The organism is Calidithermus timidus DSM 17022, assembly GCF_000373205.1.
GTDB lineage: Bacteria > Deinococcota > Deinococci > Deinococcales > Thermaceae > Calidithermus > Calidithermus timidus.
Genome location: NZ_KB890687.1, coordinates 422,682 through 530,595, shown reverse-complemented (window position 1 = coordinate 530,595; position 107,914 = coordinate 422,682). Strand labels below are relative to the sequence as shown.

At 64.5% G+C, this 107,914-nt stretch carries 117 protein-coding genes, 1 tRNA gene and 3 pseudogenes (1 of these 121 running past the window's edge); 68 read left to right on the top strand and 53 right to left on the bottom strand.

The features are described from left to right. The 9 genes from B047_RS0102615 to B047_RS16110 form a co-directional block, all read left to right on the top strand. A protein-coding gene (locus B047_RS0102615) for an ABC transporter permease (protein WP_013012846.1) crosses the window boundary here: on the top strand, positions 1-455 show its 3' portion. The gene continues 343 nt to the left of window position 1, outside the view; the window shows 455 of its 798 coding nt (coding positions 344-798); its start codon lies off the left edge, out of view; the stop codon is at positions 453-455. Between the two features lie 35 nt (positions 456-490). Further along, the gene (locus B047_RS0102610) at positions 491-1,465 is read left to right on the top strand and encodes an aldo/keto reductase (protein WP_013012847.1); all 975 of its coding nucleotides are present in this window, start codon (positions 491-493) and stop codon (positions 1,463-1,465) included. Positions 1,466-1,612: 147 nt separating this feature from the next. Continuing rightward, on the top strand, positions 1,613-2,326 hold the full coding sequence (locus B047_RS0102605) for a kanamycin nucleotidyltransferase C-terminal domain-containing protein (RefSeq protein WP_245533680.1): 714 nt from the start codon (positions 1,613-1,615) through the stop codon (positions 2,324-2,326). Positions 2,327-2,344: 18 nt separating this feature from the next. Beyond that, positions 2,345-2,839, top strand: a complete 495-nt coding sequence (locus B047_RS0102600) for a hypothetical protein (RefSeq protein WP_013012849.1) — start codon at positions 2,345-2,347, stop codon at positions 2,837-2,839. 453 nt (positions 2,840-3,292) lie between these two features. Beyond that, entirely contained in the window at positions 3,293-4,090 is a 798-nt protein-coding gene (locus B047_RS18080) for a cytochrome P450 (protein WP_157413565.1), read from the top strand. Positions 4,091-4,215: 125 nt separating this feature from the next. Next, complete coding sequence (locus tag B047_RS18645; protein ID WP_015586368.1) at positions 4,216-4,641, top strand: IS5 family transposase; 426 nt, start codon at positions 4,216-4,218, stop codon at positions 4,639-4,641. A 217-nt stretch (positions 4,642-4,858) separates the two neighbouring features. Next, positions 4,859-5,269 carry an IS5/IS1182 family transposase gene (locus tag B047_RS0102585; protein WP_018465403.1) on the top strand — a complete coding sequence of 137 codons (411 nt, stop codon included), beginning with the start codon at positions 4,859-4,861 and terminating at the stop codon, positions 5,267-5,269. Between the two features lie 52 nt (positions 5,270-5,321). Continuing rightward, positions 5,322-5,459, top strand: a complete 138-nt coding sequence (locus B047_RS17800; protein WP_156941926.1) for a hypothetical protein — start codon at positions 5,322-5,324, stop codon at positions 5,457-5,459. Between the two features lie 148 nt (positions 5,460-5,607). Continuing rightward, positions 5,608-6,423 carry a transposase gene (locus tag B047_RS16110; RefSeq protein WP_015586370.1) on the top strand — a complete coding sequence of 272 codons (816 nt, stop codon included), beginning with the start codon at positions 5,608-5,610 and terminating at the stop codon, positions 6,421-6,423. On the opposite strand, the pseudogene B047_RS18640 reads toward B047_RS16110, so the two are convergent. Next, positions 6,391-6,733: pseudogene (locus tag B047_RS18640) on the bottom strand (hypothetical protein); the annotation flags it as partial. The gene B047_RS16110 and the pseudogene B047_RS18640 overlap by 33 nt on opposite strands. Positions 6,734-6,741: 8 nt before the next feature. Here B047_RS18640 and B047_RS0102570 point away from each other — a divergent pair. The 14 genes from B047_RS0102570 (at position 6,742) to B047_RS18075 (ending at position 13,676) form a co-directional block, all read left to right on the top strand. Then, the gene (locus B047_RS0102570) at positions 6,742-7,269 is read left to right on the top strand and encodes an LOG family protein (protein WP_013012852.1); all 528 of its coding nucleotides are present in this window, start codon (positions 6,742-6,744) and stop codon (positions 7,267-7,269) included. Positions 7,270-7,306: 37 nt separating this feature from the next. Further along, positions 7,307-7,528: a hypothetical protein gene (locus B047_RS0102565; protein WP_013157070.1), complete on the top strand. Its 222-nt coding sequence runs from the start codon at positions 7,307-7,309 to the stop codon at positions 7,526-7,528. A 22-nt stretch (positions 7,529-7,550) separates the two neighbouring features. After that, positions 7,551-7,772 (top strand): hypothetical protein, encoded by a 222-nt coding sequence (locus B047_RS0102560; protein WP_013157071.1) that lies wholly within the window; start codon positions 7,551-7,553, stop codon positions 7,770-7,772. Positions 7,773-7,976: 204 nt separating this feature from the next. Next, the gene (locus B047_RS18270; protein WP_245533679.1) at positions 7,977-8,240 is read left to right on the top strand and encodes a type II toxin-antitoxin system VapC family toxin; all 264 of its coding nucleotides are present in this window, start codon (positions 7,977-7,979) and stop codon (positions 8,238-8,240) included. A 93-nt stretch (positions 8,241-8,333) separates the two neighbouring features. Next, complete coding sequence (locus B047_RS0102550) at positions 8,334-9,509, top strand: hypothetical protein (protein WP_018465400.1); 1,176 nt, start codon at positions 8,334-8,336, stop codon at positions 9,507-9,509. 108 nt (positions 9,510-9,617) lie between these two features. Further along, on the top strand, positions 9,618-9,836 hold the full coding sequence (locus tag B047_RS0102545; RefSeq protein WP_018465399.1) for a hypothetical protein: 219 nt from the start codon (positions 9,618-9,620) through the stop codon (positions 9,834-9,836). Further along, positions 9,833-10,279 carry a hypothetical protein gene (locus B047_RS0102540; protein WP_018465398.1) on the top strand — a complete coding sequence of 149 codons (447 nt, stop codon included), beginning with the start codon at positions 9,833-9,835 and terminating at the stop codon, positions 10,277-10,279. Before B047_RS0102545 ends, B047_RS0102540 begins: the two co-directional genes overlap by 4 nt. A gap of 102 nt (positions 10,280-10,381) precedes the next feature. After that, complete coding sequence (locus tag B047_RS16100) at positions 10,382-10,765, top strand: hypothetical protein (protein WP_018465397.1); 384 nt, start codon at positions 10,382-10,384, stop codon at positions 10,763-10,765. A 73-nt stretch (positions 10,766-10,838) separates the two neighbouring features. Then, on the top strand, positions 10,839-11,441 hold the full coding sequence (locus B047_RS0102530) for a zinc metallopeptidase (protein ID WP_018465396.1): 603 nt from the start codon (positions 10,839-10,841) through the stop codon (positions 11,439-11,441). A gap of 17 nt (positions 11,442-11,458) precedes the next feature. Next, a complete protein-coding gene (locus B047_RS0102525) occupies positions 11,459-11,677 on the top strand; it encodes a DUF433 domain-containing protein (protein ID WP_018465395.1) in 219 nt (72 codons plus the stop codon). Beyond that, positions 11,674-12,036 (top strand): DUF5615 family PIN-like protein, encoded by a 363-nt coding sequence (locus tag B047_RS0102520; protein ID WP_040779068.1) that lies wholly within the window; start codon positions 11,674-11,676, stop codon positions 12,034-12,036. The genes B047_RS0102525 and B047_RS0102520 overlap by 4 nt, the downstream gene beginning before the upstream one ends. A gap of 63 nt (positions 12,037-12,099) precedes the next feature. Next, the gene (locus tag B047_RS0102515) at positions 12,100-12,903 is read left to right on the top strand and encodes an ArdC-like ssDNA-binding domain-containing protein (RefSeq protein WP_018465393.1); all 804 of its coding nucleotides are present in this window, start codon (positions 12,100-12,102) and stop codon (positions 12,901-12,903) included. 48 nt (positions 12,904-12,951) lie between these two features. Then, positions 12,952-13,443, top strand: a complete 492-nt coding sequence (locus tag B047_RS17790; RefSeq protein ID WP_157205785.1) for a DUF6839 family protein — start codon at positions 12,952-12,954, stop codon at positions 13,441-13,443. 80 nt (positions 13,444-13,523) lie between these two features. Then, on the top strand, positions 13,524-13,676 hold the full coding sequence (locus B047_RS18075; protein WP_018465391.1) for a hypothetical protein: 153 nt from the start codon (positions 13,524-13,526) through the stop codon (positions 13,674-13,676). Between the two features lie 124 nt (positions 13,677-13,800). Here the strand turns inward: B047_RS18075 and B047_RS0102500 are convergent, their stop codons facing one another. After that, entirely contained in the window at positions 13,801-14,256 is a 456-nt protein-coding gene (locus B047_RS0102500) for a helix-turn-helix transcriptional regulator (RefSeq protein WP_018465390.1), read from the bottom strand. Between the two features lie 412 nt (positions 14,257-14,668). On the opposite strand from B047_RS0102500, the gene B047_RS0102495 reads away from it, so the two are divergent. From B047_RS0102495 to B047_RS0102455, 10 genes are all read left to right on the top strand, one after another. Beyond that, positions 14,669-14,950, top strand: coding sequence for a hypothetical protein (locus B047_RS0102495; RefSeq protein WP_018465389.1), 282 nt, complete (start codon positions 14,669-14,671; stop codon positions 14,948-14,950). 87 nt (positions 14,951-15,037) lie between these two features. Next, complete coding sequence (locus tag B047_RS0102490; protein WP_040778813.1) at positions 15,038-15,568, top strand: hypothetical protein; 531 nt, start codon at positions 15,038-15,040, stop codon at positions 15,566-15,568. Beyond that, on the top strand, positions 15,544-15,750 hold the full coding sequence (locus B047_RS16090) for a hypothetical protein (protein WP_018465387.1): 207 nt from the start codon (positions 15,544-15,546) through the stop codon (positions 15,748-15,750). The genes B047_RS0102490 and B047_RS16090 overlap by 25 nt, the downstream gene beginning before the upstream one ends. Positions 15,751-15,882: 132 nt before the next feature. Continuing rightward, complete coding sequence (locus tag B047_RS17420; protein ID WP_084784921.1) at positions 15,883-16,077, top strand: molecular chaperone DnaJ; 195 nt, start codon at positions 15,883-15,885, stop codon at positions 16,075-16,077. 277 nt (positions 16,078-16,354) lie between these two features. Continuing rightward, on the top strand, positions 16,355-16,513 hold the full coding sequence (locus B047_RS18165; protein ID WP_018465386.1) for a hypothetical protein: 159 nt from the start codon (positions 16,355-16,357) through the stop codon (positions 16,511-16,513). Between the two features lie 97 nt (positions 16,514-16,610). Continuing rightward, on the top strand, positions 16,611-16,844 hold the full coding sequence (locus B047_RS16080; RefSeq protein WP_018465385.1) for a hypothetical protein: 234 nt from the start codon (positions 16,611-16,613) through the stop codon (positions 16,842-16,844). A gap of 58 nt (positions 16,845-16,902) precedes the next feature. Continuing rightward, positions 16,903-17,208, top strand: a complete 306-nt coding sequence (locus B047_RS0102470) for an SWIM zinc finger family protein (protein ID WP_018465384.1) — start codon at positions 16,903-16,905, stop codon at positions 17,206-17,208. A 242-nt stretch (positions 17,209-17,450) separates the two neighbouring features. Beyond that, positions 17,451-19,646, top strand: coding sequence for a DUF1156 domain-containing protein (locus B047_RS16075; RefSeq protein ID WP_018465383.1), 2,196 nt, complete (start codon positions 17,451-17,453; stop codon positions 19,644-19,646). Continuing rightward, positions 19,643-20,698, top strand: coding sequence for a hypothetical protein (locus tag B047_RS0102460; protein WP_018465382.1), 1,056 nt, complete (start codon positions 19,643-19,645; stop codon positions 20,696-20,698). Before B047_RS16075 ends, B047_RS0102460 begins: the two co-directional genes overlap by 4 nt. 119 nt (positions 20,699-20,817) lie before the next feature. Continuing rightward, positions 20,818-21,327: a Rad52/Rad22 family DNA repair protein gene (locus B047_RS0102455; protein WP_018465381.1), complete on the top strand. Its 510-nt coding sequence runs from the start codon at positions 20,818-20,820 to the stop codon at positions 21,325-21,327. Positions 21,328-21,386: 59 nt separating this feature from the next. On the opposite strand, the gene B047_RS0102450 is transcribed toward B047_RS0102455, so the two are convergent. Both B047_RS0102450 and B047_RS0102445 read right to left on the bottom strand, forming a co-directional pair. Then, entirely contained in the window at positions 21,387-24,101 is a 2,715-nt protein-coding gene (locus B047_RS0102450) for a restriction endonuclease (protein ID WP_018465380.1), read from the bottom strand. Positions 24,102-24,103: 2 nt separating this feature from the next. Continuing rightward, entirely contained in the window at positions 24,104-25,993 is a 1,890-nt protein-coding gene (locus B047_RS0102445) for a site-specific DNA-methyltransferase (RefSeq protein ID WP_018465379.1), read from the bottom strand. Between the two features lie 185 nt (positions 25,994-26,178). On the opposite strand from B047_RS0102445, the gene B047_RS0102440 reads away from it, so the two are divergent. The 3 genes from B047_RS0102440 to B047_RS17415 all read left to right on the top strand — a co-directional run bounded on the left by B047_RS0102440 (position 26,179) and on the right by B047_RS17415 (position 28,716). Further along, on the top strand, positions 26,179-26,988 hold the full coding sequence (locus B047_RS0102440; protein ID WP_018465378.1) for a HipA family kinase: 810 nt from the start codon (positions 26,179-26,181) through the stop codon (positions 26,986-26,988). After that, positions 26,988-27,839 carry a DUF3037 domain-containing protein gene (locus tag B047_RS0102435; protein WP_157205784.1) on the top strand — a complete coding sequence of 284 codons (852 nt, stop codon included), beginning with the start codon at positions 26,988-26,990 and terminating at the stop codon, positions 27,837-27,839. Before B047_RS0102440 ends, B047_RS0102435 begins: the two co-directional genes overlap by 1 nt. A gap of 100 nt (positions 27,840-27,939) precedes the next feature. Beyond that, positions 27,940-28,716, top strand: a complete 777-nt coding sequence (locus B047_RS17415) for a three-Cys-motif partner protein TcmP (protein ID WP_084784914.1) — start codon at positions 27,940-27,942, stop codon at positions 28,714-28,716. Here the strand turns inward: B047_RS17415 and B047_RS0102425 are convergent. From B047_RS0102425 to B047_RS0102385, 9 genes are all read right to left on the bottom strand, one after another. After that, a complete protein-coding gene (locus tag B047_RS0102425; protein WP_018465375.1) occupies positions 28,624-29,415 on the bottom strand; it encodes a DUF5131 family protein in 792 nt (263 codons plus the stop codon). The two genes, B047_RS17415 and B047_RS0102425, sit on opposite strands and share 93 nt — an antisense overlap. Positions 29,416-29,468: 53 nt before the next feature. Then, the gene (locus B047_RS0102420; RefSeq protein WP_018465374.1) at positions 29,469-30,224 is read right to left on the bottom strand and encodes a tyrosine-type recombinase/integrase; all 756 of its coding nucleotides are present in this window, start codon (positions 30,222-30,224) and stop codon (positions 29,469-29,471) included. 289 nt (positions 30,225-30,513) lie between these two features. Further along, positions 30,514-31,509 carry a Gfo/Idh/MocA family protein gene (locus B047_RS0102415; RefSeq protein WP_018465373.1) on the bottom strand — a complete coding sequence of 332 codons (996 nt, stop codon included), beginning with the start codon at positions 31,507-31,509 and terminating at the stop codon, positions 30,514-30,516. A 9-nt stretch (positions 31,510-31,518) separates the two neighbouring features. Continuing rightward, positions 31,519-32,475 (bottom strand): Gfo/Idh/MocA family protein, encoded by a 957-nt coding sequence (locus B047_RS0102410; protein WP_026234512.1) that lies wholly within the window; start codon positions 32,473-32,475, stop codon positions 31,519-31,521. A 194-nt stretch (positions 32,476-32,669) separates the two neighbouring features. Beyond that, entirely contained in the window at positions 32,670-33,608 is a 939-nt protein-coding gene (locus B047_RS0102405; RefSeq protein WP_211209118.1) for a dihydrodipicolinate synthase family protein, read from the bottom strand. 24 nt (positions 33,609-33,632) lie between these two features. Continuing rightward, positions 33,633-34,508 carry an oligopeptide ABC transporter permease gene (opp4C, locus tag B047_RS0102400; RefSeq protein ID WP_211209117.1) on the bottom strand — a complete coding sequence of 292 codons (876 nt, stop codon included), beginning with the start codon at positions 34,506-34,508 and terminating at the stop codon, positions 33,633-33,635. A 23-nt stretch (positions 34,509-34,531) separates the two neighbouring features. Further along, positions 34,532-35,488, bottom strand: coding sequence for an ABC transporter permease (locus B047_RS0102395; protein ID WP_018465369.1), 957 nt, complete (start codon positions 35,486-35,488; stop codon positions 34,532-34,534). A 24-nt stretch (positions 35,489-35,512) separates the two neighbouring features. Further along, positions 35,513-37,078 (bottom strand): ABC transporter substrate-binding protein, encoded by a 1,566-nt coding sequence (locus tag B047_RS0102390; protein ID WP_026234509.1) that lies wholly within the window; start codon positions 37,076-37,078, stop codon positions 35,513-35,515. Positions 37,079-37,115: 37 nt separating this feature from the next. Further along, positions 37,116-37,787 carry a FadR/GntR family transcriptional regulator gene (locus B047_RS0102385; RefSeq protein WP_040779052.1) on the bottom strand — a complete coding sequence of 224 codons (672 nt, stop codon included), beginning with the start codon at positions 37,785-37,787 and terminating at the stop codon, positions 37,116-37,118. A gap of 357 nt (positions 37,788-38,144) precedes the next feature. Between B047_RS0102385 and B047_RS0102380 the strand changes: the two genes are divergently transcribed. The 3 genes and pseudogenes from B047_RS0102380 to B047_RS0102370 all read left to right on the top strand — a co-directional run bounded on the left by B047_RS0102380 (position 38,145) and on the right by B047_RS0102370 (position 40,956). Continuing rightward, positions 38,145-38,795 (top strand): FadR/GntR family transcriptional regulator, encoded by a 651-nt coding sequence (locus tag B047_RS0102380; protein WP_169336584.1) that lies wholly within the window; start codon positions 38,145-38,147, stop codon positions 38,793-38,795. Positions 38,796-38,829: 34 nt separating this feature from the next. Then, positions 38,830-39,768 (top strand): annotated as a pseudogene (locus tag B047_RS16070) (IS5 family transposase). Between the two features lie 321 nt (positions 39,769-40,089). Next, positions 40,090-40,956: a hypothetical protein gene (locus B047_RS0102370; RefSeq protein ID WP_018465363.1), complete on the top strand. Its 867-nt coding sequence runs from the start codon at positions 40,090-40,092 to the stop codon at positions 40,954-40,956. Positions 40,957-41,031: 75 nt separating this feature from the next. Here the strand turns inward: B047_RS0102370 and B047_RS0102365 are convergent, their stop codons facing one another. Both B047_RS0102365 and B047_RS0102360 read right to left on the bottom strand, forming a co-directional pair. Continuing rightward, positions 41,032-41,889, bottom strand: a complete 858-nt coding sequence (locus B047_RS0102365) for a GGDEF domain-containing protein (RefSeq protein ID WP_018465362.1) — start codon at positions 41,887-41,889, stop codon at positions 41,032-41,034. Positions 41,890-41,903: 14 nt separating this feature from the next. Beyond that, positions 41,904-42,266, bottom strand: a complete 363-nt coding sequence (locus B047_RS0102360; RefSeq protein WP_018465361.1) for a hypothetical protein — start codon at positions 42,264-42,266, stop codon at positions 41,904-41,906. A gap of 299 nt (positions 42,267-42,565) precedes the next feature. On the opposite strand from B047_RS0102360, the gene B047_RS16065 reads away from it, so the two are divergent. The 4 genes from B047_RS16065 to B047_RS0102340 all read left to right on the top strand — a co-directional run bounded on the left by B047_RS16065 (position 42,566) and on the right by B047_RS0102340 (position 46,734). Then, positions 42,566-44,506, top strand: a complete 1,941-nt coding sequence (locus B047_RS16065; protein ID WP_018465360.1) for a putative bifunctional diguanylate cyclase/phosphodiesterase — start codon at positions 42,566-42,568, stop codon at positions 44,504-44,506. 267 nt (positions 44,507-44,773) lie between these two features. Continuing rightward, positions 44,774-45,787: a hypothetical protein gene (locus tag B047_RS0102350; RefSeq protein ID WP_018465359.1), complete on the top strand. Its 1,014-nt coding sequence runs from the start codon at positions 44,774-44,776 to the stop codon at positions 45,785-45,787. A gap of 25 nt (positions 45,788-45,812) precedes the next feature. Continuing rightward, on the top strand, positions 45,813-46,445 hold the full coding sequence (locus B047_RS0102345; RefSeq protein WP_026234508.1) for a thermonuclease family protein: 633 nt from the start codon (positions 45,813-45,815) through the stop codon (positions 46,443-46,445). Next, complete coding sequence (locus B047_RS0102340) at positions 46,435-46,734, top strand: hypothetical protein (protein ID WP_018465357.1); 300 nt, start codon at positions 46,435-46,437, stop codon at positions 46,732-46,734. Before B047_RS0102345 ends, B047_RS0102340 begins: the two co-directional genes overlap by 11 nt. Here B047_RS0102340 and B047_RS17410 read toward each other — a convergent pair. Beyond that, positions 46,683-47,204 (bottom strand): transposase, encoded by a 522-nt coding sequence (locus B047_RS17410; RefSeq protein ID WP_084784912.1) that lies wholly within the window; start codon positions 47,202-47,204, stop codon positions 46,683-46,685. The two genes, B047_RS0102340 and B047_RS17410, sit on opposite strands and share 52 nt — an antisense overlap. Positions 47,205-47,209: 5 nt before the next feature. Between B047_RS17410 and B047_RS0102330 the strand changes: the two are divergent. The 4 genes and pseudogenes from B047_RS0102330 to B047_RS0102315 form a co-directional block, all read left to right on the top strand. After that, positions 47,210-47,665 (top strand): annotated as a pseudogene (locus tag B047_RS0102330) (magnesium chelatase subunit ChlI family protein); the annotation flags it as partial. A 50-nt stretch (positions 47,666-47,715) separates the two neighbouring features. Further along, positions 47,716-47,961, top strand: a complete 246-nt coding sequence (locus B047_RS0102325) for an AbrB/MazE/SpoVT family DNA-binding domain-containing protein (protein ID WP_018465354.1) — start codon at positions 47,716-47,718, stop codon at positions 47,959-47,961. After that, a complete protein-coding gene (locus B047_RS0102320; protein WP_018465353.1) occupies positions 47,961-48,395 on the top strand; it encodes a PIN domain-containing protein in 435 nt (144 codons plus the stop codon). The genes B047_RS0102325 and B047_RS0102320 overlap by 1 nt, the downstream gene beginning before the upstream one ends. Positions 48,396-48,425: 30 nt before the next feature. Then, a complete protein-coding gene (locus tag B047_RS0102315; protein WP_018465352.1) occupies positions 48,426-48,773 on the top strand; it encodes a hypothetical protein in 348 nt (115 codons plus the stop codon). Positions 48,774-49,086: 313 nt separating this feature from the next. Here B047_RS0102315 and B047_RS0102310 read toward each other — a convergent pair whose 3' ends face one another. From B047_RS0102310 to B047_RS0102295, 4 genes are all read right to left on the bottom strand, one after another. Continuing rightward, the gene (locus B047_RS0102310; RefSeq protein ID WP_018465350.1) at positions 49,087-51,240 is read right to left on the bottom strand and encodes an EAL domain-containing protein; all 2,154 of its coding nucleotides are present in this window, start codon (positions 51,238-51,240) and stop codon (positions 49,087-49,089) included. A 328-nt stretch (positions 51,241-51,568) separates the two neighbouring features. Next, positions 51,569-51,775, bottom strand: a complete 207-nt coding sequence (locus B047_RS16055; RefSeq protein ID WP_018465349.1) for a ferritin-like domain-containing protein — start codon at positions 51,773-51,775, stop codon at positions 51,569-51,571. A 93-nt stretch (positions 51,776-51,868) separates the two neighbouring features. After that, entirely contained in the window at positions 51,869-52,285 is a 417-nt protein-coding gene (locus B047_RS0102300; RefSeq protein ID WP_018465348.1) for a cytochrome c, read from the bottom strand. A 9-nt stretch (positions 52,286-52,294) separates the two neighbouring features. Beyond that, positions 52,295-53,578: a molybdopterin-dependent oxidoreductase gene (locus tag B047_RS0102295; RefSeq protein ID WP_026234507.1), complete on the bottom strand. Its 1,284-nt coding sequence runs from the start codon at positions 53,576-53,578 to the stop codon at positions 52,295-52,297. Positions 53,579-53,769: 191 nt separating this feature from the next. Between B047_RS0102295 and B047_RS0102290 the strand changes: the two genes are divergently transcribed. Then, positions 53,770-54,135 carry a hypothetical protein gene (locus tag B047_RS0102290; protein ID WP_018465346.1) on the top strand — a complete coding sequence of 122 codons (366 nt, stop codon included), beginning with the start codon at positions 53,770-53,772 and terminating at the stop codon, positions 54,133-54,135. A gap of 17 nt (positions 54,136-54,152) precedes the next feature. Continuing rightward, complete coding sequence (locus tag B047_RS0102285; protein ID WP_018465345.1) at positions 54,153-55,124, top strand: PIG-L deacetylase family protein; 972 nt, start codon at positions 54,153-54,155, stop codon at positions 55,122-55,124. Positions 55,125-55,440: 316 nt separating this feature from the next. Here B047_RS0102285 and B047_RS0102280 read toward each other — a convergent pair whose 3' ends face one another. The 5 genes from B047_RS0102280 to B047_RS0102260 all read right to left on the bottom strand — a co-directional run bounded on the left by B047_RS0102280 (position 55,441) and on the right by B047_RS0102260 (position 58,915). Next, on the bottom strand, positions 55,441-55,794 hold the full coding sequence (locus B047_RS0102280) for a DUF4383 domain-containing protein (protein ID WP_026234506.1): 354 nt from the start codon (positions 55,792-55,794) through the stop codon (positions 55,441-55,443). Positions 55,795-55,981: 187 nt separating this feature from the next. After that, positions 55,982-56,767 (bottom strand): SDR family oxidoreductase, encoded by a 786-nt coding sequence (locus B047_RS0102275; RefSeq protein WP_018465343.1) that lies wholly within the window; start codon positions 56,765-56,767, stop codon positions 55,982-55,984. Between the two features lie 42 nt (positions 56,768-56,809). Continuing rightward, positions 56,810-57,283 (bottom strand): GNAT family N-acetyltransferase, encoded by a 474-nt coding sequence (locus tag B047_RS0102270; protein WP_026234505.1) that lies wholly within the window; start codon positions 57,281-57,283, stop codon positions 56,810-56,812. A 203-nt stretch (positions 57,284-57,486) separates the two neighbouring features. Beyond that, positions 57,487-57,711: a cold-shock protein gene (locus tag B047_RS0102265; RefSeq protein ID WP_018465341.1), complete on the bottom strand. Its 225-nt coding sequence runs from the start codon at positions 57,709-57,711 to the stop codon at positions 57,487-57,489. 130 nt (positions 57,712-57,841) lie between these two features. After that, positions 57,842-58,915, bottom strand: coding sequence for a J domain-containing protein (locus B047_RS0102260; protein WP_018465340.1), 1,074 nt, complete (start codon positions 58,913-58,915; stop codon positions 57,842-57,844). A gap of 287 nt (positions 58,916-59,202) precedes the next feature. On the opposite strand from B047_RS0102260, the gene B047_RS0102255 reads away from it, so the two are divergent. Continuing rightward, positions 59,203-60,324: a pyridoxal-phosphate-dependent aminotransferase family protein gene (locus B047_RS0102255; protein WP_018465339.1), complete on the top strand. Its 1,122-nt coding sequence runs from the start codon at positions 59,203-59,205 to the stop codon at positions 60,322-60,324. Between the two features lie 21 nt (positions 60,325-60,345). Here B047_RS0102255 and B047_RS0102250 read toward each other — a convergent pair whose 3' ends face one another. Then, positions 60,346-61,086: a hypothetical protein gene (locus tag B047_RS0102250; protein WP_245533677.1), complete on the bottom strand. Its 741-nt coding sequence runs from the start codon at positions 61,084-61,086 to the stop codon at positions 60,346-60,348. A 121-nt stretch (positions 61,087-61,207) separates the two neighbouring features. On the opposite strand from B047_RS0102250, the gene B047_RS0102245 reads away from it, so the two are divergent. Next, entirely contained in the window at positions 61,208-62,467 is a 1,260-nt protein-coding gene (locus tag B047_RS0102245) for a replication-associated recombination protein A (RefSeq protein WP_018465337.1), read from the top strand. 24 nt (positions 62,468-62,491) lie between these two features. On the opposite strand, the gene B047_RS0102240 is transcribed toward B047_RS0102245, so the two are convergent. The 3 genes from B047_RS0102240 to B047_RS0102230 all read right to left on the bottom strand — a co-directional run bounded on the left by B047_RS0102240 (position 62,492) and on the right by B047_RS0102230 (position 64,434). Further along, positions 62,492-63,031 carry a hypothetical protein gene (locus B047_RS0102240; RefSeq protein WP_018465336.1) on the bottom strand — a complete coding sequence of 180 codons (540 nt, stop codon included), beginning with the start codon at positions 63,029-63,031 and terminating at the stop codon, positions 62,492-62,494. A 10-nt stretch (positions 63,032-63,041) separates the two neighbouring features. After that, positions 63,042-63,572: a dTDP-4-dehydrorhamnose 3,5-epimerase gene (gene rfbC / locus B047_RS0102235; protein WP_018465335.1), complete on the bottom strand. Its 531-nt coding sequence runs from the start codon at positions 63,570-63,572 to the stop codon at positions 63,042-63,044. A 91-nt stretch (positions 63,573-63,663) separates the two neighbouring features. Continuing rightward, a complete protein-coding gene (locus tag B047_RS0102230) occupies positions 63,664-64,434 on the bottom strand; it encodes a PaaX family transcriptional regulator (RefSeq protein WP_018465334.1) in 771 nt (256 codons plus the stop codon). Between the two features lie 151 nt (positions 64,435-64,585). On the opposite strand from B047_RS0102230, the gene B047_RS0102225 reads away from it, so the two are divergent. Genes B047_RS0102225 through B047_RS0102215 form a run of 3 tightly spaced genes read left to right on the top strand, consistent with a single transcriptional unit; the run spans position 64,586 to position 66,778 of the window. Next, positions 64,586-65,509 carry a M23 family metallopeptidase gene (locus B047_RS0102225; protein ID WP_018465333.1) on the top strand — a complete coding sequence of 308 codons (924 nt, stop codon included), beginning with the start codon at positions 64,586-64,588 and terminating at the stop codon, positions 65,507-65,509. 56 nt (positions 65,510-65,565) lie between these two features. Next, a complete protein-coding gene (locus B047_RS0102220; RefSeq protein ID WP_018465332.1) occupies positions 65,566-66,126 on the top strand; it encodes a sigma-70 family RNA polymerase sigma factor in 561 nt (186 codons plus the stop codon). Next, positions 66,116-66,778, top strand: coding sequence for an anti-sigma factor (locus B047_RS0102215; RefSeq protein WP_018465331.1), 663 nt, complete (start codon positions 66,116-66,118; stop codon positions 66,776-66,778). Before B047_RS0102220 ends, B047_RS0102215 begins: the two co-directional genes overlap by 11 nt. A gap of 39 nt (positions 66,779-66,817) precedes the next feature. Here B047_RS0102215 and B047_RS0102210 read toward each other — a convergent pair whose 3' ends face one another. The 11 genes from B047_RS0102210 to B047_RS0102160 form a co-directional block, all read right to left on the bottom strand. Beyond that, on the bottom strand, positions 66,818-67,360 hold the full coding sequence (locus tag B047_RS0102210; RefSeq protein WP_018465330.1) for a GNAT family N-acetyltransferase: 543 nt from the start codon (positions 67,358-67,360) through the stop codon (positions 66,818-66,820). An 11-nt stretch (positions 67,361-67,371) separates the two neighbouring features. Further along, positions 67,372-68,712: an MATE family efflux transporter gene (locus tag B047_RS0102205; protein WP_018465329.1), complete on the bottom strand. Its 1,341-nt coding sequence runs from the start codon at positions 68,710-68,712 to the stop codon at positions 67,372-67,374. Positions 68,713-68,913: 201 nt separating this feature from the next. Then, entirely contained in the window at positions 68,914-70,338 is a 1,425-nt protein-coding gene (locus B047_RS0102200; RefSeq protein ID WP_018465328.1) for a gamma-aminobutyraldehyde dehydrogenase, read from the bottom strand. Positions 70,339-70,399: 61 nt separating this feature from the next. Then, entirely contained in the window at positions 70,400-71,209 is an 810-nt protein-coding gene (locus B047_RS0102195) for an ABC transporter permease (protein ID WP_018465327.1), read from the bottom strand. A 53-nt stretch (positions 71,210-71,262) separates the two neighbouring features. After that, complete coding sequence (locus B047_RS0102190; protein WP_018465326.1) at positions 71,263-72,195, bottom strand: ABC transporter permease; 933 nt, start codon at positions 72,193-72,195, stop codon at positions 71,263-71,265. Next, complete coding sequence (locus tag B047_RS0102185; protein ID WP_018465325.1) at positions 72,192-73,184, bottom strand: ABC transporter ATP-binding protein; 993 nt, start codon at positions 73,182-73,184, stop codon at positions 72,192-72,194. The genes B047_RS0102190 and B047_RS0102185 overlap by 4 nt, the downstream gene beginning before the upstream one ends. 67 nt (positions 73,185-73,251) lie before the next feature. Further along, a complete protein-coding gene (locus B047_RS0102180; RefSeq protein ID WP_026234502.1) occupies positions 73,252-74,427 on the bottom strand; it encodes an ABC transporter substrate-binding protein in 1,176 nt (391 codons plus the stop codon). Positions 74,428-74,639: 212 nt separating this feature from the next. Next, positions 74,640-75,557: a LysR family transcriptional regulator gene (locus B047_RS0102175; RefSeq protein ID WP_018465323.1), complete on the bottom strand. Its 918-nt coding sequence runs from the start codon at positions 75,555-75,557 to the stop codon at positions 74,640-74,642. A gap of 105 nt (positions 75,558-75,662) precedes the next feature. Further along, entirely contained in the window at positions 75,663-76,952 is a 1,290-nt protein-coding gene (locus B047_RS0102170) for a S41 family peptidase (protein WP_018465322.1), read from the bottom strand. 10 nt (positions 76,953-76,962) lie between these two features. Next, entirely contained in the window at positions 76,963-78,219 is a 1,257-nt protein-coding gene (locus B047_RS0102165) for a S41 family peptidase (protein ID WP_018465321.1), read from the bottom strand. 97 nt (positions 78,220-78,316) lie between these two features. Beyond that, positions 78,317-79,522 carry a SpoIID/LytB domain-containing protein gene (locus tag B047_RS0102160; RefSeq protein ID WP_018465320.1) on the bottom strand — a complete coding sequence of 402 codons (1,206 nt, stop codon included), beginning with the start codon at positions 79,520-79,522 and terminating at the stop codon, positions 78,317-78,319. A 122-nt stretch (positions 79,523-79,644) separates the two neighbouring features. Between B047_RS0102160 and B047_RS0102155 the strand changes: the two genes are divergently transcribed. After that, complete coding sequence (locus tag B047_RS0102155; RefSeq protein WP_018465319.1) at positions 79,645-80,484, top strand: hypothetical protein; 840 nt, start codon at positions 79,645-79,647, stop codon at positions 80,482-80,484. Positions 80,485-80,628: 144 nt separating this feature from the next. Here the strand turns inward: B047_RS0102155 and B047_RS0102150 are convergent, their stop codons facing one another. Genes B047_RS0102150 through B047_RS17120 form a run of 4 tightly spaced genes read right to left on the bottom strand, consistent with a single transcriptional unit; the run spans position 80,629 to position 83,136 of the window. Continuing rightward, positions 80,629-80,919 carry a hypothetical protein gene (locus B047_RS0102150; protein ID WP_157205782.1) on the bottom strand — a complete coding sequence of 97 codons (291 nt, stop codon included), beginning with the start codon at positions 80,917-80,919 and terminating at the stop codon, positions 80,629-80,631. A 22-nt stretch (positions 80,920-80,941) separates the two neighbouring features. Then, complete coding sequence (locus B047_RS0102145; protein WP_018465317.1) at positions 80,942-81,232, bottom strand: hypothetical protein; 291 nt, start codon at positions 81,230-81,232, stop codon at positions 80,942-80,944. Beyond that, positions 81,229-82,170 (bottom strand): hypothetical protein, encoded by a 942-nt coding sequence (locus B047_RS0102140; RefSeq protein ID WP_157205781.1) that lies wholly within the window; start codon positions 82,168-82,170, stop codon positions 81,229-81,231. Before B047_RS0102140 ends, B047_RS0102145 begins: the two co-directional genes overlap by 4 nt. Positions 82,171-82,197: 27 nt before the next feature. After that, positions 82,198-83,136, bottom strand: coding sequence for a hypothetical protein (locus B047_RS17120; RefSeq protein ID WP_018465315.1), 939 nt, complete (start codon positions 83,134-83,136; stop codon positions 82,198-82,200). A gap of 179 nt (positions 83,137-83,315) precedes the next feature. Between B047_RS17120 and B047_RS0102125 the strand changes: the two genes are divergently transcribed. The 5 genes from B047_RS0102125 (at position 83,316) to B047_RS0102100 (ending at position 90,980) form a co-directional block, all read left to right on the top strand. Further along, entirely contained in the window at positions 83,316-83,756 is a 441-nt protein-coding gene (locus tag B047_RS0102125) for a MarR family winged helix-turn-helix transcriptional regulator (RefSeq protein ID WP_245533676.1), read from the top strand. After that, positions 83,753-85,108 carry a TolC family protein gene (locus B047_RS0102120; protein WP_018465312.1) on the top strand — a complete coding sequence of 452 codons (1,356 nt, stop codon included), beginning with the start codon at positions 83,753-83,755 and terminating at the stop codon, positions 85,106-85,108. Before B047_RS0102125 ends, B047_RS0102120 begins: the two co-directional genes overlap by 4 nt. After that, positions 85,108-86,112 carry a TolC family protein gene (locus tag B047_RS0102115; protein WP_018465311.1) on the top strand — a complete coding sequence of 335 codons (1,005 nt, stop codon included), beginning with the start codon at positions 85,108-85,110 and terminating at the stop codon, positions 86,110-86,112. The genes B047_RS0102120 and B047_RS0102115 overlap by 1 nt, the downstream gene beginning before the upstream one ends. Before the next feature lie 2 nt (positions 86,113-86,114). Then, positions 86,115-87,356 (top strand): efflux RND transporter periplasmic adaptor subunit, encoded by a 1,242-nt coding sequence (locus B047_RS0102110; RefSeq protein WP_052605991.1) that lies wholly within the window; start codon positions 86,115-86,117, stop codon positions 87,354-87,356. 123 nt (positions 87,357-87,479) lie between these two features. Next, positions 87,480-90,980 carry an efflux RND transporter permease subunit gene (locus B047_RS0102100; RefSeq protein WP_018465308.1) on the top strand — a complete coding sequence of 1,167 codons (3,501 nt, stop codon included), beginning with the start codon at positions 87,480-87,482 and terminating at the stop codon, positions 90,978-90,980. A 420-nt stretch (positions 90,981-91,400) separates the two neighbouring features. Here the strand turns inward: B047_RS0102100 and hpaE are convergent, their stop codons facing one another. From hpaE to hpaI, 4 genes are read right to left on the bottom strand one after another with little or no spacing between them, the layout of a single operon-like run. Next, the gene (hpaE, locus tag B047_RS0102095; protein ID WP_018465307.1) at positions 91,401-92,927 is read right to left on the bottom strand and encodes a 5-carboxymethyl-2-hydroxymuconate semialdehyde dehydrogenase; all 1,527 of its coding nucleotides are present in this window, start codon (positions 92,925-92,927) and stop codon (positions 91,401-91,403) included. A 34-nt stretch (positions 92,928-92,961) separates the two neighbouring features. Continuing rightward, the gene (locus B047_RS16045) at positions 92,962-93,417 is read right to left on the bottom strand and encodes a DUF3293 domain-containing protein (RefSeq protein ID WP_040778800.1); all 456 of its coding nucleotides are present in this window, start codon (positions 93,415-93,417) and stop codon (positions 92,962-92,964) included. Positions 93,418-93,419: 2 nt separating this feature from the next. Then, a complete protein-coding gene (locus tag B047_RS0102085) occupies positions 93,420-94,190 on the bottom strand; it encodes a fumarylacetoacetate hydrolase family protein (protein ID WP_018465305.1) in 771 nt (256 codons plus the stop codon). A gap of 23 nt (positions 94,191-94,213) precedes the next feature. After that, a complete protein-coding gene (hpaI, locus tag B047_RS0102080; protein ID WP_026234499.1) occupies positions 94,214-95,122 on the bottom strand; it encodes a 2,4-dihydroxyhept-2-ene-1,7-dioic acid aldolase in 909 nt (302 codons plus the stop codon). Between the two features lie 80 nt (positions 95,123-95,202). On the opposite strand from hpaI, the gene B047_RS0102075 reads away from it, so the two are divergent. Continuing rightward, the gene (locus tag B047_RS0102075) at positions 95,203-96,744 is read left to right on the top strand and encodes a helix-turn-helix domain-containing protein (protein WP_018465303.1); all 1,542 of its coding nucleotides are present in this window, start codon (positions 95,203-95,205) and stop codon (positions 96,742-96,744) included. A gap of 145 nt (positions 96,745-96,889) precedes the next feature. Continuing rightward, positions 96,890-98,107 carry an aminotransferase class V-fold PLP-dependent enzyme gene (locus B047_RS0102070; protein WP_018465302.1) on the top strand — a complete coding sequence of 406 codons (1,218 nt, stop codon included), beginning with the start codon at positions 96,890-96,892 and terminating at the stop codon, positions 98,105-98,107. On the opposite strand, the gene B047_RS0102065 is transcribed toward B047_RS0102070, so the two are convergent. From B047_RS0102065 to B047_RS0102045, 5 genes are all read right to left on the bottom strand, one after another. Then, positions 98,095-98,355 (bottom strand): Txe/YoeB family addiction module toxin, encoded by a 261-nt coding sequence (locus tag B047_RS0102065; protein WP_018465301.1) that lies wholly within the window; start codon positions 98,353-98,355, stop codon positions 98,095-98,097. The two genes, B047_RS0102070 and B047_RS0102065, sit on opposite strands and share 13 nt — an antisense overlap. Further along, positions 98,352-98,606, bottom strand: a complete 255-nt coding sequence (locus B047_RS0102060; RefSeq protein ID WP_018465300.1) for a type II toxin-antitoxin system Phd/YefM family antitoxin — start codon at positions 98,604-98,606, stop codon at positions 98,352-98,354. The genes B047_RS0102065 and B047_RS0102060 overlap by 4 nt, the downstream gene beginning before the upstream one ends. 180 nt (positions 98,607-98,786) lie before the next feature. After that, entirely contained in the window at positions 98,787-100,628 is a 1,842-nt protein-coding gene (locus B047_RS18265; RefSeq protein WP_084784911.1) for an AfsR/SARP family transcriptional regulator, read from the bottom strand. Between the two features lie 455 nt (positions 100,629-101,083). Further along, positions 101,084-101,159, bottom strand: a tRNA-Ala gene (locus B047_RS0102050). 54 nt (positions 101,160-101,213) lie between these two features. Then, positions 101,214-101,576, bottom strand: a complete 363-nt coding sequence (locus B047_RS0102045) for a hypothetical protein (protein WP_018465298.1) — start codon at positions 101,574-101,576, stop codon at positions 101,214-101,216. A 117-nt stretch (positions 101,577-101,693) separates the two neighbouring features. Here B047_RS0102045 and B047_RS0102040 point away from each other — a divergent pair, with 117 nt between their 5' ends. From B047_RS0102040 to B047_RS0102015, 6 genes are all read left to right on the top strand, one after another. Then, positions 101,694-102,335, top strand: a complete 642-nt coding sequence (locus B047_RS0102040) for a Rad52/Rad22 family DNA repair protein (RefSeq protein WP_018465297.1) — start codon at positions 101,694-101,696, stop codon at positions 102,333-102,335. Beyond that, entirely contained in the window at positions 102,332-103,090 is a 759-nt protein-coding gene (locus B047_RS0102035) for a metallophosphoesterase (RefSeq protein WP_018465296.1), read from the top strand. Before B047_RS0102040 ends, B047_RS0102035 begins: the two co-directional genes overlap by 4 nt. Then, on the top strand, positions 103,087-103,896 hold the full coding sequence (gene rsmA / locus B047_RS0102030) for a 16S rRNA (adenine(1518)-N(6)/adenine(1519)-N(6))-dimethyltransferase RsmA (RefSeq protein WP_018465295.1): 810 nt from the start codon (positions 103,087-103,089) through the stop codon (positions 103,894-103,896). Before B047_RS0102035 ends, rsmA begins: the two co-directional genes overlap by 4 nt. 66 nt (positions 103,897-103,962) lie before the next feature. Beyond that, the gene (plsX, locus tag B047_RS0102025; protein ID WP_018465294.1) at positions 103,963-104,949 is read left to right on the top strand and encodes a phosphate acyltransferase PlsX; all 987 of its coding nucleotides are present in this window, start codon (positions 103,963-103,965) and stop codon (positions 104,947-104,949) included. Between the two features lie 19 nt (positions 104,950-104,968). Next, positions 104,969-106,066 carry a mechanosensitive ion channel family protein gene (locus B047_RS0102020; RefSeq protein WP_018465293.1) on the top strand — a complete coding sequence of 366 codons (1,098 nt, stop codon included), beginning with the start codon at positions 104,969-104,971 and terminating at the stop codon, positions 106,064-106,066. A 39-nt stretch (positions 106,067-106,105) separates the two neighbouring features. Continuing rightward, positions 106,106-107,623, top strand: a complete 1,518-nt coding sequence (locus B047_RS0102015; RefSeq protein ID WP_018465292.1) for a carboxylesterase/lipase family protein — start codon at positions 106,106-106,108, stop codon at positions 107,621-107,623. Positions 107,624-107,914 lie beyond the last annotated feature (291 nt).

Below are 107,914 nucleotides of genomic sequence, written 5' to 3'. Positions count from 1 at the left end.
ACTTCGAGCGGATTTCAGGATGCCTGACCGGGCTGATCCTGGTCCTCCATGGAGCGTCCGCGGCCGGGGTGGAATGGACTGCCGGTAAGGTTGCCACGGTCCTCTTATTTGTTCTCCTGGGCGCGTTCATCTATCTCGGGCTCATGATCCTGGGGGCTGCCGTAGCCATGCGGGTCATCGGCAGTTTGGACGCCATCACGACCTTGTGGAGCTTAACCGAGTTCGCCAAGTACCCGCTTCCCATCTTCGGTCGAACCGGGGCCTTTCTCCTGACGTTCGTCGTCCCGCTGGCGCTGACCGGCTATGTTCCTGCCGCTCTCCTGCTCGACGAGCACACACGCACAGCAGGCACCATCGCCCTTGCCGAGGCTTTGGTCGCTGCCGGCGCGTTCTTCGGCTTGTGCCTGCTGGCGTGGTCGTGGGCCCTCCGCGCTTATGAGGGGACTGGGAACTGAGAGCCAACCTGCGGCGATAGCGGTGGGGGTGCTTAATGGGCATGAGGTATCGCAAGGTCGGTAAGTGGGGCCTTCAGGTCTCCGAGATCGCCCTGGGTGCCTGGGCCAGCTTCGGAGATTGCGTGAAGGATGTGGGCGAGGTCAAGAAGATCGTGTGTCTGGCCTACGAGTCCGGCGTCAACTTCTTCGATAACGCGGACACCTATGCGAACGGATGCGCTGAAGAACTCATGGGCAGCGTGCTCGCCGAGTACCCACGCAGCACCCTCGTCCTCGCCTCGAAGGCGGGATGGCCTGTGTCCGGGTGTCCCAATAGCCAGGGCCTCTCCCGCAAGCACCTGCGCGCCTCTCTGCAGGCCAGCCTTCAAAGGCTACGAACGGATTATCTGGATATCTACTTTGCTCACCGCCACGACCCGGATGTACCCCTCGAGGAGATTGTCACGACCATGAGCGCGTTCGTTGATCAGGGGCTTATCCTCTACTGGGGAACCAGCGAGTGGCCTGTCGCACGGCTGGCGGGTGCATGCGAGTTTGCCAGGGCGAATGGGCTGCATCCACCTATCTGCGAGCAGGTTGACTACTCGATCCTTTACAGGAAGCGGTGGGAAAACACCCTGGCGCCGGAGGCGGAGCCGCTCGGATTGGGCTTGATGGCCACGAGCCCGTTGGCGATGGGGGTGCTCACCGGGAAGTACGACGACGGGATCCCCCCCGGTAGCCGGTTGGCCCGGCATAAGGTGCTGAAGGAAGCTCTGCTGACGCCTCACAACCTCGCTCGTGTGCGGGAATTGGCGGCGGTCGCTGCCGAGCACGGAATGACCCGGGCTCAGCTCGCGCTAGCTTGGGTTTTGCGACGCAAGGAGCTTTCATGCGCCATCGTGGGAGCCACCGGGATAGGGCAGCTTCAGGAAAACCTTGGTGCGGCCGGGGTAGTGCTCGCACCCGAGGCCGTGGCACAGATCGAGCGGATTATAGGTGGCAAAAGCTCAACCGCGAGCACCACTTGACCACCTACTGTCCTTATCGGAGTTGGCGACGGTATGCACGCACGGGACAAACCTCTCCCGATCCTCCGAGCAACTACCCGCCGGGAACGCCTCGAGAGGGCCCGGCACATCGCAGATTGGATCCTGGGCCATTACTCGGACGCGGTTGTGGCCATCGGAATCTATGGGTCCACCGCACGGGGCTCCGACGAGCCCTACTCCGACCTGGAGATGTCGGTCCTCATGCGAAGCTCACCCACCCCCGGCAGGGACGAGCGCTACGTGCAAGGGCTCAAAATCAGCGTCGAATTCCACACCGTGGGGTCGGTCTACCGGCGCCTGCAGCGGGTAGACCTGACCTGGCCCTTGTGCGTAGACCAGTTTGTCTCGGTCTTATCCCTGTACGACCCGGAGGGGCACTGGCCCAAGCTAAAGCTGCTCGTTGATCAGCTGCCGTCCGGATCGTTCGTGCAAGCCATTCGCGAGGGGATCGTGGGGGAATTGTTGGAGAACTTCGCCAAGCTGGAGAATGCCCGAAAACGCGACGACGCCCCTGCAATGCGATGGATCGCCTGGAACCTCGCGTGGGATGTGGCCATGATCTCCGCCCTCATGAACCGGGCATACTTCACCTCTTGGTCGCGCACACCCGACGAGATCCTCCGACTGCCGTCGCTGCTGCCCGCGGTTAAGAGCCTCGTGGAGAAGTTCCGCAACGGCGATCTGCGCAGCGCCAAGGGGCTCCATCGTTGTTGCGAAGCCGCAGTGAGGGGGGTTGTGCAACATGTGGCAACCCTTGGCGTCCACGTCCAAGTCGAACCGTCCCTGGCAGGACCTCCCCGGGAGCAGATCGGGGGAGGTGGGCCCGGATCGAAACGATAAGCGTTGTGGAGGAGGAGGATGGCTAATAAGGACACCCGAACACTCGAGGAAAGGATAGAGGAACTACAGGCGGTGGTGACGAAGCTCTTCGTCCAAATGGATGCCCAGCGTATTGGAGGTCCGGGGAATGCCGGTGCTGCTGATGGCGGCGAGTTGCCGGACTTTGGCCCTTGGATGGACACGACATGTTGCTACGCCAGGGTCATCGCCCTTCGGACCGACCTCCAGGGTCGCTTCCAGTTTGCCACACTTAAACTGCTGCACGACTGCTCTGATGAGCGCCGACCTGCCTGGAGAGAGGGCGCCATCTTCGACCTGCGCAACCCGGCCTGGGAGGCTGAACTGAAGCGAGCCCAGAACTATGACCTGCTGGTTGGTGTAAGGGTTCTTCCGGACGGACGAGTCGTCGGGATCGAACTGGCACGCCCTAACAAGAAACCCCGGGCCTCGACGCCCGGCGTTTCCCAGTTGCGAGCGGAAAGGGCACCAAAAGTGGACAAGGAGGCTCCGTAACTTTAGAAGGTGGTGAAGTCCAGAGCTATGCCCCCAACGGCCCCAGTCCCACCCTTTGACCCCCTGTCGCCGGAGGTCCTTGCCGACCCCTATCCAGCGTACGCGCGCCTGCGTATGTCGGACCCTGTGCACTGGGGGATTCCCCACACGCGCGCCGGAGCGTGGTATGTATTCCGCCACGCCGACATCGCGAGCCTCCTCAGGGATCCGCGGTTGTCGCGACGACGACCGGCTACTGGGAGGGGAGTCCCCTCTGGAAGACCCATTTCCGAGCCATACCGTGGCTTTTTGCGGATGATGGCTCAACAGGTGGGATTTCAGAATACTGTTGGTCACGCTCGTCTGCGGGCGGTGATGGGGCCGCTTTTGTCTCCGCGTGCAGTCGCTGGTGTAGTCCCGCGAGTCGAGTGGGTCGCCCGCAAGCTGCTACAGGACATCGAGGACCAGCATTCCATGGATGTACTCAACGAGTATGCTCTTCCGCTGGTACTCAGGGTGTTGGCGGAATTGCAGGGCGTTCCGGAGAGTTCGTTCGAGGAGTTGCGCGCCTGGATCGGGGTGATCTCCAGTGTGAGCTCTTCCTCTCCCAAGGAAGAGCTTCTAAGAGCCAACCGGGCGGTGGCCGAGTATGGCCAGCTGGTAGAAGGACTCGCGGGGGAGGCTGGGGGGAGCCCCCAGGGAACCGTGCTGGCTGGCATGTTAGCTGCGCGGGAATTAGGACAGGTCAGCCAAACAGAATTCGTCGCGAACCTGCTGGCCTTGCTCGACGCTGGTACCCAGACCACCGCTGACTTCATTACGAACAGCGTGTTGGTACTCTTGAGCCACCAGGACCAGCTCAAGCTTCTCAGGGAGGACCCGCAGTTGCTGGGCTACGCAGTCCAGGAACTCTTGCGCTTCGAAAGCCCAGTGCAGATCGTTGGCCGCTGGGCAACTGAGAGCTTCGTTTTTCAGGGTAAAGGGATCGAGCGGGGCCAAGTCGTGTACCTAGTCCTGGGCTCGGCTAACCGTGATCCCAGCTGGGTGAGCGATCCGGACCGGCTTGACTTAAAAAGGAAGCTGGACCGTACAGCAGCCTTTGGCGGAGGAACCCACTATTGCCTAGGTGCCCCGCTAGCCCGCCTGATAGGGGGAAAAGCTCTAGAGATTCTTCTACAGTGGAAAGGCAGCTTGTCTTTGCAGACCAGCAGGCTTATATGGCGGCCCGCGTTCGGGTTTCGTGGGCTTACTGAGCTGAGGGTATCATGGTAATGGCAGCATGCGTATTTCAGAAGATTCGAGCCACACTTTTCGTCGGAAGCCGAGCCGGTGATTCAGTAACTCACCTTACGCGGCAAAGCTGAGAGACTGTCGTAAAAGTCCGCTATACTTGAAGGGTGGCTTCTACACGGAGATCTTACCCCAGCGACCTGTCGGACGCGGAGTGGGCCATCCTGGAGCCGTTGATCCCCGCCCCCAAGCCCGGTGGCCGACCCGCAAAGGTGCCGAGGAGGGAGATCGTCAGCGCCATACTTTACGTCCTGGAAAACGGCATCAAGTGGCGGGCCATGCCCCATGACTTACCCCACTGGTCTACGGTCTACCACTACTTCCGCAAGTGGCAGAAGGAGGGGGTCTGGGAGCGGGTGGCCCAGGCCCTGGTCCGGTGGGATCGGGAGCGAGAAGGAAGGCAGGCTTGCCCCAGCGCTCTTGTCATGGATAGTCAGTCCGTCAAGACCACGGAAAAAGGGGGCCCCGGGGACACGACGGGGCGAAGAAGGTCAAAGGGAGAAAGCGGCAGAACACGGGGGGCCGTCTCTTGAACGGAAGGGGTGTGGGGCGGCAGTCCCCGACCAGACCGCAGTTCGGTTGGTCGGGGAAGGATAGCCCCGCCAGGACAAAGTCCTGTATACTGTTTTTGTAGGTCGTCCCCGGAACGGGGATGCGCGTAAAGGGAGCCGCAGGCGAGTGTCCTACACACGTTTGAGCCTGTGAGGATGGTCGCGCGAAACTCCAACCAAAGTTGGTTGCGAGTAGTTCATGGCCTTTGTCCACCCGGCCAATGAGCACGACAAGTGGGGTGGGCAGGCGTTGCTTTTGGGGATGGACCTCTCCTTGTGGCCCCGGGTGCGCAAGCTCTTTGTGGACTGGGGCTACCGGGGTTTGCGGGAGGTGGCTAGGGGGCTGGGACTGGAGCTGGAGGTGGTGGCCCGTCCTTACGCGGGGGTGCGGGGGGTCTGGGTGCGGGAGGGGGAGGAGGTGCCGGAGATCCCGCGGGAGGGTGGGTTCAAGCCCCTGCCCAAGCGGTGGGTGGTGGAGCGGACCTTTGCCTGGATGGGGCGAAACCGACGGCTGGGGAAAGATTACGAGTACCCCCCTGAGGTAACGGAAGCCTGGATGTATTTAGGCATGATACGCTTGCTGGTGAAGCGGCTGGCCAGGGCCGCTTAAGCTGGAGGAGGGGACTTTTACAACAGTTTCTGAAATGGCATAGATTGAAAAGGTGAATCCCCAGCCCCTGGATTTGTACACCGATTACTTGTTGAGCAGCTTTGGAGCGGCGACGGCCACAGGATTGTCGCGGATGGTGGATGGAGCCATAAGCCACGACCAGATCACCCGCATGCTGGGGGGAGATTGACAAGGCTCGGTGCAGTTGTGGCGCAAGGTCAAAGCCACGGTGCGAAAGATACAGCGTGAGGAAGGGGTGCTGATTCTGGATGATAGCATTTTGGAGAAACCCTACACGGACGAGAACGATATAGTGGCCTGGCAATAGCAAAGAGCGGATGGTCAAGGGGATCAACTTTGTGAGCCTGTTGTATCACAGCCAGGGGCTGACCTTGCCGGTAGGCTACGTGCTGGTGGAGAAGACGGAAGTCTATGTAGATCAGAAAAGTGGCCAGCGCAAACGCCGCAGCCAGGTGAGCAAGAATGAACACGCCCGCTACCTGCTGCAAACCGCAGTGCATAACCAGATTCCCTTCCAGCACGTGCTCAACGACGTCTGGCTTGCCTCGGCGGCGAACATGCGATTTATCGTGCTGGACATGAAGAAGCACTTTGTGATGCCGCTCAAAAGCAATCGCAAGGTAGCGCCAGGTTATCGGCACCGCCGGTATGCGCTGTGCGCACCCCCTATGAGCCAAGAACAACAGCAAAGGGGTCAATGGACAGGAGTGGAGGGTCTGGACTACCAAGACCCCACCCCCCGGCAGGTATATCTGGAAGGGGTTCCCTTCCCCCTGCTGCGGGTTCGGCAAGTCTTCACCCACGAAGATGGGAGCCAGGGGGTGTTGTATTTGTGTAGCAGCGATACCACCCTGGACTTTGAACGGATGATCGAGCTCTATCAAAAACGATGGGAGATCGAGCGCTTTCATCAATCCATCCGACAAAACGCTGCCCTGGCCAAGTCGCCTACCAAGACCCTGACCACCCAGGCCAACCATTTCTTTGCGGCTATGTGGGCCTTTGTCAAGCTGGAACTCCTCTCCCACCAGACCCAAATCAACTACTTCGCCCTCAAGGCCAAGCTCTATCTGGTTGCCAGTCGGGCTGCTTTTCAGGAACTACAGCAGATCAAAGCTCAACTGACCGCGTAAGGTATACCTTCGTTTGCTACCGCATAGCCCCACCCCAGCCATTCTGAGGAGGACATGACTGCGAACCAGATTGTGGGCTAGGATGAGGAGGTTTATCCGGGCTACGAGGCCCCCGAAGCTCTTGCTCTCTACTTGGCGAAGCCGGAAAGACCTGACCAGGACGCCAAAGCGCACCTCTATCCAGTTTCTCCCCATCCACTCCCTCCACCTAGCGGAACCCCCGGTCCCCCAGGACCGGGCCCAAGCCCGAATCTTCCACCCGGCCCCGGGCCCAGATCTCCCCGGTGTTGCCCGGCAGGACGCCCCAGCGCACGGGGTATGAAAACCTATGCTGGGGTAGGAAGCAGGCGTGCGCCCGAGGATGTGCTAAAGCTGATGGGGAAGATTGCCCGGCGGCTGGCGGAGCGGGGCTGGGCGCTGCGAACGGGTGGGGCAGAAGGGGCTGACCGGGCGTTTGAGCGGGGGGCCCGTGCGGGCGGTGGAGCAGTTGAGGTGTTTCTGCCGTGGCCGGGATACAACGGCTACCGGGAAGGGGCGCTGAAAGCCCCGAGCCCGGAGGCGGTGCGGCTGGCGGCAGCATTGCATCCGGCCTGGGGGCGTCTGTCACCGGCGGTACAGCGGTTGATGGCCCGGAACTCCCACCAGATCTTGGGGCTCGACCTGAACGACCCGGTGGCCTTCGTCCTCTGCTGGACACCGGACGGGGCCGAGTCGGAGCAAGAATGCGGGCCGGAAACTGGTGGCACGGGGCAGGCGATCCGGCTGGCCTCGAGGTGGGGCGTGCCCGTGGTCAACCTCAAAAGAGAGGACGCGTTGGAGAAGATAGCTCGGCTGGTCAAGGGTTGAACCAGGGGGCGGCAGGAGCCGCCCCCCTCCGGTGGGCATGAAAACGCTAGCGATCACCATCGGGGTCTTCAGGAATCAGGTCTATGCCTACCGGCTGCGGCAGGATGAGGAGGGGCGGGTGCGCCTCGAGTTCGGTCTCAAGGGGAGCGAGCGGGTGTGGGACTGGCGGCCCTGGAAGGAGGGGAGCCTGGAAGAGATGCGCACGGTGTACCAGACCCTCCAGAGCTACGACCGGGGGCGGTGGCTGAAGGTGGAGTAGTATTACATGGTATGATAAACCCATGCGAACCACTATCTACCTGCCCAACGACCTCGCCCGTGTGGTGGAGGCTTACCTGAAGGAGCACCCCCAGACCAACCTCTCGGCCCTGGTGCAGGAAGCGCTGGAGGCCAGGTTGCGCCGCAACCCGGCAGCCCTTTTGGAGCTGGCTGGGGTCGTCGAGAAGGCCTCAGGAAGCGCAGGGGAAGGGGCTGAGGACCGCCTGCACCGCCGGGAGCGATGACCCCCCGGCATCGCCGGGCCGCTGGTGCAGCTTCACTGCAAAGGCTGGTTCTGGACTCGGGGCCGCTGATCGCGCTCTTCCACGCCGCCGACCCCGACCATGAGGCGGCGGTGCGCGGGTTCCGCGCGCTGGCTGAGGGGAATAGCCGCCTGGCGGTCGCTAAAGCGAGCCCTCTGATCACCCCCCCTGCCGGTGGTGTTCGAGGTGTACAAGTGGCTGCTCTTCGAGGGGGGTGCGGCGGTGGCCCGGCGGGCCCTGGAACGGATGGTGGAGGCGTTGGAGATCGTGCCCCTGGGGCTGGAAGACCTCGAGGCCATCCGGGTGCTGCTGGCCTCGAGGCCGGAGTGGAGGGGCACCCTGGAGGACGCGGGCGTGGTGCTCCTGGCCCTGCGGTCCAAAGCCCCGGTGTGGACGCTGAACTACCGCGACCTGGGGGTGTTCAGGGAGCTGTCGTTCTGGGCGGGCTGAGGGCTCTTGCCCCTCGACCCCTCGCCCTGACAGGGAGGCAAGGGCCGCACTGTATTGCCTCTCTGTGGTATCCTGTTCCCAGGAGGTAAAACCATGATCAGCACGGCAGTCTGGAGCGGCCGGGTCCAGGCGGCTCTGGGGCGGGAGCCTCGGAGCGTGCAGGAGGCCCTCGAGGGTCTCCGGCAGGTTCTCAGGAGGGACGGGGTGAGCAAGGAGGAGTTCTTCCAGGCCGCACGCAAGGGGGAGCGCTTCGAGCGCTTCTCGCGTGACGACAGGGTAGCCCTGATCACCTGGGCGGCCCTGAAGGAGGCCCTGGAGAAGACCCGCAAGCACCTCGGCCATGGGACTCCCTCCACCCTGGTCGTTCGCAAGGACGACTCGGTGAAGGAGGAGGTCAAAGGGGTCAAGCCCGTGGGTACGTGGAAAGGCCCGGATCGGGTCTATGAAGTGTTCCCGTGGGACTTGCGTACCGCAGTGCGTAAGGGAACTCAAATCCAGCACCCCCAGTACGGCCAGGGAACCGTCCTCGAGGTGAACGGCAATGCCGTCACCGTGGGCTTCAAGGCGGGCAGGAAGAAGCTCGCTCTGAAAGCTACCAAGAGGATGCTCCTGGACAAGTACGCAGCCCAGCCCGACCGCCGGGTAGCCGACGCGAAAGGTGCGCTCGAGCGCTTCCTCTCCTCCAGGGAGGAGGTTCGCAGCCTGAGCCGCCTGGAGCGGGAGGAGGAACTCGCGGGCAACCCGCACTTCTCCGAAGGCCTCGTCTCGCAAGAGACGGTGGAGCGGCTGGCGAAGGTGGGTATTGCGGTAGACCCCTACAACCTTGAGGGACTGGCTTCGCTGGTGGATTCCCTCGCCGCCAGGGAAGAGAAGTTCAAGGAGGGCGTCCTGGGGATCGCTATCCTCAGAACCCGTGACGGCAAGGCCGTCGGCTTCCGCAAGCCGGGCTTGTGGGAGACGAAAGTCGCTCCCGACGCAGGGCGTGAGAGCTTTGCAGCGCTCGTCGAAGCGCAGATGGCCCACGCGGTTCTGGCGGAGATGCTCCAGGGAGAGGGCTGGTCGGTGAGCGAGGTGCGCGAGCGCCTGAGGGAACTGGCCAAAGCCCTACCACCGGCTGATGCCAAGCGGCTCTTTGGTCTCTTGCAGGAGATCGCCGCCCTCCGCCTCTTGAAGGCGGAACTGCATCGTGCCGGGTTTGCACCCGTTCGGGCCGTCGCTTACCGCGACTCGAGCGGGGAAGTCGTCTACACCGCGCCGGTGTACGGCTAAAGGTAAGCGTCCTTTCCTGCCTCTCGGAGAAAGTCCTTTTCTCTGAGGGGTTCTTCTTTTGAGAACCAGGGGGCCTGCGGCCCCGACGGGGTGGGCAAGGAGGTCGGTATGGAGTTCAGGAAGGTCAGCAGCGGGTACATGGTCAGGAGCGAGGGCAAGGTGCTCACGCGGGCTAACCCCGGCTGGGGCGGGGCGGTGGGCACCTTGCGGGGGCCGGACGGGGTGGAGTGGCGGTATTTCCCCACGCTGGACGAGGCCCTGCTGGATCCCGATTTCGGGTCGCTGGTGGAGGCCGGTGAGGCGTGGTGGCGGGAGGTGGAGGCGTGAAGGTTGTCTCGCGCCCCCGCTTCATCTACCCCAACCTCGGGCACGGTCATGCCTGGTACGGCGTGGACGTGTACCGGCTGGGGCTGGCGGTGCTGGTGGTGTTGCGCGACCAGGACGACCATGAGGGTCCCAGCCTGACCAATGCCCTGGAGGGGATGGCCCGCAAGGTGCGGCGGGAGCTCCTCGAGGAGGCCGGGCTGGCGGGCCTGAAGACCCACTGGATCACCTGGAGCCGCACCGACGGGATCGCCAGCGTGGTCAGCTTCACGGACGAGGAGGCCCTGGCGGGCCCCCGGTGGAGCTACCTCCCCCCCGCCGAGTTCGCAAAGGTTCTCGCCGCCTTCGGGGCGGAAGACCAGCTCGAGGCGTGGATCCGGGAGGGGGCGCTGGAGGTGGAGGAGTGGATCGAAAGTACAGGCGAGGAGCGCAAGCGCCCGGATTGAACAGCAAAGCGAAGCCAGGGGGCCTGGCCCTCCAGGCCCCACAGCACGAAGCAAACCCCGTAAGACCCCACCGGAAGGGGGGCAGGGGGTTGGAGGTGCTCTATGAGCAAAGAATCGAACAGCATCGGCGTTTTCGTGCCCGTCGAGGTCAGTGAGGAGAAGACCTTCTTGAACCGCATCGGGGCCGCGTTCGTGAACAGCAAGGGGCTCTCGCTTTTGCTGGACGCGGTGCCCGTGGGCGGTCGGGCGGTGGTGATCTCCGAGGAGATCGCGGTGGGCGAGGGGCCGTATCGGGTGCTCACGCCGGTGGAGTACGAGAAGGACGGGGAGCGCAAGACCCGCTGGACCCGCGTCGGCACCGCCATCCCCAACAAGAAGGGCCTGACCGTGCTCTTCAACGCCCACCCCGTGAGCGGCAAGGCGGTGGTGATCCTGGCGGAGGAGCCGAAGGAGGGGGGTGAGAGCACGGACGACCTGGCGTTCTGAGCGGGGTCAAAGCTGGCGTACATGGGAAGGGGGGCTACGGCCCCCCTTTTTTCGTCCTGCAAGGATGTCGGGTATGGATACACAGATGCTCTTCTACCTCTGGGCCGTGCTGGCCCTCGGGCTGCTGGCTCACCACACCCACCGGCGGAAGGCCCTCGAGCGGGAGGCCGGGGCGGTGCTTCCCTTCTCCGGGGGCTATCTGGTACGCAAGCGGGGGATTCCGGTGCGGGCAGGGCGGAGCGATGGCTTCTCTCCCCTCTACGGCACGGTTTTCTTGCGGCGGGGGGTCATGGAGGGCCGGGCCGTGCGGGACGTGGCCTTGGCCGCGCACGAGGCGGCCCACGCCTTGCGGCTGGCGCGGGGGGAGCGCACGGCCCGGCTGGCGAGCCGGGTGATGGTGGTGCGCTGGATGCTCTTCGGCAGCGGCCTGACCCTGGCCTTCCTGCTCAACCCGGCGGCCATCGGAGTGCTGGCCCTGGCCTACGGGGCGGGGCTCCTGGTGATCCCTGAGGAGCGGGAGGCCAGCCGAGAGGCCATCCTCATCCTCAGAGAGGAGGGGGTTGGAGAGGCGGAGATCGACGGGGCGAGGCGGATGCTCGAGGGGTATGGGGACAGCTACTGGCTGGTGCCGATTGTGGCCCTGGCCCTGCTGGGCTGGCAGGCGGTGGCGGCCTAGGCGTGTAGGATGGAGCTATGGACTGGCGCGAGCGGATCACCTTCGACCCCCAGGTCATGGGGGGCAGGCCCTGCATCCGGGGGATGCGGATCACGGTGGGAACTATCCTCACGCTGCTGCGTCACCAGACCCCGGAGGAGATCCTGCGGGACTATCCCTACCTCGAGCGCGAGGACATCGACGCTGCGCTGGAGTACGCGGCCTACCTCGCCGACGAGCGGGAGGTGGCGGTCTGAGGCTGCTGATCGACGTCAACCTCACCCCCAAGTGGGTGGGGTTTTTTCAGGACCATGGTGTGGAAGCGGTGCACTGGTCGGCCATAGGAGCGCTGACGGCCAGGGACGAGGTGCTCCTGGAGGCCGCAGCGGAAGGCGGGTATGTGCTGCTGACCCACGACCAGGACATGGGCACCCTGCTGGCCCTGGCCAGGAGTCACCGCCCCAGCGTGGTGTTGCTGCGCACAGGCGACCTGCGGCCCCAAGGGGTGGGGCCACGGCTTCTGCAAATCCTGCGCGGCCTGGAAGGAGAACTCGAGGCCGGGGCCATGGTGGTGGTCGAGGACCGACGGGTCAGGGTGCGCAGGCTGCCTTTCTGAAACCTTCGAGAGCACCAGGGGGCGGCAGGAGCCGCCCCCTCTTCTTTGGGCGAGGAGGCCAGTATGAAAGCCGACGCGCTCATGGAGAAGGTCAAGGGCTGGCTCGAAGAACTCGAGAGGGGGCTTCGGGAGGGGCACACCGGGGACTTCCTCTCCTTCCTGGAGGGGATGGGCCGCTTCCACCAGTACAGCGCCCGCAACGTGGCCCTGATCCTCCAGCAGCGGCCCGACGCCACGCTGGTGGCCGGGATCAAGCGCTGGAACGAACTGGGGCGGCGGGTGAAGAAGGGGGAGCGGGCCATCGCGATCCTGGCTCCCACCCTCAAGAAGGTGGAGGTTCTGGACGAGGGGACCGGCGAGGTGCGGGAAGAACGGCGGCTGGTGGGCTTCCACACCGCCTACGTCTTCGACATCGCTCAGACCGAGGGGAAGCCCCTCGAGTCCCCGCAGGACACGCCCGAAAGGGCGGAAGTTTACGGCCGGCTCTGCTCGAGGTGCCCGGTGCCGGTGGAGGAGCGGCTGACCGGCGGCGCGATGGGCTACACCAACGGCAAGCGGATCGTCATCTCCGCGATGCTCTCCCCCACCGCAAAAGCCGAGACCCTGCTGCACGAGTGGGCGCACGTCCTGCTGCACTACGGGGGAGTGGAACCGCCGGTGACGGTGAAGGAGCTCGAGGCCGAGGCCACCGCCTACGCGGTGGGGCGGCACCTCGGGCTAGGGATGGAGGGCAGCCGCGACTACATCCTGCACTGGCAGGGCACGGTGGAAGACCTGGAACGTTCGCTCGAGCGGATCAGCCAGACCGCCAGGGAGATGCTGGTGGCCCTCGAGGGGGCCCGGCCAGCCCGGGCGGAAGCGGCCTAGAACCAGGGGGCGGGCAACCGCCCCCTGTCCTTCGTGCAGGAGGTAAACGTGAGCCACGTAGCCCGCTGGAAAAGAGAACAGGGAAGCGACCCCCTATCGGGCAGCCTGGGAGAAGCCTGGCCCCTCCCCCACCCCTCGGAACTCGAGGAGGGCAGCTGGGCCTTCCGCCACGGGGGGAGGGTCTGGTACTGCGCCCCCGAAGACCTGGAGCTCCTCCGGCCGTGGGAGGAGGGGGTGCGGGTGGGCGACCTCGAGGACGGGCGCTACCTGCTCGTGAGCGACTCGCAGGACCGCCGGGCGGTGCTGGAGAGCCTCGGCCTGGAGGAGGAAGCCTCCGAGTGGCCCCACCTCTTCGTGTGGGCGGGGGACGGGGAGTACGTGGAGGTGTGGGGCTGCCGCTTCGACGTCCCCCGGCTGGACGACCCCGCCGTGCCCCTCTTCCCCCCGCAGGGACTCGAGACGCCCTCCGACGACCCGGACTGGCTCGAGGCCAAGGAGTGGGAGGACTTCGAGGGCCCCGAGCTGCCCCCGGAGTGGTAGAAGAAACCACGACACCGGGGAGCAGCAGCGCAACCACCGGGTCACCCGCCCGCGGTACACTGTAGGTCGAAGAGGATGCCATGCCCGCGCTGATTCGGTGGCTGCTCGCCCGCCTGGGCTTCTCCCGCGCCCTGGTGAGCCGGGAAATTCCCTGGCGCGCCGTGCCGCGGGGCTCGGCGGAGGCCAGGGCCGCCGAAGAGGAGTACCTCGAGCGCAAGCGGCGTGAGCGCTAAAACCCGGCGGTACCGGCCGGCCCCCCACAGCAGGGGGCCGGCCGACTCGAGGCTGGCACTGCGGGCATGACCCCCCTTCCGGCCCACAGCCGGGGGTGCATGCCAAGGTAGTAGAGGGCCAGCTCTACCCGCCCCTCAGGCCGAGCTTCTCCCGCAGAGCCCCCACGCGGTTCTCCACCGTGCGGCGGCTCACCCCGAGCTCGCGGGCGATCTCCGCGTTCTCCAGCCCGAAGGCCAGACGCCGCAGCACCGCCCGCTCACAGGGCAGCAGTCCGTCTTCCAGCACAGGACCCTCGTAGAAGCACTCCCCTTCGGCCACCCGCCCCAGGGCAGCCAGCACCTCCTGGGGGCCCACAGGACGGGCGATCACCCCCTGTGGCCTGAGGTCCACCAGGTCACGCAGGTAGGGGGCTGAGTTCACCCCGGTGACCACCAACACCGGGCGGGGCAGGTGCGGCAGCGTATGCAGGGCGTATCCCCAGGGGGCGTCAAGCACCAGGTGGGCTGCCCCCGGAAGGGGGGACGAGGCACAGAGGGCCTCGCCGTGAAGCCGTAGCGTGTCGTTGTCGCTGAAGACCATCCACCCACCTCATGCCGTGAAATCCGTCTACCGGTCCAGGATATACAGATCGAATCCGGTTAATGGTTAGACGGGGTGCGTCGAGGGCGAGGGGATGAAGCTCCCGCAAATCGTCAAGGGCAAACACCTTCACAAGCCAAACGACGTCCGAGGCCTCAACTGGCCCCCTCAACAAGCCCGTGGGGTTAGGCCACGCTGGCCGCTGCCCTGGTGCTTCCGGGGAGTCGCCCGGGCGGACTGGAGACCGGGGCTGTACTGGAGTGCTGGGGTCGCCGGACGGGAAGCTGAAAGGGTTTCCGAAGGGATCATCCCGGACCGCAGAGGGGCCAGGGGGCGCGAGCGCCCCACTGCGGGGACCGGCCGGGGTGTCGGGACAGGCCTGCACCCGCGCGCCCGGCCGAAGGAGGCGGCTATGGCGAGCGTGATCCCCCAGACCCCCCTGCAGCGGCTCTACGAACAGCGCGAGATCCTCCGGGCACGGCTGCGCCGGGCCAGCGACGCCCGTGAGCGGGCGCGGCTCGACGACGCCCTCTTCGAGCTGCGCTGCGCCATCCGTGCCGAGCGCGAGCGTGTGCGGGGGGTGGTGTGGTGCTGCGAGGGGTGCGGCTTTGCCATCCACCCCACCGGCTGGCTCGAGTTCTGCCCGGAGTGCGGGGGTCGCTGGGAGATAGGAAAGGAGCTGAAAGGGCAGTAGTTATCTTGCCCCCCCGGATACCCCGGATTGGGGACGGGGGCAAGAACCAGGGGGCGCAAGCCCCTTTTCTCTTTCCAAAGGAGGCATATGAGCACGAGAGCGCAGATCGTGATAGAAGACCTCGAGGCCATCAAGCTGTACAAGCACTGCGACGGCTACCCCGCAGGGGTCCTGCCGGTTCTCGAGCCCTGCGTGGAGGCTTTCCTCAAGCGGCGGGGTTGGGACCCCGAGTACCTGCTGGCCCGGCTGGTGATGGCCTTCGGCCTGGCCGAGGAGCGCCACCGCCAGGCGATGAAAGCCCACCCGATCCTGGGAGAGCGCTACCGCCACCCCGAGACCACCGGCTACGGCCTCAGCGGGGAATGGTACGCGGACATCGAGTGGGTCTACCGGGTGCGGCGAGACGGGACCGTCAAGGTCCGGCGGACGAAAGAGGGCTGGTGGGACGCCGCAGGGAAAGAAGAAGACGCTCTCTGGGAGCGCCATACCCGGCTCCTCACGGGCGAAGAGGTGGCCGAGCGGCAAAAGGCTCAGTGGGCCGAGGAGGAGCGAAAGGCGATGCGGGCCTTCTACGGCCTGGAGGAGGAGGTCTTATGCGCCGCATCGACGATCCCATAGCCCTGCGGGACTGCCTGGCCCGGCTATCCGATGGCGCCAACCTGACCGTGGCCCAGGCCCGGTTGCTGCTGGCCTCAAAGGGCCTCCGGGCGCGGCAGAAGGTGGTCGAGGCGGCCTTGAAGCTCCCGGCGGCAGACCCCAAGGCCTCCCTCGCCCCAAGCCCCGGCCCCGACCCCGCCTGAAGTTCCTGGACGACCTGCCCCTCACGCCGGAGGAGCGGGCCGTCATGGAGCGGCTACGACGGGAACGGGAGGGGTGGTGCTGAGCCAGGGGGCGGCAGAGGCCGCCCCGCCTTCTTGCTGGGGGTGATAGCCATGCGTGAGGAAATCTGTCCCGAGTGCCAGGGTTGTGGATACCTGGAGGTCGTCGTAGGCAGCTACTACAGCCATTCGTTCGGCAACTACCTGCCCCGCGAGGAATGCGTGCGGTGCGGGTTGTGCGGGGGCACGGGTCTGGTAGAAGCGCCCGAAGAGGAATATGCCACGGAAGAGGAGCTGGTACCGGCTTGAGGCGGGCCGCTTGCGGGAGGTGGTTGAGCGGCTCTCCCTCAAAGACGGGCTCTTGCTATGGGAGGCCCTGGGGTCTTCCCCCAGGGCCTTTCCTTTGGGGAAACCCGAGGCCCGTAGGCAGGCGATGCATCGCATTCGGCGTGACAAAGTGTCACAGGGAATCGAAGAAAACACCGTGACAAGATGTCACAGTCCTTTGCGTGCTGGAGAGAGAAACCCCCTTGCGAAAAGAGAGAAACCGCGTGACAAAATGTCACAGGAAAACAAGCGAAACGGTGTGACAAAACGTCACGCCGACCCCGCCGGGGCCCTGGCAGGGAAACTGGGGGGCTGGCGGGCTGGGCTACTGTACCGGGCTCGCAAGGAGCAGAATCCCCTGATCCAGAGGCTGGCCCATGAGCATAAAGAGAGCCTGCTCGAGCTCCTGAACGGCTGAAGGCAGATTTGTCCGCTTCAGGAGCGAACTGGACTTCCTGGCCGAGGAGCGCCTGGCCGCCGCCGGGGAGGGCGTCTTACCCCAGTACGAGCGGCTGGTGCTCGACGACGGGGGCAAGAGCCGTCTCACCCCCTTCACCCTCGAGCGCCTCTACGCCCTGGTGGAGCGCTCGAGCGCAGGCGGGTGCGACCTGATTCTGACCTCCAACCTATCGCCCGAGACCTTCGCGGCCCGGATGCCGGAGGTGGAGGCGGCGGTGCGCTCGCGCCTTGGTGGAGGCGTGGTGGTGGAGGTAGAGGGGCCGGATGGCCGCCAGCTGCTTCCCCGGTAGGGGAACACCCTGACCGCGGGGGCGGCAAGCCGCCCCACTTCTTTAGCGAGGTGAAACCATGAAAAACATCCGTGAGCGCATCGAAGGGTTTCTCAGCCGCCTCGAGCGAGCCGAGGCCATCCTGCTGGAGGGGCGGGTACACCGGGTGGAGGGCCTGCCCCAGGTGTACGTGGTGCGGGGGAGCGAGCACTATCTGGTGGACCTGGAGCGCGAGTCCTGCACCTGCCCCGACCACGCCAAGGGGAACACCTGCAAGCACCTGCTGGCGGCGGTGCTCCTCGAGCGGGCCGAGCGCAACGGGTATACTCGAAGTGAGTATGCTTTTGATCGGGTCAGCGCTGTTGGTGTCCAACGGAGCAGATGACCTCCCCCGTTTGCGGAGGTTAGAGGCAGCGTGAGTCTATCAGCAGTTGGCTTCAGAAGCGTCACTGGCGAGACACCAAACACGGTCCATCTCGCTCGGGGGTTGGCCCCACGGGGCCAACCCTTACAGGTGGAGGATTTGACCTTACTGCCCGTTCTACCCAGGCCGGATGCCGTCGGGGTCAGCCGTGCCCTCTTGCGATGCATGCAGGAAGAAGCCGATATATCTAATGGAGGTCCCAGTTGAGCCTGGAACAAGACTTCGATATTCCGTTTGTCGCCCAACTGGCGCTGAAGGAGAAGCAAATACAACAGGAGTACCGCCCGGTCATTGGCGTACATAAGTGGTTTGCTCGCCGCCCCGGTACGGTCTTTAGAGCACTCTTATTGAGCGAGTTTGTCGGCCCAGGGCTAGAACAGCACTACTATAGGGGCCACGATCTATCAGGTCTTGTGATAGCGGACCCGTTCATGGGCGGGGGAACCCCAGTGCTCGAGGCTAACCGCCTAGGGTGCGACGTGGTCGGATTCGACATCAATCCGATGGCATACTGGATCGTGCGCCAGGAACTGGCGAGTCTAGATGTGAAGGGCTTTCTACTAGCGGCAAACCGGGTGGCAAACGAGGTCGAAGCGCAGATCGGCCACCTCTACGAAACCACCTGCGTGGAGTGCGGCTATGACCGAGCAACGGTGAAGTATATCCTCTGGGTTAAGCAGGAGACTTGCCAGCATTGTGGGAATGACTCGGACCTCTTCCCGGGCCAGCTTGTGGCCAAAAACGACCGCCACACCCACTTTGTGGTGGCCTGCCACGCATGTGGCCAACTGAACGAGCTTGAGCGGCTGCCTGAGGGGGGGTGCTCGCCTAGCTGCAGCAGGTGCGGCGCCCAACTGAGTCTGGATGGCAACGCAGCGAAAGGTAAATTCATCTGCCGGCACTGCGGCCACGACGGGCGTTATCTCAATGGCGTGCTCCGCGAGCGCCCCCCGAAACACCGTATGTATGCCCTGGAGTACTTCTGTCCGGCCTGCAAAAAACACCATCGCGGGCGGTACTTCAAAACCCCAGACACAAGGGACCTTGAGCGGTACGCCCAGGCCAGCGAGCAGCTGAACACGCAGCCGCAACTAACCGCGCTGATTCCTGATGACCTGATCCCTGAGGGTGACGAGACAAAGCGACTGCACAGGTGGGGATACCACCGCTACCGCGACATGTTTAACCAGCGGCAACTCCTCGCGCTGACAACCTTGTTGCGGTCCATCCTCCAACAGCCCCAGGGTCCCGTGCAGGACGCGCTCCTCACGGTGTTCTCCGACATCCTTCGCTACCAGAACATGCTCTGCCGGTACGATACTTACGCCCTGAAAGGCCAGGATATCTTCTCGGTGCACGGATTTCCTGTGGGACTCGTGCAGTGCGAGGCCCACCCTCTGGGCCTTGAGGGCATCGGCAGCGGTGGGTTCCGGCACTTCGTCCAGAAGTACGCGAAGGCAAAAGCCTACTGCGAGGCACCTTTTGAAGTCTGCCATGGCAAGAGCAAGAAGGTGAGGGTGCCCATCCAAGGCGAGGTGATCAGAGCAAACTTCGTGGACGATCTTCCCAGGCGTACCGGACGCGCCGCACTCATCCGTAAGCAGAGCGCCACCGAGGCCGAGCTCCCGTCTGGCAGCCTGGACGGCGTGTTTACCGACCCGCCGTACTTCGATAACGTTCAGTACGCCGAGTTGATGGACTTCTGCTACGTTTGGCTCCGGCGTGCGAAAGCTGATCACCCGGAGTTCACCGCGCTCTCCACTCGCTCATCCCAGGAATTGACAGGCAACGTCACCCTGGGGCGAGGCTTGGAACACTTCACCGAAGGGTTGTCCGAGGTCTTCATCCGCATGGCCAAGGCACTAGTTCCAGGAGGGCCTTTCGTCTTCACCTACCACCATAACGACCCGGAAGCTTACCTGCCTCTCGTGGTGGCTCTTCTTGACGCTCGTTTGTACTGCACTACCGTGCTACCGGTGCCCGGAGAGATGGAGGCATCCATGCACATCCAGGGTACCGGCTCCTCCATCCTGGACTCGGTGTTTGTCTGCCGGGCCGGGATACAGGTGGGGGGCCGTAGCTGGCAGGAACTCTCGGCTGAGCTGGGGGCTCGGCTGACGGAAGAGATCAAGCTCTTGCGAAGAGGGGGAGTGGCGGTCTCCCGTGGGGACGTTTCCTGCCTCCTTTCTGGGCATATTACCCGGATATTGATCCACGAACTCTACAGTTTCTGGTCCTCGACACCCTCTGTGAAGGAGAAGCTTGAAGTCGCCCGCAGCGGCCTGAAAAAGATCATGTTGGAAGTAGATACCAGGGCCTTGGTGGACCGACTGATGCAGATGCGAGTGGGGGATACCGAGGGTAAGGTCGTGCAGGAAGACCTTATTCTTACCCTATGACTGATCCTTCCGTCTTCCCCTATACAGTCACCTACGAGGAACTCACCGACAGCATTGACCTCTATGTTGACTCCGTCTTTGAGCAGTTAGAGTCAGATTTCCTCGTCCTTCCCAAAGGAAGTGGATATGTAGAATACTCCCGCTTCCAGGAAGCGTATCAGACCCTGTACAACCTGACGAACGGCTTCCAGGAATTCACGACTGAAAAAGTGATACAGGCCTGGTCGGCTGATGCGCTCGGCTTCGTTGTAGTCCGGACTATTCTTGGCTTTACTCCGCCGGAATTCTCGGATGCCACGCGCCAATCTACAGGGTTAGATGTTGGCTTAAGCTTTGCCCGAAACCTTGATCGTGATGTTCGCACTAATCCTAGGCGGATCAACAACATGCGTCCTAGCACCCTGGGGTATAAGCGGGTCCAGGCCATGGCCAAGACCGCCTGCAAGCTGATATCTGAGGGTGCTCCTCCCGTGCCTGACAACGTCATCCACCGTCTGGACAAGATGGACACCGCGCAAGGGCTGGCTAGCGTGCGCAATTTAGCAACGATGGGGGCTTCCTACGCCATGCTCCTGTACGAACGCTTCTTGGGGCGTCCCTTCGCCAGCCATCGGGACGCGGTGTCGGACTTGGTAGGCGACGTAATGGAGAGCGCCGTAGCCAAGCTACTCGAAGAACACCGCATTCCCTTTCGACGGACCGCACGGGCGGAGCGGATCGCCGGGTTCGATCAAGCGCCGGACTTCATCGCCCCCGACGAAGGCAACCCAAAGGTCATAATCGAAGCCAAGATAACTGGGGACGACGGCACAGCCAGAGACAAGGTAGCCCGTATCCTGCGGCTGGCTCAGATGCGGGCGGAGCGATTGGACAGGGCGGGCAGTACTTATCAGTTGGTCGCTTGCATTGACGGCCGGGGCTTTGGGGTGCGGCGGCGGGACATGCGCGATCTGCTGGTTGCAACCGAGGGCAAGGTGTTCACCACCAAGACGCTACCCGACCTCATCGAGTACACCAACCTGCGCCTGCTCCGGCCCATAAGCAGTTCCTGAGAAGAGGATAGTTCATAGGGGATACCTGGGTCTTGCCTATCGCATGCTCTCTTCTAAGAAATTGAAGCGCCAGGGGGTGGCTAGAGCCACCCCCTCTTTTCGCTTGAAAGGAGGAGAACATGGACAAGATCGGCATCCTCACCGCACCCCTCACCGCTGAGGAGATCGAGTGGAAGGTCATCGCGGTCAAGAACGGGAGCACCACCATCGCTCCCTACATCGACGCGAGGGCGGTCATGACCCGCCTTGACCGGGCCTTTGGCCCCTTTGGCTGGAGCGTGCGCTACACCCCGGCCCAGGTGGGCAACGAGCACGGGGTCATCGCCAGCATCGCCATCCGGAACCCCGAGACCGGGGAGTGGGTGGAGAAGCAGGACGGGAGCGGGGCCAGCGACATGGAGCCCTTCAAAGGCGGCATCTCGGGGGCGCTGAAGCGGGCCGCCACCGCCTGGGGGATCGGGCGGGAGCTTTACGGCTACCCCAGGGTGGTCGTGGAGGGGGAGCACCGCTATATCCCCTTCAAGGTGCTGGACCGGTTGAAGGGGCTCCCTAAGGCTGTGGCCGAGGGCAAGCCCCTGCCCGAGGTCATCCGGCTCACCGCGGAGGGGGAGAATGCGCGGAAAGGCTAAGGGCCCACCACCCCGGCCTGTTTTCCGTGCCAAACACGGTCAGCCGGGACGGGCAGGTGTCATTCGCTACCTTGGCAGCTCGATCGGACGCGCTCAGGGCTCAGCTCGGCCGCGGAGGTCTCCACGACGTAAGGGACCTCGAGCGCCCGGAAATGGGCCCTGCCGCTCTCGATCTTGAGGCGCTCGCTGACGCGCAGCTTGGTCACGTCCTTGCTGCCCTTGGTCTCGCAGATGAAGTAGAGCTTCTCCTGCTCACCGTCCACCATGACCACGGCCCAGTCGGGGCGGTACTTGCCCAGCGGGGTGTCCACCTCGAACCAGTCGGGCAGCTTGACGAAGAGCTTCACGTCCTCGCGCCTGTCCAGGGCTTCGGCGAAGCCCCGCTCGACCTCCGACTGGAAGATCACCCCGTCGTAGATGGAATTGCTCACCTCGACGATTTTGTCCAGATAGCCGATGAGTTCCTTGCTCTCGAAGAGCATCATGTCGTAGGCCTGTCCCTCGAGCCGTTCGTACTTGATGCCCTCCACCATCAGCTCCTCGAGGGTGTTCCTGACAGCAGCCAGGGCCAAGTCGATGAACTGCTGGGGGTTCACCTTGGCATCTGCCAGCCGCCCCGACTCCTTGAGGATGCGGGCCAGGGTGCCGCGGGTCAGCTCGGTCTCGCGCTGGAGGTAGGCCAGCAGATCGGGGACGGCGGGGCGGAAGTCCAGGTCTTCGGTGTTGACCCTGGCGAGTTCGGTCTCGAGGTCTTTGCCAAGCCGGATGATGCGCCCCTTCTCGATGCGGTAACGCGGGCGCTCGACCTTCGGCATCTCCCGGATGGCCTTGGCGGCCCGCTGCACCAGGTCCTCGGTGTCGAACTCCACCCGGTAGCGGGTGTGGTGCTTGATCCGTTCCCAGAGCGCGCGGAAGTCCTCATTGAGCTCCCAGCCCTTCTTGAGCTTGAGGGTGCGCCGCTCGCGGCTGTTTTTGATGCGCTCCTGCCCAAAGTCAAGGCCGGTCTCTTCCTCGATCTCGGTCTGCAGGGCCTTGGCGAAGTCCCTGTAGCTCTCGTTGGCGATGACGGTCAGCCGGTTGACCCGGGCGTCAAACGAGCGTTCCCCGTTCTCGCGCACCGGCAGGCGCAGGCCCCGCCCGATCTCCTGGCGTTTCTTGACCTCGGAGCGGGTCTCGTTGAGCGTGCAGATCTGGAACACGTTGGGGTTGTCCCAGCCCTCGCGCAAGGCCGAGTGGCTGAAGATGAAGCGCAAGGGCTCCTCCAGCGACAAAAGCCGCTCCTTATCGCGCATGATCTTCTCGTAGGCCTCCTCGTCGGCCTGGGTGTTGCCCGAGGTGTCCTTCCATCCCGTCCTGTCCTCGGCGAAGTAGCCCCCGTGCACCTGCTCCACCGGGGGAAGGTTCAAGGAGGCGTAGGCCGGGAGCGCGGAAAGCTCGAGGTAGGCCTCCTCGAACCAGCGCCGGAACTTGGCGTCTGAGTACCGGCTTTGCCGGGCCGCTGGTGCGGCTTCACTTTCGCCCCGGTAGTTGGCCACCCGGTCAATGAAGAACAGGGACAGCACCTTGAGGCGCTGGCCCTCCGGCAACCGCGCGACGGCGAGTTCCTTGTTCAGGTGTTCCCGCACGGTTTCGCGGATCTGTGCCCGCATGAGCGCGTCGGCGCCCACCCCCTGCTCCTGCCCCTCCTTCAAACGCACCCCATTGGCGAAACTCACGTACTTGAAGCCCGCGTCGATCTCGTCCACCACGTAGCCCCGGTACAGCTCCCGCCCCCCCGACAGCTCGTAGAGGTCGGAGCCCTGCTTGAGGGTCACGGATTTGCGCTTGGTGGCGCTCCCGTCCCAAACGTCGAGCTCTGCTTTCGCGCTGATGCTGCTTTTGGTGGCCTTGACCTCCTTCAGCTTCAGGTAGGGAACGTTGAAGTTCTCCTCCTCGAGCACCGACGTCACCTCGATCTGCTTGACCAGCCCGAGGTCGTAGGCCCGTACCGGGTCGAGCCGGTACAGCAGGTTGTAGGGGTTGCGGTGGGTGGCCGAGTAACGCAGCGTGCAGAGGGGGTTCAGGCTTGCCAAGGCCCGTTTCGCCAGGTCGCTCTCGAAGTTCTGCGGCTCGTCCACGATGACGATCGGGCGCGCCGCCCGGATGAACTCGATGGGGCGGAAGCCCGAGAGCCGGTCGTTGGGGAGAAAGATCACGTTGTTGCCCGGCTTGTTGAAGGCGTCGATGTTGATGATGAGGATTTGCAGGGTGCTCTCGGTGGCGAAGGAGCGCAGCCGCGAGACCTGCTTGGAGTCGTAGACCCAATAATCCACCGGCACGTTGCCGTAGAGGGCGCCGAAGTGCTCCTTGGTGAGGCGCAGGTTCGAGAGCACCCCCTCCCGGATGGCGACGCTGGGCACGGCGACGATGAACTTCTTGAAGCCGTAGAGGCGGTGCAGCTCGTAGATGGTGCGGAGGTAGACGTAGGTCTTGCCGGTCCCGGTCTCCATCTCCACCGAGAAGTTGAGCGCGATGCCGCCATCGGGGATCTCGATGGCCTCGAGCCGCTCGCTCAGGGGCAGCCCGTTGGCTTCTTGCACCCGGCGGACGTTCCCCAGCACAGCCTCCGGGCTGAGCAGCAGTTGGTTAGCGTAGGCGGCGATGCCGTAGAGTTCGTCGGACTCCATGCTCAGGGTGTAGAGCCCCTCGCCCAAGGGCTGCCCCTCAAACACCCCCGTCACCGCCCGGATGGCCTCGAGCTGGTACTCCTGGTCGCTCTCGAACTTGATCTTCATGTTTACACCGTGCGGAAGCGGATGCCCCGGTCCCGCATCTCCAGGGCGATGTTGGTCTTGAGCGCGTCGTCGCCCGAGAAGGCCACGTCCAGGCACACCACCTGAAGGGGCTTAGGCTCCAGGGCCATCACCGCCCGCAGGGTCTCGGCCCGGATGGGCCGCTCGAGGCAGACCAGCAACTGCCCCTCCGCCACCGAGTACACCTTTTGCCCCTCGAGCTCCTTCTTCTGAATCTTCGAGGAAAGGGGCAGACCGGCCTTGAGCAACAGCTCGAAGAGCACGTCCTCCTGGCTGCGCCCCTCGACGAGGTTATCCACGAGCGCCTCGAGCTGGCCCTGGATGTCCTCGGCCTCGCCGTCCCAGAGCTTGAAGTTGCTGGTATCCAGGCTGAAGACCCTGAAGCCCAAGTCCTGGCCGTCCGGCTCCAAGAGCCGGACTGCTGATTTTTCCTCCCCCGACCTGATGCGCTCCGCCGCTTTTTGCACCCGGCCTCGAGTCACGCTGCTGATGGTCGGATAGTTGGGGTTGCGGGTGGGTTCGGGTAGCTGGACGAGGACGAACCTCCGGTTGCCCCGATCCTCCTGGTTCATCTCCAGCACGGCCTGACCCAGCGTGCCTGACCCCGCGAAGAAATCAAGGACGATATCCCCGGCATCGGGCTCGGTAGAGAGCTGAAGCAGCCGCTTGAGCAACCTCACCGGCTTGGGCGTATCGAAGGCGTCGGCGTCCTCCCCGAACAACGCCTTGAATTCTTTCTTCGCTTCGTCGGTGTGCCCGACGTCGGTATGCTCCCACCAAGTATCGGCCACTACCCCTGCAACCTCACTCAAGTAGCGCTTATAGCGGGGTGTTTCATTTTCTTGGTTCAGCCCCCACCAGACACGGCCTTCTCTAACATTTTGTTCGTGCCTTTCTCTGCTGTAGCGCCAAACGGCAGTTCGGCTCGGCCATATCTCCTTGCCGGTCTTGGGATGAATGATCGGATAGTAAAGGTTGGGCCGCTGCTCGGAAGTTTTGTTACAGGTGTAGTTATCCGACATCCACGGCCCTCTGGGGTCATTGTCAGGGTTTTTATAAAGCCGGTTCTGCTCTTCCGTGCGCTCCATTCGTTTGAGCGTCGCCACGGCTTTCCCTTGCTCGTTGAACCGGCGAGACTTCACGTAGGAGAGCAGATAGTCATGGGTGTAGGAAAAATCGGTGGTGTCATTCGAGGGGGCATACTTTTTCTGCCAAAGAACGGTGGCGAGGAAGTTCTCCTCCCCGAAAATCTCGTCCATGATCGCCCGGAGGTTGTGCAGCTCGTGGTCGTCAATGCTGACGAAAATCACCCCGTCGTCCCGCAGGAGGCTTCGGGCGAGTTGCAGCCGGGGGTACATCATGGACAGCCACCTGCTGTGGATTCGTCCTCCTTCTTCGGGTGCGGTGGTCAGCCTGACCCCATCCTCGGAGAGTTGCCCGGTGAAGCGAAGGTACTGCCGGACGCCCTCCCGGAAGTCGTCGGGGTATACGAAGTCATTGCCGGTGTTGTACGGGGGGTCAATGTAGATCAGCTTGACCTTGCCGTGGTACGCCTGTTGCAGCAGCTTGAGCACCTCGAGGTTGTCCCCCTCGATGATCACGTTCTCGCTGGTGTCGAAGCCTACGGACTGATCCCGCCTGGGCCGCAGGGTCCCGCTGCTGGGGATTTGCACCGCGCGGATGGCCTCGGACTTCCCGGCCCATGACAGCCCGTAGCGCTCCCGCCCCGTTTCCACCCTCTCGCCGAGCAGCAGCTTGAAGGTCTCCAGGTCGAGCCTCCCCTCCTTGAAGGCCTCAGGGAAGAGTTCGCGGAGGGCCTCGAGGCGCTCCTCGATCGGGTTCGGCGTGGTGAGGAGAAGCTTGTCGGGTGCCATAACGTAGAGTCAATCATAACTAGCTCGAGGCCATCCCGCACCGGGTGGCGCACCGCGGGCTTTATACTTGAAGCACACACGCCCTGCACCGAACCGACGATGCCACGCGAGCCCACCTCCTCTCGAGTCAACTTGCTGACAGAGCACGGCATGACCCACCGCCTTCGGCGGCCCGGGGTGGCGCGGTGAGCTACCCGAAGGCCATCGCTCACAAGGGCCCGGTGGGGCGCGGGGCCACCCTGCCGCAGATTTTCAGCGTGGAGGGGCTGGGTGACTGCCTGGTCAAGTTCGCGCAGTCCGATCACGGCCCCAAGGCCCTCGCCAACGAGCTGATCGGGTTCCAGGTGGCCGATGTGCTGGGCCTGGAACATCCCGAGTGCGGGGTTGTGGAGATCGAGGCGGAGGTACTGCCCGACGACGGGAAGCTCGAGGTGACTAGCCCGGACGGGTATCACTTCACCTTCCTGCCGGGCCTGGCCTTCTACTCACGGTGGCTCCCGTCGGCGGAACACCCCACCGCGGACGATCTCACCACCCTCGAGCTGGCGAACCCCCGAATGCTCGCGGGTGTGGTGGTGCTGGACCTACTGCTCGGGAACTGGGACCGCACCGCGGCCAACCCCAACCTCCTGCTCGAACGGCGCGGGCGGCGACGCTTGGTCTTGATCGACCTCGGCTTGGCCTTCGGGGGCGGGATGTGGGAGCTGGGCAACCTGCTGGATACGAGCTTTCCGCCGCTGGATGACCCGCTCCCGTATGGAGAGGGCTTGGACAGACTCCTCCGGACGGTCAACCCCGCCACGGACTTTTCATCCTACCTTGGTAAACTGTCGGAGTTGAGCCGCCCTCGGCTCGAGTCCTTCGTGGGGACAATTCCGTCGGAGTGGGGAATTTCACCCCGCGAGCGCGAGGCTTTGGTAGACTATGTGTACACCAAAGCCCGGAACCTCCCCGCCTACCTCGAGCAACGGCTCCAGAAGCAGGAGTGGTGGTGATGAAACGGATGCAGGCAACCTACATGGTGATTCGGTACTTGCCCGACGTACCCCGTGAGGAGTTCGTAAACGTCGGGGTGGTGCTGATCTGCCCTGATGCAGGTTTCCAGGGCATTCACATCGTGGACCACTTCAGCGAGGGTAGCCGTGCCAAGGCCCTCGGCGGCGACGGCCTTTTCGTTCGGCACGCCCTCACCAAGCTCCGCAACATCATCGCCCAGCGGCGCGTGGACGACCTACTAGGCAAGAAGGCATCCCCTGACGGCCAACTCACCCGTGAGGGCATGGCCCTGCTCCAGCAGGTTTACTGCAACAACATCCGCTTCAGCCCGCTGCGGACGGCGGTCACGGGCGACCCGGCGGCCACACTCGCTCAGCTCTTTAGGGACTACGTGGGGGATCAGCAGCCCCGGCCAGAACCCAGAACGGTCACCCGTACGCTGATCCGCAAGAAGGTCCACGAGGTGTTCGACCAGTTCAGGCTTTTCTCCTTGGGACTTAAGGAGGACTGGCGTCTGCCCCTTTTGACGGAGCCTACGGTAGATTTGGCGTACAAGAACGATGTGTGGCACTGCTTCCAGGCCATCTCCTTCGTAGGGCATGAGCGAGCCATCAAAACGGCGGTCAACGCGTACCGCCAGACCGCCCGCGACGCCTGGGAATCGGACACGGAAGTCCGGGACGCACAGTTCGTGGCGCTGGTCTACAGGCCCAGCCAGCCGACATCCCAGATACGCAACCTCGAGGAAGCCCTCAAGCACGACAACATCCAGCTCAGGGACTACCGCGACGCCCCAGAAATCGCCAAGGACATCAAGCGCGACCTCGAGGCCCACCAGCTCATCCGGTAAGTCCTCCGATTGTCCTGGCTTTAGGCATCACAGGAATAAAACCAATGACGATGTGCAAGTACCGCTGAGGGCGCGTCCGGGCTTTGCTATCCTGAAGCTCATGGAATATCCCAAGGCCCATCCTTGGACCTTGAAGAAGCTGGAGTTTCTGAAAAAATATTTTCCCGCGTTCGTAAAGGCTACCCAGAAAGCGCGTTCTCGTCACTACGTAGATGGGTTCGCCGGGCCAGGGTATAACCAGCAAACAGATGGCAGCCTGGTCGAAGGATCGCCTCTGCTGGCCATCCAACATCCCGAGTTCACCAGCTTCTTTTTCGTGGAAAAAGGCCGCCGCTCGTACACTGAACTCGAGCGAAATCTCCGGGAGCGCGACCCTAGCCTTCGCGGTGTCCACCTCTACCGGGGCGACTTCAACCTTCGTGTGGACGATATCTTGCAGCAGATTCACCCAAAAGCACCCACGCTGTTCTTTCTGGATCCCTTTGGCCTCGAACTCAGGTGGTCTACAGTCGAAAAAATCGCCGGGCGGGAAAAGGCGGATATCTTTATCCTGCTTAGCAGTAGCGGGGCTGTCCGAAACAGGGGCAAAAACCCCCACATTTTGGATGAATTTTTTGGGGATACCTCCTGGCGAGACATAAGACGAAAGCCAGGGCAGTCCTGGTTTGAGGCCTTTACCGAGGCTTACCGCGAGCGGATGAGGGAACTAGGACTGGATGGAACCGAACTGGTGACTGTAGCCAGGAACCGCAAGAACGCGCCGATGCATGTCCTGGCCTTCCACTCAAAGAACAAAATCGCTCTGCGGATCGCGAATAGTGTTTTCAATAGCATCGAGACCAATTTCGCTCAACCGGGCTTGCCGTTCGGTGAGTGAGTCAGTCTGAGGAAACTCGTCCCAGGTGCGGCCATCCAACAACCTGCCCCCACTCTTCGGCGTTCTGCCGCCCCATTGCTTGAAGAAGAAGGGTATTCCAGCTCGCTGGCATTGATCTCGAAGGGAGCGTACCCAGGTGGGGTCTACGGGGCGGTGATCGGGACCGCTCTCCCCCCCTACGATGACCCAGTGGATACCGCGCAGGTCTAACTCGAGGGGCCCCAACAAAGGCTCGCAGGAGAGAAACTTGACCCTGGCCCCGGTCTGACGAAGGAAATCCACCCGTACCGCGTACTTCTGGTTCTCCACCGAGACCCCCATCCAGACGTTCTCTGGCCACTCGATCAGGGGGTCGAGCTCCAGCAGGCGCGTGTGGCGTTTGGTGAGGATCTGGTAGGTGTGCTGCGGGGTCTCACGCATCACCTGGAAAATCTCCAGTAGAAAGGAAATGGGCATCTGCTCGTGGAAGAGATCGCTCATCGAGTTCACGAAGACCCGGCGCGGCTTCTTCCAGCGATAGGGTTCGCGTAAGCGCTCAGGGTGCAGGGTGAAGCGAAATCCCTGGGGGAAATGCTGGGAGAAGCGCTCGGTGATGCGCTCGGCATAGCAATGCTTACACCCTGGGCTGACCTTGTTGCAGCCGGTAGTAGGGTTCCAGGTGGCATCGGTCCACTCGATTGCGGTGCCGACGTTAGCCATTACGGCGTAACCTTAACACGGATAAACCGATATGTCTATGGGCATTAACACACTCAGCCACTCGTCCCACCCAGCACCCGCCGATAGCTCTCCCCCACATGGGCCAGGGAGCTTTCGGCGTAGACCTGGGTGGTCTTGAGGTCTTTGTGGCCCAGGAACCTCTGTAGCTGCTCGAGGGGCATCCCCCGGTCGAGGAGGATCTGCGCCACCGAGTGCCGCAGTAGGTGAGGATACACCCGCTTCTCGATGCGGGCCTCGGCGGCGGCCTGCTGGATCAGTTTCTGGATGGCCCTTTGCGAGTAGCGGTCGTGGCGGTTGGACTCGAAAAGGTAACCCCGCGTCCGCCCGGCCAGGTGCAGCCGCAGCTCCTGGGCCAGCGCGGGTAAAAGGGGCACGTAGCGCACCGAGTCCTTCTTGGCCTTGTGGACGTAGATGTGGGGGGCCTCCCCGTCAAGGTGGAGGTCCTGGGCCCGCAGAAAGACGAACTCGCTCACCCGGCAGCCGGTGTAGAAGAGGGTCTTGAGCATCAGCCCGTAGACCGGCTTCCTCGGGTTGAGCCGGTAGGCGGCCTCGAGGAGCCGCTCCACCTCTTCCCGCGAGAGCCGCTCCACCACCCGGCGGCGCTTGGGAGGAGGGGCGAGTTCCAGCAGGCGGCGCACCCGCTCGACCACGTACTTGCTCTGGTCATAGTCCAGGTGGGCCTTACGCCAAAGTTTGGCGGTCTCAGCAATGAGGGCCTCGAGTTCGGAGTTCGCCTTCGCTTTTTTACCGCGCACTTCGGCCAGCTTGAGGGGGGTGGCGGGTTCCATTTGCCCCTCAGTTTAGCCAGGAGAGTTCGCTGTAGGGGTCTTGTGCGAACTCTTTGCCGCCTAGAGCCTGCGTGTATGGAAATGCCCAGCCCACCGATCATCCCTGCGCACCTCGAGCGACCGCCGATGGCAAAGGCCTCGGGCGGTCAGGAAGCACGGTGCGGGTACGAATCTTCCCCATCTTCCCCAAGATGTCCGGCGACGAGGTCGAAGCCTGACTGGAGCGCTCGGTGACCACCGGCCTCACCCCCCGCCCCCGCAGCTCCCCGCTGCCCTGGTAGGCGATGATTCATGACCGCGCCTCGAGGACGATTTCCCGCCGAGTCTTGGAGGACTCCTCCGCGGAAAAGATCACTTGCATCAGGTGCCGGGCGTAGCTTCCGCCCACTGCCGGCTCCTGGTTGTTTTGGATGGCCTGGATAAAGCTGTTCCATTCGGCGATCAAGGGCTTCTGGGGCCATTGGGTTTCCAGCGAATCGGGTACCTCGCGCCAGACCTGGTTACGCCCGACGAATACCCCTCGAGTAGGGTCGACGTGTAAACGCCCACGGGTCGCGGTGATCTCGAGTGCGAAACTGGGGGCTCCCTGGGCGTAGCCAACGCTGCTGAGGGTACCTGCCGCTCCGCTGGTAAACCGCAAGAACAGCGCTCCGGTGTCATCAGCCTGCTGGGCATGAAAGTGTGTGCCAAACTGAGCGGCGACACTGCTGACCCTTGAGCCTATCAACCACATCAGCCGATCCAGGCCGTGAATGCCTGCGGTGAGCATCATGCCCCCTCCGGTGCCGCGATCCAGGTGCCAGGGGCGGCGGTTGTGCTCCATCCAGAACTTGGCGAAGGTGCTGTGACCCAAGACGGGCTCGCCTAACTCGCCGCTTTGCAGGATTTCCTTGGCCCGGACGAAGGGGCGTTCAAAGTGGGAAAGATGCCCCAGCATTAGCTTGACCCCCGCTTGGTGCACAGCAGCCAGGATTCGATCGCACTCCTCGAGGCTAGGGGCCATGGGCTTTTCCAGCAAAATGTGCTTCCCACGCTGGGCCGCCTGGATGGCCAGATCGGCGTGCAGGTGGTGGGGGGTGGCAATGAGCACGACGTCAACTTCAGGGTCAGCCAACAGCTCTTCGGGCGCCGAGAAGGCCCGGCCTCCATAGCGCTGCGCGAAGGCCTGGGCCGACTCCAGCTTCGCCCCACACACCGCCACCAGCCGGGCTTCAGCGACACTCGAAAGGGCTTTGGCATGTTCGCTGCCGAACCACCCTGCTCCGATAATGCCCACTCCAAACATATCTGCTCCTCAAACCCAAACCGCCACCCTGTAGGCTTGGTCAATCACCTGCATGGCTTTGTGCAAATCCTCCAGGCCTGCTCTGGGGGTTTGCTCGGTTTTGAGCCGCTCCAGCACGTCTTTGGCAAAAGCGCTGTATCTCGAGGCGGTTGGCACTGTTGGGTACATGGTCTTGCCGCCCAGGGTGTTGACCTCGAGACTATCGGCCAGCTCCAAAATATAGGTGTCGCTGGTTGCTACTCGAAACTCGTAGTCGCCCCCAGCAGCCAGGGTGGCGAAGGTGTAGCCGGCCTCAAGGGTTCCCACCAGCCCGGAGGGGGTACGGAGGGTCAGGGCGGCGAAGTCCTCGACCTTTCGCCGGTGCATCCGCGAGCTCAGGACGCAGCTCACCACCTCGACGGCTTCACCGGCTGCCAGGGCACAAAAAGCATCCACCCCGTGAATTCCCAGGTTTCTCAGGGCGCCGCCTCCACCGATGTGCGGCTCGAGCACCCAGCCTACCCCCTCGCGCTCGTAGCGCTCGGGCCAGCCGTTGAGAATGCGAAAGTGCATGTGGTTAGCCTTGCTGGATCGCTTTAGCACATCCCACACCCCGCTGTAGCGGTTGGCAAAAGCCACAGCCACGAACAGGTTCTTCTGGTTCGCGCAGTCCAGGATCGGCTCGAGGGCCCTTGCTTCGATTCCCAGTGGTTTCTCGACGGCAAATGGCAAATTGGCCTTGAGCACATCCATGGCATAGCGCGGCATTTGCAGGGGTGTTCCCATCACGACGGCGAACTCGGGTCGGGTGAAGCGGAGCAGCTCGCGGTGATCAGTAAACGCCCGCACCCCGATCTGCTCAGCCAAGGCTTCAGCCGCCTTCGGATCGGGGTCGCTCACGCCAACAACCTCTGCCCCAGCCCTGGCAAACCCCTGGGCGTGCATCGGGGCGTGCCAGTGACTTACACCAATTAGCGCAACACGCATCATCCCTCCAAAAAGCGCGGCACTCGAACCCAGGAGGAGGAAGGATCGAGCGCCGCGCGGTATCTACTCCCACTCAGGGAGCAGGAGTAGCTAGCCGGGCACGCAGCGATAGAAGCGATGGAGATGCTGCCAAAACTACGCACAAAACAGAAGGTTTAGTCAATCCCGTTCCCCCTTTCGCTTTGGACACCGAGCTATGCCGTCACCAGGAATCCCGCTTCCTCCAAAATCTGTCGAACCCTTTGAACCCCCGCCTCGTCGTAGCGGATTTGCGGGCGACCTACCACATTGGTCTTGATGATGCCCCGCAACATTAGAGCGGTCTTGAAACCCCCCATTGCGTTGCCCCCGGCGCTGATTCCGGGGATGCTGCAGGCATTCACGATGGCAAAGAGCTTCAGCAGCCGCCCTTGTTCTTTGCGGGCCTCGCTCCAGTTTCCGGCACGGCACAGGTCATAGAGCCTGCGATAGCCGTGCGGGTCTACGTTGCCCAGCCCCGGCACCACGCCATGTGCCCCCATCAGCAAGGCTGCGTCCACGGTGAGTTCGGAGCCGGTGAACATGCGGAAGTCGGGCTTGTGGCTCATTTCCAGCAACAATCCTCGAAAAGCGGCGTCGTTGCCGGAGGAGTCCTTCAAGCCCACGATGGTACCCTCCCTGGCCAGCGTCGCCAGCGTCTCGTGGGCGAGTTTGGTATGCACGCATACTGGGATGTCGTAGGCCAGGACGGGCAAGTCAACGGCCCGGCGCACCAGGCGGAAGTGCTCCATGATTTCGCCTTGCGAGGTGCGGGTGTAAAAGGGCGCGGTGAGCACCAGGCCATCTACGCCGAAACGTTTGGCCTCGAGGCCGTGCTGGATGCAAAGGGCGGTGGTCATGTCGATGACCCCGGCGATCACCGGAACCCGCCCCCTGACCGTGCTGGTAATCACCTCCAGCACCTCAGCCCGCTGCTGTGGGGTCAAAAACACGGTCTCACTGGTCGAGCCCAGGGCAAATAGCCCGTGCACTCCCCCATCGAGCAGGTGCTTGACCAATCGCTCCAGCGATTCCTGGTCGACTTGGAAATCCTCGGTAAGGGGAGTGACGACCGGCGGTACCACCCCGTGCAGATCAGCCAATGAATGATTCACACTCACACTCACACTCTTACCTCGCTAACTGGGCATGCGGGGATCCAAGGCATCGCGCAGGCCGTCGCCAATAAAGTTAATCGCCAGCACCGCCAGCACGATCGCCGCACCGGCGGGCATCCATTGCCAGGGGTACTGCTCGAGGATGCTCACGTTGCGGGCCACGTTGATTAGGTTGCCCCAGGTGGCGGTGGGAGGCTGTACCCCCAGACCCAGGAAGGAAAGCCCGGCCTCCAGCAAGATCGCGCTGGCCACCCCCAAGGTGGCGTACACCACTAGCACATCCACGGTGTTCGGCAGCAGGTGGCGCAGGATGATGCGGCTCGGGCGGGCGCCCATGGCAACCGCTGCCGACACGAAGTCTTGTTCACGCAGGGACAGGAGTTTGGCCCTCACCAGCCGGCAGACCAGGGGCCAGTTGAGCAGGCCGATGATGAAGATGGTCTTGTCCAGCCCCGGCCCAATGATCGCCGCCAGTGCCAGCAGCACGATGATGCTGGGGAAGGTCATCACCATGTCCACAAAACGCATGATGAGGCCGTCGGTGATTCCGCCAAAGTAACCGGCCAGAGCGCCCAGGGTGGTGCCGATGAGCAACGAGATGGCTACGGCGGCCACGCCGACCAACAACGAAACCCGCCCGGCGTAGATGGTGCGGCTGAAGACGTCGCGCCCGGTCTGATCGGTACCCAGCCAGTGCCGGAGGTTGGGAGGTTGATTGCGGTTGAGGAGGTCGATCTGCTCGGGCTTATAGGGAGCGATCACGGGGGCGAACACTGCCAGCAGCGTCAGCACCGCCATGATCGCCACCCCCACCATCGCCAGCCGGTGGCGCAGGAAGCGCTTGAAGGCTCGCGAACCAGTAGAGCGGGTCTTGGTTTTACGGATCATTGCGGTCATGTCATCCTCCAGCGTCCAGCGCCTCAGTCGTAGCGGATGCGGGGGTCGATCCACCCATACAGCAGATCGGTGAGCAGGTTGGCCAGCAGAATCACCGAGGCCAGCACCAGGGTCAGGCCCATGATGAGGGGATAATCCCGCGACTCCACACCGTCGAGATACAACTGCCCCATCCCCGGCCAGGAGTAGATGCTCTCCAGGAAGACCGCACCGCCCACCAGGTTGGCGAAGTTGGCCCCAACCACGGTCACGACTGGGATCAGCGCGTTGCGCAGAACGTGCTTGCGGGTGGTGACCACTTCAGCCAAGCCCTTGGCCCGCGCGGTGCGCACGTAGTCCTGGCCCAGTACCTCGAGCACCGAGGAGCGGGTATAGCGCATGATGATGGCGATGTAGAAGAGCGAGAGGATGAGTGCGGGCAAGACCAGATGGTGCAGCACATCCAAGGGCACGACCGGCTGACCGGGAGTGGAATATCCTCCCGAAGGGAAAAGTTTCCACTTGAGGGCGAAGAAGTAAAGCCCCAACAGCCCCGCCAGGAAGGGGGGCGTGCTGATACCCAGGAAGGCGCCCACGGTGAGCACTTGATCCAGCACGGAGTAACGCCGGATGGCCGCGATCACCCCAAACAGTACCCCTAGCACAATGCCCAACCCCATCCCCAGACCCATCAGGGATAGGGTCGGGCCGATGCGCTGTTTGATCTCGCTCCAGACCGGTTGCTGGTTCTTAGTGCGGTAGCCGAGGTTGCCCTGAAGTGCGTTACCTAACCAATACAGGTACTGCACCACCAGCGGCTTGTCCAGGCCCAACTGACGGCGGATTTCCTCACGCTGTTCCTGGGTCAGGGCAAGGTCGGGGGGAATGTAGGCGTCCAGGGGATCGCCAGGCACCATTTGCAGCATGGTGAAGATGGCCGCCGAGATTATCAGCAGCACCGGGATACTCACCAACAGGCGCTTGACGACGTATTGCCCCATACCACCCCCTGATGCCTCTATGCCTTAGCGCTTGGGCAGCACATCCCACTTCTCGGCGGCGTCGTAGTAGCGGCCTCCACCGGGAGCCGGAGTCCAGACGAAGCCCACCACGTTGCGGCTCACCGCGCCGAAGCGCTTCGTGACCCACAGCGGGGCCCAGGGTAGGGTTTGGTTGGTGATGCGGCACAACTCCTGGTAGACCTTGGCCCGGGCGCTGGCTGAACTGATGGCCTGTCCCTGAACAAAGAGCTTGTCAATCTCTGGGTTGCTGATGCGCATACGGTTGTTGCCTTTGGGGGGCACCGAGCCGGAATCGAAGTTGACGATGAGCGCATCAGGGTCGGGACCATTACCCGCACCAGCGTAGACCAGGGCGAAATTCTCCGTGCTGGTTATCTGGTTGTAGGTTGGCACGTCAACCCTGCGCGGCCTTACCTCGATCCCCACCTGGGCCAGCATCTGCTGGAGCGTGACCATCACGTCGGCGGAGAGTTGGTCCTGATAGTAGTACAAGAACTCGATGGGCTCACCCTTGATCCGGTCCCAACCTGCCTCCGCCAAAAGCTGTCGAGCCTTGGCAGGGTTATAGGTATAGTCAACCAGACCGTTCCCGGGAATAAAGCGGCTGTTGTTGTAGATGCAGGGCACCACGTCCGCTCCGCCCGCAAAGAGCTGCTGGACGATGGTGTTGCGGTCGATGGCGTACATGAACGCCTGGCGCACCCGAACGTCCTTGAAGCGGGAATCTTTGTTATTGAAGCCGATGTAGTTGAGCACCTGTGAGGGACCTTCGATGATGCGCACGTTGCTGTCGTTTCTAAGACCCTTGGCCTCGTCCAGGCTCACGTAGGTGAACTGGATGTCCCCCGAGCGCAGGGCCAGCACCGCGCTCCCGGCCTCCTTGAAGTAGCGGTTGACCAGCTTGTCCAGCCTGGGGCGTCCGCGCCAGTAGTTGTCAAAAGCCACCAGTTCGACATATTGGTCGGGTACGTATTTGCTCCACTTGAAGGGGCCGGTGCCCACGGGGTTGGTACTCCACCAGGAGCTGGTGCGCAGGTCTTTAGGGGCGATGCTGGCCAGGTGATGCTCGGGCAGAATCATCACCTGGGTCAGGGCGTCGAGCAAAGCTGCGTTGGGGCGGCTCAGGTTGAGCACCACGGTCGTAGCATCGGGGGTTTCGATGCCCTTGATCATCTCGAGCTTGGCCGAAAAGAAGCTGGCCACATCGGGATGGCGGATGGTACCCAAGGTGAATTTGACATCCTTGGATGTAAAGGGCTTGCCGTCGTGCCAAGTCACCCCATCGCGCAGCTTGAAAGTGTATTTCAGCCCATCGGGTGAGACCGTCCAGGACTTGGCCAAGTCGCCCTGGAGGAACTGAAAGTTCACGTCGTAGAGCACAAGGGTGGAGAAGTACTTGTTGAGCCAGGTGAAGCCCGCAGTGTTGGTGAGGGGGTTGAAAAGACCTGGCGCACCACCCGGCCCCACGTCAAAAGCCCCCACCAGAACCTTCTGCCCCGCCTGGGTCAAGCCCAGGGAGAACAACGACAGCAGCCCCAGAAACCAAGCGACCATCCGGCTTCTTCTCATAGCGCTCCTCCTCTTCCGAACCACGGTTATTGGTTATTCAGCTCACCCGTTTACGGATGTCCGCAAAGTGCTGGCGCATGGCCACGGCGGCTGCCCAGCCATCGCGCTGCTTGAGGGTTTCCACGATGGCCCGGTGCTCCATGACTGAGCGAAGCAGGGCCTTTTTCTTCAGAGTTTCCTCCCCGTGCAGGCGGTGGAAGATCTCCCAGAACAGATCTACTAATCGAACGACGAAGGGATTGCCCAGCGGGGCGTACAACTCACGGTGAAAGGTCCGGTCGTGTGCTTCAAACGACTCCCCCTGGTTGGCTCGGACTCCCATTTCATGAACGATCTTTTCCAGTCGCTGGATGGTGCCCTCATCGACGCATTCAGCCACCATCCACATCAGGCCCTCCTCGAGGGCACTGCGCACCTGGGTCAGTTCGCGCAACGAGCGTCCATCCACCGCAAAGCTATATGGGAGGTTGTTGAAGATCGAGTCAAAAGAAAACGCCTTGACGAACAGTCCCTCACCGCGGCGAACTTCGACAATGCCCAAGGCCTCGAGGCTCTTGATCCCCTCCCGCAGACTGGCCCGGCTCGTACCCAGTTCCTGAGCCAGCATAGCCTCCGAAGGCAACGGAGCGCCCGGCTCCAGCCGATGCTGCTCAATATAGCTTTTGATCGCATCCTGTGCGCGCAAGTAAACCGGCTGACGCTTGAACACTCTGCCCTCGCTTGTCAGACTACAGATGTCTGACATGTAGGCTAAATGGACCAATGGTTTTTGTCAACAGACGCCGGGATGCCAAGCAGGGAACCCCCGTCCACGCCAGAACTTAGACCAGAAAGAGGGGATGAGCCGGTGCACGGGCGGAGCAAACAGGCGAGAAGGCGGCGAAAAGGCACCCACTACGATGAGCCAGTGCACGGGTGGAGCAAACCCATTGACCTGTAAGATGTCTGATGAGAGGTCGTGATGAAGAGCCGATCGCTGGGTAAGGCCAAACCACAACCACAACAGGAATCTACGAGGGGGCCTCTGCCCGTTAAGTCTTTACGACAGCCCGTCATCAGCGAAGCCGTGCGCAATTACATCAAGGAGCACATCATCGCCCACAACCTCCAGCCGGGAAGCCCCTTACCCCCTGAGTCCCAGCTCGTAGAAGAGTTGGGGGTCAGCCGCAGCTCGGTGCGGGAAGCTGTCAAGGCCCTTCAGTCCCTCGGGTTGATCGAGGTTCGGCGGGGCGAGGGGCTCTACGTGCGTGCGACTAACTTTGACGCCATCACCGAGATACTCAGTTTCAATTTGCGGCTAAACCCGAACATGCTGGCTGAGGTCCTGCACTTGCGGATCTGGTTGGAATCTGCAGTCATCAGTGAAGCGATCCCCCGCCTGAGCCCAGCTGACATAGATGAGTTAGAGAACATCATCCACCAGTGGAAAGAGTATGCCGATGCGGGAAAACCCGCCGAGGAACTGGATGAACGGTTTCACCTCATCCTCTACCGCAGCCTGGGCAACACCACCTTAGACAAGATCCTCGAGGTCTTCTGGATTGCGCTGCGCGGTTATGGTGAACAGGTCAAGAGCATGACCCGCGAGGAGATACGCTCGCAGTACGAAAACCACAGGGGGATTCTAGAGGCCGTCAAGGCTGGAGATGCAGTCCTAGCACGGCAGCGCCTCCTCGATCACTTTGCCGGTTCTAAGATTTTGCACGCCAGCCACTAGAGGGTGTTATGAACTTTAGGGCTAAGCTGGAGGGATGAGCCGGAAGCGGTATCCGAGCGACGTGAGCGACGAGGAGTGGCTGTTCGTGGCCCCCTACCTGAGGCTGATGCGCGAGGACGCACCCCAAAGGGAATACGCCCTACGGGACGTGTTCGACGATTTGCGCTGGATAGTCCGTGCCGGAGCCGCGTGGAGGATGATGCCAGGGGATTTACCCCCTTGGGAGGTGGTATACCAGCAAACCCAGCGCTGGCTGACAGCGGGGCGGAGTCGCTTGCGCGATACGGGCAAAGCCCGTACCCGGGGCGTGTTCGAGGCCATCGTGCAGGACCTGAGGGTGTTGTTGCGGTTGGCTGAAGGCAGGAGGGCTCAACCCTCCGCCGCCATCTTCGACAGCCGTACCCTGCAATCCAGCCCTGAAAGTGGTGGGCGAGCGGGATACGATGGCGCTAAACGTCGGAAGGGCAGTAAGGTGCACGTGGCGGTAGACACCCTTAAGTACCGGCACTAGCCGGGGGCCGATGGCCCTTCACTGGGACACCTGTTGGCGTTACACGTCACCCCAGCCGACGAGCAAGACCGGGCTCAGATGACTGAGTTAGCCCAGGCCGTGCAGCAGGCCACCCAGCAAAACGTCGAGCTGGCTTACGTGGATGCGGGCTACACCGGCGAGCGAGCCCGACAGGATGCTCAGGCGCAAGGTATCCACCTGGAAGTGGTCAAACTGCCCCAGGTCAGGAAGGGCTTCGTATTGCTACCCAGAAGGTGGGTGGTAGAGCGTTCGTTCGGCTGGGTGGCGAGGTTCCGACGGCTCGCCAGGGATTACGAACGTCTGCCACAAACCTTGGCGGGCCTGCACTTCCTGGCTTTCGCCATCCCGCTCCAGGTTACCGGCAAAGCCGGTATGCGCTGCGCGCACCCCCTATGTCCCGTTTCGTCAATCTCATGTCCCAATGTGCCTAACACCCTCTAGCAGCTGACGCTAGCGAAGAGGACCTTCTACATATCCTCCCGGAGGATGGCCGAGAGGGCGGACATGGCCACCCGGCGGTACTAATAGTTGACCGCATCGGTCAACCCTCTTCCTCGGAGGAGGGAAGGCGTTGGGAATGTTGGGAATTCCCTTCTGAAAAAAACAAAAATTCCCAACACTAAGAATGCCGTTCAGGACTCGTTATTTATGCCCTTGTTGGGAATGTTGGGACTGTTGGGAGTTTCGGCGATAGGGCCCCTCCTGGATTCTCGCGGCATCAGGAAGGCGCACTATATTCCATATGCTCTGTAACATGGTGTCATGCACTGGAAAGCGGCCCTGCTCTCGGTTATCGCGGCCCTGGCCCTGCCGGTGGTCGGGCTCATCACGGGGCGTGTGGTGGGGGACTTCTTCCTCCGTGGAGACCTGACCGGCGCGGTCGGGGCGGCCTTCGGCGTGTTGGTGTACGCCCTGGCGCTGGCCCTTGCGGTAGAGGTTGCGACCTTCTATATGAGCTTTGCGTATGTAGTCATTCACTCCCCGTGGGCCTTCTGGGGCAGCCTGATCGGGGCCTTCGTGGTGTTCTGGGGCAACTTCTCCAGCATGTACGAGGCTCGGATTGAGCGGGCTGGGGACACTGACCTGCGTGGAGAAGCCGCCACACAGCCCGCTCGCGCGTCGGTAGTCGCTGCTTCCCCGGTAGGGGAACACCTTGAGGCAGCCCAACTGCACGGCGCATTTCCCGAGCAAACACTTCAGGCGTTTGTTTCGGCGGAGGCTGTGGAGACCAGGATCAGCCAGGTAAGGCAGGAAGTCCGCGCGGTCAGGAAGACGGACGATCCCCTGTTGAGACAGAGCCCTAGCGGGCCTGTTCACCGGGCGGGAGATGAGCCCTTGCCGAAACTGACTGCTCACGCAGCTCCCGAGAAACACCTTGAGGTCAGGCCAGTGACCTTACCCACCCAGGAAGGGCACGAGGCTCCCTCAAGGGGGCCAGATTTCCCCCTCTCCGAGGTTGATCGGGAGGTGCTGCGCCTGGCGGCGGCAGGGCCTGTGGGCCCCTCGAGCGTCAGCCGGGTGCTCGGAATCGCCAAGAGTTCCGCAGGGGACAGGCTCCGGCGACTGGAGCGCTTGGGGCTGCTGGTGAAGCAGGGCTCGAGCTACGTGGTTGCAGTTGAAGGAAATTAACCCGTTGTGCGGCAGATGCAGCAAAGCAGCTCTGCCCTTCAGGGCGGAGAGGATTTCAAATTACGGACCGTGGTCCTAGAGATCTGGCTTCCCAGCCACCTGGACCCAGCCTTTGGCGCTTCCCTTGGCTTTAGTGGAGGCCTGGCTGGCCAGGTTGATCAGGTCGTCAGCAGTGGCCGCCGGGTTCTCTGGCACCCGACCCGAGTGGCGCTGTCCCCCAGATATGCCCAGGGAAAAGGACAGCGGCGGCAGGCCCTCCACCTTCAGCGTACCCACCTCTCGTCGAAGCTCTTCCAATAGCGGTAGCACCTCGCTGCGGGGACGGGGGAATAGCAGCACGAACTCGTCACCGGCGTAGCGGAAAGCTTCCCCGCCGTGGGTGCGGGCAAAGTTCCCCAGCAGCTGGCCTAGCGCCCGCAGGGCCCGGTCCGCCGCCACGTGGCCATGGGCTTTGTTTAGGGCGCCGAATCCGTCCAGGTCAGCAAAGATCAACGTGGGATCCAACCCTCCCTGCAGATACCCTTCGAGGGTGTGCCGCAGCAGGTCGGCGCGGGCCAGCCCGGTCAGGGGATCTTGGCTGGCGCCCAGGGCGTACAGAAGCGTACCCTTGGTCAGCACCCCCACCAATTTCTCCTCCTCCACCACCAGCAGCCGCTCCACCCCTACCTGCTGCATCCGCTCGAAGGCCTCGAAGAGGCTGGCCTCGGGGGAGATGGTTAGGGGGTCCTTGCGCATGGCGTCCAGTACCAGGCGGTTGGGGTGGGCCGCCCGCACGTCCCGGGAGGTCAACAAGCCCACCAGCCGCCCCCCCACCACCACCGGCAGGCCACCCACCCGGTACTGGTTCATCAGGCGGGCCGCCTCGGCCACGCTTAGCTCACCTTCTACCACCCGGGGATCCCGGGTCATGGCATCGACAACACGGCGCTGCATACGCTGGATAGATTTTACCTTAACCGTAGGGTGCGCCTGGCCTGCAACTCCGGGTCCAGGTGCACCCGGATCACCGTTTCCTCATCGAGCATCTGTGCGCACTCCTCCAGCAGGAGCTGCACCAGGCTTTCCGCTTCCACCAGCTGCAGCAGCTTCTTGCGCACCAGGCAGGCCTCGATGACCGACCCCTCCAGAGGGATCAGTTCGTACTGGCCGGGGGATAGGCTTTCGGCCATCCGCCGAGCCGCCTCTGGGCCGATGGGAGCCCGGCGGCCGATCAGGAGGGCATCCCACAGGGGAGGAATCTCGAAAGGCTGCGCCCGCAGGCTTAGATGTAGTTGTTTTTGACTGTGCTCGCGAGGGGCAGATTTGCTCATGATCGCTTACAGTCTAATTGGAATGTAGAATAGCGGAAGTGGCATCCGGACCAACAGCTAGGAAATTCATCCTCGCTTTCGCAGCAGCACTTTCTGCCTGGATCTCTAGGATGCTCTGAACGGCAAGGTCTGGCCGGAAGGTTATCCAGCACAGCTATTACCTGCAAGCAGTTTTACACTGCGATATTGTGAACAAAGTCCGATTGTTCCCGTATCCTGGCTTCCCCTACCGGCAGCTTGGGTGGGTTGCGCTCGCTATCGCTACCTATGTTGTCTTGTTCCTGGTGCTTTTCCCTCGTATGGGCTTGGGGGTCGCGGCCCTCAGCGCGGTCTGGGTGGGGTTGGCCGGTTGGCTGCTGGGGATGAGGGGAGGGCTGGTGCTGGCGGCAGTGAACTTTCCTTTGCACGTATGGCTGTTCAGCCAGGTAGGGGAGCCGGTACTGATGACCCTCAAAGGGCCCGGCTTCTACGTGGGACTGCTGCTGGGGGCGGCCAGCGGCTGGGTGCGGGGACTGGTGGAAAGGCTGGAAGCCAGCGAGGAGCGCTACCGCAGCCTGGTGGAGATGGCTCCTGTAGGGGTGCTGGTGCACGACGGGGAGCGCATCCTCTATGCCAATCCGGAGGCCGGACGCATGTTGGGGGCCCGGCACCCTAAGGAATTGCTGGGGTGCTCGGTGCGGAGCCTGGTGGGGCCTGAAAGCCTGCCCCTGGTGCCTACGCACGTGGAGACTCTCCTATCGCCGCGCGAAAGCAGCGAGTACCCGGGGGCGGGACGGCCAGGGGCCGAACTGGTGGAGGTGAGGTGGCGCCGCCGCGACGGTACACCCGTCACGGCCGAGGTCAGCGGGGCGAGGGTGTGGTACGCGGGCCAGGCGGCCATCCAGCTAACCCTGCGCGACCTGAGCGCCCAGCAGCGGTTACAGCATAGCCTCGAGCGCCTGACCTACCACGATCCGGTGACCGAACTGCCCAACCGCGCGGCGCTGCTCCAGGAAGGGGCCAGGATACTGGCCCTGGCGCACCGCCAGGGTTGGGGGGTAGCAGTCTTGTGGCTGGGGCTGGAGGGCTTTGCCTCTTTGCGCGAGGCGCTGGGCCAGGGCCGGGTGGACCGGCTATTGCGCCAGGTGGGGGAGCGCTTGCGGCGGGTTACCCGCGAGCAGGACTACCTGGCCTCCTGCGGGGGAGGGGAGTTTGCCCTGGTAGCGCAAAACGCCGCTCCCACCGGGGTATTGCGCCTGGCCCGGCGGCTGCAAAGAGCCCTGGAGGCCCCCTTGTTCCTGGGGGACCGGCCCGTCCACCTCACCCCCAGCGTGGGCATCGCCTGCTATCCCAAGAACGCCCTCGACCTGGAGGGGCTGCTCTCGGCGGCCTACGCTGCCATGCAGCGAGCCCGAAGCGAGGACTGCCGGGTGGCTCTGTTTGACCCCGAGGCCGCCCGCCAGGCCCGCGAACATATGGTTCTGGAGGAAGAGCTGCGCCGGGCGCTAGCCGAAGGGGAACTCACCCTGCACTACCAGCCGGTGCTGGACCTACGCAGCGGGCAGGTCGCGGGGGTGGAAGCCCTGGTGCGCTGGCTGCATCCCACCCGGGGCTTCATTTCCCCCGAGGTCTTCATCCCCCTGGCCGAGGAACGCGGCCTTATCCGCGAGCTCGACCGCTATGTACTGCGGGAGGTGCTCGAGCAGGCCAGGAGCCTGCCGGGATGGGTGGCAGTCAACCTCGCCCCCCAGAGCTTTCGCGAGCCGGGGTTTGTGCGCTTCCTGCAGGAGAGCCTGGAGCAAACCACGACCGCCCCGGACAAGCTGGTGCTGGAGATCACCGAGCGTACCCTGGCTGATCCCCGTACTGCCCAGCCAGTGCTGGAGCGGCTCAGAGCGCTGGGGGTATGGGTGGCGGTGGACGACTTTGGCACCGGCTACTCCTCGCTGACGTACCTGCGGAGCTTTCCGCTCGACCACCTCAAGGTCGACCGCAGCTTCGTACAGGGGATCGGAAGCCATCCTCAGGACCAGGCCATCCTGCGCGGCGTCTTCTTCCTGGCCAGGAACCTGGGCTTGGAGTGCGTGGCCGAGGGGGTGGAGACCGCCGAGCAGGTGGAGTGGCTGCGGGCTGAGGGTTGTGCCCTGGCTCAGGGCTATCACTTCGCCCGGCCCATGCCCCTCGAGCAGCTGCGCACTTGGCTTCACAGCCACGACTCCCTGCGCTCGAGCTCCTCGGCTGGAGACAACCCCGGGAAGTGACGACTCCTTGGGCTGAAACACCAATTATACCAGATTTGGTTGATTCGTTACCGAATGGTAACGAATCAACCCGACCGAAGTTATCCGCGTAGCGGAGGGCGATACCGCCCCTTGGAAGGGAGTGCTCTGGATTCAAAAAGACAGCCTCTGGGGTTTTGGGTTTTGTAAACTGTCTTTTTGAATCCGGTATTACCTAGTTCTCGAAGAGGTCGGGGAAGCTGGGATACTATTATGGCATAAAGCGAATTTTCCCTCGAAGGAGGCCCGATGCGCTCTTTGTCCTTGCTGGTTGTAGTTTTGCTCACCCTCCTTAGCCTGGCCTGGGGCCAAGGCACCCCGGAACTGCTGGCCCAGAACCTGCAGGGTTACTTGGGGGCGGAGGCCCGCCTGCTGGCTCAGGCGATACCCGGCACCGGGGTGGTGGTTCTAGCCCAGACCGACCGCACCGATCTGGAGCGCCTCCAGGCGGCTGCTGATTTGGGTGCACTGCTCAGAGAGACCGCCCGGAGTGTGGGAGGTGTACCACCACTGGAGCGCTGGATCGTGGCACTGGCAGGCCCAGGTTGGAACCTCACCCTAACGCTGAATGGCTCGACGGATTCGATCCTGACCACGGTGGACAACCAGGTTAACCCCTCCCTCCCGCTAGCCCGGGTCAGTGGGGGCGCCGCCGAAGCCCCTGTTCCCTTATCCTCCACTGATGGGGAGACCGATGTGGAGCTCGACGCCGGGCCGCAGGGAGCTTATACCGTACTGGAGGACCCTCAGGGGCGGGTGCTGGAAACCCTGGACCTGTCGCCGGGGGAGTACTTCGCCACATACAGCAAGCCGGGCTATCGTACTACACGGGTGAGCTTCCGTGTCGAGCGGGGCAAAAAGACCCGGCTGCAGGCACCGGCCCTGGCCCAGGATGCTAACTACACGGCTAGGGCCGGGCTCGAGCTCAACCTGGCAGGCGTCACCTACCTGGTGCTGTTGTGGGATGCTCGTAACCAGCCAGTGCGCGACCTGTCCCGGCTGGAAGAGGGCCTGTACTACGTCACCTTCTACGACGGTGCTGTGCGGCTCACCCAGAGCCTGCTGCTCGAGGCGGGCAAGACCACGGTGGTCCGGGTCCCAGATTGGGTCTACCGGCCTCGCAGCCTCACCGCCGAACCCACCCCGGCAACAAGCCCTGCCGCCAGCCCCGCTCCTGCCGTGCCCAGCTCAGGGAAGTGCTGGGTGAACGGCTATTACCGCAAAAACGGCACCTATGTGAGCGGGTACTGGCGCAGTTGCTGAGCAACTGGCGATTGAGATTGGAGATATGAAACCTTGGTTTGTTTTGTTGTTGGCCCTGGTGGGGTTGTCTCTAGCTCAGAGTATCCTGGTGGGCCGCTCGAGTGTGATTGACGGGGACACCCTGGAGATCCAGGGGGTGCGCATCCGCCTGTGGGGGGTGGACTCCGTAGAGAGCAGCCAGACCTGCCTGGACGCGGCCGGGAAGCCCTGGCCCTGTGGCCGGCGGGCGGCTTTTGCCCTGGCCGATTTCTTGGGGCAGCGCACCGTGCACTGTGAGCAGAAAGACACCGACCGCTACGGGCGCATGGTGGCGGTGTGCAGCGTGGGCGGCACCGAAGTCAACCGCTGGCTGGTGGAGCAGGGCTGGGCGATGGCCTACACCCGCTACGGCGGGGCTGTGTACCTCGACAGCCAGAGGCAAGCCCAGGCCGCCCGGCGGGGCATCTGGCAGGGGAGTTTTGAGCCACCCTGGGAGTACCGCAGCAACCCGGCCAACCCGCCCACCGCCGGTACGCCACGGGGATCCGATCCGACCAGCGCCTACTACCGCAATTGCACCGAGGCCCGCGCGGCTGGGGCCGCTCCCATCTACCGGGGGCAGCCGGGATACCGGAAGGGGCTGGATCGGGACGGCGACGGGGTGGCGTGTGAGCGCTGAGCCGTTGCTCGGGCCGCAAGGACGCGGGCGGCTTGAGGCTGTTCTGCGCAAAGCGCTCGAGGAGACCAAAAGTCTGGAAGAGAATATCCAGAAAGCTCTGGTGGCGCTCGAGGCCCTGGAGCAGGAAGACCGGGCCCTCGGCCTGCTGTACGCCTCCATACCTCGCCTGGGGCACAAAGTTCTCGAAGAAATCCTTCTGGAGATCCAGCCGCGGCTGGTGGCGCTCTGCCACCCCCTTCAGGAGGTGCTGGAAGAAGTATCAGCGGGACGGGGCGAGGAGAGCGCATAACCTACCAGCATCCGCTCCACCTCCACCCACACCCCCCGGCTGATCCAGTTCCGGTAGTGCCAGTAGACCATCTTCCCCGGTGGGTAACCCGGAGGGGTATCCCCCCAGGGCCGCCCCTCCCGCAGCACCAGGAAGATGGCCTCCACGAGGGAGCGCTTGGCGTAGCGGGGAGGGGCTCCCTTGCCTTTGCCCTGAATCAGGGGCGCTAACCGCTGCCATAGCGCATCGGGTAGGGGATAGGGGTAGTGGGGGTCGGGTAACCGGCGGGGCCGGGTGCGCTTCCCGTATACCCACCTCCAGGCCGTCCCGCTGCTCACCCCATACTTCCTCGCCAGGCTGCGGGCACTGGCTCCTGTCCGGTGGTGCTCCTCAATCAGGGCAACCCGAACCTCTCCTTTCCCCGACGGCCCCGGCTTCTTGCGGGGCAGAAGGTACCCCACCTGAGCGGGAATACCCCGATTGCCCTGCACACGCCTGCCCCTGCGGCTGGTTCGGCGACCCCGAGAGGCCCTGCGCCTGCACTCCTAGCCAGCGCATGCGCTACGTGGGCCGCATCTCCGGCCCCCTGCTCGACCGCTTCGACCTGGTGGTAGAGGTGCCCAGGCTCACTCCCGAAGAACTCGCCCGCGCCCCCGAAGGGGAGCCCACTGCCGTGGTGCGGGAGCGGGTGTTGGCCGCCCGAGAGAAGATGAAAGCCCGCCAGGGCAAGCTCAACAGCGAACTCCTTGGCCGCGAATTGCGGCGACACACGACGCTTTCTCCCTCTTCCGAGGCCCTCTTGCAGGCCGCGACCCAGCGCCTGGCCCTGACTGCCCGCAGCTACGACCGCATCCTGCGGGTAGCCAGGACGATCGCCGATCTGGCGGGCTCAGAGCGGATTGGGGAAGCCCATCTGGCCGAGGCGCTGACGTATCGGCGGAGCCTGGGGTGAGGGCACAATGGGGCCGATCTGTTCCTCTGATCTGCTGTTATGCTGAATGTATGAAAATCATCACCCAAGTCTCTTCTAGGGGGCAGATCACCCTGCCCGCTTCGGTACGCAAAGCCCTAGGCCTCAAAGCCGGAGATGCCCTGCTGCTGCGGGTGGAGGAAGGCCGGGTGGTGCTGGAACCCGCCCGAGTGCTTCCCCTGGAGGCCTACACCGAGGAGCGCATCGAGGAGTTCAACCGGGCCGCCGAGGCGAGCGAGGCCGAGCTGGTCGCCTTCCGCAAGGCCTGGGGGCTTTAGTGCGGGTGTTCCTGGACGCCAACGTGCTGTTCTCGGCGGCGTTGGGGGGTGAGGTGTTCCGGCTGATCTGGCTCTTGGCCGAGCGGGGGCGGCTCGAGCTATGTACCAGCCTGCAATGCTGGCTGGAGGCGGAGTTCAACCTCGAGCGCAAACGCCCTCAGGCCGCACCCCGGCTTCCTTTGCTGATGCAGCGGGTACACCTTGTGGCAGAGCCAGAAGGAACAGACCCGCCCTCCAATGAGCCCTTGAAAACCCTGTTCAAATTGCTATCCGATAAAGACCACCCGGTACTGCAAGCAGCCCTCCAGGCACAAGCCCAAATTCTGATCACCGGCGATCTGTGCCACTTTGGCCCCCTGATGCAGCGGGAAGACCTCCCCCTGCGGGTGCTGAGCCCTGGGAACTTCATCCGTCAGGTGAGGCCCGGCCTCTAATTCCGAACCGGTCTGGGCTATACTCCCCCCATGAATGCCCTGGCCCTCTACCGGCAGGGCCGCTACGCCGAGGCCCTCTCCCTAGCCCGGCAGCAAAGGGAGCTTCGAACCGCTGCCCTGGCTTTGCTGGCGATGGGGAAGGCCGCCGAGGCCGAGGGGTTGTTAGCGGGCTGGCAGCCCTCCGCGCAGGGTATCCTGGTTCATCTCAACGGGAACCAAGTCCACCCCCAGATACCACCCCTGAGGTGCTTCTCGCAAACGACGGGCTTGGCTAAAGTCGTGGGGTTTGCTTTCTTGTCTCAGCAACCGGCAGCTATAGTTGGGGCTATACCCTATCGCTTCACTGGCGGCTATGGCGCTGGGGCTTTTGTGTTCTAACTCCATCAGTCCTAGCACATATCCTTGTTCCCATTGCCCTAGAGGCGGTCAGCTATGCTGTACGACTTCAAACATCGTACAGAAGTACCGGGCTGACCGGGTTCTTTTCAAGAGCTCACGGCACGGTTCTTCTTTGGCTCGCGCTTTTTAGAGACTCGTCAATCTCTTGATCGAGATTTGTTCTTGCGACTGCCCGAGTACAGCCATTACCATCGGAGCGTGCGAAACGGGGCCGAGCAGCTCAATATCGCTAAGCGCCACGGAGGATTGAGGGCAAAAGAACCCCACGCGATCACCGGATGCGACAAATGCCTCAACCACTCCTCCTTCTAAGCAGACTCTCGGCTTCCTCGGGAGCGGCAGGTCGCCCCAGCAGGTAACCCTGGCCCAAGGAAAAGCCCTCGGCTATCAGGAAATCGAGCTGGGCCTGGCTTTCGATCCCCTCCACGATGATCTCCAGCCCCAAGCCCTCCCCCAGCCCCCGCAGGGCGTGCAGCAAACGGGCCTCGGGGGAATGGGCCTGGGGGAGGGAACCCAGGCCGGTCATAAAGCCCTGGCCTAGTTTAATCACCGCAAAGGGCAGGCGTACGATCCGCTCGAGGGAGGACATCCCAGAGCCGAAGTCATCCAGGTGCAGCGGATGCCCCCGTTCGGCCAGGGCCTGAAGGAGGTGTAGGCTGGTTTCTTCCAAGGCTATGCCCTCGGTGACCTCGAAGATCAGCTGCTCTGGGGCAAGCCGGTGGCGGGCCAGGTGGGCCGCCACCCGGTCGGGGAGCCCGGGTTCTAGCTGGCTTCCGGCCAGGTTCACCGCCACCGCCACCCCCCAGCGGGCCGCCTGCTCCACCGCTGTCCTAAGCACCCAGTCCCCCAGTTCGGGCATCCACCCCTCCTCCTCGACCAGGGGCAAGAACCTTCCCGGGGAGACCTGACCCAGTTCGGGGTGGGTCCAGCGCAACAGGGCCTCAAAGTGGTGCAGCCGACGCTCGCTCAGGTGAAAAATCGGCTGGTAGTGCAGGGTGAAGCCCTCCGGTGAGTCCGGCAGAGGCCGCAGGGCCTGGGCTAGGGCGTGGCGCAGGGCATCGGTTTCGCGGGTCTGGCGGGCGAGGTCGGGGTCGAAAAAACGCACCCTGCCGGGCTGGGGGTTTTGCTCCAGGGCCAGCTCGGCGGCCCAGGGCAGCTCGGGGGAGGACACCCCTGGCTGGGCCAGGGCCACCCCAATCCGCGGGATGAAGTCGAGCTGGGGCCAGCGATCAGCCAGCTCAGCCTTTACCCCGGCCTGCAGCCGCCCCAGCACCGCATAGACCTCCTCGGCCTCCGTCACCCCCTCTAAGAGCAGCCAGAAGGTACCTTCCTCCCAGGCCAACCGGTCGGAAAGCCGCAGGTCGGCCTGGATGGCCCGGGCTATCTCGCGCACCGCGGCAAGGTAGGCCGTCTCCCCCTCCAGCCGCCGCAGGTGCTCCAGCGAGCGGCAGCGCAGCGCCACCAGGGCCCGGCGGGTTCGCGGCGGCTTTAGGAGCTGCTCTTGCAGGCTGTGTAGGTTGGGCAGTCCAGTCTGGGAGTGGTGGTCGCGGCTAAAGCGCAACGCCTCCCGCAGCTCCTCACCGTAGAGCAGCCAGGCCACGTGGTGGGCCAACCCCTCTAAGTGGCGCAGGTCCAGTTCGTCAAAGGCATCGGGGCGCTGGAAATGGTCGAGGTAGAGGTAGGCCCGCGGCTGCTCCCCCACCACTACCGGGGTGGCCAGCATGGCCTGGATCTCCTTGGAACGGCCTGGCCCCTCGAGCAGACCCCGCCGCTCGGGGTCAAGCCGGGCGTTGAAAGCGGCTATGTCGTCCTGAGTGAAAACCCTGGCCTGGATGTGCCGGCTGAGGGAGAGCGGCTCGCCGGGGTGCAGGGAAACCCGCTCGAGCGCGGCCAGGTCGTAGCCGCGGGCCGCCACAAAGTGAAAGCGTCCGTCGGGGCCTAGCAAGGTGGCACTGCCGGCCTGGGCCGCCGGCACCACCGCCAAAGCCGCGTCCAGGGCCCGCTGCAACACCTCCTTAGGGTGCAGTTCCTCCCTTAGGCCAGCGGATAAGAGCTCGAGCGAGGCTTCCCGGAAACGCCCCTGGCGGTAGGCATCGCTGATGTCGTAGCCCACGCACTGCAGGCCCACCGGCTTGCCCGCTTGGTCGCAAACGGCCACAAACTCCCAGCGGCTGCGGTTCCAGGCCCGCCGCAGGGGTTTGCTGAACTCCACCCAGAAGGCCTGCCCCGGGTGTTCCAGGGCCTGCTTCACGGTATCCATCACCCGGGGGAGGTCCTCTTTTGCCACGTGCTCCAGCGCCGAGGCACCAATGGGGGGCGCCTTCAGCCCGGTATAGGCCAAATAGGCTGGGTTGGCGTAGGTGTAGCGGCCTTCCAGGTCGGTGCAAGCTACCATCAAGCCCTGGGTAGCTTCTAGGGGGTTAAAAGCCGGCCTATCCTGTTGCATCACCGCTACCCTCGGCGACCTCCTACCCCCAAGGTAGCCTCCGCAAACCGTCCAGGGGGTGGCATTTGCACCGCGGGCGTTTATGCGCGCGCATCCGCTCGCCGGCGAGCCCTAGGAGGGTCAAGGGCTCCCCTGGGAATGGAAACCCTGGGGGCCCCGGTCTACCAGGCCCCCAAGCCCCCGCCCCAACGGGTGACCCTGACCCCCAAAGCGCTGGCCCAAACCGAGTTGCTGGTGTTCGTGGTGAAGCCCTGGGGCGGGTGCTCCGCGGGGAGCCCCCAACGGCTTTTCCTGTGCGACCGGGCCGCTTTGCCGAGCCGGAGCCCCCTCAGCCCTCGGCCTGGGCCAGCAGGTAGTTGGGCAGGCTGCGCTGGGCCTCGAGCCAGTCTATGCGGGCTTCCTCCTGCTCGAGGATGCGGGCCAGTATCTCGCGGGTGCCGTTGTCGCCCACCTCGGCGGCCAGGGCCATGGTCTGGTTGTACCCCCGCACCCCCAGCAACTCCCCGTCGTAGTCGTTGAGTACGATATCGGACACGCTGGCCCCAATTCAAATCTCGCCCAGTTTGGCCACGTTGGGGGTGCCCTCCAGAAAGAGAATCCGCTTGATCAGGGCGGCACCTTGGGGCACCTACTGCTTGCGGGTCTCCGGCGTGTAATGGGCCTGGAGGTAGGCCGTGATCTGCTTGGCGGCGTCGTCGGGAATCTGGGCCCCGAAGGTCTTGATCATCTTCTGCACCTCGGCCTCCCAGGTGGCTGCGGGCAGGGGCGGCTGCATGGTGATGTAGGTGCTGCTGTGGCAGACCTGGCAGTAGCCCATCACCAGCTCCTTCCCCGGCCCATCGGCCAGCTCCGGGGTGTAGAGCGGCCAAGCCCCCACGCTGTAAACCCCGTCCGGCTGGGCGTTGGCAACCGGGAGCGGCTGCAAGACCTGCCCCAGGGTGCCCTGAGTGTAGTTGCCCTCTTCCTTGACCCCGGGGAGGCTCGAGTCTTGAGCCATCACCCAGACCCCCAGCAACACCAGCAACATCCAGTAGTAGCGCTTCATGCTCTCCTCCTAGCTGGCCCTACCCACCACCACATCCTGCCGTTCGATGCGGTTCCAGAGGTAGCCGCCGGGGTTCCAGACCGGCTCGTCGGGCTGCGTGTTGCCCTTCTCGTCGGTGGCCCGCACCGCCAGGGTGTAGCGTCCGGGCTGGGTGGGTTTCCACTGGAAGCTCCAGGTGCGGAAGGCGTAGGGGCCGTAGTACTCCCCGAGCTGGGCCACCCGCCAGCTCTTGCCCCCGTCCAGCGAGACCTCCACCCTGGTGACCCGGCCATACCCGCTGAAGGCCACCCCACGGATCTCCACCGGCAAGCCCGCCACCAGCTTGCTCGAGCCGTCGGGATCCACGATGAAGGAGCGCACCGGCATGTTCACGTGGCCGATGGGTACCGTTTTCACCTTACCCGCCGCCACATCCGCCGGGGTGGTGTTGCCCCGCGGGGTATCGGGGATGCGGTAGGCGGTGGCCATCCAGAAGTTGTCGTCGGGCTGGGTGAGGGCGCGGATCCAGGTCAGGTGCTTCATCCAGTAGGTGGAGAACTTGCCCGGCACTACCAGCCGCACCGGAAAACCATTGAGCATGGGCAGGGGCTCGCCGTTCATCTGGTAGGCCACGAGGCACTCCTGCAGCACCGGGTCGTTCCAGTCGAGCGACTTTATGAAGGCGTTGGAGCCCTTGCCCTCGGGGCCCGGCCCGCGCTCCAGGCCCTGGAACTGGAGCTGCACGGTGCCCGGCTTGACCCCGGCCTCTTGCAGCAGATCCATCAGCCGCACCCCCGTCCACAGGGCATTGCCCATAGCCCCGTTGCCCCACTGCCCCCCGGCTACGCGGGGCTGGAAGCGGCTGCGGGAGTTGCCCGAGCACTGGTTCACCGCGGCTACGGAGACCGGTTTGAAGCGGGTCAGCAGGTCTTGCATGGAGAAGGATAGGGGCTTCTCCACGTTACCCTCGATATTGAGGCGCCAGCTCGAGAGGTCGATGCTGTTGGGAATCAGGTCGAGGTGGTAGCGCACAAAGAAGGCCTCGTTGGGGGTGAAGGCCGTGCGGAAGTACTGCCTGGGGGTCTCGAGCTGGATGCCCCGGTCGGTCAGGCGCAACAGGGGCAGCTTCTGGGGGTAGACCACGAAGGGGTTGACCCCATTCCAGTACGGGTTGGCCTGGGGGCCGGTAAAGCTGGGCAGGGCTTCCGAGGCCTGGCTCGAGGTCTGGGCCTTCACCCACGGCAGCGCCCCCGCCGCAGCCAGCACCCCCGCGGCCCTCTGCAAAAAAGTCCTGCGGTGCATAGGGTTGTTCATCTTTACCTCCTGCATAGACCTGCGCTGATCGCCGAAATGCCTGTTTTTGTCCTCCTAGAACCCACCTCCTTTCGGTTGGAAAGGAGCCTAGGCGCAGAAGGTAAAAGCTGGGTAAAAGCCTTGTGCTTTCTTTACCAACTTTTACAGCACCTTTACCCTTCGGAGGCAGAGTCGGGCCAAAGGAGGCCGCCATGTTCGACCTGAACGAGCGCCTGTTGCACCTGGCCCATAGCCTCAAAGGGGTGCAAACGGAGATAGAAGGCCCCACCGAGCGCTTTTACCGGGGCTCCCCCCACAAGCCCGGCGCGCTATTCCTGGAGGTGGTGGAGTCGGGCGGGACGACCTACGGCCTGCTGCCCCATCCCGGCTGCCGCTTCCACACCCTGGCGGTTCGGCCCCACCCCCACCATTCCGGCTGGATCTACCTCGCCAACCCTACCGACGAGGACGAAGAAGCGCTCTGGCAGAGCATCGGCTACGCCTATGAGCGGGCCGGTGAGCCTGTTCCGCTGCTGCTGGCGAATCCGGTAGCCCTCGAGGCCCTCCCCCTGCCATAGGCAGGTACGATGGGTCTGTGCGCAGACGGTTCAAGAAGCGCTACGGACTGCTAGTGGTCTTGCTTTTCCTGGCCCTGGCCATCAACGCGCCCGGCCTCACCGCCCTCTTCTACCAGCTCAGCTACACCCCCAAGGTGGCGGCTTTGCCCCAGGCCCCGGCCTTCTCGGCCACCGACCGGGTGCTGCTGCTCTCCCCCCACCCCGACGACGAGACCCTATGCTGCGCCGGGATGCTCCAGCAGGCCGTGGCCGCCGGGGCAGCGGTCTACATAGCCTGGCTCACCAGCGGCGACGGCTTTGAGTGGGACGCGGTACTCCTGCGACGCACCCCGGATCCGGGCGATACGGCCATGCTCGAGCTGGGCCGGCAGCGCATGAACGAGGCCCGCACGGCGGCCCGGGTGCTGGGGATTCCCCAGGCCCACCTGCGCTTTCTGGGCTACCCCGACCAGGGCCTTTTGCGGCTTTTCCTCGACTACTACTACTATCCCTTCACCGCTCCCCACACCGGGGTAGACCGGGTGCCCTACCCCGGTACCCTTTCGCCGGGAGCGCCCTACACCGGCGAGAACCTCGAGCGCGACCTGGAAAGGCTGTTCGACGCGATCCAGCCCACGGTGGTGCTGGCCCCCAGCCCTCTGGACGCTCACCCCGACCACCGAGCCACCGGCGACCTGGCCCTGCGCCTCCTGGGCAAGCGCAAGGAGTTAGGCAAGGCCCGCTTCTGGATTGTGCACGGCGGGCTGGAGTGGCCGCTGCCCAAGGGGCTGCACAAGAACCTGCCCCTCGAGCCTCCCCCCAGGGGCCGGGGCCTCCCCTGGCAGCGGGTGGACCTGAGCCCCAAGCAGGTGGAGGTTAAGCTCGAGGCGGCCCGGGCCCACCACAGCCAGATGCTGATCCTGGGCCGCTTCATGGAGGCCTTTGTGCGGCAAAACGAGCTTATAAGCCCGCTGCCGCTGCCCGAGCCTTCGGCCCACCCGGTGCGCTAGGGCCTTTACCGAACCCAACCCGCGTTTTCTCCGACCACCATTGGTTCCAGAAGTTCTCTATTTGATGCGCCTGCGGCATCGTAGACCTTCCCAGAGCGCTTCAAGATAGCAAATACCCGCACTTTACCCCCCCGCCCTTCGGCCTCGAAGTTCGCTCAGTTCGTTCCCGAATGGGGACGCCGCCCCCGAAGGGGGCGCTCTAGGATTCCAAAAATAGCCTCTGAAGGTCTTTGCTTTGGGGGATTATCTTTATTGAATCCGGTATAAACATAAAACCACCCGGCTCGAGCGCTGCTCGAGCCGAGCTCCGGTGATTTCACGCCTTGGCCGGCTCGCGCATCATGAAGCCCACATAAGCCAGCACCACGCCCAGCACCAGGTGCAAGATGTTGTCGGCCATGTTGACGTTGAGCAGGCTGGTCATGAAGCCGGGAGCGATAAAGCCCAGCACCGTCACAGCCAGGTAGATAACCCCGAAGATCTGGTTATAGCTCTTTGCCCAACCGCCGTAGCTGGCCCACAACCCGATCAACCCGCTGGCCAGGTGCACCACGTTGTGCAGGCCGTTGATGCCGAATCCCAGGAGGCTGGAACCGCTGAAGAACCCCACCAAGCCCACCAGGGTCAGCACCACCCCAATGATCCGAGCTACCATTATCTGAGTGCCCATCATTCACCTCCCTTCCCTGAAGGAGGATTGAGTTTCAGGTACCTTTACCTTTGCCCCCAAGGTTCAGAGGGTTCAAGTGTCCAATGCACAATTGGGGGATGGAACGGCAGACATGGCCGCAACCGTGTTTGTGACCCCCCGTGATGATCAGCCCGGTGGAAGGGAGCGGCCTTGCGTAAATGAGCGCCTACAGCAAGGACCGGGTGAAACCCCCGTCCACCACCACGGTCTGCCCGGTCAGGTAGCTGGAGCGGCTCGAGAGCAAGAACATAGCCACGTCGGCGATCTCCTCTGGCCGGCCCAGGCGTCCGGCGGGGATCTGCTGGGCTTGCTGGGCGAGGGCAGCCTCGAGGCTCGTCCCTTGCTGCCTTGCGCGGTACTCGAAGACCTCGGCGACCCGCTCGGTGAGGGTATAGCCCGGAGCCAGCGCGTTGACGGTGATGCCGTATGCGGCTACCTCACGCGAGAGGGTCTTGAGGTAGCCGGTCACGGCAGCCCGCAGGGTGTTGGAGAGGGCGAGGTTCTCGATAGGCTCCTTGACCGCCAGCGAGGTGATGGCCAGGATTCGCCCGAAGCCCTGGGCCTTCATGCCCGGCAGCAGGCCCTCCACCAGTCGGATCAGTGGGTAGAGCAAGTTCTCGGCGGTCTGGCGGAAATCCATGGGGTTGAGTTCCTGGACCGGGGAGGGGCGGGGCCCGCCGGTGTTGGCCAGGAAGAGTTCGATGGGGCCGAGGTGCTGGATCTGGGCCAGCAGCCCCTCGACCTCCTCGCCCTTGCCGAGGTCGGTGGGGATGGCCTTGGCCTCGCCTCCAGACGCCTTGATTTCCTGTGCCAGATGTTCGAGCTTTTCCGCGCTGCGGGCCACTAGCAGCACTCTGGCCCCTTCCTGGGCCAGCCCCAGCGCAATTGCGCGTCCAATTCCCTGCGAAGCACCAGTTACCAGTGCGATTTTTCCGCGAATCCCTAGCTCCATGAGAAGAGTCTTTAGGCTCGAGGACTCAGCGTCAAGGGTCGATCAGATCAGCTCTTTGACGTACCAGCTCAGCGACGGCCCGCCGTCGCGCAGGTGGGCAAAGCCCTGGCGCAGCCAGAAGCGGCGCGCCGCCGGATTGTCGCCATAGACCACGGCGAACAACCGACCCACCTGCCCTTTGATCTGAGACTCGAGTTCGCCCAGGGCCCTGGCCCCCAGCCCCTGACCCTGCAGGTCTTCGCGGATGAGCAGCAGGCTGATGGTGGCCGCTCCTTCCTCGGGGTAGGGCAGCTTGTAGTCGAGGTAGCCCACCACCTCGCCGTCGCGCTCGAGCAGCAACACCCTGCGGCGGGGATCCTGCTCGAGGACTTCCAACTCCCGCTCCACGTCCGAGAGGGTGGGCACTTCCATGCCGATGAGGTGGAAATAGGTTGGGCTATTCGAGTACAGGTGGTGAATTTCCGGGGCTGATGCGAGCTGCGCAGGGCGAAAATGAAGGCATGAGACGATTTTCATAGCTCGCCTAGATTTTATCGCGCGCTTTCTTGAGATTTGGGTTATAAGCCATGGCGGCGACCCCGTGGCAAGGCCGGTCGGATCGGCAAAGATAAAATTAAGGGAGCGGGGCATCAAAAACGCTTGCCCACCTTCAGGTTGATCTGGATGGGATTAAAAATCCCTGGCGCACGACCAGGGATTTCGGGGTTTAGATGGGAGGTTCAGAACCGCTTGGCGGGCTCGAGCACGGTCACGTTAGCCGCCTGAGGCCCCTTGCCGTTCTTACCAGCTTCCACCTCGAAGCTCACCACATCCCCCTCGTTGAGGGTGCGGAAGCCCTTGGAGTTGATGGCGCTGTAGTGGACAAAAACGTCGGTGTCCCCCTCGCGCTCAATAAACCCGTACCCCTTCTCGGCGTTGAACCACTTCACTTTGCCTTTCTGCATACCGCTCCTCACTTGCCGAGCGATCGCCTGTGGGGCGAGGCTCCATCCGGGTGACGGGGTGCTGCATTGCCTCAGGGGCTACCCCATTAAGCCCAGATGCCTCAGCCTAGCACGCTCTCATCTGGGCTGTCTATCCTTTGAAAACCCGCTTCAGCTTATCCCAGAAACCCTCGGGGGCGACCTCTTCTCCGCTCTCCTCGGCGAACTCCCGCAAAAGCTTGCGCGCCCGGTCGGAAAGGTTGCGGGGCACGGCGATTTCGGTGACAACCTGGAGATTGCCCCGCTGCCGTCTTCCGGCGTAGGGGAGCCCCTGGCCCTCCATCTCGAACACCTCGCCGTGCCCGGTGCCGGGAGGAATGTCGAGGGGGATGTCGCCCTCGAGTCCCGGCACCGCCACCCTGGTTCCCAACGCGGCCTGGGCCAGCCCCAGTTTGAGGCGGTAGATCAGGTGGGGGCCCTCGCGCTCGAGGTGAGGATGGGGCGCGATGCGCGGGCGCACGAAAAGGTCGCCGGGGCCGCCGGGCCCTAGGTTGCCCATGCCCGAAACCCGCAGGAGCTGGTTCTCGTCGATGCCCGCGGGCATCTGCACCTTGATCTTCTCCTCGCGCCTGAGGCGTCCTTGGCCCTTGCAGGTGTGGCAGGTCTCGCTGATGGTGTAGCCTCGGCCCCGGCAGACGCCACAGGTGCTCTGGGTCACCATGTTGCCGAAGATGGTGCGCTGCACCTGCTCGACCACCCCGCGTCCGCTACAGCTCCTGCAACTCACCCGCTTGCCCCCCTGGCCTGAGCAATCCTCGCAGGGCACCAGGCGCTGGTAGATGAGTTCCTTTTCGGCCCCGTGCAGCACATCGATGAGCTCGAGCTCCACCGTGGCCTCGAGGTCCTCCCCACGCGGGGCCCGTCCTGGGCCGCTGGGAGAACGAAAGCCGAAGACCTGCTCGAAGAGGTCGAAGACGTCGCCGAAGCCGCCGGGGAAGCCACCCATCTGGGGAGCCTCGGTGCCGTAACGGTCGTAGTTGGCCCGTTTGTCGGGATCGGAGAGCACCGAGTAGGCCTCGTTGATGGCCTTGAACTGCTCCTCTGCCTCCTTGTTTCCCGGATTTTTGTCGGGGTGATACTTCAAGGCCAGCTTTCGGTAGGCCTTCTTGATCTCCTCTGCGCTGGCCTCCCGGCTCACTCCCAGGGTTGCGTAATAGTCCTTCATCGAAGTTTAGTCTAGCAGACTAAAGGCTAGACTCGAGGGCCGGAGGAATACGCCCAGGCGCTGGACGCCGTGTGAGTGTCTTGAGCACTTTACACATCTCACTACTGCCTGCTATAGTCGGAGCAGATGCGACTCTCCGCGCGAGCTACCCTGTAACGGCGCTCATGCTTCGCTGCATGAGGCCGTCGGGGTTTGCCCAGCGGGGGGTTTTTCGTTTTGAAGGTGATTGCCGTGAAGATGAAGCCCTCATCAGCCCAGGCTCGAGGCGGTGAATCCTCGGAGGAGATATGGTCCTGCTGACCCCCGGTCCCACCCCCATCCACCCTCTGGTACAAGCAGCGCTCGCCAGGCCCATGCGCGGCCACCTCGACCCCGAAACCCTGGCTACCAACCGCCGCATCCGGGGTTACCTCGAGGCGCTTTTTGGCGCGGGAGAGGGCGCTCTGCTGGCGGCCATGCCGGGCTCGGGCAGCCTGGGGATGGAGGCCGGCCTCACCAACCTGGCCTCGCAGGGTGACGCGGTGCTGCTGCTGGTCAACGGCACCTTCGGCGAGCGCATGGTGGAGATCGCCCACGCTTACGGGATGCACTACACCGTGCTGCGGGCCGAGCCCGGCCAGCCCATCGATCCCGAGGCGGTGCGCGAGGCCCTTTCCCGGCGCCAATACCAACTGGTGACGCTGGTCCACGGGGAGACCAGTACCGGGGTGATCAACCCCGCAGCAGAGATTGCGGCCCTGGTGCGCGAGCATGGGGCCTATTTCATGCTCGACGCCGTCACCACCGCGGCCATGATGCCCTTGTCCATGGTCGAGATGGGTGTGGACTATGCCTTCACGGGCAGCCAGAAATGCCTCTCGGCCCCGCCCGGTCTAGCCCCCTTCGCCCTCTCCAAGCGGGGGCGGGAGCGACTGGGCAAGGCCCACGTGCCCGGCTGGTACTCCGACCTGACGCGGGTAGCGGTTTACTGGGAGCAGGAGGGCTACTTCTGCACCTCGCCGGTGCTGCTACACTTCGCCCTCGAGGAAGCGTTGCGCCTGGCGTTGGAAGAGGGGCTGGAAAAGCGCTATCAGCGGGCCAGGCGGCTCTACGGCCAGGTGCTTTCGCTGCTGGAGGAGCTGGGCTTCAGCGCCTACGCTGCCCCTGAAGCCCGCCTGTACACCGTGCTCACCGTACGCCCGCCCCAAGGCTGGAGCGAGGCCGAAATCCGCAAGGGCCTCTATCAGCGGGGGGTGTCGGTGGCCGGAGGCATCGGTCCCACTGCCGGACAGGTCTTACGGCTGGGATTGATGGGCGAGAGTGCCCGCGAGGAACATTACCAGGCCTTCTTCCGAGCCCTGGGCGAGGTGCTGGGCATGGACGGCCTGGAGGAGGCTTTCCTCGAGCGCGCTCGACCGACGGCGGTATAGGCGCAGGTGAGGGAAGCCGCTCTAGATCCCAGGCTGCGTCAGGTAGATGTGCTCGAGCTCGGCCTCGAGCTGCCCCAGAGCTTTATCCAGAGGCCCACCCTCGTAGGGCAGGGCGGCGTAGGCCTGAATGTTGAGATTCTGCTTCAGGCGCTTGAACACCGGCGCTACGGCCTGGGGGCCACCCTCTTGCAGGATCAGCAAGTACCTGCCGTCGCCCAGGTGGAACACCAAGTCGGGGCCGCGCAGGGTCTGCATGATGGGTTCTGGGGATTGGTCGGGAGGGGTTTGCAGCATCAGCAGCATCATGGAGCGTGCGGCGGCCAGGGGCTCGAGGCTAGGGGCCAGGGCCATCAGGGCCGCCCGGTTCATGGCTCCGCCGCGTTCACGGTAGCTCTCCTGCCGGAGGCTGGGCAGGGGTGGGGTCTCCCGCCGCTGGAGGAAATACAGTCCGCACAGCAAGGCCATCCCCGCTCCCAAAGCCGCCGCTGCTGCTGTGCCTTCATAAAAACCCGGTAGTACGGTCAGACCCAGCGACGCGTAGGTAGCCAGGGTGTAGGCCATGAGCCCTAGGCCCAGCACCCAACACAGCCGCACCAGCGCGCCCGCGGGGGTGCGGTTATAGAGGCTGGCGACCCCGGTGAGAATGAGGGCGGCTATCAGGTAGGCCAGTCCCGGGTACAGTACATCCCGCTGGGGATAGAACCACAAGGGGGCTATCCCCAGCAGCAGGAGAATCCAGGGCACGGCATACAACCAGGGCATCCCCTCCAGCATAGGGCATTCTGAGTCTTACATGAGCATCATCTACACTTTCGGGCTCGGGTAGCCCTCACGAGGCCCTTGGGCAGGGAAGCGGGCGCACCAGGCGATATGCTTTGACCCAATGAGCCCTCTGGCCGAACGCATGCGACCCCGTAGCCTCGACGAGGTGGTGGGCCAGGAGCACCTCACGGGGGTGGGTAAGCCCCTGCGGCGGATGCTCGAGACGCGCAGACTCTCCTCCTTGTTGCTGTGGGGCCCGCCCGGCAGCGGCAAAACCACCTTAGCCCGCCTGCTGGCGCAGGGGGTTGGGCGGGAGATGATCGCCCTCTCGGCGGTCAACGCCGGGGTCAGGGAGATCAAGGAGGCCGTAACGCGGGCCCAGGAGGTGGGGGGGCTGGTGCTCTTCCTAGACGAGATCCACCGCTTCAACAAGTCGCAGCAGGACGCGCTGTTGCCCCACGTGGAGTCGGGCTTGCTGACCCTGATCGGGGCCACCACCGAGAACCCCAGCTTCGAGGTCAACCCGGCCCTGCGCTCGAGGGCGCGGGTTTACGTGCTCGAGCCGCTCGGCGAGGGGGCCATCCGGCGGGTGCTCGAGCGAGCCCTCAGCCACCCCGAGGGCCTGGCGGGGGTCGAGGCCGAAGGCGGGGCCCTCGAGTTGATCGCCCAGGCTTCGCTGGGGGATGCCCGACGGGCGCTCTCGGCGCTGGAGTTGGCTGCCCAACTCGGACACGGGAGGGTAAGCCTGGAGGCCGCCAGGGAGGCGCTGGGCAGCCAGACCCTGGTTTTCGACAAGGGCGGCGAAGCCTTCTACGACCTGATCTCGGCCCTGCACAAGAGCGTGCGGGGCAGCCACGTAGACGCCGCGCTCTACTACTTCGCCCGGATGCTCGAGGGCGGCGCCGACCCCTTGTACCTGGCCCGCCGCTTGGTGCGCATGGCCGCCGAGGACATCGGCCTGGCCGATCCGCTGGCCCTGCGCCTGGCCATCGCGGCCAAGGACGCTTACGAACTGCTGGGCAGCCCCGAGGGCGAGCTGGCCTTGGCCGAGCTGGTGGTCTACCTGGCCCTGGCCCCCAAGTCCAACTCGGTCTACCTCGCCTGGAAGAAAGCGCAGGACTTAGCCCGCCGACACCCCGACGCCCCGGTGCCGCTCAACCTGCGCAACGCCCCCACCGGCCTGATGAAGCAGCTGGGCTATGGGCGGAAGTACGCCTACTACCACGACGACCCCGAGGGCAGCTTCGCCCAGCCCTACTGGCCCGAAACCATGACCCCCACCCAGCTCTACGAGGCCACCGGCGAGGGCTGGGAGGAGCGGGTGCGCGAGCGGCTCAAAAGCCTGCGCGAGCGGTTCGGGAATGCGTCCGGGAAACAGTGAAGGCCGGGTTGAGCAAAGCGCACATCAAAGCAGTTTCCAGGCTCCAGAGATGCTGAAGACCCCCCCACCACCCTGGAAAGAATCCAGATAACTCAGCTCGAGCAGGAAATCTCCGAAGGCGTAGCCGCCCGTGAACTGATAGACCAGACCGCTTACGGCCTGGCCGTTGAATGTAAAGCCGATCCAGTCGACCCTGGGGGATAGGTAGAACTTGTCCACCCCGATCAGCAGGCCCAGGTCGACTACCAAAGGGATGCCCGCCGTTCCCGGCGAGAGAAGCACGTAGGGAACGGTGAGGCCCGCGTCGAGGCCGATCGAATCGGTGAGGCGCTGCTTGATCCCCAGCCGCAGGCCAGCCTGGGCCGAGAGGTTGTACTCGGTCTCGCCGTCGCCCTTGGCATAGTAGGCCACGGGAAGGACCACCCCTCCACCACTGCTGAGCAGCCCGCTGAACCCTATGCTGAGGCTTTCGCCGCTGACCGGCTGTGGGGTACGCAAAACCGCTACGGGCACGCAAGCGCTGAGGACAACCAGCCCAGCTAAAGCTACGACGAGTTGTCTCATGTTCTTTATTTTAGCACTCGAGCAACGGCCAGGACCTGTCTTTCTCCGAGATCACCTCGATGGGGAGGGGCCACCTGATGCCGAGGGCTGGGTCGTCGGGCCGCAGGCCGCGCTCGGTGCCGGGGGTGTAGAACTCGGAGACCAGGTAGAACACCTCGGCCCCGTCGGTGAGGGCCTGGTAGGCGTGGGCGAAGAGGGGAGGCACATACAGGGCCTTGCGGTTGGCGGCGCTGAGCTCGAGACCGAACCACCGCAAGTAGGTGGGGGAGTCGGGCCGCAGGTCCACGATCACGTCGAAGACGGCCCCGCCGATACAGCGCACGAACTTCGCCTCCAGCGCCGGGGGCACCTGGTAGTGCAGCCCGCGCACCGTGCCCTTCTTGTGGTTGTAGGACATGTTGCCCTGCACGAAGCGCTCGGGGAGGCCGTGCTGGGCGAATTCCTGCTCGCAGTACGCTCGCGCGAAGAAGCCCCGGAAATCCTCGCGCGGTTCGAGCTCGACCACGAAGGCGCCCTTCAGAGGGGTCTCGGTGAACCTCATGGGCTCGAGTATAGCCACCCGACCCGTGAAAACGCGCCCCAAAGGTCAGTGAAGCGGGCGTGAAGGCAGCGTTACCGCGTTTCGGGTGAACTCAGTCCGCCGCGCTCGCCAGCAGCGGTCTGGCCTTGCGGGAGAGGGCCTGGTAGAGCTGGAGGAAACGCTCCTTGGCTCGCTGCCCCAGGAAACCGGAGGGGGTGAGCTCGGGGGGCAGGCCGGGGTCGAGGAAGAGCAGCTTGCGGGCCTCGTGGACCAGGCGGGTGAGCTCGACAAAGGCCTCCTCGGGGGTCTGGGCTTTGGGATCGGGCTGGGCCAGGAAGGTGCGGTAGCGCACCTGGGCGGCCTTGAGGTCGAAGGACTTCTCGATGAGCTCGACGGGGTCGGTGCTGGAGAAGCGCCGGCCCTGGAAGAGTTCGACGTAGTTTTGCAGGCCGTAGAAGCCCACCAGGTCGCGGGCGGCCTCGAGGCTGCCGTTGGGGCTGACCCACACCCCAGGCGCGGGGGTGCCGTAGCCCAACAGCACCAGCTCGTTGCGGAAGCGGTCGCGCACGGTGCGTTTGGCCTCGGGTACGGCGTAGACCAGCACGCGCCACTGCCCGTCCCAAGGGGCCCCGTAGCTGTACAGTCGCGAGCGTACCTGCTCGACCTGCCAGGCCACGCGGGGGGAGAGGCGGTAGTAGGCCTTGCGCCCGCTGCGCTCGGGGATGATCCAGCCGCGTTTGACGCTGCGCGAGACGGCGGCCCGCACGGCGGGCTCGGAGAACTCCAACAGCTCCATCCAGCGGATCAGGTCGCCCACCCACGCCCGGTTTTCGGGGTAGAGATGTTCCATGTAGAGGGTGAACAAGTAGGACCTGGCCCGCATGGAGCAAGTCTATCTCCATAACCCACGGATTTCCAGCACCTCTGTACGAAAACGTAGGTTTTGCTCGAGCGAATCAAGATGATCTTAACACCTCAGGCCCCCGGTTTGTTCGTCACGCCGCCGGTGCGGGCGAGCGGGTTAAAGTAGGGCGATGCGTCGGTCGCGCCCCAGCTCCAACCCTGCGCAGTGGCTTTCTGTGGGCATCAGTCTCCCGCTGTGGGTGTTCGTGCTGGGGTGGGCGCTCTCGCTGGGGATGGTGCTCTACCTGGGGCGCAGCCTCACCCACAGCGAGAAGCAGGAGGCCCGCCTGGAGCAACTTACCCAGCAGGCCCGCAAGCTGCAACTCGCCCTCCAGGCCGAGCAAAGCCGCAACGAGGCCTATGCGCTTGAGGTGGTGCAGATGCGCCAGAGCCTGCAGGCCCTCGAGGGCGAGATCAACCGCCTGCGAGCCAAGTCCGGGTTGCCCCGCGTGCGGCTGTTGCCTGAGCCAACCAGCCCACCCCCCCGCCCGCAGGACCCCAAAGAACCCAGGGGCGGGGCGGGTGAAGCGGTGGAGCTGGGGGACTTGCTCATCGAGCTACGGGTGCAGGCTGAGGCTTTCAGCTACGAGCTGGAGAGCCTCGAGCAGTCCCTGGCCAACCCCCTACCCGACGAACCCATGTTCACCGAGCCCAGGGGTGCGCCGCTGCGCGTGGAGAGTCACGTGACCTCGCTCTTTGGTTATCGGACCAACCCCTTTGGCGGCGGAGGGCTCGAGTTTCACAACGGCCTCGACCTCGCCGCCCCTCCCGGTACACCGGTCTATGCCACGGCCCAGGGCACGGTGGAGGAGGCGGGCTGGAACCCTGTTTTTGGCCTGATGGTGCTGATCGATCACCACAACGGCTACCGCACCCTCTACGGCCACCTCTCGAGCCTCGCCGTGAGCCAGGGCCAGCGCGTGCGCATGGGTCAGATGCTCGGCCAGGTGGGTTCTACCGGGCGCTCGACCGGACCCCACCTGCACTACTCGGTCTTCCGCTACGGCGCTGCCGTGGACCCTCAGGCCTACCTCTTTGCCCAGGCTTTGCGCTGAAAGGCCCAGCTACAATCCGTTTGGAAGCCGTGCCACGTATGGTAAGGTGTTCCCGCATGAGCCTCGAGCACTTCTCCGACGAAGCTCTGCTGGCTCTGGTGGCCCGTGGGGACGAGGAGGCGCTGCGGTGGCTCTACCGGCGGTACGCGGGGTCGGTGCTGGCCCTGGCCAAGCGCATGGGCTTGGACGCGGCGGCGCGGGAGGACTGTGTGCAGGAGGTGTTTCAGCGCATCTGGCGGGGGGCGGCCAGCTTCGACCCCCGCAAAACCCAAGCCCGCAGCTGGCTGCTGGCGGTGGCCCACCACATGGTGGTGGACCTAGTGCGCCGGGATGCGGCCCGCCCCAAAGCCCTCGAGCCCGCCCAGGACGGGGAAGACCCCGAGGTCTTCGACCTGCCGGGCCCCGGCCTCGACGAGGGGGGTGCCCTGGACCGCGTACGCATCCAGCGGGCTTTGGCCGCCCTATCGCCCGACGAGCGCCGCGTCATCGAGGTGCTCTACTATCAAGGGTATGCCCACGGCGAGGCCGCCGAGCGCCTGGGGATCCCGCTGGGGACACTCAAAACCCGCGCACGCCGCGCGCTGGAGAAGCTGAGGGAGGTGCTGGGTGAAGCCTGAGGAGGCCCGCGACTTGTTGCCCCTGTACGTCCTCGACGCACTCTCTGCCGAGGAGCGCGCTCAGGTGGAGCGGGTCCTGGAGGCCTCCCCCCAGCTTCAAGCCGAGCTGAGGGGGTTGCAGGCAGCGGCGGCTGATTTGGCCCTGGCCCTGCCCCCCGAGCCGAGGCCCGAGGGGCTCGAGGAGCGGATCATAGCCTCCTTGCCCCCCCGCGTTGAGCTGGCCCAGCCCCACTCCTCTCCTTCACCGCGTCCGATGTTCCTGCGCTGGCTGGCTCCGGCGGTGGCGGCGGTTCTGCTGCTGGTGGTGGCCTGGGTGGGCAGCCTGAGCTGGGGCTGGGTGCAGGCGCTGGGCGACCCCCGAAGCCAGGTGATCACCCTGGTGAACGCACAAGGCCAGACCGTGGGCCGCGCCCTCGTGCGTCCGGACCGCCAAACCTTGATGGTGCTCAACCTCCCGCGCCCCGCCCCAGGCAGGGTCTACCAGGCCTGGGGCGTGGGCGGCACCGTAGCCCGGCCGATCCCCCTCGAGACCTTCCACGGCCACGTGGTCACGCTGAAACTGCCCGCACCCGCCGTTGCCCTCGCCATCTCCGAGGAGCCAGGTGGGGGAAGCCAAACGCCTACGGACATCCGGGCGCTGCCGAAGCTCTGAGGGTGCGGGAACGAGCAGAGGGCTCGCGGCCCTCAGCAGCTAGCCGCCATCCCCATCCCACACGCCCAAGAACAACACCATGTGCTCTTCGTCTACGTAGGTGCTGCCCACCTTGAGCGCCTGGTGCTCGAGCCCCCACACCTGGAAGCCCAGGCTGCGGTAGAGCTTGCGGGCGGCTTCCTGGGGCGTGGCCACGGCGAGGTGGACTTGCTCGAGGCCGCCGTACTGGGCCACGCGGCCCAGCAACTGCACCAGCAGGGCCTTCGCCAGGCCCTTGCCGCGGGCTTCAGGGGCGACGTACATCCCCCAGATGCTGCCCTTGTGCTGCATCTTGGGTCCGTCGCTGCGCACGAAGCCCACCATCCCCACCAACCGCCCATCCTCGAAGGCCCCCAGCGTAAAACTTCCCTCGGGCCACTCCTGGAGCCTGCGGGCCACTTCCTCCAGCGGCGTGTCGCGGTACTCCTCCGCCGAGCGGCCAAAGGCCAGGGGCTCCTCCTCCAAAGCCCGCAGGCGCAAGGCGTAAAAGGCCGCGGCGTCGGCCTCGGTGAGCACGCGGATTTCGGCGGTTCCTACCAGCATGGCCGATCCCTTCAGGCCTGGGGCAGGGGACGGGCCTCGAGGCCAAACCAGCGTCCCGTACGGTAGCGCAGCACGAACATGCTGATGCGCACCAGTTCCTCACCCAGCAGCCTCCCCAGGAATATACCCCACAGCCCCAACTCCAGGCCAAACCCCAGCCAGTAGGCCAGCGGCAGCCCCACCACGAACACCGTCACGAAATCGGAGAGCAGCAAGTAGCGGGTGTCGCCCCCGCTGCTGAGCACGCCGAAGAAGATCATGTTGGAGACCTTGACCGGCTGGAACAGCGCGTTGAGCAGCACTGCCCACGCCGCCCACTGCTGCACCTGGGGGCTGGTGTTGGGGTAGAGCAAGGGCAGCAGCGGGCTGCTCAGGGCCATCAGCAGCCCGAAGGCCGCCGCGCTCAGCAGGCCGATTTTCAAGATGCTCGCGGCCATGCGCCAAGTCCCCCCTTCGTCGCGCCGCCCGATGGCCTGGGCTACCAGGATGGTCGCGGCCACGTTGAGCCCCAGCGAGGCCGTGATAAAAACCCCCTCGAGGGTATTGACGATCTGGAACACTGCCAGCTCGGCGGTGCCCAGCCGCTCAAAGAGCAGCGCGAAGAGGAAAGAGCCCCCGCTGAAGACGATCTCGGTGATGAACAGCGGCAACACCAGCGGCACCATGCGGCCCAGGATCTGCCGGGCCTGGCCCAGGTCGGGCCAGTGCCAGGCGATGCCCCAGCGGCTGAAGAACAAAAACCCCACCAGCGTCAGCGCCCGCAAGCCCTGCGCGATCAGGGCGGCAATGGCGGCCCCCACCGCCCCCAGCCCCAGCGGCAGCACCAGCAGCCAGGAGAGCAGCGGGGTGAGGGCCAGGGCGATCATCGTCACCGTCATGGGCAGCCGCGCCTCCCCGATGGTGCGGAAGACCGAACTCGCCACCGTGCTGGCGGTGATGAGCGGCAGGGTGAGGGCGATGAGGGCCAGGAAGGGCGCGCCGATCTCGGCGATCTCGGGGTTGGCGCCCACGCCGCGCAGGAACGGCCCGGCGAAGAGCGCCAGCGGCAGGGCCAACAACAGCGCGAGCAGGGTGGCGAAGACCAGGGAGAAGCTCGAGATGCGCGCCACCATCACGCCGTCCCCTGCCCCGCGGGCCCTCGAGGCCAATATCGCACAGCCCGAGCCCAATGTGCTCAGGCAGAGGATACCGATGAACAGCACGTTGTTGGACAACCCCACCGCCGCGATGGTGGCGGTGCCCAGGATGCCCACGATGACCTGGTTGATGAAGCCCAGCACCAGTTGGAAGGAGGACTCGAGGCTCACCGGAATGGCGATCGTTAAAATCTCGCGACGCGTTTGCGGGCTCATAGCCTTCGACACACTACCACCGCGGGCCGGGGGCAAAGTGATCGGGGTGGCGATGAGGGACCAGCCTCGCAGCGAGGGCAGGAGGAAGGGCGGGTCCTGCGCCCGCCCCACCCCGTCCCTCCCCGCCCGCGGGGAGGGGATATCCCCCGGCCCCCCTTGCTAGGAGGCACGACCCGCGCCGGGTGTTCGACCATCGTCAACTCAATGCTTCACCATCACGTGCCGCACCACGGTGTAGTCCTCGAGCGCGTACATGCTCATGTCCTTGCCGTAGCCCGAGTGCTTGAGGCCGCCGTGGGGCATCTCGTTGACCAGCATGAAGTGGGTGTTGATCCAGGTGCAGCCGTACTGCAGGCGGCTGGCGATGCGCATGGCCTTGCCCACGTCGCGGGTCCAGACCGAGGAAGCCAGGCCGTAGTCGGAGTCGTTGGCCCAGGCGATGGCCTGCTCGGTGTCGGTGAAGCGGGTGACGCTCACCACCGGCCCGAAGACCTCGCGCCGCACGATCTCGTCGTCTTGCTGGGCTCCGGCGATCACGGTGGGCTCGTAGAAGAAGCCCTTGCCCACGCCTGCTTTGCCTCCCGTGGTCACCTCGATGTGCTTTTGCATCCTGGCCCGCTCCACGAAGCTAGCCACGCGGGCGCGCTGGCGCTCGGTGATCAGCGGGCCCATCTCCACCCCGTCCTCGTTCTGGGCGCCCACCTTGATACGGCTCACCGCCTCGGAGAGCTCGGCCACGAAGCGGTCGTAGATGCCGGCCCCGGCGTAGACCCGGCAGGCGGCGGTGCAGTCCTGGCCCGCGTTGTAGTAGCCGAAGACCTTGATGCCCTGCACGGCGGCCTCGAGGTCGGCGTCGTCCATCACGATCACCGGGGCCTTGCCGCCGAGTTCCAGGTGGGTCCGCTTGAGGCTCTGGGAGGCGGCCTCGAGCACCCGCCTGCCCGTGGCCACGTCGCCGGTGAGCGAGATCATGCGCACCTGAGGCTGGTGGATGAGCGCCGAGCCCACCGTCTCGCCCACGCCGGTGATCACGTTGACCACGCCGGGCGGGAAGAGCTCGGCCAGCAGCTCGGCCAGCTTGAGCGTGGTGAGGGGGGTCTGCTCGGAGGGCTTGATCACGCTGGTGTTGCCCGCCGCCAGCACCGGCCCTAGCTTCCAGGCCGCCATCATCAGCGGGTAGTTCCACGGCGCGATGGAGGCCACCACCCCGATGGGGTCGCGCCGGATCATGCTGGTGTGCCCCGCCAGGTACTCCCCGGCCACCGCCCCCGTCATGGCCCGCGCCGCCCCCGCGAAGAAGCGGAAGCAGTCGGAGATGGCGGGGATTTCGTCGTTGAGTACGGCCAGGTAGGGCTTGCCGCAGTTGAGCGACTCCAGCCGGGCGAACTCCTCGGCCTTCTCCTCGATCCGATCGGCCAGCTTCAAGAGCAACAGCGAGCGGTCCTTGGGCGTGGTCTGCGACCAGGCGTCGAAGGCGGTCTCGGCGGCGGCCACGGCGGCCTTGATCTGCTCGAGCGAGGCTTCGGGTACACGGGTGAGGATCTCCCCGGTGGCGGGGTTGAGGATCTCGTAGGGGGCTCCCTCCCCCAAAACGAACTCGCCGTTGATGAGTTGCTTGATCTGCATCGATAAAGCTCCTTTCCGCTCAGCTAAGGGGTGTTGCCTACGAGTTGGCGCCTGGCGTTACTCAGCTCGTCTTCCCGCCCCCGTGCAGGTCGTCGGTGTCGCGGGTGAGCCACTGCGCGAGTACGATGGGCAGGAAGGTTATGAGCATTACGAACACTGCGACCACGTTGGTTACCGGGCGCTCGCGGGGCCGGAAAAGCTCGTTGAGGAACCAAATGGGCAGGGTCTTCTGGTCGGCGGCGGTGAAGGTGGTGACGATGACCTCGTCGAAGGAGAGGGCGAAGGAGAGCATGCCCCCGGCCAGCAGGGCGGTGGCGATGCTGGGCAACACCACGAAGCGCCAGGTGCTCAGCCAGTCGGCCCCCAGGTCCATGCTGGCCTCGAGCTGCGAGTGGCCGGTGCGGCGGAAGCGCGCCACCACGTTGTTGTAGACCGTGACCATGCAGAAAGTAGCGTGCCCGATGACGATGGTCCAGAAGGAGGGCTCAATGGCCAGCCGCTTGAAGGTCGTCAGCAGCGCGATGCCGGTGAGGATGCCGGGCAGGGCGATGGGCAGGATCAGCAAGGCCGTGACGAGGTCCTTGCCGCGGAACTCGAAGCGATATATGGCCGCCGCCACCATGGTGCCCAGCACCAGGGCGATGGCCGTGGCCATCCCGGCGACCTCGAGCGACAGCAGCAGCGCTCTCCACATGTCCTGCCGCTCGAAGGCCTCGCCGAACCATTTCAGCGTCAGCCCCGGCGGCGGGAATTGATAAGTGCGGTCTTCGGTGGTGAAGGCGTAGAGCACGATGACGAGGATGGGGAAGTGCAGGAACAGCATTCCCACGATGAAGGCGATGCGCAGGCTTAGGGAAGGCTTATTCGGCATAGCGACCTCCCGCCCGCATTGCCTTGGGCTCTTGGCATTCGCCATTCGGCCAGCTACAGCGCATTAAAAGCCCCCATTCGGCGCACGATCAGCAAGTAGATGGCGATGATCACCACCGGCACCACCGAGAAAGCGGCAGCCAGCGGCAAATTGCCCGCCGTGCCTTGTTGCACGTACACCATCTGCCCGATGAAAAAGCCGGGCTGCCCCACCACCTGCGGGATGATGTAGTCGCCCAGCGTCAGCGAGAAGGTGAAGATCGAGCCGGCGGCCACCCCCGGGATGCTCAGCGGCCAGACCACCTTCCAGAAGGTCTGGCGCGGCCTGGCGCCGAGGTCGGAGGAAGCCTGGATCAACGACCTGGGGACGCGCTCCAAGGCCGCGATGATGGGCAAGATCATGTAGGGCAGCCAGATATAGGTGAACACCAAGAACATGCCCAGGTAGCTGTTGGAGAGGCTGGTTCCCCCGATCACCGGCAGGCTCAGAACGCCTTGCAGCAGCCAGCCCAGCCCCAGGGCGTTGAAAAACCAGCTCACCACACCTTCGCCCGCCAGGATCAAGCGCCAGGCGTAGACCTTGATCAGGTAACTCGACCACAGGGGCAGCAGCACCATCAGATACCAGAAGGCCCTGGCGCTGCCCCGCGTGTAAAAGGCGATGTAGTAGGCGATGGGGAAGGCGATGACGGCGCAGGCCAGGGTCACAGCCAGGGCCATGAGCGTGGTGCGAAGGACGATGTCGACGTTGGCCGCAGAGGAAAAAAGCTGCTTGAAGGCTGAGAGCGAGAAGCGGTACTCGACCTGCCCGGTGAAGTCGTTGAGCGAGTAGAAGCTGTAGAGCATCAGGTTGAACAGCGAGCCCAGGTAGAGGATGCCCATCCACAGCAGCGGGGGAAGCAGCAAGAGCAGCAGCAGGAAGCGCGGGCGGAGATAGAGCAAATCGGAGACCCGCCGGCGCAGGCTTCTGGGAGCGGCCAGGCTCACCGGGATACCTCCAGCTCGCGCAGTGCGGAAGGGTCCCAGCTCAGGGTCACGGGGCTGCCGATGGGCAAGTCGGCCTCGTCGGAGGGGGTGATGGCGGTGAGGCGTTGCTCTCCCACGCGTACCTCGTAGCGGGTCTGCGAACCGAGGTAATGCACGTCGAGGAGTTGGCCTGCCAGGCAGCCCGGCCCGCCGTGGTGCCCGGCCTGCACGCGGATACGCTCGGGACGCAGGGCGTATTTGCCTTTGAGCCCGATGACGGAGCCCTCGAGCACGTTGGCGCTGCCCACGAAGCGGGCCACAAACTCGGTGCGGGGGTATTCGTAGAGCCGCTTGGGGGGGTCGAGTTGCTCGATACGTCCTTGGTTGAACACCGCCACCCGGTCGCTCATGGAAAGGGCCTCGCTCTGGTCGTGGGTGACGTAGACGAAGGTGATACCCAGGCTGCGCTGGAGAGCCTTGAGCTCGATCTGCATCTCCTCGCGCAGCTTGAGGTCGAGGGCGCCTAAGGGCTCGTCGAGCAGCAAGAGCCTGGGCTTGTTGATCAACGCCCTTGCCAAAGCCACCCGCTGACGCTGCCCCCCCGAGAGCTGGCCAAGGCGGCGGTCCCCGAAGCCCGAGAGCTTGACCTGCTCGAGCATCTCCTCGGCCCGCCGGTAACGCTCGGCCCGGCTCACCCCGCGCACCATCAGCGCGTAGGCGACGTTGTCGCGCACGTTCATGTGCGGGAATAGGGCGTAGTCCTGGAACACCGTGTTCACGTCGCGGGCATAAGGTGGCAGCCTAGAGGCGTCCTGCCCAAAGAGCCGGATTTGCCCGGCAGTGGGCTGCTCGAAGCCCCCGATCAGCCGCAGGCAGGTGGTCTTGCCCGAGCCCGAAGGGCCCAGCATGGAGAAGAACTCCCCCGCGCGGATCTCGAGGTTCACCCCGTCCACCGCCCGCACCGAGCCAAAGTGGCAGGAAAGGTTGACCAGCTCGACGGCATTGGACATAGCAATGTCGATGGTCGATGGTCGATCGCCGGTGACTAGAGGTGGGCAATCGGCCATCGACATAGGGTTATCTGCCCCCTTGAATGGCGATGTAGTCGCTCACCCAGCGGCTATAGGGCACGCACTGGTTGTTTTGGGTCTTGCACTCCTTGGTGGGGGTGCGCCAGAACCAGATGTTGTCGAAGTCGAAGTAGCCCTGTTTCTGGCAGCCGTCGGCAGCCAGGAGCGAGCCGCTCACGGTGCAGCCTTTGGGCACGACGGGATTGGAGCCAAACCAGCCGGCGATATCGGCTTGCACCTTGGGCGTGAGTTGCCAGTCGAGCCACTTGTAGGCGCAGTTGGGATTTTTGGCTTTGGCGGCGAGCATGGTGGTGTCGGCCCAGCCGGTGGCTCCTTCCTTGGGCACCACCCAGTCGATGGGCTGGTTGTTGGCCTTGAGGGTATTGACCTGGAAGATCCAGGTGGTCGAGGCCACCACGCCCTCGTTGGTGAAGTCTTGCACCTGGGCGTTGGCGTCGCTCCAGTAGCGCTGCAGGATGGCCCGCTGCTGGCGCAGCAGCTTGAGCACTTCCTGGTATTGCCGCTCGTTGAGTTCGTAGGGGTCCTTGATGCCCAGCTCGGGGCGGTTTTTCATCAAGAACAGCGCGGCATCGGCCACGTAGATGGGGCCATAGTAGGCCTGCACGCGGCCTTTATTGCTCTTGCCATCGGGCAGGATCATCTCCTTGAAGACGATGGCCCAGGTGGTGGGGGGCTTGGGGAAGACCTTGGTGTTGTAGGCCAGCACGTTGACGCCAAACTGGTAGGGCACCCCATAGCGCACGCCATTGACCGTGTACCAGGGGGCATCCACCAAGCGCTTGTCCAGGCTGGCCGTGTTGGGGATGAGCTTCCAGTTGACCGGGGCGACCACGTTGCCCGAGATCAGGCGCTGGGTGGCGTCGCCCGAGGCGGTCACCAGGTCGTAGCCGCCCTGGTTCATCAGGCGCACCGCCTCGTCGGAGGAGCCGAAGACCTTGACGTTCACCTGGCAACCCGTGGCCTGCTCGAAGGGGGTTACCCAATCGGCGCTCTTGTCGGTGGAGCCGTCCTCGACGTAGCCTGGCCAGGCCAGGATGTTGAGCTGTCCCTCGAGCTTACCGATGGACTGCTGCGCCCGGCTGGCGGGAATCTGGGCTAAAACCAGGCTGCTCACCATCAAAGAAATCGCGCCCAATGCCCACAACCACGCTCTTCTTCTCATGTCTGCCTCCTGTGTCATGAGCGACAGCACGACGCCTCGAGGGTGCCCGATGCGTCAGGGTTGTCGTGCTGCCGGGTAGCATACGCAGGAGACCGACAGAGAAACAAGAAAGCCGGGGATATGGCAGTTATCGGGGGAAGCGATGGGTGCTATGAGTCGAGGGCCAAGGCGCCTCGCCTACAACACCGTATGCAGGAACACGACCCGCCCCCTCACGCCAACTCTTCCGTGTACTGGTGCAGCCTCGAGTGCTCCCCCACGATCACCAAAAATTGCCGGGCGGTCTCGGAGAGCTCGCTGCCCTTGCGCCAGACCACGCCGATCTCGAGGCGGGGTAGCTCGCCGATGATGGGGCGCGACTCCAGTCGGTCGCCCTCGAGCGACCAGGGGCGGTACATCAGGTGGGGCAACACCGCCACCCCGATGCCCACCGCCACCAGGCTGCGCATGGCCTCGATGGACTCGGTGCGCACGGTGATCTTGGGGTATCCGGCCAGCCGATGGACCTGCTGGGTTACTTCGTCGAGCTCGTCGTTCTTGAGCACCAGCAAGCGCTCGCTCTGGAGCTCCTCGAGGGCGATGGCCTCCCGCTTGAGCAGGGGGTGATTGGAGGGCAGCCAGACCCGCCAGGGCGCACGCAGCAGGGTGTGGGTCTCCAGGGCCTGCTTGTCCGTGCTCGAGACGTTCATGATCGCCACGTCGAGCTCGCCATTGATGAGCAGATGTTCGATGTAACCCCGCCGGTCCTCCACCAGCGAGACTTCCACCCCCGGAAAAACCCGCTCGAAGCGGTCGAGCAGGTAGGGCAGGTAATAGGCGGTGACCAGGCTGCTCACCCCCAGGTTGAGCCGCCCGCTCATGGTGTCGGGGCGCTCGCGGATGGCCTGCTCGGCGTTGCGCAAAGCGGCCAGCACCTCGTGGGCGTGGCGCAAAAACTGATGCCCCGCGTGGGTGAGCACCATGCCCCGGGCGTGCCGGTGGAAGAGCTGGGTCCCCAGGCTCTCCTCGAGCTTCTTGATGGCCTCGGTGACCACCGACTGGGCCACGTCGAGGGAGGTCAGGGCGCGGGAGATCGAACCCGCCTCGGCCACGGCGATGAAGTAGACCAGTTGCTTGAGCGAGATCTGCATGGCGGGAATCGGTTTTACCGATACCCAGTATACAGTGGGGATCGAAGGCCGCGTCGTAGGCAAGACGCTTTGGCTTTCGACCCTCCAGCACGGCTTCCCGCTTCTTTACGGCTGCTTGACGCCCAGCGCCTCGAGCGCGCGCTCGAAAGGCAGGTCGCGGCCCTGCTCGGCCAGGACCTTGAGGTCGTCGTTCACGCTGATGTCGGGGCGCACCACCTCGGGATAGCTGTCGCCGTTCTCGAGGAAGGCCCGATTTTGCGAGATGTTGAGGCCGCCGCCGTTGATGAGGCGGTAGGTGCGGGTGGTGGTGTTGCCCACCCCGGCGCTGGGCTCTCCGATGACCACCCCTACCCGGTTCAGCTTCAAGGCCGAGGCCAGGTACTCCGCGGCCGAGGCGCTGCGCGAGTTGACCAGGATCGCCAGCGGCCCCTTCCACATAGCCGGGCGCTCGAGGGGTAGGGAGAACAGCACCGTGCCCTTGTCGTCGCTGACGGTAGCTTTGCCCTCACGGACACTCATGACGGTGCGCTCTTGGTTGTAGCGGTCGGTGAAGAGCACGTAGGGATTGGGGATAAAGGCAGCCATGGCGATCAGGGCGTCGAGGGCACTGCCCCCGCTGTTATTGCGCAGCTCGAGGATCATCCCCCTGGCTCCGGCTTCCTGGGCCTGGCGCACGAGCTCGTGGACTCTGGGCCCTACGCGGTTGTTGGCCAGGAAGTCGGGGATCTTGAGCACGGCGATACCATCGGGGCGCAATTTGAGCGAGGGCAGACGGGCGAGGTTGATCTCGCGCCCCGTGAGGGTGACCTCGAGCCGCTCCCGCTTGGGCCCGCGCAGCAGGGTCAACCTGAAGGGCTGACCGCTCTGCACCGTGGCGCTGAGGGTGCGCTGCACCTCCTCGGGGCTGCCAAACTCGCTGAAAGGCCGGTCGTTGAGGGCGATCAGACGGTCGCCATAGAGGATTCCGGCCTCCTCGGCGGGACTTCCTTCGACCACGTCGGTGACGAGCTGGTCGCGGGAACCCTCGATGGGCTGGTAGGCGATGCCGATGCGCAGGCCACGCGAGGGCGCGTTGCCGCTGCGCTGTTGGCGGGCGGTGTCCAGGGCTTCGGGCCCCTGATAGTAGGTGTGGCCATCGCCCAGCTCCCGGATCATCTGTTGGATCACGGGCACGGCTTTGTCGTAGGGACAGGTCTGTGGTTCTTGCGCGCAGGCGCTGTCGAGGCTGGCCTGGTACTTCACCGTCAGCGCCTTGAGGTCGAGGGTGGAGGGGCCAAAATAGTAGAACTCGAGGTAAAAGCTGGCCTGGTCGAAGAGGTCCTGGGCCGGGGAAGCCCAAGACAAGGTGCCCAGCACCAAGACCAGAGCGGCGATCCATCGCTTCAGATGCTGCATAGTTCCCCCGTCACTGAACGCCCAGTACCTCGCGGGCTTTTTCCAACACCACATCGCGACCCTGCGCCAGGGCTTCTAGGTCGTCGCTTACTGCCACATCAGGGGTGAGCTTGAGGGGGAAGGGCGTGCCGTCGAGGTTTTTCATGCGGATGCTCGAGACCACCAGGAACTCCCCGTTGATCAGCGCATTGTCGGCGCTGCCCGAAACCCCCAGGGCTCCGGCGCTTTGCTCGCCCACTACCTTGGCCCGGCCCGCCGCTTGCAGGAAGTAGGCCAGCATCTCGGCACTGTTGAAGGTGTTGCGGTTGACCAGCACCACCAATGGCAGCGAGCTCTGCACCGGGTTCGACAGCTCTCGCACGAGCGAGCGCTCGCTCTGACCCTCATCCTGCACATAGACCTTACCCTCCTCGACGCTGAAGGTTTCATCGAGGTTTTTGAAGCGCCAGGCATAGGTGAAGCCCACTTTGGGGATGAAGGCGTTGGCCGCTAGCATAGCCTCGTCGTCGATGCCAGTGAGGCTGTCGCGCAGGTCCAGGATGATCCCCTTGGCTCCGCTCTGCTCGGCCTGGCGCACGAGCTGGTGTACCCGCTCGGCCACGCTGAAGCGCTCGGAGTAGTAGAGGTGGTAGACCCTCAGGTAAGCTACGCCGCCTTGCACTTCGAGCCGCGGCTGCAGGCTCTCCCGGCTGACGCTGCCGCGCACCTCCACCTGCCGAGTTTGCCCACGACGGGTATAAGCGAGGGTGAAAGGCCGCTGGCTGCGCTCGGCGGCGCGCAGGGCTTGAAGGGTGGCCGGCTGCCCCTCAACCTGGGTGATCACGTCGCCGCGCCTAAGGCCCGCGCGGTAGGCGGCCTCACCGGGGAAAGACTCCACCACCACCAACCCACCCGCACCAGGACGCGCCCACACCCCGATCCAGGGGGCCACCGGCCCCAGCCCCGCGCCCAGTCGGCTGGCCTCCTGCTCTTCCTCGGCGCTGAGCAAGGCGGTGAAGGGGTCGCCTAAGTCTTCGATAATGCGCGCGATAACCGCCCTGGCCTGCTCGTAGCCGCACTGCTCCCCCAGTCCCCGACAAGCCTGCTCGAGTTGGCCCTGGTAGCGCTGGCGCAACTCGCGAAAATTGGGCACTTTGGCCGGGCCATTGTAGTAGAAACCGATGAAGAACGTAGCCTGATCGAAGAGGCTCTGGGCGGGCGACGCCATCGCAGCACTCAGTCCCACCACCCCCAACAGGCCACCGAGCAAGAATTTGCGCGACGACATATCCCAACTATATGCAGCCACTTCACATTTGAAGGATGTGGATGGGCGTGGGCGTATGGCTTGCCACCGTCCATCGCCGCCCGAAGCCCCTCGAGCCCTACTGCACCGATCCCAGGGGGCTCGAGAGCAGCGATTCGAAGGGCGCGGTCGATTGGATGCCCTGGGTGGGGAGGTAGCCGGCGGCCAGCAAGCGTTCACGCAGGCCTTCGACCACCTCGAAGCTGCTGAGGAAGGTGCCGGGGTAGTAGTAGCCCAGGATCTGCTTGAAGTTCCAGCCTTGGAGGGCGAAGCCCCTGGCTCCCCACTGGCTCATGCCAACCCCATGCCCCACGCCAAAACCCGTTACATCCCAGCCGCTGAGGGTGATGCGGGTCGAGGGCAGCCCCAGCCCGCGCAGGAAGCGGGTGGCCTGGGGGCCTGCGAGGTCGGTGCTCTTGAGGTTGCCGCGCACCCGCAGCCGGGCTACCCGCCCGGACTCGGTGTACTGCACGATCTCGAGACCCTGCACCTCCCCCACCAGCACCCCCTGGGCGAGCAGCTGACGTGCCACCGCCTGGGGCGAGAGGGTAAGGCCCCAGACGCCCTTGGGGCTTTGCGAGTAGGGGTCGGGACGGGCGATGAGGTAGGGCACGCTGCCTCCCCAGACCTCCGCGGAGGCGGCGGTATATCCGCCTGAATCGGCGTGGTAGACGGCAGTGATGGGTTGCTGAGCGTAGCTCACGATGAGCCCGCGGGTGGCCTGCACCGCCGCGCTGTGCTCGGGGGTCTCGGCGCGGTAGCCCAGGTAGACCTGGCAACGCTCGTCGTCGCAGATGTCGTAGAGGGCTTTGGGGTTGAGGCGATAGAGCGCGAAGGTGCGGGCCAGAATGGCCTGCGCCCGCAACACCTCGGGAGGGAAGGAGCGGGGCACCTCACCGGGCACCACGCCCATGAGATAGTCCTCGAGCCACACCCGGTTGATCAGCAGCAGCGTGCCGTTTTGGGCGATGGCCTGCAGGCTGCCCCGGTAGGGCCGGCCTTCGAAGACGAATAGCCCATCGGTGGCCTGAAACTCGACCCACGGGCCGCTGGCCTGTCCTCCGACAAGCACCTCGTTGCCCGAGGCGCTAAGCTTCAGCGTGGCGGCGGGGAGGTTTTGCTCGCCGTAGCTGCTGAGCCGCAGGTGGGCTCCCAGGCTCAAGCTGGCCTCGCTGGCCTCGGCCAGCAACACCCGCAGGACCAGATCCTGAACAGGCGCCTGCGCCAGGGCCAGGCCCAGCGTGAGCCCCAACAGGACCAGTAGGCGCAGCGACAACGGGTGCATAACCGCAAACCCAGTATACGAAGCCCAGCGGCCACCTCCTGGGTCATGGCAGCTGCATTAAGGGAGGCTTATGGGCCTCGCCGCCCTTGCCCATAGCCCCGTGGCCCGATTAGGATTCTGGAGTGCGTATCGGCCTTCTGGACACCTGGCTCGCTGGGCGTTACCTGCCCTTCTGGGAGCCTTACCTCGAGGGGCTGGGCCTCGAGCTGGTGCGGCCTGAGCCGGTCGAGCCCAGCCTGCCCATCTTTCTTCCGGCCAGCTTGGTTGCCGCACAGGCGAGCAATCTCAAGGCCCAAGGCGTGGACTACCTGCTCATCCCCGATGCTCAGGGTGACATCCAGAGCGAGCGCGGCGGAGCCCAGAACCCCTGGATCTTCGACCTGGGTGCCTCCCTGGCCCGCTACCTACCCGGCCTACCCCCCATGCTGCGCGTTCCCGCCTATCTCTCGCCCGACCTGGTGGGCTTCGCCGCCGAGGTGGGGCAGACCTTGACCAAAAACCCCATGCTCACGCGCAGGGTACTCGACAAGACCCAGTACCTCCTGCAGCACACCCCTCCCCTGCCCAAAAACCCCAGCAGCAACCGCTCGGTGGGTATCGCCACCCTGCCCATGGTGCAGGAGGACCCCCGCCTGCAAGGCGGCTTGGTGCAAGCCTTGCAAAAGGCGGGCCTGAGCCCCTTCTGGCCCGACATTCCCTCCAGCAGGCTGCGTGAGGAGGGCAGGCGGGTGGAGATCCCCCTCGACCTGCCCACCGACCTCGAGTTCGCCGGAGCCAGCCGCTACCTTTCCCGCCTGGGCAAGGTCAGGGCCCTGATCTACCTGATGGTGCCCGGCTCCGACCCCATCCCCAACCTGGCCCGCAAGTTGGCGCGGCGCGTCCAAAAGCCTTACCACATCCTCAACGTGGGCGAGGACTGGAGCGAGGCGCTAGCGAAACTGGCGCAGCAGGTGGGAGTGTAGGCAAAGTGACGTCCTCCCCTGAATGAATTAAGGGGGATTACAGCCCCCTCGCGCTCCCCCGAATTTCTAAATAGACTAAGGGCGACTTCCGGGCCGCCCCACAGGGGTCGAGGGGTCTACACGCCGCCGTAGTTTGATAGCTACCTACTGATCAGCATCCAGCACCACCAGCGCGTTGCCGGAGCGACACACGGCATAGTTGGTGTCGGGGATGCTGAGCAGGGGGTTGCCCCGAGGGCATAACGCCAGCAGCACCGGCGTCACCGGGTTGGCCAGAGCCTCGGTGGATTCCACCAGGGAGCCGCAGCAGGGGCATTCCACAGTGGTATTGGGTGGGGTGTTGGGGTCAGCGGCCACATCAGCAACCGACCCGGCCCGCGCGGCCAGCAGCAGCAACTCGGCCAGTTTCATGGCTACGGATTGATTTTCGTCCATGGTTCTTCCCCGCATCAGCGGACTACCACTCAATACCCCGCCTATCGAGTTCGGCCTTGAGATAGGCCCGCGCCTTATGGGGGTCGCCCCAACCCCACCCCGGCAGGCGGTCTTCGACCCTGACCTTACCGGCGTGGACGTCCAGCATCCAGGCCAGCACGCTCAGGTGCTCGGGAACACCGGGGAGGTAGCTCTGAGCAGCTTCCAGCCAGGCCCGGGGGAAGTAGCGGCTGGTGACGATCTGCCCATCCTCGACGCCGATGGAGTTTTGGTTGGTGCGGCTAGGTAGGTAGAGAACAAGGGTTAGCTTCATGGCCCCAGTCTAGCTAAGCCTAACCCGGCCAAAACTTCCCGCATCGCCCGGCGGTTGGCCTGTCCGGCCTCGATGAGGGCGGGGCCAAGGGGCTCCCCCCAGGGGACCAGCCCATCCAGGTTGTCCAACCCACCAGCCCAACCGTACAGGCGCTCAGGGTCGCTCTCGGCCAGGGTGTGGTAGGGCTCCAAATAGCGCCGAAAAGCGGTGGGGGTTAGCTTGCCCCGCATCGCCTCGATGGCTTCCTGGAAGTGCCGCTTGCGTGCGGCGTGCCAGCTTTCATCGTCGGGGCCGTAGAACAGGTTGGCATTCTCGCTCAGGGAAAAGTCGAAGTCCCAGCGCTGGCCGTACTGGTCAATGCCCCAGTTGCCCCCCTTGCGGTCTATGTCGCCTAGCAGCTTGCCCAGCCCCACCTGTTGCCAGTAGTTGGGGATGTCCTCGGGGCCGTCGGGGCCGAACTTCAGGGGGTTGCGGTCGTTGAAGCCCACGCGGGGGTGGTGCTCCAGATGGTCTACTAGCAGCGAGCCCGCCCATAGATCGCTCCCCTTGGCCACCGCAATAGCCGGGGGCACCTTGAGGCCCAGGCTACGACCTACCAGGCTGGCCACAATCTCGTTCATCACCGCCCCCTCGTTGGAGGGCTTGAGCACCCACCGCTCATCCCCCAGCCGCCCCACCGTCACCGGCCCGTTGCGGCCCATGCCGCCGGGCTCAAGCTCGCCAAATTCCTCGAAGCGCCGTCGCTCGGGGAGCCGAGTTGACCAGTCAGGGGGTAGCACCGAGCCCTTGCCTGTGGGAGGGCGGGGGCTCGGGGTGTCCGTATCGGTACGCTGCCAGCGCCGCTTGCGGGGGTCGGTTTTAGAGGGCAGGAGACGGTAGCCCTCCTGCCCTTTGAGTATCTTCCTGGCGAACGCGATCACGCGCTCTCGTTTAGGCATCCAGCCCTCCTTAGTCGTCCCGGCGGCCTACCTCCACCACCGCATGGCCGGGTTGTCCACCTCGATGTCCCCCCGGGCCAGGGCCACCAGGCGCTCCAGGGGCCAGCCTTCCTCCGCGCTTGCCTCAAGCACCCCGGCAATACTCTTTTCGGGAGGCATCTGGAAGCCGGGGATGTCCTTCACCGGGCGGATGGTAGCGATGAGCCGCCTTAGCTCACCGTTCATCGCTCTCAGGTCGGTCGGCCCTTCATCTCCCCGGTGCTCACTGTAGCCCCACTCCCCGCTACCATTGACCCACAGCACCCGCAAGGGGCCGGAGGGAAGGTTGGCGTAGGGGCCACGGGCAAAGGGGGAGGGCATCACTTCCGAGGCGTAGACCGCCACCCAGCCGCCCGCCTTGAAGGGCACCCGGTAGGCGGGGTCTCTGTAGATGCCGTTATCGCCATAGGCGATGCCGAAGGCCGTATCAAAGTCGTTGACGGCAAAAATAGCGCCATCCGCCAAACAAGCGTTGGCGAGCAGGGGGTCGTACAAAAGCGGGAACGGCGTGAAGGGTTTGGAATCAAAGGCGTTTTCCATACCCTTTATTGTAGACGCAAAGCTCCTGGCCGCTCTTTTCCCGGTCAGGTAAACGTCATCCTCGGGTACGCTGGAGTAATCAATCCACTGAGCGATGTCGGGGTCTACCAGGATGCGGGGGCCGGGTTGGCTGGTGTCGTGGCTGATGTAGTGGATGCCGTTCTCGGTGGTGCTCAGGCGGCCCCAGCGCCAGCCCTCGCCCACCTCATAGTTGGTGCGGGCGTCTGGCTCATACCGGGCGATGGGGGTGATTTTCTCGCCCCGTTCCCACGCCGCGCGGTGCTCATCGGCCTCCTCACGTTGAACCTCCAACAAATTTCGCTGAGCCTTTTGGTATTCCTCGAACTCCGGCGTCTTGGGCTGTTGGTCGGCCTTTACATAGGGCATGACCGCGGGTCAGCTGGTTCATGCCCTCCAGCACCTCGGCGGCTTTAGCGTCCATCTGGACGTTTTTATCGGCCTCGCGGCGCTCGCGCTCCTCGGGATTGGCAGGGTCAGGCCCGGCTTTGAAGAATGTGGTGATCCGTTCAGTGTAGATTTGTTAGTCAACGTAATATTTCATGCGTATGAAATATCCTAGCGACGCCGTGCTAGAAACCCTCGAGCGGCTCAGCCTACAACTGGTGTGGCAGTTCCGACTCGACCTGCAACGGGCTTTTGAGCCCCTGGGTGTTTCGCCGATGCAGGCTTTTGCCCTGGTTTCGCTGCGGGAGGGAATTGATCAGCCCTCGAGCCTGGGGTTCGTGATGGACGTTTCGCCCTCCGGGGTTTCCCAGCTTTTAGCCGGACTCGAGGAGCGCGGCTGGGTGCGCCGCGAACTCGACCGCAAGGACCGGCGGCAAGTACGGGTGCTGCTTACCGAGGAAGGTTTGGGTTTTCTCGAGCGCTTGCGCAAAAGCTGGCGGGAAATCTCACGGGAACGCTACTCCCGACTCAACTCAAGGGAGATCGCGATGTTGTGTGAGAGCTATCAAAAATTGCTGGCACCTCGGGCGGTGGGAGAGTGAGGACCCCTAGCGCCGTACATCGTAGCTACCTCGTCGAAAAGCGTGGGGTAAAGAGCCTACAGCGTAGGGGTCTGTTTATTCTGGCTTTCGGCGTCCAGTTTTTAGCCCATAGCCTGGCGCAAAGCTTTTACGCCCCCCTGCAAAACCACCCTTTGCTCGTACAGGCCCGGCTAGGGCTCGAGGCCGCCCAAGCCCAACTGCGGGCCCAGGCCAGCTCGGTAAGCCTACAGGCCCAAGGAGGAAACGCCTGGCTTAACTTTCAAGACCCCATCCCCGCTACTCAGGTAGCGAGCGCTTCGGTAGGGGTAGTCTTCACCCCCTTCCCCTTTGGCGATACTGCCGACGCCATCACCCAGGCGCGGCTGGGGGTTGAGCAAGCCGCGTTGGGGCTGCGCCAGGCCCAGGCCAACCTCGAGGCCCAAGCCCTGGAAGCCGCCTACCGGGTGCGGCTGGCCCAGCTTGGCCTCGAGGCTGCCCAAAGCGGAGCCCGGCTGGCCCAGGCGAGCCTCGAGGCCGTGCGCCTACGCGCCCAGCGCGAGGCAGCTAGCCCGGCAGAAGTGCGCCAGGCCGAAGCCCAACTCCGTCAGGCGCAGCTACAAGCTGAGGACGCGGGGCGTAACCTCGAGCTGGCCCGGCGCAACCTCAGCGATCTGCTGGGAGCATCCGCCCTCGAGATGCTTTTTTCGCCGCACAGCGGGGAGACAATCCCCCCTATTCCTTCGCCTCCTCTGCCTGCTACTCCCCCCAGTGTCCGCCAAGCCGAGCTACAGCTGGTGCAAGCCCAGCTCAACTACGCCCGGGCTGAGCGGGGCATCTGGCCGGTGGCCCAGGCCAGTTACACCTACAACACTTCACCCCGCGACAGCTTCAGCCTGAGCCTTAACAGCCGCACCTTGCAACCCCAGCTCGGCTACAGCTACCAGAACCCCCCCACAACCTCAACCGGGCAGCCCAGGCCGGAAAGCCAGTTTCAGCTGGGGGTTTCGCTAAACCTCAGCCCGGCGATCTTCGAAGCGCTCGAGGCTGGGCGCAAACAAGTCGAAGCCGCACAAGCCGCCCTCGAAGCGGCCAAGCGCAGCGCTGCCTTACAAGAGGCTTCTTTGCAAGCGGCTTTGCAAAGCGCCGAAGCCCAAGTAAGCCTGGCGCAAGCCGCCCAGCAAGACGCCGAGCGAAGCCTGGCCGAATCCCGCGAGCGCGAACGGCTGGGCCTCTCGAGCCCACTCGCCACACTCCAGGCCGAACTGGGGCTGGCCCAGGCCCAGCTCGCGCTCGAGCAAGCCAAGCTCAACCGGCTCTCCCGCATTCTTGACCTGTACCGTTTCTATGCTCAACCCCTCAGTGAGGTGAAGTGATGCGCCCACCCAACGCCATACGCTCGCTTTCAGCTTTTGGCCTACTGCTTCTCGCCCCTGTTTTAGCCCAACAGCCCCCCCTCACGCTGTCGGTGGCCCTGAGCAAAGCCACCGCACAAGCCCCAGTACAAAGCGCCCAGGCCGAACTCTCCGATGCCCAGGCCAACCTCCAGCGCACCCTGGCCGATCCCTTGCTGACCCGCCCGGTACGGCTGCAAGCCGAGCAGCGCCTGGCCTTGGCGCAAGCCAACCTCAACCGAGCCAGAGCCCAGGCCGAAAGCAGTATTGTGCAGGCTTATACCCAAGTCCTCGAGGCCCTGCAGCAAGTAGCCCTGGCTAAAAAGTCCACCGAGCTGGCCCAGCGCAACCTCGAAGTAGCCCAAATCCGTCAGAGAAATGGCTCGGGTACCGCGCTCGACACCAAGAACGCCCAAGCCCGGCTGGAAGATGCCCAGCGCAACCAAGCCTTTGCGGAGCAAGGGCTGCTCAACGCCCGCAGCAACCTGCGCAGCTTGGTGGGGGAGTTCTCGGAGTTGGCTCCGCTTCCTGCGGCTTTACCCTTGCCCGAGCAGAGCTTGCTGCAAAGCCTGCTCGAGCAAACCCCTGACGTGGTACAGGCCCAGCAGCGCCTCGAGCTCGCCAAGCTGCAAGTCGAGCTGCTCGACCCCAGCTACGCAGCCAAAGCCGACATCGAAGCCGCCCAAGCCCGAGTCGCGCAAGCCGAGGCCGCAGCACGGGAGATCCGCCGGGGGCTCAGCCTTCAGTACGACAGCTTGTACGCCCAGGTGCGAAATGCCTTTCGCGCACTCGGGATCCAACAGGCTTTGTTGCAAAACGCCCAAGAACAATTGGCCGCCGATAAACGCCGGCTTGATTCGGGGTTGATTTCTCCGCTGGCTTATGCCCAATCCGAGCTGGCTGCCCTCCAAGCCGAGTTGGCGGCTTTGCAAGCCCAGGGTGCTTATCTGCGCGCGGTGTATGGGCTGTATGCGGGAGGGCGCTGATCATGCCAAATACCCAGTGCAAGACCCTAAACGCACGGCGTGGGTGGGTGCTGCTATTGGTGGTGGGCTTACTCCTTTCGGGCTGTAATAACCGCCGAAGCAGCGCGGAAACGACCCCGGCAACCCCTGCCGAAACCGCCCCTAGGGTTACCAAGGTCCGGGTGGTAGCGGCCAAGGAAGGGGTCTTACGCACCAGCCGAACCGCAGCCGCCACCCTAGCCCCGGTGCGCGAGAGCAACGTGGCCTCGAGCACCAATGGCAAAGTGCGGGCGGTGTTGGTCGAAGAGGGCAGCCGGGTCACGGCAGGTCAGACCGTGTTGCGCCTCGATGACGCAGCCGCCCGTAGCGCGGTACGCAACGCCGAGTTAGCGCTCGAGCAAGCCCAAATCAACCTCGAGCGGGCCCAGCGCTCTAATCAGGGCAGCCTGGCCTCACTGCAAGCCGCCCTCGACGCCGCAGAAGCCAACCTGCGGGTAGCTCAGCGCCGCTACACCGAGGGTCAGCAGCTTTTCCAGGCGGGAGCCTTGGCTCAGGTCGAACTCACCAGCCTAGAAGCGGCACTCAGCCAGGCCAAGTCTGCCGCTGACAACGCCCGCGAAGCCCTCGAGCGGGCCCGGCGGGCAGAGAGCGAGGACCTGGCGCTACTACGGGTACAGGTGCAGCAGGCCCAAACCCAGCTAGACCAAGCCCGGCGCAACCTGGCCGACACCGAGGTCAAAGCCCCCTTCGCCGGGGTGGTAGCGGAGATCTATGTCAACCCCGGGGAGTTCGTCGCAGCGGGCACCCGGGCCTTCCGGCTGGCCGATGTTCGCCGGCTCGAGGCCAAGTTCCGCATTCCCCCTTCCGAAGCCGCCAAGCTCGCGCCGGGAAGCGGGCTAAACCTCGACTACGGCGGCCAGACTTACTACGCTCGCCTTATCCGCACCAGCCAGGTCCCCGGCACCGATCGGCTGGTAGAAGCGGTAGCCACCCTTGCGGCCCCCCTGACCCCAGGGGCTGCGGCCAGCGTGCGTTACAACCTCGAGCTGGCCAAAGGGGTGATTGTGCCGAGCGGGGCTTTGCTGCCAGGGGAGAGGCCCGCGGTGATGATCGCGCAGAACGGCAAGGCCCAGGTAGTCGAGGTACAAATCCTCGGTGACAATGGCAGCCAAATGGCCCTGCGGGGCCTCCCGGCGGGGGCTGAGGTGGTGTTTCCGGTTCCCGCTAGCCTGCGCAGCGGAGACGCCCTCGAGGTCATCCGATGAACCCCCCCTCCAAGGGCAGCCCAAGGTTCACCGACTGGATGGGCCAGCAACAGCAGAGGGTAGACCTCGAGCTCGAGGCGGCAAGCCCGCTTTTGCCCTGCGGCATCCTTCAAAGGAGCCATCATGCGTGAGAGCCCATTGGTAAAGTTCTTCGTCGAACGCTTTGTCTTTTCCACGGCGGCGTTCTTGGCGCTGGTGCTATTCGGGTTGCTGGCCGCCAGGGGGTTGGGGGTGGACCTGCTGCCCAAGTTCGAGTTCCCGGTGGTGGCCATCAGCACCACCTACCCTGGAGCCGGCCCCGAGGAAATCGAGAGCCAGATCTCCAAGCCCATCGAGGAAGCCCTCTCGACCCTCTCGGGCATTGACCAGATCACCTCACAGTCAAGCGAGGGCTTCTCCTTGGTGATCGCGCAGTTCAAATACGGGGCCTCGGTAAACCAAGCCGCTACCGACGTCGCCCAGCGGATCGCGGCAGTACGCGGGCAGCTTCCCCGTGACGCGGAAGCCCCGGTAGTGCAGAAGTTTGACCCGGCCTCGCAACCTATTCTGAGCGTGGCGGTCTCGGCGGAAGGGAGCGAGCTCAGGAGCGTAGCAAACTGGGTAGAGAATCAGCTCAAACCTCAGCTACAGCTGGTGAGCGGGGTGGCTGACCTACAGGTAGAGGGCAACCCCAAACGTCAGATTCAGGTGCTGGTAAACCCCTGGAAGCTCGCCGACTACGGCCTATCGGCCAACCAGGTGGTAGCTGCGGTGCAGGCTTCTGCGCTAGCGGTACCGGCGGGCAGTCAGGACCAAGCCGGGCAACGGCTCTTGTACAGCCTGCGCAACCAACCCCAGACCCCCGCGGACGTGGCCCAGATCCTAGTAGATCCCAGCCGGGGGCTCAAAGTCTCCGACGTAGCCAGCGTACGCGATGCCCAAGCCGAGGCCACCCGCTATACTCGGCTCTCCGGCCAGCCGATCGTGCTGTTGAACGTCCGCAAGACCCCCGACGCCAATGCGGTAGCGGTAGCCCAGGGAATCAAGAAGGCCCTCGCCAACATCAGCCTCCCCTCCGGCTACCGGGTCAGCGTCACCAACGACAGCACCACTTTTATCGAGGCCACCGTCAACGACACCTGGAAGGAAGTCTTTCTGGTGGTAGGGGTGGTCTCGTTCATCGTGTTGATCTTTCTGGGCAAGCTCAACTCGGTGTTCTCGGTGGTGCTAGCGATCCCCATCACCATGGCGGGGGCCTTGCTCATCTTTGGACTTTTGGGCTTCACCTTCAACATCATCAGCCTGTTAGCCATCATCGTGGCAGTGGGTATCGTGGTGGACGACTCTATTGTGGTGGCGGAGAACATTGACCGCTACCGCAGCCAGAACTATAGCCTTCCCGATGCGGTGATGAAGGCCACCAGAGGGTTCTTGTCCCGCGAGGATGCCGCCGTTCTGACCGAACACATCGTTCGCTACCAAGCCCAGGGGTACTCACTACACGAAGCGGTGAGCAAAGGCAGCGGCGACCTTCTCTCTGCCGAGGATGTGAGAGTCGTTACCGAAGGCATCGAGGCTTACCTCAGCCAACCCTATAGCCTCAAGGACGCGGTGCTCAAAGGCAGCACCGAAGTACTCTCGGCGGTTTCGGCGGCGACCCTCTCGCTTTTGGCGGTATTTTTACCGATCAGCTTCCTGCCCGGTGCGGTGGGACAATTCTTCCGCGAGTTTGGACTAGTGCTGGCGGCGGCGATCTTCTTTAGCTGGCTCGAGGCCCTCTTCTTCCTCACGGTTCGCTTGGCCTATCTGCCCGACCCAGCCCCACCGTCCTGGCAGGCTGTCGTTCAGCGGGCTCGAGCCCTGGGAAAAGACCTAAGTTGGGCGATCCGGGCCGAGGTCTACCAAAACCCCCACCTCCCGCCTTCGGCCAAGCTGCTCAACGCCATCCTGACCCCTTTCCGGCTGGTGCTGGCCCCCTTGCGTTGGCTGGGGGCGGTGGCCGGCGGCATCCTGGGAGCCATCACCCTAAGCCTCCATACCGCCTCCGAGCACGCCTTCGACCGGCTGCGCAATGGCTACTCCCGTAGCCTGGCCTGGCTGTTGCCGCGAAGCCCGCTGGTACTCACAGCGGGGATCGTCTTCTTTCTCTCGATCGCCGTAGTGGCCCCGCAGATCCCCTTTAACTTCACCCCCAAGTGGGATGGTGGGATCATCAATATCCGGCTCAAGTTGCCTAAGGGAACTGCCCTTTCCCAAACCGACCAGCTGACCCGCCGCCTCGAGGACTACCTGCTGGCCCAGCCTTACGTCAAGGAGGTGTTGAGCGAAGTAGGGGCCTCGAGCAGCGCCATCGGCGGCAGCAACCCCGAGCGCTCCAGCCTGACCGTAAACCTGGTAGATAGGCATCAGCGTGAGAACATCTACGCCATTGTGCCCAAGCTCGACGCGGCATTGCAGCGCATCCTGGCCGACCGCCCTGAGGCCGAACTCAAGGTCAAGGCGTTAGAGGGCGGCCCGGTCGGCGATGACTTCCAGTTCACCCTCTCTGCCCCTACCCAAGCCCTCCTGGAAGAACGCACCAACCGAGCTTTGGAGATCCTCAAAGGCATCCCCGCCCTTACCAACGTCAGCAGCTCGTTGGCCGAGAAAACCACCGAGCGGGTACTGGTGCCCAACTCATCTGCCCTGGTGGGCACCGGCCTGACCCCTAGCGACTTAGCACAGGTGCTCAGGATTTACAACACGGGCGTGGAAGCCGGCAAACTCCGCACCGGGGGCGAAGAAACCCCTATCGTGGTCAAGGCCGATCCGGCGCTAGTCTCCAACCAAAACGCCTTGCAATCGTTGCCGGTGTTTTCTCCGGTATTGCGGCAATCCCTTCCGCTTTCCCTCTTGAGCAGCTTCGAAAGCCGCCAAAGCCCCGCTGCCCTGGCCCGCAACAACCAAGCCTTCTCCGCCGGGATCACCGCCAACTTGGCCCCTGGGGCCAGCGGGGGGGTGCTCCAGTACAGCCAACGAATCCGCCGCGAACTCGAGCGCCAGGGCGTACTCGAGGACGGAGTACGGCTCGAGAGCACCGGTGGCACCGCTTTCGCAGGTGACCTTTTTGAGGCTTTGCCTATCGCCTTCGGGCTTTCGGTGCTGCTCAACTACCTGGTGATCGCTAGCCAGTTCAACACCTTCCGTTACCCACTGTACCTGCTGCTACCGATCCCGCTGGCCTTGGTAGGCGCTTTCTGGTCCTTGTTCCTCTTCCGTAGCGGCCTCGATGTGGTGAGCGTGTTGGGGCTGGTACTGCTCAACGGTCTAGTTACCAAAAACGCCATCCTGCTCCTCGACTTCGCGGTACGCCAAGCCCAGGAAAGGCCTCTCTTCGATGCCTTGGTGGAGGCTGCCCGGCTGCGCCTACGCCCCATTCTGATGACCACCCTGACCGTGCTCATCATCTCGATCCCGCTGATCCTGAGCAGCGGAGAGGGCTCAGAGTTCCGCAAACCGTTGGGCATCATCATCTTGGGCGGGGTAACGACCTCGACCTTCCTAACTTTGTTTGTGGTCCCGGCAGCGTTTTATCTATTCGAACGGCGGCGCTACGCGAAATTGCAGCCAAAAGCCCCGCTTACCCCGATTCCGGCGGGAGATTGAACCGGCCCCAGGTACACGACAAAACTTGCGAGAAACCCGTAGGAGCTGATAAAGATAGGGACTGCCTCACCAGAGGTAGTCCCATGAATGATGGTAGTGATACCAGATTCGGTTAGTTCGTCACCGAATGGTGACGAACTAACCCGACCGAAGGGAGTGCTCTAGGATTCAAAAAGATAGCCCCTGGGTTTTTGGTTTTGAAGAGTATCTTTTTGAATCCGGTATGATACCAGATTCGGTCAGTTCGTTCCCGCATGGGAACGCCGCCCCCGCAGGGAGACGCCTTTTTCGCCGACCCTCAGGGAGGGGTGTGCTCTAGGATTCAAAAAGATAGCCTCTGAAGGTCTTTGCTTTGGGTGATTATCTTTTTGAATCCGGTATAAGGCGGTTTGTAGATTCTAGGGTAACCCACAAACTGCTCTAGTTCCCAAATCTGGGAATGGGGTGCTCGCCCAGCGGCACAGCGATGCACTTGAGCTCGGTGTAGAACTCCAGGCTGTATTCCCCGCCCTCGCGGTGAGTACCCGAGAACTTGACCCCGCCGAAGGGGGTGGGTAGGTGGCGCACGTTGTGGCTGTTGATCCAGGTCATGCCGCTCTCGAGATAAAGCCCCATGCGGTGGGCGCGGGTCACGTCGCGGGTCCAGACGTAAGCCGCCAGGCCGTACTTCACGTCGTTGGCCTTGGCGAGGGCATCGGCCTCGTCCTTGAAAGGGATCACCGTGAGCACCGGCCCAAAGATCTCCTCCTGGGCGATGCGCATGTGGTTCTCACCCACGAAGAGGGCGGGGCGCATGTAGTTGCCCTCGCTGCCCACGCGCTCCCCACCCACCACCAACCTCGCGCCCTCCTCCTGCCCGATACGCACATAGCCCAGTACGCGCTCGAGGTGCTCGGGGTGGATCAGCGGCCCCACCTCGGTCTCGGGGTCAAGCGGGTGGCCCACCCTCACCCGCGCGGCCCGCTCGGCCACCCGGCCCACGAACTCATCGAGGATGGATTCCTGCACCAGCGCCCTCGAGTTGGCCGTACAGCGTTCGCCGTTGAAGCTGTAGATCTGAAAGATGGTGGCATCGAGGGCCCGCTCGAAGTCGGCGTCCTCGAAGAGGATGGCCGGGGACTTGCCGCCGAGCTCGAGGGAGAGCCGCTTGAGCTGGTCGGCGGCGTTCTTCATCACGATGGAGCCGGTGGTGGTCTCGCCGGTGAGGGTGATCAGCGGCACCAGGGGGTGGGCCACCAGCGGGGCGCCGGCCTCCTCCCCGAAGCCCTGCACCACGTTGAAGGTGCCGGGGGGTAGGTCGGCCTCCTGCATGATCTCGGCCAGCTTCCAGGCCGTCAGCGGCGACCACTCGGCGGGCTTGAGGATCACCGTGTTGCCAAAAGCCAGCGCGGGGGCGATGCGCCAGGTGGAGAGCATCATGGGGGCGTTCCAGGGGGTGATGATGCCGCACACCCCCACCGGCACCCGCAGGGTGTAGTAGACCCACTCCGCGTCCACGGGGTAGCTGCGCCCGTCCATGGCTCGCTCGGCCCAGTCGGCGTAGAAGCTGAAGTTCTCGGCGGTGCGGGCGATCTGGCCGCGCACGATCTTGAGCACCTGCCCGGCGTCTAGGCACTCGATGGTCGCGAGTTCGTCGCCGTGCTTTTCGATGAGGCTGGCGATCTTGAGCAGGTACTTCTTGCGCTCGCGGGCCTTGAGCCTGCCCCAACCCGTCTTGAAAGCCTTATGCGCCGCCTGCGCTGCCCGCTCGATGTCCTCGGCGTGACCGCGATAGACACGGGCCAGCACTCGGTTGGTGGCGGGATCCAGCGTCTCAAAGACCTCGCCCCGCGCGCCAGCGACGAACTGCCCGCCGATGTAGTGCTCGAAGGTGCGCGAGGCCAGCTTCTGCCGCACCTGCTCGATGAACTCGGGGCGGATGCCTGCGGTTTTGTCGTCAATCTTCATCTTCCCTCCCAAAATCTGCAGCTCAACGAGGGATTTACCTGCTGCCAGGTGAAGGGCCTGGAATTGCGTTAGGTTGCGCTGGGTAGAACCACTCGAGCCCCCCGCCCCCGCACCACGCCAGCGCCACCCGCTCGCCCTCTCCATAGACGATGGCGTTCTGCCCGAAGCGCCGGCCCACGGCCAGGGCCTCCTCGAGGCCAATCCCCAACACCGCGAATCCCTCCTCCAACCAGTCTCCCTCAGGCGAGCGGTTCACGCTAGGAGTGAGCCCATAGCCCCCCTCACGCAGCAGCCGCTCGAGTTCGCGGTGTCGCCGGGCGTTCTCTTCAGCCGGGAGTGGCTGGCTGCCGGGATTGTGGGCGGTGATGATGGCAAAGGCACGCCCCCCGAAGAGGATGACCCCGGTGGGCTCCTCGCTCAGGGTGAAGGCCACCCCCCCAGCCTCGTAAACGGCAGCCCGGTAGACCTGAGAGAGCACCCCTGTACTCATATTCAACCCATATCGCCGGGGATGATCTCCTCGCGCACCGAGTTCTCCAAAGCGCCCAGGCCGTCGATCTCCAGGCGCATCACATCCCCAGAGCGCACATGGGAGATGCCCTTGGGCGTACCGGTGAGGATGACGTCGTAGGGCTTGAGGGTCATGAAGCGCGAGACGAACTCGATGATCTCGGGGATGCTGAAGATGAGGTCGCGGGTGTTGCCCTGCTGGCGCAGCTCGCCGTTGACGTAGGTGCGCAGCTCGAGGTTGTGGGGGTCGGGGATCTCATCGGCAGAGACCAGCATGGGTCCCATGGGCCCGAAGGTGTCCCAGCCCTTGGCCTTGATGGGCGGGCGATACATGTTGCCCACGAAGTCGCGCACGGTCACGTCGTTGGCGATGGTATAGCCCAGCACGTATTCCATGGCCCGCTCGGCCTTGACGCGGCGGGCGGGCTTGCCGGCGCGGCCCATCACCACGGCCAGCTCGTTCTCGTAGTGCATGTACTCCACGCCCTTGGGCCGCACCACGTGGGCTTTATGGGGGATCAGGCTCGACTCGGGCTTGATGAACAGCACCGGTTCCTTGGGCATCTCCAGCCCCAACTCCTCGGCGTGGTCGCGGTAGTTGAGGGCCAGCCCCACCACGGTGCCGGGGGTGAAAGGCAGCATGTACTGTAGGCTGTCGGGGTGGTGGAGCTCGCCCGCCTCGTCCACTACCAGCCCGTGGTCTACGATGCCCTTGCGCACCCAGCCGTTGTAAAAGAATCGTACGGTCTTCATCGCGCGTCGCCTCCCCTCAGCGCTCAACCGGCCTGAGCCACCAACAAGCCGTAGCCTTCGGCCATCTTACGCAGACGGGCTTCGATTTCCGGGGTTGTGGGACCCAGCGGCTCGCGCCATTCCTTCTCGATGAGGCCCATCCAGGAGAGCACGGTCTTGAGCGGGATGGGGTTGGTGTCCCAGAAGATGGCGTCGTTGGCCTCGAGGCCGTAGTAGTGCAGCTCCAGCGCCTCGGCGTAGCGGCCCTGCAAGAGCATCTCGCACATCTCGGCGGTCTCCTTGGGCAGCCAGTTGGCGGTGGCGGCGATGGTGCCCACGGCGCCCACGGCCATCATGGGGAAGGTGAGGGCCTCGAGGCCGCAGAACACCCGGAAGTCACGCCCCACCACCCGCAGCAGCTCGGAGACGTACTCGACGTCCTTGGAGGAGTGCTTGAGCCCGTTGATGTTCTTGAACTCGCGGCGCAGGCGCGCCACGGTGGGGATCTTGATCTCGATGCCCGAGCGTCCCGGGATGTTGTAGAGCACCACCGGCATGTCGGGCACGCTGGCGGCGACCTGCCCGAAGAAGCGGTAGAGCCCCTCCTGGTTGGGCTTGATGTAGTAGGGGGTGATCACCAGCGCCTCGGCCGCCCCCACCCGCCGGGCGAACTGGGTGAGCTCGAGCGTCTCGTCCAGGCGCAGGGTACCGGTCCCGGCCATCACCTTGACCCGGCCCCTGGCCAAGCGCACCGCCAACTCGATGAGGTATTTGCGCTCCTCCAGGCTCAGCGTACCCGGCTCGCCGGTGGTGCCTCCCACGCTGATGCCGTGCGAGCCGGCTTCGATCTGGCGCTCGATGAGGCGCTCGAGGGCGGCCTCGTCGATGCGTCCGTTCTTGAAGGGCGTCACCAGAGGGGTGACGGAACCGTGCATCAGGCTGCGGTCTACCATGAAGCGAAGGTAGCCCCTGGAGCAGCCAAATACAAGTGTCTATTCATATACTAATCCAGCAATTTACTGTAGAAAAAGACATGACCCTGACGGAACTGCTCGAGCACCCCACCCTGGGCCTGCGCAAGTTGGGTGGGGAAGCCCATGCCTCACGTCCGATCCAGGGCGTGCAGGTAGTGGAATTCCCCGGCGAGGCCGAAGGGCTCCAACCCGGCAGCGTGGCCCTCACCACCGGCGTGTGGATGGGCCGCCACCCCGAGCGGCAGCGGGCCTTCGCCGCCGCGCTAAAGGGCCGGGCCCTCGCGCTGGGCCTGCACGAGGGCGCGGTCATTCCCGCCATGCCCGAGGCTCTGCGCCGGGCCTGCCTCGAGGCCGGGATCGCGGTCTTCGCCATTCCCCACAGCACGCCGCTCGAGGCCATTGGCTGGGCCATTGCCGCAAGCCTCCCGGCCCTGCCCCTCGAGGCCGCGCAGCAAGCCCTGCTGGAGGCGCTCGAGCACTCCGGCGACCGGGGCCTCGTGAGTCGGCTGGCCGAGCTGAGCGGCCTGGCCGTGGCCTACTTCGCGCCGTGGGGTCAGCTCAGCGCCGGGGCCGGGGACTTCGACCCCGTCGGCCTCTGGCAGGCGCTTCACCACCCCACCGAGCGCGAGTGGCTGGGTGAAGCCCTGGGCCAGGTGGCCTGTTCGCTGCCGGTGCGGGCCGGCGGGCGCACCCAGGCGGTGCTGGTGGCGCTGGCTCCGGATGCCGAGGCGCTGGGGCGGGCCAGAGCTACACTCGACTTCGCCCGCCGCCTGCTGGCGGTGAGCCTGCCCGAGCGGGTGGGGGTGATCGACCAGGAGCGGCTGGTGCGCGGGGGTCTGCTGCGCGAGCTGCTGCTGGAGCCGTGGAACCCCGAGCTGAGCCCGGCCCGCCTGAGGGCCTTCGGCTTCACCGGTGAGCCGGTGGCCCTGGCCGTGGTCGAGGTGCGCGACCCCTGGGCCCGCCAGCGGGAGAGCCGCCAGCAGCAGCTCGAGTTCCGCGTCTTCCAGGACGCCCTGCGCCGTGCCGGAGAGGAGTTCTTTAGCGCCCGGGGCCTCCCCTTCCTCACCGGCTTCCTCTCCGAAGTGGTGCTGCTGGCCTGGCAGAGCCCCCGCCCCCGCGAGCAACTCGAGGGGCTGCGGGCCGCCCTCACCGCCGTGGCCCCGGCCAGCGACACCCGCCTGGGCCTCTCCAGCCCCCACCTCCCCCCCGACCTCCCCGCCGCCCACCGCGAGGCCCTGCTGGCTGCCGAGAGCGTACTACAGCCGCGCGGCTCGGCCTCCTGGGAGGAGCTCGAGCCCACCGCCTGGGTGGTAGCGACCGCCCCCCTCGAGCGCCTGCGCCCCGTCTTCGACGCCACCCTGGGCGCCATCCGCCGCCACGACCCGGCTGGCCGCCTCGAGCGCACCCTGCGCACCCACCTCGAGCTCGGCCGCAACCTCAACCAGACCGCCGCCCACCTCGGCCTGCACGTCAACACCGTGCGCAAGCGCCTGCGGCAGCTCGAGGCCATCCTGGGCGACTCGCTCGAGTCTGCCGCCCTGCTCGCGAGCCTGCGCCTGGCCCTGCTGGCCGAGCGGCGGTTGTTGGCGGAGGGGCGGTAGCTGATGGCCGGGTACGGGTCGGTCCTACGCCGTACGTAAGGCACCTCGACCCTCGGCACCGTCAGGAAGGGATTTCTTTTGAGCCACGGTTCACGAGCCTCCCGCTGACGGTTGAGGGCTGATAGCCTTATACCCAGAACCTCTTATGGACCTCGCCCAACATCCCTCTCCCCTTACCTTCGGCCGCGCGATGCTCGAGCACTGGCTGCTGGACCCCGCCATTACCTACCTCAACCACGGCACGGTGGGGGCCACGCCACGACGGGTGCTCGAGGCCCAGCAAGCCATTCGCGACGAAATCGAGCGCCAGCCAGCCCGCTACCTGCTGCGTGAGCTGATGAACCTCGCGCCCGAGCCGCCAGCCCGGCCACCCCGGCTGCGACTCGCGGCTGAGGCCGTGGCCGCCTTCATGGGGGCGCGGGGTGAGGACTTGGTGTTCGTGGACAACGCCACCACCGGGGTCAACGCGGTGCTGCGCTCGTTGAGGCTCGAGCCCGGCGATGAGCTGCTGATCACCGACTTAGCCTACGGCGCCGTCATCAACGCGGCGGCCTTCGTGGCCCGCGAGCGCGGGGCCCGGCTGGTCAGGGTCCACCTGCCCTTCCCCACCCGCGACCCCGGCGAGTACGTCGAGCGGGTGGCGCAGGCCATCACACCCCGGACTCGCGTCGCCGTTCTCGACCACGTGACCTCCGAGAGCGCGCTGATCCTGCCCCTGGCCGAGATGGCCGCCGCTTGCCGCGCCAGGGGAGTCCCCGTACTGGCCGACGGGGCCCACGCACCCGGCGCGATCCCTTTGAACCTCCCTAGCCTGGGGGTGGACTGGTACACCGGCAACCTGCACAAGTGGGCCTTCGCGCCTCGGAGCTGCGGCTTTCTGTGGGTCGCGCCCGAACGCCACAGGGATTTGCACCCGCCCGTGATCTCCTGGGGCCTGGACCAGGGCCTGCACCAGGAGTTCGACTGGGTGGGCACCCGCGACCCCTCCCCTTTCCTGGCCGCCCCCGAGGGCATCGCCTTCATGCAGGACTTCCTGGGCCTGGAGGCCATGCGCCGCTACAACCACGCCCTGGCTTGGCAGGCCGCACAGCTTCTGACGGAGCACTGGGGAACACGCCTCGAGACCCCCCGGAGCATGGTGGGCTGCATGGTCAGCGTGCCCCTGCCCGAGCAGGCGGGCTCTACCCGCGAGGAAGCCGCCCACCTGAAAGACGCTCTGCTGTTCGAGTGGCAAATCGAAGCCCCTGTGATCGCGATCCAGGGCCGGCTGTGGGTGCGGGTCTCGGCCCAGGTCTACAACGACGTGGGCGACCTCGAGCGGCTAGCACAGGCCGTGGAAAATGTCCTGGCTCAATCGCCGTAGTGGTAACGCAGCATCGCAATGATCAGGTCGTCGCCCTCGACCTTGTACACCATGCGGTGTTCCTGGTTGATGCGCCGCGACCACCAACCTTGCAGGTTGTGCTTGAGCGGCTCGGGCTTGCCCAGACCGTCGAAGGCGTTACGCTGGGCGTCGCGGATCAGTTCGTTGATACGGCGGAGCAAGGTCCTGTCGGTCTTCTGCCAGTACAGGTAGTCCTCCCAGGCCTCCTCCGAAAAGATCAACCTCACTCCTCCAACAGCTCCCTAACCTTGCCCTTGCCCTGCTCGAGCGACTCGATCGACCTCATCAGGCGGCGGGCGTTGGCGGGGTTGGACATGAGGTAGGCAGTTTCCTGCCAGGCGTTGAAGTCTTCCAGGCTCATCATCACCACCGCGCGGCCATTGTTGCGGGTGATGATGATGGGATCGTGGTTATCGATGATCTCGTCCATGGTTTTCGCCAGGTTCTGGCGGGCATGGGTGTAGGTGATGGCTCTCATATGTACAGGATATTGTACATATAGGTCCGGAGCAAGCAGGGGTGGGGGTACCCTTGCACCAATCGCTGCGGAAATACCGGTAGAAAAGCGCTTTCTAGTGCAGGTCTTTGGGGCAGCGCTCGATCGCAGAGCGGGCGCAAGGGGATTGCCCCCTCCCTTCACGCCGATTTACGCCTGCGCCTAGCGCCAGATGCGCCCGGAGACCAGGTTGGAAAACAGGTCGTACACCGGCACCCGGGGCTTCTCGTAAGGAGGCGGGGCCTGGCTGATGCGGTAAGCGTTGACCTCGAGGTCCAGCAGCGCGCTCTCGGCGGCGCTGTGCAGGCTCACGCTCGCACCCTGAGGCACGCGGAACCAGAAGTCGAGCTTCTCGAGCAGCGGCAGTACGGTGGTCTGGGGGTCGAGCTGGACGGGCTTGGCGCCCTTGAGGAAGTAGACCCGGCCCTCCCGCTCGCCACGCAGGGTCAGCACCAAGGGGGCCGCCACCCCGCTCACGCCGATGCCCAGCGGGGTTTCCACGTAGGCGTAGCCCCTGAGGTGCAGCAGGCCCGGCTCCTCGAAGGTAGCCCACTCCAGCCCGGAGGGTCCCACGATCGAGGGGGTGCGGTTCCAGCGTAGGTAGCGTCCCTCGGTATCGAAGCCCAGCCCGAAGCGGCTCTCCTCGAGCATGGCAATCTCCCCACCGGGGGAAAGCTCCTCGGGGATCAGCTCGGCAAGCTCCGGCTGGGGCATGCCCAGGAAGGCCCGCAAGCCGTACTGAGGCCAATCCTCCAGGGCTTGCACAAAGCTGCTCCAGTCGGTGGTATCGCCGGCCATCAGACGGTGATAGGCCTCGGGCATGGTCTGGTTCTCCAGGGCCATCTGTAAGGCGGCCTGGCGGTGGTACTGCTGGCGGCGGCCCGGCTGGAGGCTGTGGTAGAGCACGCGGCGGATGGAGTCGTCGGCGAATTGCCACTGACCGTTGTAGACCAACCACCCCCAGCGCTCGAGCTCATCGAGGAAGGGGGTGCCCTCCAGCGCGTCGAGCAGGCCCTGGGTGAAGGGGGCGGGATGGACCGACAGGCGCTCGAGGGCTAAGCGGGCCTCGAGCGAGAGCATGCGGGCCTCGAGCTGCACCTGCGCCCGCACCCGCTGGGGCAGGGGCAGATCGCCCTCAAGCTGGCCCATCGCCAGCAACTCGCGCAGGTAACCGGGGCTGCCGCCCGAGGCCAGGAAGAGCTTGGCGGCCTGGGCGAAAGGCATCTGGCTGAGCAGGCCGCTGCGGGCTTCGCCCCAGGAGAGCGGGGGCAGGCTGATGCAGCGGGTGCGCTCGGGGGGGTAGTGGCTGCGCAGCTCGAGGATGATCTGGGGGTCCTCGCCGAAGGAGGAGCGCTCGACGACCCACAGGCCCTCGCGGTCGTTGAGCGCACGCTCCACAGCTCCGTCGGGGTAGGGGGCACGCAGGTAGTGCAGCACACGACCCGAGCCGCGCGGGCCCTCCAGGAAAGGCATACCCAACGTCTTGGCCAGGGCCTGGGCAAAGGAGGTACGACCCGAGCCGGGACGGCCCATGAGGATGAGCAGGAAGGGCGGCTGGACCTGGGCGGCCACATCCTGCACCAGCCGCTCACGGCCCATCGCACCGGGGCTGCCCGACATGAGCTGCGAGCGCTGGCCCTCGAGCCAAGCCCTGAACTCGGCGGAGATATCCTCCAAGCCTTCCATGGGCATGCCCGGCCCCACTGCCCGGTCGAGTTGCAGGTAGGCCGGGGGCTTGAGGGGGTCTTCTCCGGGTTGAAAGCCGTTGAAGCCCAGAGGGGCGAGGGCCTGTCCCAGGCGGTGCAGCTCCACGCGTAGGTTTTGCGAGGCCGCCCTGTGGCCCCACAGCAGGTCGGCCAGCACCTCGCGGCGGGTGGGGCCCTCGAGCAGCAGATAGTACAGGATCGCCAGCCCCTTGCGCTGCAGCTTGATCTCACGCCCCTGATACTCCAATCGGGCAGGTCCCCAGAGTTTTAGTTGAATGTTCCCCGTAGCTTTGCTCATCGCTTCAATCCCCCTAAAATCCCCAGCCGCTTGTGCATCACGCGACCCTCAGCACGGCGTAAGCGCGGCAAGCATTTCACAAGCGTCAAGCTAACACCAATCTTGGGTTAAGGGATGTTCAAAGATCACAACGCGTAACTCCACAGGAGCATCTCTCGTAACGAGAATAAACCAAGTTTATCGCCTGGGCCGCAAATCCGCCTTCCAGACATCAATCCCCCGGGTAACGCCCCCCAGAAGACCTTGTCCCGGCAGCGTTTATCAACGCTTCGGCGATAGGCGATGGCGATACTTTGTGCCAAGTTCAGGTCTGCCCCACTCCAGAGCAGCCTCAAGATTCACGAGGTGCCCGGCAATACCCTGGCTCAGATGATGGCCTCATAGCCCCCTCACAGAAGTCAGGCATGGCGATTCAAGCTAAGGACGGGATTCCTCGAGGAATCCCGTCCTGGATCTGGTGGAGCTGAGGGGATTCGAACCCCTGACCTTCGCAGTGCGATTGCGACGCGCTCCCAACTGCGCTACAGCCCCTCGCGGCGGGCCAAGACCCGCGCCCCCTATCTTAGCGAGAGGCCCCCAGGCTGTCTAGCCTTCCTTGACCTTGACCTCGATGCGGCCCTTCTTGTCCTTGACCTCGAGCCTGGCTTTGGCTTTGCCCCGGCGGTACTCGGCCTTGTAGCCGTCCTTCTTCGACTCGTACTTGACCCGCTGCCAGCCGCGAGCGCGCAGGTCACGGTCGTGGTAGACGAACACCTCCTCGATGCGATTGGCTACATAGACCACCACGATGCCTTGAGGCTCGGGGATACGCTGCACGACGATGAGGTTGGGCACCAGGGAAATGCGCAGCTCGCCGCTGACGGTCAACACCGGCGCGGACACGGTGATCTGCTGGGCCAGTGAGAGGGAGCCCAGGGCTAAGATGCATAGAACAAGCCAGCGTTTCACAGCCCCAAGCCTAAGCGTGAGGGGTAAATGGCGGGTGTGAGCAGGGTTAATTCCGCAGTAGGTGAGAAATACACGCTTGGGGCACTTAAAGCAGAGATTTGAGTAAAATGAAAGCCGATGAATTCCGATGCCTGGGAAATCCTGGCCGAGCCTTTTGCCGTGGGTGAAGTGCAGTGGCGGGTGGAGGCCCTCTCCAAGGACAAGCGCCGGGCCATGGTGGTGCCCTACATCGACGCCCGCAGCGTGCTCGAGCGCCTCGATGAGGCAGTTGGTCCCGAGGGCTGGCAGGACACTTACGAGGTCCTGGTAGCGCGGGAGGGCAGCTTCGCGGTGCGCTGTCGCCTGAGCGTGTTGGGGGTATCCAAGGAGGACGTGGGCGAGGGCGAAAGCCTCAAAGCCGCCTTTTCCGATGCCCTCAAACGGGCGGCGGTGAAGTTCGGGGTGGGCCGTTACCTGTACCGCCTCGAGAAGCAATGGGTCGATCACGACCCCGACAGCGGGCGCTTTACCCCGCCCCAGCTCGAGCGCCCGGCTCAGCCTCTCAGGGCAGGCCACGCCGAAGCCCAAGAAGCCCTCGCCGAGGCGGAAAAACCCGAACCCCAAGAACTCATCGACCGCCTGATCGACCGGCTCAAGGAGATGGGGATGGGCAAGGAGGTGGCCCGCATCGTGATGAAGTACCAAGGCTACGGCAAGAGCCTCGACGAGACCCGCCAGCTCTACGGCGAGCTGCGCGGCTTGCTCAAAGGGAAATCATGATCAAGGTGACAGCCATTGGCGACCTGCACGCCGAATTCCCCCGGCTGTGGCGGGCGCTGCGAGGGGCTTACTTGGCCGGTGAGGACTTCCTGCCCAGCGAGCCGGTCCAGCAGGGACGCTTCCGGGTGGTGCTCATGGGCGACCTGATGCACCCCAAGACCCTCGAGCACTACCAGCGCCTCACCGGCCTCGACGACTACAACCCCACGGATCCCGCCCACCTGCGCATGGCGGCCAAGGCCCAAGTCCGCGAGATGTACCGCATCAAGCGCTACCAGGAGGCTGCCCCCGAGCACGTCACCATCCTGCTGGGCAACCACGATCACGCCGCGGCCACCGGGAGCTTCGTGCTGGGCAACGCCTACCTCGAGCACCACGAGTTCCACCCCGAGCACGGCGGCATCTCGATGCCTGAAGACCTCAGAGCCTGGCTGCTCTCCTTCCCCACCGAGATCAACCTCTACGGGGTGAACTTCTCCCACGTGGGGCCGGTACCCTGGCTACAGAGCTACGACGAGATGTTCTACAACGGGCGCGAGGCCAAGGAGTGGTGGCAGCGCAACCCCGACTACGTCAGCCGCATGGGCTATAGGTTCGGGGTCTATGGTCATACCGTGATGAAAGAGGGCATCCAGATCTTCGATCAGTTGGCCCTCATCGACGCCTTCGACCAAGACCAGTACCTGGTGCTCTACCTCGACGACGATCACTTCGAGGTGCAAGTCGCCCACGTCCAGCCCCTACCCATTCAATGAAGCTCACCTCCCTTTCCACCGTGCGAGAGTTGCTCGAGCGGCACGGGCTGCGGGCCGACAAGCGCTTCGGGCAGAACTTCCTGATCGACGCGCACTACCTTCGGCGCATCGTCGAGGCGGTGGGCTTCGCTCCGGGCGAGGTGGTGTGGGAGGTGGGGCCGGGCCTGGGAACGCTCACGCGGGCGCTGGCCCTGGGTGGGGCCAGGGTGGTGAGCCTGGAGATGGACCGGCGGCTTCAGGCCGTCCACGCCGAGACCCTGGCCGGGCTCGAGGTGGAGGTGATCTGGGCAGACGCGCTGAAGTTCGACTGGAGCCAGGTAGCTCCCGGCAGCCTCTTCGCCGCCAATCTCCCCTACAACGTCGCCACCCCCATCATCACCGACCTGCTGCGCTCGGGGCGTTTCCGGCGCATCGTGGTGCTGGTGCAGAAGGAGGTAGCCCAGCGCATGGTAGCTCAGCCCGGCAGCACCGCCTACGGCGTGCTGAGCCTGCGGGTGCAACACCACGCCAGAGCCCAAAAGCTCTTCGACCTTCCCCCCGGCGCCTTTTACCCCGCCCCCAAGGTCACCAGTTCGCTGATCCGGCTCGACCCCGAGCCCATCCCCGACGACCCCGAGCTCTTCCGCCTGATCGAAGCCGCCTTCAGCCAGCGGCGCAAGACCCTGCGCAACGCCCTGCTGAGCAAGGGCTACGCCGAGGCCCACGTCATGGCCGCCCTCGAGCGCCTCTCCCTCCCGCCCCAGGTACGGGGCGAGGCGCTCTCCCTCGAGCAATTCCGCGCGCTCGAGGGTTTGCTCTCCGAGTAGAGGAAAACCAGCGGGCGGCTAAGCCATCGACTTTTGGGGCCACCTGAAACCCGATACAATCCCCTCATGAAACCGATCGCACTCGACGCCATGGGCGGTGATTACGCGCCCAGGGAAACCGTGGCCGGGGCAGTACTGGCCGCGAAGGAAGGCGTACCCGTGGTGTTGGTGGGACAGAAGGCCGCGCTCGAGGCCGAGCTCGCCCGCCACTCGGCTACCCTTCCCATCGTGGACACCCCCGACTTCATCCGCATGGAAGACCACGCCACCGAGGTGCGCAAACGCAAGGAGGCGTCCATCAACGTCTGCATGAACCTGCTCAAAGCCGGAGAAGCCAGCGCGGTGGTGGCGATGGGCCACACCGGGGCCACCCTGGCCTCGGCGCTGTTCACGCTGGGGCGCATCAAGGGGGTGGAGCGGCCTACGCTGCTGGTGGAGATGCCCAGCGAGAAGGGCAAGGTCTTCCTGGCCGACGGCGGGGCCAACGCCGACTGCCGCCCCAGCTTTTTGGTGCAGTTCGCGGTGATGGCCACCGCCTACGCCAAAGCCAGCGGGGTGGCCGAGCCCACGGTGGGCCTGCTCAACATCGGGGAGGAGGACGAGAAGGGCGACCAGCTCCGCCTCGAGGCCTTCCCTCTGCTCAGGGCCACCCCCGGCATCCGCTTCGTGGGCAACGTCGAGGGCCGCGACATCTTCAAGGGCACCAGCGACATCGTCGTCACCGACGGCTTCACCGGCAACGTGGTGCTCAAGCTCTCCGAGGGCGAGGCCCGCACCATCCTCAAGTGGGTGCGCGAAGCGCTGACGGGCTCCTTCCTCGCCAAGCTGGGCGCGCTGCTGGTGCGGGGCTCCTTGCAGGGCCTACGGGCGAGGATGGACCCCGCTGAGTACGGGGCCATGCCGCTGCTGGGCGTGGAGGGTGCGGTGTTCATCGGGCATGGCTCGGCCGATGCCCGCGCGGTGCAGAGCGCGCTACGCAAGGCCAAGGGCGCGGCGGAGGCCGGTTTGGTCGAGCGCATCCGCAGCGGCATTGCCCAATTGGTCGTCGGATGAGTCGGTATACTGCCGATCTATGGAAAACATCGGTGCTCCCGGATTGCTCGCCGAACTCACGGGCACGCTTTGGTGGCGCTGGTTTTTAAGCCTGCTGGTGGTGGTCTTGGCCTGGTGGGCCGGGCGCCTGGGAAGCAGCCTGCTGCGCTGGGCAGGGGGTCTGACCCCCAGCGAGCAGGACGACCGCTACTGGCGGTGGCTGGGCAGGGTCTGGTGGGCCCTGGTGGGGGTAGCCGCCTTCTCGGTGATCGTGCTGGTGCAGGGTCTGGCGCTCGAGCCCTTCCGCACCTGGGGGGCGCAGCTGGTGGCCTGGCTGGGCAGCAAAGGGGCTTCGGGGCTTCTGATCCTGGCCTTCTCCTTCCTGGGCTACCGCGCCGTCTCGCGCCTGCTTGGGCGGCTCCCCATGCCCACCTCCGAGGAGTTCACCCGCCAGCAGGTACGCTCCCAGACCCTCAAGGGCGTCCTCGAGGCGGTCCTGAAGTCGGTGGTGATCCTCCTGGGCGGGCTGTTCTTCCTCTCCAACCTGGGCTTCAACGTCACCGCGCTGCTGGCTGGGGCGGGCGTGGTGGGGCTGGCAGTCTCCTTCGCCGCCCAGAACCTCATCCGCGACATCCTCAACGGCTTCTTCATCCTCCTGGAGGACCAGTACGGCGTGGGTGACGTGGTGAGCATCGGCCAGGTGAGCGGGGGGGTGGAACGTTTCAACCTGCGCCTGACGGTGCTGCGCGATTTGCAGGGCCGGGTCCACTTCATCCCCAACTCCCAGGTGACCCAGGTGACGGTGATGAGCCGGGACTGGGCCCGCAGCGTGGAGGACATCTCCGTCGCCTACGGCGAGGACGTGGACCGGGCCCTGGAGGTCATCCGCGAAGAGGCCGAGCGCCTGTTCAACGACCCCCAGTGGCAGGAGAAGTTCACCCAGGCCCCGGAGGTGCTGGGGGTGGAGCGGCTGGGCGATTCGGGCGTCATCATCCGGGTGCTGCTGAGCACCAAGCCCAAGGAGCAGTGGGCCGTCGGGCGCGAGTTCCGCAGGCGCATCAAGATCCGCTTCGACCAGGAGGGCATCGAGATCCCCTTCCCCCAGACCAAGGTCTGGCTCGAGAAATTCCAAAGCTGATCACGGATTTCTCTCCCGGGTTGGGCCAGACTGAGCTCCATGCCGCGCTCACTCGTCCTTCTGTTTTTGCTGGGCTTCGCCCTCGCAGAAAGCGCCTACGTCTTCACCCCCCAGGGCACCGTGCGCGGGGGGGTCAACCCCCAAGCGCAGGTGGCCTATTTCCTGGGCATCCCCTACGCCCGCGCCGAACGCTGGAAGGCCCCGGTGCCCGTGGAGCGCCTCGAGGGGGTCCTCCAGGCCACCGCCTCCACCACCGCCTGCCCCCAACGGCGCTCGCTCACCACCGACTTAGGCGGCTACCTCCCCCCTAAGAGCGAGGACTGCTTGAACCTGGGGGTGTGGATGCCGCTGGGCTCCCCGCCGTCCGGGGGCTGGCCGGTGATGGTGTGGATCCACGGCGGCAGTTTTACCGGCGGGAGCTGGGCCGAGCCAGTGTACGACGGGACCTCGCTGGCCTCGAGGGGCGTGGTGGTGGTGGGCATCAACTACCGCCTGGGGCCGCTGGGCTGGCTGGCGCTCGAGAGCCTCAAAGCCGAGTCTCCCGAAGGAGCGGTGGGCAACTACGGGCTGATGGACCAGCTCGAGGCCCTGCGCTGGGTGCAGCGCAACATCCGGGCCTTCGGCGGTAACGCAGATAACGTCACGATCTTCGGGCACTCGGCGGGGGGCATGTCGGTGTGCACGCTGATGGCCAGCCCCAAGGCCAGGGGACTCTTCCACAAGGCCATCCTCATGTCAGGCGGGTGCGGGTACGTGCGCACCCCTCAGCAAGACCGCGAGTTCGTGGCCAAGTGGGCCGCGCTGATGGGCTGCCCTGGCGCCGACCCCGCCTGCTTGCGGGCGCTGCCCCTCGAGCGCCTCTTCCCCACCTCGGGGCCGGTGCTCGAGGGGCTGAGGAAGCTCGAGGAGGGCGGTTTCATGAAAAGCCCCTGGAAACCCCACGTGGATGGGGTTTACCTGACCAAGACCCCCCTCCAGGCCCTTCAGGACGGCGACGCCGCCGGAATCCCCCTGATCGCCGGGGGCACCTTCCAGGAGAGCTGGAGCGAGGTGATGGGGGGACCGGGCAACTGGGAGGAGTTCACCCGGCGGGCCGAGGAGGCTTTCACGGGCAAGGGCCTGCAATTCACCGCGCTCTACCGCTCGCTCTATGACAGGCCCAACGAAGCCTGGGGCTACTTCCAAACCGACCGCTACCTGCTGTGCCCGAGCCTCGAGGCCGCCCGCGCCCAGGCCCCCCACGCCCCCACCTACGCCTACCTCCAGACCTTCCAAAGCCCCTACCTGAGCAACCTGGGCAGCTTCCACGGCATCGACATGCCCCTGCTCTTCGGCACCCACACCGCCTGGCCCGCGCTGATGCTGTTCTTCACCCAGGAGGCGCTCGAGAAGGGCCAGCGCTACACCGAGGAGTTGCAGCGCGCCTGGGTCAGCTTCGCCCGCACGGGCACCCCGGGCCCCCAGTGGCGGAGCTACGAGCAGGGGCTGTACCGCTTCGCCGACCCGAGCGGGATGATCGCCAACGAGTACCCCCCGCGCTGTGAGCTGTTCCGCTAGGGCAGGGCCCAGCGGGTGAACGCGAGCGACCCCGGCCTTACTCAACCCTCAACACCTGAACGGCTCCCGCTCGAGGCAGCGACTCGGCCACCGTGGGATAGTTAACCATCAGCTTGAAGGCATGGTAGAAGCTTGCCCGAGCACAACTCCACCCTCAGGTGGTCGCCGGTCATACCAGGCTTAGTGCGCCACTGTTCGGTACAGCGGTGACCACTCCCCGCCGGCGAGGCTGGGGAATTATAGCCCCCCTCTTCTCTACCCTGGCCGAAGGGTTTGGTAGCAGATTCGGTT

Bases quoted from the DNA above. Each gene is read 5' to 3' on its own strand.
- B047_RS0102610 (WP_013012847.1), top strand. From the start codon at position 491: ATGGGCATGAGGTATCGCAAGGTCGGTAAGTGGGGCCTTCAGGTCTCC.
- B047_RS0102600 (WP_013012849.1), top strand. From the start codon at position 2,345: ATGGCTAATAAGGACACCCGAACACTCGAGGAAAGGATAGAGGAACTA.
- B047_RS18080 (WP_157413565.1), top strand. From the start codon at position 3,293: ATGGATGTACTCAACGAGTATGCTCTTCCGCTGGTACTCAGGGTGTTG.
- B047_RS0102585 (WP_018465403.1), top strand. From the start codon at position 4,859: ATGGCCTTTGTCCACCCGGCCAATGAGCACGACAAGTGGGGTGGGCAG.
- B047_RS16110 (WP_015586370.1), top strand. From the start codon at position 5,608: ATGGTCAAGGGGATCAACTTTGTGAGCCTGTTGTATCACAGCCAGGGG.
- B047_RS0102570 (WP_013012852.1), top strand. From the start codon at position 6,742: ATGAAAACCTATGCTGGGGTAGGAAGCAGGCGTGCGCCCGAGGATGTG.
- B047_RS0102565 (WP_013157070.1), top strand. From the start codon at position 7,307: ATGAAAACGCTAGCGATCACCATCGGGGTCTTCAGGAATCAGGTCTAT.
- B047_RS0102560 (WP_013157071.1), top strand. From the start codon at position 7,551: ATGCGAACCACTATCTACCTGCCCAACGACCTCGCCCGTGTGGTGGAG.
- B047_RS0102550 (WP_018465400.1), top strand. From the start codon at position 8,334: ATGATCAGCACGGCAGTCTGGAGCGGCCGGGTCCAGGCGGCTCTGGGG.
- B047_RS0102545 (WP_018465399.1), top strand. From the start codon at position 9,618: ATGGAGTTCAGGAAGGTCAGCAGCGGGTACATGGTCAGGAGCGAGGGC.
- B047_RS16100 (WP_018465397.1), top strand. From the start codon at position 10,382: ATGAGCAAAGAATCGAACAGCATCGGCGTTTTCGTGCCCGTCGAGGTC.
- B047_RS0102530 (WP_018465396.1), top strand. From the start codon at position 10,839: ATGGATACACAGATGCTCTTCTACCTCTGGGCCGTGCTGGCCCTCGGG.
- B047_RS0102525 (WP_018465395.1), top strand. From the start codon at position 11,459: ATGGACTGGCGCGAGCGGATCACCTTCGACCCCCAGGTCATGGGGGGC.
- B047_RS0102515 (WP_018465393.1), top strand. From the start codon at position 12,100: ATGAAAGCCGACGCGCTCATGGAGAAGGTCAAGGGCTGGCTCGAAGAA.
- B047_RS18075 (WP_018465391.1), top strand. From the start codon at position 13,524: ATGCCCGCGCTGATTCGGTGGCTGCTCGCCCGCCTGGGCTTCTCCCGC.
- B047_RS0102500 (WP_018465390.1), bottom strand. From the start codon at position 14,256: ATGGTCTTCAGCGACAACGACACGCTACGGCTTCACGGCGAGGCCCTC.
- B047_RS0102495 (WP_018465389.1), top strand. From the start codon at position 14,669: ATGGCGAGCGTGATCCCCCAGACCCCCCTGCAGCGGCTCTACGAACAG.
- B047_RS0102490 (WP_040778813.1), top strand. From the start codon at position 15,038: ATGAGCACGAGAGCGCAGATCGTGATAGAAGACCTCGAGGCCATCAAG.
- B047_RS16090 (WP_018465387.1), top strand. From the start codon at position 15,544: ATGCGCCGCATCGACGATCCCATAGCCCTGCGGGACTGCCTGGCCCGG.
- B047_RS17420 (WP_084784921.1), top strand. From the start codon at position 15,883: ATGCGTGAGGAAATCTGTCCCGAGTGCCAGGGTTGTGGATACCTGGAG.
- B047_RS0102470 (WP_018465384.1), top strand. From the start codon at position 16,903: ATGAAAAACATCCGTGAGCGCATCGAAGGGTTTCTCAGCCGCCTCGAG.
- B047_RS0102460 (WP_018465382.1), top strand. From the start codon at position 19,643: ATGACTGATCCTTCCGTCTTCCCCTATACAGTCACCTACGAGGAACTC.
- B047_RS0102455 (WP_018465381.1), top strand. From the start codon at position 20,818: ATGGACAAGATCGGCATCCTCACCGCACCCCTCACCGCTGAGGAGATC.
- B047_RS0102450 (WP_018465380.1), bottom strand. From the start codon at position 24,101: ATGAAGATCAAGTTCGAGAGCGACCAGGAGTACCAGCTCGAGGCCATC.
- B047_RS0102445 (WP_018465379.1), bottom strand. From the start codon at position 25,993: ATGGCACCCGACAAGCTTCTCCTCACCACGCCGAACCCGATCGAGGAG.
- B047_RS0102435 (WP_157205784.1), top strand. From the start codon at position 26,988: ATGAAACGGATGCAGGCAACCTACATGGTGATTCGGTACTTGCCCGAC.
- B047_RS17415 (WP_084784914.1), top strand. From the start codon at position 27,940: ATGGAATATCCCAAGGCCCATCCTTGGACCTTGAAGAAGCTGGAGTTT.
- B047_RS0102425 (WP_018465375.1), bottom strand. From the start codon at position 29,415: ATGGCTAACGTCGGCACCGCAATCGAGTGGACCGATGCCACCTGGAAC.
- B047_RS0102420 (WP_018465374.1), bottom strand. From the start codon at position 30,224: ATGGAACCCGCCACCCCCCTCAAGCTGGCCGAAGTGCGCGGTAAAAAA.
- B047_RS0102415 (WP_018465373.1), bottom strand. From the start codon at position 31,509: ATGTTTGGAGTGGGCATTATCGGAGCAGGGTGGTTCGGCAGCGAACAT.
- B047_RS0102410 (WP_026234512.1), bottom strand. From the start codon at position 32,475: ATGCGTGTTGCGCTAATTGGTGTAAGTCACTGGCACGCCCCGATGCAC.
- opp4C (WP_211209117.1), bottom strand. From the start codon at position 34,508: ATGACCGCAATGATCCGTAAAACCAAGACCCGCTCTACTGGTTCGCGA.
- B047_RS0102395 (WP_018465369.1), bottom strand. From the start codon at position 35,488: ATGGGGCAATACGTCGTCAAGCGCCTGTTGGTGAGTATCCCGGTGCTG.
- B047_RS0102390 (WP_026234509.1), bottom strand. From the start codon at position 37,078: ATGAGAAGAAGCCGGATGGTCGCTTGGTTTCTGGGGCTGCTGTCGTTG.
- B047_RS0102370 (WP_018465363.1), top strand. From the start codon at position 40,090: ATGCACTGGAAAGCGGCCCTGCTCTCGGTTATCGCGGCCCTGGCCCTG.
- B047_RS0102365 (WP_018465362.1), bottom strand. From the start codon at position 41,889: ATGCAGCGCCGTGTTGTCGATGCCATGACCCGGGATCCCCGGGTGGTA.
- B047_RS0102360 (WP_018465361.1), bottom strand. From the start codon at position 42,266: ATGAGCAAATCTGCCCCTCGCGAGCACAGTCAAAAACAACTACATCTA.
- B047_RS16065 (WP_018465360.1), top strand. From the start codon at position 42,566: ATGGGCTTGGGGGTCGCGGCCCTCAGCGCGGTCTGGGTGGGGTTGGCC.
- B047_RS0102350 (WP_018465359.1), top strand. From the start codon at position 44,774: ATGCGCTCTTTGTCCTTGCTGGTTGTAGTTTTGCTCACCCTCCTTAGC.
- B047_RS0102345 (WP_026234508.1), top strand. From the start codon at position 45,813: ATGAAACCTTGGTTTGTTTTGTTGTTGGCCCTGGTGGGGTTGTCTCTA.
- B047_RS0102325 (WP_018465354.1), top strand. From the start codon at position 47,716: ATGAAAATCATCACCCAAGTCTCTTCTAGGGGGCAGATCACCCTGCCC.
- B047_RS0102315 (WP_018465352.1), top strand. From the start codon at position 48,426: ATGAATGCCCTGGCCCTCTACCGGCAGGGCCGCTACGCCGAGGCCCTC.
- B047_RS0102310 (WP_018465350.1), bottom strand. From the start codon at position 51,240: ATGCAACAGGATAGGCCGGCTTTTAACCCCCTAGAAGCTACCCAGGGC.
- B047_RS0102300 (WP_018465348.1), bottom strand. From the start codon at position 52,285: ATGAAGCGCTACTACTGGATGTTGCTGGTGTTGCTGGGGGTCTGGGTG.
- B047_RS0102295 (WP_026234507.1), bottom strand. From the start codon at position 53,578: ATGAACAACCCTATGCACCGCAGGACTTTTTTGCAGAGGGCCGCGGGG.
- B047_RS0102290 (WP_018465346.1), top strand. From the start codon at position 53,770: ATGTTCGACCTGAACGAGCGCCTGTTGCACCTGGCCCATAGCCTCAAA.
- B047_RS0102280 (WP_026234506.1), bottom strand. From the start codon at position 55,794: ATGGGCACTCAGATAATGGTAGCTCGGATCATTGGGGTGGTGCTGACC.
- B047_RS0102275 (WP_018465343.1), bottom strand. From the start codon at position 56,767: ATGGAGCTAGGGATTCGCGGAAAAATCGCACTGGTAACTGGTGCTTCG.
- B047_RS0102270 (WP_026234505.1), bottom strand. From the start codon at position 57,283: ATGAAAATCGTCTCATGCCTTCATTTTCGCCCTGCGCAGCTCGCATCA.
- B047_RS0102265 (WP_018465341.1), bottom strand. From the start codon at position 57,711: ATGCAGAAAGGCAAAGTGAAGTGGTTCAACGCCGAGAAGGGGTACGGG.
- B047_RS0102260 (WP_018465340.1), bottom strand. From the start codon at position 58,915: ATGAAGGACTATTACGCAACCCTGGGAGTGAGCCGGGAGGCCAGCGCA.
- B047_RS0102255 (WP_018465339.1), top strand. From the start codon at position 59,203: ATGGTCCTGCTGACCCCCGGTCCCACCCCCATCCACCCTCTGGTACAA.
- B047_RS0102250 (WP_245533677.1), bottom strand. From the start codon at position 61,086: ATGCCCTGGTTGTATGCCGTGCCCTGGATTCTCCTGCTGCTGGGGATA.
- B047_RS0102245 (WP_018465337.1), top strand. From the start codon at position 61,208: ATGAGCCCTCTGGCCGAACGCATGCGACCCCGTAGCCTCGACGAGGTG.
- B047_RS0102240 (WP_018465336.1), bottom strand. From the start codon at position 63,031: ATGAGACAACTCGTCGTAGCTTTAGCTGGGCTGGTTGTCCTCAGCGCT.
- rfbC (WP_018465335.1), bottom strand. From the start codon at position 63,572: ATGAGGTTCACCGAGACCCCTCTGAAGGGCGCCTTCGTGGTCGAGCTC.
- B047_RS0102230 (WP_018465334.1), bottom strand. From the start codon at position 64,434: ATGCGGGCCAGGTCCTACTTGTTCACCCTCTACATGGAACATCTCTAC.
- B047_RS0102225 (WP_018465333.1), top strand. From the start codon at position 64,586: ATGCGTCGGTCGCGCCCCAGCTCCAACCCTGCGCAGTGGCTTTCTGTG.
- B047_RS0102220 (WP_018465332.1), top strand. From the start codon at position 65,566: ATGAGCCTCGAGCACTTCTCCGACGAAGCTCTGCTGGCTCTGGTGGCC.
- B047_RS0102210 (WP_018465330.1), bottom strand. From the start codon at position 67,360: ATGCTGGTAGGAACCGCCGAAATCCGCGTGCTCACCGAGGCCGACGCC.
- B047_RS0102205 (WP_018465329.1), bottom strand. From the start codon at position 68,712: ATGAGCCCGCAAACGCGTCGCGAGATTTTAACGATCGCCATTCCGGTG.
- B047_RS0102200 (WP_018465328.1), bottom strand. From the start codon at position 70,338: ATGCAGATCAAGCAACTCATCAACGGCGAGTTCGTTTTGGGGGAGGGA.
- B047_RS0102195 (WP_018465327.1), bottom strand. From the start codon at position 71,209: ATGCCGAATAAGCCTTCCCTAAGCCTGCGCATCGCCTTCATCGTGGGA.
- B047_RS0102185 (WP_018465325.1), bottom strand. From the start codon at position 73,184: ATGTCCAATGCCGTCGAGCTGGTCAACCTTTCCTGCCACTTTGGCTCG.
- B047_RS0102180 (WP_026234502.1), bottom strand. From the start codon at position 74,427: ATGAGAAGAAGAGCGTGGTTGTGGGCATTGGGCGCGATTTCTTTGATG.
- B047_RS0102175 (WP_018465323.1), bottom strand. From the start codon at position 75,557: ATGCAGATCTCGCTCAAGCAACTGGTCTACTTCATCGCCGTGGCCGAG.
- B047_RS0102170 (WP_018465322.1), bottom strand. From the start codon at position 76,952: ATGCAGCATCTGAAGCGATGGATCGCCGCTCTGGTCTTGGTGCTGGGC.
- B047_RS0102165 (WP_018465321.1), bottom strand. From the start codon at position 78,219: ATGTCGTCGCGCAAATTCTTGCTCGGTGGCCTGTTGGGGGTGGTGGGA.
- B047_RS0102160 (WP_018465320.1), bottom strand. From the start codon at position 79,522: ATGCACCCGTTGTCGCTGCGCCTACTGGTCCTGTTGGGGCTCACGCTG.
- B047_RS0102150 (WP_157205782.1), bottom strand. From the start codon at position 80,919: ATGGACGAAAATCAATCCGTAGCCATGAAACTGGCCGAGTTGCTGCTG.
- B047_RS0102145 (WP_018465317.1), bottom strand. From the start codon at position 81,232: ATGAAGCTAACCCTTGTTCTCTACCTACCTAGCCGCACCAACCAAAAC.
- B047_RS0102140 (WP_157205781.1), bottom strand. From the start codon at position 82,170: ATGCCTAAACGAGAGCGCGTGATCGCGTTCGCCAGGAAGATACTCAAA.
- B047_RS17120 (WP_018465315.1), bottom strand. From the start codon at position 83,136: ATGCCCTATGTAAAGGCCGACCAACAGCCCAAGACGCCGGAGTTCGAG.
- B047_RS0102125 (WP_245533676.1), top strand. From the start codon at position 83,316: ATGAAATATCCTAGCGACGCCGTGCTAGAAACCCTCGAGCGGCTCAGC.
- B047_RS0102115 (WP_018465311.1), top strand. From the start codon at position 85,108: ATGCGCCCACCCAACGCCATACGCTCGCTTTCAGCTTTTGGCCTACTG.
- B047_RS0102110 (WP_052605991.1), top strand. From the start codon at position 86,115: ATGCCAAATACCCAGTGCAAGACCCTAAACGCACGGCGTGGGTGGGTG.
- B047_RS0102100 (WP_018465308.1), top strand. From the start codon at position 87,480: ATGCGTGAGAGCCCATTGGTAAAGTTCTTCGTCGAACGCTTTGTCTTT.
- hpaE (WP_018465307.1), bottom strand. From the start codon at position 92,927: ATGAAGATTGACGACAAAACCGCAGGCATCCGCCCCGAGTTCATCGAG.
- B047_RS16045 (WP_040778800.1), bottom strand. From the start codon at position 93,417: ATGAGTACAGGGGTGCTCTCTCAGGTCTACCGGGCTGCCGTTTACGAG.
- B047_RS0102085 (WP_018465305.1), bottom strand. From the start codon at position 94,190: ATGAAGACCGTACGATTCTTTTACAACGGCTGGGTGCGCAAGGGCATC.
- hpaI (WP_026234499.1), bottom strand. From the start codon at position 95,122: ATGGTAGACCGCAGCCTGATGCACGGTTCCGTCACCCCTCTGGTGACG.
- B047_RS0102075 (WP_018465303.1), top strand. From the start codon at position 95,203: ATGACCCTGACGGAACTGCTCGAGCACCCCACCCTGGGCCTGCGCAAG.
- B047_RS0102070 (WP_018465302.1), top strand. From the start codon at position 96,890: ATGGACCTCGCCCAACATCCCTCTCCCCTTACCTTCGGCCGCGCGATG.
- B047_RS0102060 (WP_018465300.1), bottom strand. From the start codon at position 98,606: ATGAGAGCCATCACCTACACCCATGCCCGCCAGAACCTGGCGAAAACC.
- B047_RS18265 (WP_084784911.1), bottom strand. From the start codon at position 100,628: ATGAGCAAAGCTACGGGGAACATTCAACTAAAACTCTGGGGACCTGCC.
- B047_RS0102040 (WP_018465297.1), top strand. From the start codon at position 101,694: ATGAATTCCGATGCCTGGGAAATCCTGGCCGAGCCTTTTGCCGTGGGT.
- B047_RS0102035 (WP_018465296.1), top strand. From the start codon at position 102,332: ATGATCAAGGTGACAGCCATTGGCGACCTGCACGCCGAATTCCCCCGG.
- rsmA (WP_018465295.1), top strand. From the start codon at position 103,087: ATGAAGCTCACCTCCCTTTCCACCGTGCGAGAGTTGCTCGAGCGGCAC.
- plsX (WP_018465294.1), top strand. From the start codon at position 103,963: ATGAAACCGATCGCACTCGACGCCATGGGCGGTGATTACGCGCCCAGG.
- B047_RS0102020 (WP_018465293.1), top strand. From the start codon at position 104,969: ATGGAAAACATCGGTGCTCCCGGATTGCTCGCCGAACTCACGGGCACG.
- B047_RS0102015 (WP_018465292.1), top strand. From the start codon at position 106,106: ATGCCGCGCTCACTCGTCCTTCTGTTTTTGCTGGGCTTCGCCCTCGCA.